At 38.0% G+C, this 85,248-nt stretch carries 81 protein-coding genes and 2 pseudogenes (1 of these 83 running past the window's edge); 49 read left to right on the top strand and 34 right to left on the bottom strand.

All coding sequences use genetic code 11. The features are described 5' to 3' along the window. The 7 genes in view from hisB to mrdA are tightly spaced (at most 1 nt apart) and all read left to right on the top strand, a layout consistent with a single transcriptional unit that may run on beyond the window. Window positions 1-97 carry the 3' end of an imidazoleglycerol-phosphate dehydratase HisB gene (gene hisB / locus CYP43_RS03465; RefSeq protein ID WP_180998638.1) on the top strand. The gene continues 479 nt to the left of window position 1, outside the view, so the window shows 97 of its 576 coding nt (coding positions 480-576); its start codon lies beyond the left edge, outside the window; it ends in the stop codon at window positions 95-97. After that, on the top strand, window positions 94-582 hold the full coding sequence (locus tag CYP43_RS03470; protein ID WP_087584728.1) for a KdsC family phosphatase: 489 nt from the start codon (window positions 94-96) through the stop codon (window positions 580-582). The genes hisB and CYP43_RS03470 overlap by 4 nt, the downstream gene beginning before the upstream one ends. Then, window positions 573-1,100, top strand: a complete 528-nt coding sequence (locus CYP43_RS03475) for an LPS export ABC transporter periplasmic protein LptC (RefSeq protein ID WP_087578521.1) — start codon at window positions 573-575, stop codon at window positions 1,098-1,100. Before CYP43_RS03470 ends, CYP43_RS03475 begins: the two co-directional genes overlap by 10 nt. Further along, window positions 1,073-1,549, top strand: coding sequence for a lipopolysaccharide transport periplasmic protein LptA (gene lptA, locus CYP43_RS03480; protein WP_103582510.1), 477 nt, complete (start codon window positions 1,073-1,075; stop codon window positions 1,547-1,549). Before CYP43_RS03475 ends, lptA begins: the two co-directional genes overlap by 28 nt. Further along, entirely contained in the window at window positions 1,546-2,160 is a 615-nt protein-coding gene (yihA, locus tag CYP43_RS03485; protein WP_103582511.1) for a ribosome biogenesis GTP-binding protein YihA/YsxC, read from the top strand. The genes lptA and yihA overlap by 4 nt, the downstream gene beginning before the upstream one ends. A gap of 1 nt (window position 2,161) precedes the next feature. Then, window positions 2,162-2,653 (top strand): hypothetical protein, encoded by a 492-nt coding sequence (locus CYP43_RS03490; protein ID WP_084040994.1) that lies wholly within the window; start codon window positions 2,162-2,164, stop codon window positions 2,651-2,653. Beyond that, window positions 2,650-4,488, top strand: a complete 1,839-nt coding sequence (gene mrdA, locus CYP43_RS03495) for a penicillin-binding protein 2 (protein ID WP_103582512.1) — start codon at window positions 2,650-2,652, stop codon at window positions 4,486-4,488. The genes CYP43_RS03490 and mrdA overlap by 4 nt, the downstream gene beginning before the upstream one ends. Before the next feature lie 297 nt (window positions 4,489-4,785). Here the strand turns inward: mrdA and queC are convergent, their stop codons facing one another. Continuing rightward, a complete protein-coding gene (queC, locus tag CYP43_RS03500) occupies window positions 4,786-5,466 on the bottom strand; it encodes a 7-cyano-7-deazaguanine synthase QueC (protein ID WP_103582513.1) in 681 nt (226 codons plus the stop codon). 58 nt (window positions 5,467-5,524) lie between these two features. Between queC and ybeY the strand changes: the two genes are divergently transcribed. After that, window positions 5,525-5,971 carry an rRNA maturation RNase YbeY gene (gene ybeY, locus CYP43_RS03505; protein ID WP_084108568.1) on the top strand — a complete coding sequence of 149 codons (447 nt, stop codon included), beginning with the start codon at window positions 5,525-5,527 and terminating at the stop codon, window positions 5,969-5,971. Here ybeY and CYP43_RS03510 read toward each other — a convergent pair. From CYP43_RS03510 to mobB, 5 genes are read right to left on the bottom strand one after another with little or no spacing between them, the layout of a single operon-like run. Continuing rightward, window positions 5,960-6,943, bottom strand: coding sequence for a ferrochelatase (locus CYP43_RS03510; RefSeq protein WP_103582514.1), 984 nt, complete (start codon window positions 6,941-6,943; stop codon window positions 5,960-5,962). The genes ybeY and CYP43_RS03510 overlap by 12 nt on opposite strands. Then, on the bottom strand, window positions 6,944-8,866 hold the full coding sequence (gene metG / locus CYP43_RS03515) for a methionine--tRNA ligase (RefSeq protein WP_103582515.1): 1,923 nt from the start codon (window positions 8,864-8,866) through the stop codon (window positions 6,944-6,946). 15 nt (window positions 8,867-8,881) lie between these two features. Further along, window positions 8,882-9,100: a hypothetical protein gene (locus CYP43_RS03520; protein ID WP_103560613.1), complete on the bottom strand. Its 219-nt coding sequence runs from the start codon at window positions 9,098-9,100 to the stop codon at window positions 8,882-8,884. Then, the gene (locus tag CYP43_RS03525) at window positions 9,100-9,963 is read right to left on the bottom strand and encodes a class 1 fructose-bisphosphatase (RefSeq protein WP_258032151.1); all 864 of its coding nucleotides are present in this window, start codon (window positions 9,961-9,963) and stop codon (window positions 9,100-9,102) included. The genes CYP43_RS03520 and CYP43_RS03525 overlap by 1 nt, the downstream gene beginning before the upstream one ends. Continuing rightward, a complete protein-coding gene (gene mobB / locus CYP43_RS03530; RefSeq protein WP_084040860.1) occupies window positions 9,963-10,442 on the bottom strand; it encodes a molybdopterin-guanine dinucleotide biosynthesis protein B in 480 nt (159 codons plus the stop codon). Before mobB ends, CYP43_RS03525 begins: the two co-directional genes overlap by 1 nt. A 121-nt stretch (window positions 10,443-10,563) precedes the next feature. Here mobB and CYP43_RS03535 point away from each other — a divergent pair, with 121 nt between their 5' ends. Next, on the top strand, window positions 10,564-11,043 hold the full coding sequence (locus CYP43_RS03535; RefSeq protein WP_103582517.1) for a hypothetical protein: 480 nt from the start codon (window positions 10,564-10,566) through the stop codon (window positions 11,041-11,043). Here the strand turns inward: CYP43_RS03535 and CYP43_RS03540 are convergent. From CYP43_RS03540 to gltX, 3 genes are read right to left on the bottom strand one after another with little or no spacing between them, the layout of a single operon-like run. Continuing rightward, on the bottom strand, window positions 10,964-12,601 hold the full coding sequence (locus tag CYP43_RS03540) for a lytic transglycosylase domain-containing protein (RefSeq protein ID WP_103582518.1): 1,638 nt from the start codon (window positions 12,599-12,601) through the stop codon (window positions 10,964-10,966). The genes CYP43_RS03535 and CYP43_RS03540 overlap by 80 nt on opposite strands. Beyond that, a complete protein-coding gene (locus tag CYP43_RS03545) occupies window positions 12,579-12,872 on the bottom strand; it encodes a YggT family protein (RefSeq protein WP_103579548.1) in 294 nt (97 codons plus the stop codon). Before CYP43_RS03545 ends, CYP43_RS03540 begins: the two co-directional genes overlap by 23 nt. Window positions 12,873-12,880: 8 nt before the next feature. Beyond that, window positions 12,881-14,176 carry a glutamate--tRNA ligase gene (gene gltX / locus CYP43_RS03550; RefSeq protein ID WP_103582567.1) on the bottom strand — a complete coding sequence of 432 codons (1,296 nt, stop codon included), beginning with the start codon at window positions 14,174-14,176 and terminating at the stop codon, window positions 12,881-12,883. Window positions 14,177-14,321: 145 nt separating this feature from the next. On the opposite strand from gltX, the gene mscL reads away from it, so the two are divergent. The 6 genes from mscL (at window position 14,322) to CYP43_RS03580 (ending at window position 19,596) form a co-directional block, all read left to right on the top strand. Further along, the gene (gene mscL, locus CYP43_RS03555; RefSeq protein WP_054196324.1) at window positions 14,322-14,726 is read left to right on the top strand and encodes a large-conductance mechanosensitive channel protein MscL; all 405 of its coding nucleotides are present in this window, start codon (window positions 14,322-14,324) and stop codon (window positions 14,724-14,726) included. A 102-nt stretch (window positions 14,727-14,828) separates the two neighbouring features. After that, window positions 14,829-15,467: a Crp/Fnr family transcriptional regulator gene (locus tag CYP43_RS03560; protein WP_087585620.1), complete on the top strand. Its 639-nt coding sequence runs from the start codon at window positions 14,829-14,831 to the stop codon at window positions 15,465-15,467. 119 nt (window positions 15,468-15,586) lie between these two features. Further along, window positions 15,587-16,159, top strand: coding sequence for a cytochrome c3 family protein (locus tag CYP43_RS03565; RefSeq protein ID WP_054196326.1), 573 nt, complete (start codon window positions 15,587-15,589; stop codon window positions 16,157-16,159). A gap of 9 nt (window positions 16,160-16,168) precedes the next feature. Beyond that, window positions 16,169-17,536 carry a multiheme c-type cytochrome gene (locus CYP43_RS03570; protein ID WP_103582519.1) on the top strand — a complete coding sequence of 456 codons (1,368 nt, stop codon included), beginning with the start codon at window positions 16,169-16,171 and terminating at the stop codon, window positions 17,534-17,536. A 151-nt stretch (window positions 17,537-17,687) separates the two neighbouring features. Beyond that, entirely contained in the window at window positions 17,688-18,800 is a 1,113-nt protein-coding gene (locus CYP43_RS03575) for a metallophosphoesterase (protein WP_103582520.1), read from the top strand. A gap of 1 nt (window position 18,801) precedes the next feature. After that, window positions 18,802-19,596, top strand: a complete 795-nt coding sequence (locus tag CYP43_RS03580; protein WP_103582521.1) for a phosphatidylserine decarboxylase — start codon at window positions 18,802-18,804, stop codon at window positions 19,594-19,596. Between the two features lie 432 nt (window positions 19,597-20,028). Here the strand turns inward: CYP43_RS03580 and ychF are convergent, their stop codons facing one another. From ychF to rpiB, 6 genes are read right to left on the bottom strand one after another with little or no spacing between them, the layout of a single operon-like run. After that, window positions 20,029-21,132 (bottom strand): redox-regulated ATPase YchF, encoded by a 1,104-nt coding sequence (gene ychF, locus CYP43_RS03585; protein ID WP_103582522.1) that lies wholly within the window; start codon window positions 21,130-21,132, stop codon window positions 20,029-20,031. Then, window positions 21,132-22,583 carry a leucyl aminopeptidase gene (locus CYP43_RS03590; RefSeq protein ID WP_103582523.1) on the bottom strand — a complete coding sequence of 484 codons (1,452 nt, stop codon included), beginning with the start codon at window positions 22,581-22,583 and terminating at the stop codon, window positions 21,132-21,134. The genes ychF and CYP43_RS03590 overlap by 1 nt, the downstream gene beginning before the upstream one ends. After that, a complete protein-coding gene (locus CYP43_RS03595; RefSeq protein WP_103560603.1) occupies window positions 22,564-23,169 on the bottom strand; it encodes a DedA family protein in 606 nt (201 codons plus the stop codon). Before CYP43_RS03595 ends, CYP43_RS03590 begins: the two co-directional genes overlap by 20 nt. 1 nt (window position 23,170) lies before the next feature. Further along, window positions 23,171-23,719 (bottom strand): adenine phosphoribosyltransferase, encoded by a 549-nt coding sequence (locus CYP43_RS03600; protein WP_103582524.1) that lies wholly within the window; start codon window positions 23,717-23,719, stop codon window positions 23,171-23,173. Between the two features lie 20 nt (window positions 23,720-23,739). Continuing rightward, window positions 23,740-24,072: a hypothetical protein gene (locus CYP43_RS03605; RefSeq protein WP_002939538.1), complete on the bottom strand. Its 333-nt coding sequence runs from the start codon at window positions 24,070-24,072 to the stop codon at window positions 23,740-23,742. Continuing rightward, window positions 24,069-24,512: a ribose 5-phosphate isomerase B gene (gene rpiB / locus CYP43_RS03610; RefSeq protein ID WP_072594987.1), complete on the bottom strand. Its 444-nt coding sequence runs from the start codon at window positions 24,510-24,512 to the stop codon at window positions 24,069-24,071. Before rpiB ends, CYP43_RS03605 begins: the two co-directional genes overlap by 4 nt. Before the next feature lie 110 nt (window positions 24,513-24,622). Here rpiB and CYP43_RS03615 point away from each other — a divergent pair, with 110 nt between their 5' ends. After that, window positions 24,623-26,008 (top strand): DUF4139 domain-containing protein, encoded by a 1,386-nt coding sequence (locus tag CYP43_RS03615; protein WP_103582525.1) that lies wholly within the window; start codon window positions 24,623-24,625, stop codon window positions 26,006-26,008. 18 nt (window positions 26,009-26,026) lie between these two features. On the opposite strand, the gene CYP43_RS03620 is transcribed toward CYP43_RS03615, so the two are convergent. From CYP43_RS03620 to folD, 3 genes are read right to left on the bottom strand one after another with little or no spacing between them, the layout of a single operon-like run. Then, the gene (locus CYP43_RS03620; protein ID WP_103582526.1) at window positions 26,027-26,683 is read right to left on the bottom strand and encodes a site-2 protease family protein; all 657 of its coding nucleotides are present in this window, start codon (window positions 26,681-26,683) and stop codon (window positions 26,027-26,029) included. Next, the gene (lepB, locus tag CYP43_RS03625; RefSeq protein WP_103582527.1) at window positions 26,670-27,575 is read right to left on the bottom strand and encodes a signal peptidase I; all 906 of its coding nucleotides are present in this window, start codon (window positions 27,573-27,575) and stop codon (window positions 26,670-26,672) included. Before lepB ends, CYP43_RS03620 begins: the two co-directional genes overlap by 14 nt. 2 nt (window positions 27,576-27,577) lie before the next feature. After that, entirely contained in the window at window positions 27,578-28,438 is an 861-nt protein-coding gene (folD, locus tag CYP43_RS03630) for a bifunctional methylenetetrahydrofolate dehydrogenase/methenyltetrahydrofolate cyclohydrolase FolD (RefSeq protein ID WP_103582528.1), read from the bottom strand. A gap of 83 nt (window positions 28,439-28,521) precedes the next feature. Between folD and CYP43_RS09845 the strand changes: the two genes are divergently transcribed. From CYP43_RS09845 to CYP43_RS03675, 9 genes are all read left to right on the top strand, one after another. Continuing rightward, window positions 28,522-29,127 carry a c-type cytochrome gene (locus CYP43_RS09845; protein ID WP_103582529.1) on the top strand — a complete coding sequence of 202 codons (606 nt, stop codon included), beginning with the start codon at window positions 28,522-28,524 and terminating at the stop codon, window positions 29,125-29,127. Then, window positions 29,124-30,407, top strand: a complete 1,284-nt coding sequence (gene hemL, locus CYP43_RS03640) for a glutamate-1-semialdehyde 2,1-aminomutase (RefSeq protein ID WP_103582530.1) — start codon at window positions 29,124-29,126, stop codon at window positions 30,405-30,407. The genes CYP43_RS09845 and hemL overlap by 4 nt, the downstream gene beginning before the upstream one ends. Further along, window positions 30,407-30,688: an AtpZ/AtpI family protein gene (locus tag CYP43_RS03645; RefSeq protein WP_103582531.1), complete on the top strand. Its 282-nt coding sequence runs from the start codon at window positions 30,407-30,409 to the stop codon at window positions 30,686-30,688. The genes hemL and CYP43_RS03645 overlap by 1 nt, the downstream gene beginning before the upstream one ends. Then, complete coding sequence (locus CYP43_RS03650) at window positions 30,636-31,196, top strand: hypothetical protein (protein WP_258032153.1); 561 nt, start codon at window positions 30,636-30,638, stop codon at window positions 31,194-31,196. The genes CYP43_RS03645 and CYP43_RS03650 overlap by 53 nt, the downstream gene beginning before the upstream one ends. Next, the gene (locus tag CYP43_RS03655; RefSeq protein ID WP_103582533.1) at window positions 31,186-32,430 is read left to right on the top strand and encodes an MFS transporter; all 1,245 of its coding nucleotides are present in this window, start codon (window positions 31,186-31,188) and stop codon (window positions 32,428-32,430) included. The genes CYP43_RS03650 and CYP43_RS03655 overlap by 11 nt, the downstream gene beginning before the upstream one ends. 3 nt (window positions 32,431-32,433) lie before the next feature. Further along, complete coding sequence (locus tag CYP43_RS03660) at window positions 32,434-34,083, top strand: flagellar hook-length control protein FliK (protein WP_103582534.1); 1,650 nt, start codon at window positions 32,434-32,436, stop codon at window positions 34,081-34,083. Beyond that, entirely contained in the window at window positions 34,083-34,343 is a 261-nt protein-coding gene (locus tag CYP43_RS03665) for a FlhB-like flagellar biosynthesis protein (protein WP_021090972.1), read from the top strand. Before CYP43_RS03660 ends, CYP43_RS03665 begins: the two co-directional genes overlap by 1 nt. Window positions 34,344-34,455: 112 nt before the next feature. Then, window positions 34,456-35,025, top strand: a complete 570-nt coding sequence (locus CYP43_RS03670; protein WP_087576779.1) for a CheB methylesterase domain-containing protein — start codon at window positions 34,456-34,458, stop codon at window positions 35,023-35,025. After that, window positions 35,012-35,836 (top strand): CheR family methyltransferase, encoded by an 825-nt coding sequence (locus tag CYP43_RS03675; RefSeq protein ID WP_081004427.1) that lies wholly within the window; start codon window positions 35,012-35,014, stop codon window positions 35,834-35,836. Before CYP43_RS03670 ends, CYP43_RS03675 begins: the two co-directional genes overlap by 14 nt. A 48-nt stretch (window positions 35,837-35,884) precedes the next feature. Here CYP43_RS03675 and CYP43_RS03680 read toward each other — a convergent pair whose 3' ends face one another. The 3 genes from CYP43_RS03680 to CYP43_RS03690 are packed head-to-tail and all read right to left on the bottom strand — an operon-like array spanning window position 35,885 to window position 38,762. Beyond that, window positions 35,885-37,081 carry an MFS transporter gene (locus CYP43_RS03680; protein WP_103582535.1) on the bottom strand — a complete coding sequence of 399 codons (1,197 nt, stop codon included), beginning with the start codon at window positions 37,079-37,081 and terminating at the stop codon, window positions 35,885-35,887. A 1-nt stretch (window position 37,082) separates the two neighbouring features. Then, window positions 37,083-38,285, bottom strand: a complete 1,203-nt coding sequence (locus CYP43_RS03685) for a copper resistance protein NlpE (protein WP_103582536.1) — start codon at window positions 38,283-38,285, stop codon at window positions 37,083-37,085. Between the two features lie 48 nt (window positions 38,286-38,333). After that, window positions 38,334-38,762, bottom strand: a complete 429-nt coding sequence (locus CYP43_RS03690) for a copper resistance protein NlpE (RefSeq protein WP_103582537.1) — start codon at window positions 38,760-38,762, stop codon at window positions 38,334-38,336. A gap of 80 nt (window positions 38,763-38,842) precedes the next feature. Between CYP43_RS03690 and CYP43_RS03695 the strand changes: the two genes are divergently transcribed. Beyond that, window positions 38,843-39,757, top strand: coding sequence for an SPFH domain-containing protein (locus CYP43_RS03695; protein ID WP_054196349.1), 915 nt, complete (start codon window positions 38,843-38,845; stop codon window positions 39,755-39,757). After that, on the top strand, window positions 39,754-40,146 hold the full coding sequence (locus tag CYP43_RS03700; protein ID WP_103582538.1) for an NfeD family protein: 393 nt from the start codon (window positions 39,754-39,756) through the stop codon (window positions 40,144-40,146). The genes CYP43_RS03695 and CYP43_RS03700 overlap by 4 nt, the downstream gene beginning before the upstream one ends. Window positions 40,147-40,167: 21 nt before the next feature. Here CYP43_RS03700 and CYP43_RS03705 read toward each other — a convergent pair whose 3' ends face one another. Then, complete coding sequence (locus CYP43_RS03705; RefSeq protein ID WP_258032154.1) at window positions 40,168-40,407, bottom strand: hypothetical protein; 240 nt, start codon at window positions 40,405-40,407, stop codon at window positions 40,168-40,170. 105 nt (window positions 40,408-40,512) lie between these two features. Between CYP43_RS03705 and CYP43_RS03710 the strand changes: the two genes are divergently transcribed. The 3 genes from CYP43_RS03710 to recG are packed head-to-tail and all read left to right on the top strand — an operon-like array spanning window position 40,513 to window position 44,596. Beyond that, entirely contained in the window at window positions 40,513-41,559 is a 1,047-nt protein-coding gene (locus CYP43_RS03710; protein WP_035145231.1) for a dehypoxanthine futalosine cyclase, read from the top strand. After that, window positions 41,560-42,789 carry a M16 family metallopeptidase gene (locus CYP43_RS03715; protein WP_103582540.1) on the top strand — a complete coding sequence of 410 codons (1,230 nt, stop codon included), beginning with the start codon at window positions 41,560-41,562 and terminating at the stop codon, window positions 42,787-42,789. It begins immediately after the preceding gene. After that, entirely contained in the window at window positions 42,779-44,596 is a 1,818-nt protein-coding gene (gene recG / locus CYP43_RS03720; RefSeq protein ID WP_103582541.1) for an ATP-dependent DNA helicase RecG, read from the top strand. The genes CYP43_RS03715 and recG overlap by 11 nt, the downstream gene beginning before the upstream one ends. 120 nt (window positions 44,597-44,716) lie before the next feature. On the opposite strand, the gene CYP43_RS03725 is transcribed toward recG, so the two are convergent. The 4 genes from CYP43_RS03725 to CYP43_RS03740 form a co-directional block, all read right to left on the bottom strand. Next, window positions 44,717-44,923, bottom strand: coding sequence for an excalibur calcium-binding domain-containing protein (locus tag CYP43_RS03725; protein WP_072594813.1), 207 nt, complete (start codon window positions 44,921-44,923; stop codon window positions 44,717-44,719). A gap of 79 nt (window positions 44,924-45,002) precedes the next feature. Further along, window positions 45,003-45,776: an ABC transporter ATP-binding protein gene (locus tag CYP43_RS03730; RefSeq protein WP_103582542.1), complete on the bottom strand. Its 774-nt coding sequence runs from the start codon at window positions 45,774-45,776 to the stop codon at window positions 45,003-45,005. Then, complete coding sequence (locus CYP43_RS03735; protein WP_103582543.1) at window positions 45,776-46,783, bottom strand: FecCD family ABC transporter permease; 1,008 nt, start codon at window positions 46,781-46,783, stop codon at window positions 45,776-45,778. Before CYP43_RS03735 ends, CYP43_RS03730 begins: the two co-directional genes overlap by 1 nt. A 3-nt stretch (window positions 46,784-46,786) precedes the next feature. Next, the gene (locus CYP43_RS03740) at window positions 46,787-47,842 is read right to left on the bottom strand and encodes an ABC transporter substrate-binding protein (RefSeq protein ID WP_103582544.1); all 1,056 of its coding nucleotides are present in this window, start codon (window positions 47,840-47,842) and stop codon (window positions 46,787-46,789) included. Between the two features lie 217 nt (window positions 47,843-48,059). Here CYP43_RS03740 and CYP43_RS03745 point away from each other — a divergent pair, with 217 nt between their 5' ends. Both CYP43_RS03745 and CYP43_RS03750 read left to right on the top strand, forming a co-directional pair. After that, window positions 48,060-50,291, top strand: coding sequence for a nitric-oxide reductase large subunit (locus CYP43_RS03745; RefSeq protein ID WP_021090748.1), 2,232 nt, complete (start codon window positions 48,060-48,062; stop codon window positions 50,289-50,291). A 71-nt stretch (window positions 50,292-50,362) separates the two neighbouring features. Continuing rightward, entirely contained in the window at window positions 50,363-50,905 is a 543-nt protein-coding gene (locus tag CYP43_RS03750; protein WP_021090645.1) for a DUF1523 family protein, read from the top strand. Between the two features lie 465 nt (window positions 50,906-51,370). Here CYP43_RS03750 and hpf read toward each other — a convergent pair whose 3' ends face one another. The 6 genes from hpf to fliW all read right to left on the bottom strand — a co-directional run bounded on the left by hpf (window position 51,371) and on the right by fliW (window position 58,764). Then, complete coding sequence (gene hpf / locus CYP43_RS03755; protein WP_103582545.1) at window positions 51,371-51,898, bottom strand: ribosome hibernation-promoting factor, HPF/YfiA family; 528 nt, start codon at window positions 51,896-51,898, stop codon at window positions 51,371-51,373. A gap of 80 nt (window positions 51,899-51,978) precedes the next feature. Beyond that, a complete protein-coding gene (locus CYP43_RS03760) occupies window positions 51,979-52,401 on the bottom strand; it encodes a hypothetical protein (RefSeq protein WP_087579819.1) in 423 nt (140 codons plus the stop codon). Further along, window positions 52,401-53,417, bottom strand: coding sequence for a type II secretion system protein (locus tag CYP43_RS03765; RefSeq protein WP_258032155.1), 1,017 nt, complete (start codon window positions 53,415-53,417; stop codon window positions 52,401-52,403). Before CYP43_RS03765 ends, CYP43_RS03760 begins: the two co-directional genes overlap by 1 nt. Further along, window positions 53,414-54,109, bottom strand: coding sequence for a type II secretion system protein (locus CYP43_RS03770; protein WP_021090495.1), 696 nt, complete (start codon window positions 54,107-54,109; stop codon window positions 53,414-53,416). Before CYP43_RS03770 ends, CYP43_RS03765 begins: the two co-directional genes overlap by 4 nt. Further along, window positions 54,103-58,320: a hypothetical protein gene (locus CYP43_RS03775; protein ID WP_103582547.1), complete on the bottom strand. Its 4,218-nt coding sequence runs from the start codon at window positions 58,318-58,320 to the stop codon at window positions 54,103-54,105. Before CYP43_RS03775 ends, CYP43_RS03770 begins: the two co-directional genes overlap by 7 nt. A 60-nt stretch (window positions 58,321-58,380) precedes the next feature. Further along, the gene (fliW, locus tag CYP43_RS03780) at window positions 58,381-58,764 is read right to left on the bottom strand and encodes a flagellar assembly protein FliW (RefSeq protein ID WP_054196362.1); all 384 of its coding nucleotides are present in this window, start codon (window positions 58,762-58,764) and stop codon (window positions 58,381-58,383) included. A gap of 112 nt (window positions 58,765-58,876) precedes the next feature. On the opposite strand from fliW, the gene CYP43_RS03785 reads away from it, so the two are divergent. Both CYP43_RS03785 and lon read left to right on the top strand, forming a co-directional pair. Beyond that, a complete protein-coding gene (locus CYP43_RS03785; protein ID WP_103582548.1) occupies window positions 58,877-59,524 on the top strand; it encodes an outer membrane protein assembly factor BamD in 648 nt (215 codons plus the stop codon). A gap of 8 nt (window positions 59,525-59,532) precedes the next feature. Then, window positions 59,533-61,950: an endopeptidase La gene (gene lon, locus CYP43_RS03790; RefSeq protein ID WP_103582549.1), complete on the top strand. Its 2,418-nt coding sequence runs from the start codon at window positions 59,533-59,535 to the stop codon at window positions 61,948-61,950. A gap of 286 nt (window positions 61,951-62,236) precedes the next feature. Here lon and CYP43_RS03795 read toward each other — a convergent pair whose 3' ends face one another. Continuing rightward, on the bottom strand, window positions 62,237-62,695 hold the full coding sequence (locus CYP43_RS03795) for a methylated-DNA--[protein]-cysteine S-methyltransferase (RefSeq protein ID WP_103582550.1): 459 nt from the start codon (window positions 62,693-62,695) through the stop codon (window positions 62,237-62,239). Window positions 62,696-62,823: 128 nt separating this feature from the next. Here CYP43_RS03795 and CYP43_RS03800 point away from each other — a divergent pair, with 128 nt between their 5' ends. From CYP43_RS03800 to ilvA, 6 genes are read left to right on the top strand one after another with little or no spacing between them, the layout of a single operon-like run. Further along, window positions 62,824-65,409 (top strand): bifunctional aconitate hydratase 2/2-methylisocitrate dehydratase, encoded by a 2,586-nt coding sequence (locus CYP43_RS03800; protein WP_103582551.1) that lies wholly within the window; start codon window positions 62,824-62,826, stop codon window positions 65,407-65,409. Between the two features lie 36 nt (window positions 65,410-65,445). Continuing rightward, window positions 65,446-66,657: an ankyrin repeat domain-containing protein gene (locus CYP43_RS03805; RefSeq protein ID WP_103582552.1), complete on the top strand. Its 1,212-nt coding sequence runs from the start codon at window positions 65,446-65,448 to the stop codon at window positions 66,655-66,657. A gap of 8 nt (window positions 66,658-66,665) precedes the next feature. After that, window positions 66,666-67,412, top strand: a complete 747-nt coding sequence (locus tag CYP43_RS03810; RefSeq protein WP_103582553.1) for an SDR family NAD(P)-dependent oxidoreductase — start codon at window positions 66,666-66,668, stop codon at window positions 67,410-67,412. A 9-nt stretch (window positions 67,413-67,421) separates the two neighbouring features. Beyond that, window positions 67,422-69,116: a Na+/H+ antiporter NhaC family protein gene (locus CYP43_RS03815; protein WP_103582554.1), complete on the top strand. Its 1,695-nt coding sequence runs from the start codon at window positions 67,422-67,424 to the stop codon at window positions 69,114-69,116. Between the two features lie 2 nt (window positions 69,117-69,118). Continuing rightward, on the top strand, window positions 69,119-70,222 hold the full coding sequence (gene trmA / locus CYP43_RS03820; RefSeq protein WP_103582555.1) for a tRNA (uridine(54)-C5)-methyltransferase TrmA: 1,104 nt from the start codon (window positions 69,119-69,121) through the stop codon (window positions 70,220-70,222). Window positions 70,223-70,245: 23 nt separating this feature from the next. After that, a complete protein-coding gene (ilvA, locus tag CYP43_RS03825) occupies window positions 70,246-71,457 on the top strand; it encodes a threonine ammonia-lyase (RefSeq protein WP_021090937.1) in 1,212 nt (403 codons plus the stop codon). A 45-nt stretch (window positions 71,458-71,502) separates the two neighbouring features. On the opposite strand, the gene CYP43_RS03830 is transcribed toward ilvA, so the two are convergent. Beyond that, the gene (locus CYP43_RS03830; protein ID WP_103582556.1) at window positions 71,503-74,694 is read right to left on the bottom strand and encodes a S8 family serine peptidase; all 3,192 of its coding nucleotides are present in this window, start codon (window positions 74,692-74,694) and stop codon (window positions 71,503-71,505) included. A 280-nt stretch (window positions 74,695-74,974) separates the two neighbouring features. Between CYP43_RS03830 and CYP43_RS03835 the strand changes: the two genes are divergently transcribed. From CYP43_RS03835 to CYP43_RS09865, 9 genes and pseudogenes are all read left to right on the top strand, one after another. Further along, window positions 74,975-75,670 (top strand): DUF4230 domain-containing protein, encoded by a 696-nt coding sequence (locus CYP43_RS03835; RefSeq protein ID WP_084040760.1) that lies wholly within the window; start codon window positions 74,975-74,977, stop codon window positions 75,668-75,670. 19 nt (window positions 75,671-75,689) lie between these two features. Then, window positions 75,690-76,613 carry a Dyp-type peroxidase gene (locus CYP43_RS03840; RefSeq protein ID WP_103582557.1) on the top strand — a complete coding sequence of 308 codons (924 nt, stop codon included), beginning with the start codon at window positions 75,690-75,692 and terminating at the stop codon, window positions 76,611-76,613. 45 nt (window positions 76,614-76,658) lie between these two features. Continuing rightward, a complete protein-coding gene (locus CYP43_RS03845; protein ID WP_103582558.1) occupies window positions 76,659-77,081 on the top strand; it encodes an EamA family transporter in 423 nt (140 codons plus the stop codon). 98 nt (window positions 77,082-77,179) lie between these two features. Next, complete coding sequence (locus tag CYP43_RS03850) at window positions 77,180-77,755, top strand: cytochrome C (RefSeq protein WP_103582559.1); 576 nt, start codon at window positions 77,180-77,182, stop codon at window positions 77,753-77,755. Between the two features lie 84 nt (window positions 77,756-77,839). Next, on the top strand, window positions 77,840-80,407 hold the full coding sequence (locus CYP43_RS03855; RefSeq protein WP_103582560.1) for a molybdopterin-dependent oxidoreductase: 2,568 nt from the start codon (window positions 77,840-77,842) through the stop codon (window positions 80,405-80,407). Between the two features lie 400 nt (window positions 80,408-80,807). Beyond that, window positions 80,808-81,512, top strand: a pseudogene (locus tag CYP43_RS09850) (cache domain-containing protein); the annotation flags it as partial. A gap of 795 nt (window positions 81,513-82,307) precedes the next feature. Then, on the top strand, window positions 82,308-82,748 hold the full coding sequence (locus CYP43_RS09855; protein ID WP_374048479.1) for a methyl-accepting chemotaxis protein: 441 nt from the start codon (window positions 82,308-82,310) through the stop codon (window positions 82,746-82,748). A 398-nt stretch (window positions 82,749-83,146) separates the two neighbouring features. Continuing rightward, a pseudogene (locus CYP43_RS09860) lies at window positions 83,147-83,716 on the top strand (cache domain-containing protein); the annotation flags it as partial. A 657-nt stretch (window positions 83,717-84,373) separates the two neighbouring features. After that, complete coding sequence (locus tag CYP43_RS09865) at window positions 84,374-84,898, top strand: methyl-accepting chemotaxis protein (protein WP_430622336.1); 525 nt, start codon at window positions 84,374-84,376, stop codon at window positions 84,896-84,898. Window positions 84,899-85,248 lie beyond the last annotated feature (350 nt).

The raw sequence follows: 85,248 nt of genomic DNA on the forward strand, positions 1-85,248 counted from the left end.
CATCGAAGCAACGTTTAAATCATTCGCTGTCGCACTTCGTAGAGCGCTTGCTAAAAACGCAAGGATAGGCACACCAAGCACAAAGGGTGTTTTATGATAGAGATTATATTTTTAGATGTTGATGGCTGCCTGACTGATGGCAAGATTATATACAATGCAAATGGTGAAGAGCTTAAATTTTTTGATGTAAAAGATGGCTACGCGATAGAAAGCTGGCTAAAGCTTGGCAAAAAAGTAGCTATCATCACTGGCAGAAAGTCAGCCATCGTTGAGCGAAGGGCTGAAGATCTAAAGATAAATCACGTCTATCAAGGTGTTGGTGATAAATTTGAAGTAGCGAGTGAGATATTAAAATTTGAAGGGCTTAGCTTTAAAAACGCAGCAGCTATCGGCGATGACTACAATGACTATAAAATTTTAAATGCAGTTGCTTGGAGCTTTAAGCCAAAAGACGCGATAAAAGAGCTTGATGTAAAGACAAAACTAAAGCATAAAGGTGGTAATGGCGCGGTTAGAGAGATGATCGAGCTTATTATAAAATCAGAAAATTTATATGACGAGTGGTCTAAGCGTTGGTTGTAAAAATTTTCTACTTCGTCGTGGCTATTTTTAGTGTCGTGATGATATTTTTGGCAGCTCAAGATCCATACCTTGCAAATGTTTTAAAGATCGACACAAAGATATCAAATATGCAGATAAATGATGTGATAGATTATGAGATAAATTCCACGAAAATAAGCGGAGTCTACGAGGCTGATGAGCTAAATAGATACAATGATAAAGATGAATTTTTGAGTTTTAAAGCAAAAATTTTAAGAGGAAATTTAAAACATTTTTTAAGCTCAGACAAAGCAATCTCACAAAATGACGAAATCATCTTTCAAAAGAATGCGAACTATGAAAACAACGATAGTTTGAGATTTATAAGTGACGAAGTGATATATGGAACAAAAACAAAAATAGTAAGATCTGAAGCAAATTTCACGCTCATAAGAAATAATGATAAGGCACTGGGTGAGAGTGGAAGCTATGATCTTGGCAAAAAACAAACGCAGGTAAAAGGGTTAAGGGCATGGGTAGAAGAAAATCAGCGATTTTAGCGGTGATATTGGGTTTTACATTTTTAAATGCAGAGCAAGTTGAAATCACATCAAATGATTTTTTTGCAGATGAGAATAAGCAAACTAGTGAATTTATAGGTAATGTAAATATCAAAAAGGGCTCATTTGATGAGCTTAAGGCAGATAAAGTGGTCGTCTATTTTGACAAAAAACGTCAACCTATAAAATATGTGGCTACTGGCAATGCTAGAGCAAAAATTTTTATAAAAGATAAGCACTACGATGGCAAAGGCAATATTCTTACATACGAGCCAGCAAAACAGACCTATACTGTTAGTGGAAATGGCTATTTGCATGAGGTAGAAACTGATAAGAATGTTTATGGTGAAAAGATCGTTGTCAATCAAAAAGATGGCACATATAGCGTAAACAGTGATGAGAAAAAACCTGTTAAATTTATCTTTCAGGTAGAGGAAAAAGATAAGTGATAAGGCCACTAAGTGCTAAATTTATCACATCAAGTCCAAGTATAAAAGAGGCTCCAAGCTTCGTAACAAGCGAAGTTGTCTTTTTGGGTAGATCAAATGTTGGTAAAAGCAGCCTCATAAATACACTTGTAAATCAAAAAAATCTAGCCAAAAGCTCATCGACTCCTGGCAAAACTCAGCTTATAAATTTTTTTGAGGCTGAGTTTTGTGAGCAAAAAGATGAGCAGGAAGAAAAAGATAAATTTAAGCTCATTTTGGTTGATTTGCCAGGCTTTGGCTATGCAAAAGTGGCAAAGTCAAAGCATGATGAATGGCGTAAAAATTTAGATGAGTTTTTGAAATTTAGAAGCGACATTAGACTTTTTATACATCTAATTGATGCTAGGCATTTTAATTTAGATATAGACGTAAATGTGGATGCTTATCTAAAGAGCTTCTTAAGGGCTGACCAGAAAATTTTAAATTTATATACAAAAAGCGATAAGCTAAATCAAAGCCAAAAGAGTGCGGTAATGAAATTTGATCCAAGCGGTATCTTGGTCTCAACTCTTAATAAAAGCGGTATCGAAAAGGCTAGAGAAGCTATCATAAATAACGCTTTTGGTAGATAAAATGCAAACCATAAGCAGCTTAGATATTAAAATTTTTAAAGAATTTTGGTGGGCTGTTTTTTTATTCTCATATGAGATCGCAACTACGCAATTTGGTTTTTTGCCGCCACTCATCGGCATTTTTTTTACTTATATGATTTTGGAGTATTCAAGAAAACAAAAGCAATACGACGAGTTTAAGCACAATTGGTACTTTGCGATAATTTTTATAATATTTGCTGAGCAAATTCATGGATTTCATCTTTTTTCAACGATTATTGCCTTTTTGCTTTTTTATAATTTTATTCTAGACTGGCTCTATACCACGATGAAGTGGCGAAACTGCCTACTTATCATCTTTGTGGCAGCTGGATATACTTTAACATTTCTTGTAAATAATCTATTTGCTTACGTTTTAAATGAGCAAAATTTAGCATTTTCGACTGAATATCTATTTTTTATAGCATTTGAAAGTATCCTTGCTATCGTTCTTTTTAGGGATAAAGTGCTATGAGAATGCGTATCGTCTTTAGTGTGATCGCTCTTTTTTGGATTATACTTTTGGGACGAATTTATCACCTAAGCATAAACTCAAATACTTACTACAACGAGATTGCGGAGCAAAACGCGATAAAAACTATTTATATTCCGCCAGTTAGGGGTATCATCTTTGACGCACATGATAAACCAATGGCTGTTAATCGTCTTGGCTTTTCAGTATCCATTAGACCTCATTTAAGTGCTAATAAAAAGGTAAAAATTTTAGATGATGAGCTAGCTTACATTGGCTCATTATTTAGTGATCTAAATGTCACAAAGCTTAAAAATGAATATATAAAAAACGACTCAGCTTATAATCAAGATTTTATAAATGTGGTCGAATTTATTGATTATGATAAATTTTTACCATTTTTTGCATCGCTTTCTTTGCGTGAAAATTTAGAGATAAGGCCCGCTTCAAAACGCCATTATCCGTATAATGATCTAGCTTCTCACATTATCGGCTATGTCGGTAGGGCAAATCAAAAAGATATGGATAATGATCCTTTGACGAAGCTTACAAATTACATTGGAAGAAGTGGTGTGGAACGGTTTTATAATCCGATCTTACAAGGAATTCAAGGGTTTAAAAAGATAAAGGTAAATGCCTTAAATGAAGAGATCGAGCAGATAAACTATCAAGCGCCACAAAGTCAAAATATCAAGCTTGCAGTCGATCTCGAGCTTCAGCAGTTTGTGGCCGATGTCTTTGGCAAGGATGCAGGAAGCGTTATCGTTATGAGTCTAAAAGACGGTGCTATTATAGCTGCTGGTAGCTTTCCAGAGTATGATCTAAATCCATTTGTACTTGGAATTTCTCAGCCTGAATGGGAAGAGCTTGTAAAAAACGTCGATCATCCTTTTACAAATAAGCTAATAAACGGCCTTTATCCGCCAGGTTCGGTCGTAAAAATGGGTATGGCGCTTGCGTTTTTGGATAATGGCATGAGTAAATACGATAGCTTTTTTTGTAGTGGCTCGTATGAGCTTGGAGGACGTAAATTTCGCTGCTGGAACTCTCACGGACATGGAAATGTTAATATGAATACGGCAATTAGAGAGAGCTGTGATGATTATTTTTATAAAGGTAGTCAAAAGATCGGCATAGACGCTATTGTTCCGATACTTGAGCGTATGGGATTTGGTAGAAAAACCGAGGTTGATTTGCCAAATGAGTTTGTAGGGACTTTGCCAAGTAGAGAGTGGAAGATGAGGAAGTATGGCAAAGCGTGGTTTCAAGGTGAGACCCTTATCACTTCTATCGGACAGGGAAATTTCTTGGTCACGCCTATGCAAGTGGCAAAATATACAGCAGGCCTTGCAACTGGGCTAAATGTGACTCCACATTTTTTAAAGAGCATTGATGGCAAGGATGTTGATTTTACACCAACAGATGATGCTTTTACGCCGTTTGAAAAATCACAGTTACCAGCCATTAGGCATGCAATGTATGAAGTGGCAAATCATCCAAGAGGTACGGCAAATAGGCATTTTATTGGAAGCCTAGTTAAAGTTGCTGCAAAGACAGGTACTGCCCAGGTTGTTGGAATTTCTCAAACTGAAAAGAAACGTATGAAAGAAGAGGATATGGCGTATTTGCAAAGATCTCATGCGTGGATGACTACATATGCGCCTTATGAAGATCCGCAATACGTCATCACAATGGTTATCGAGCATGGTGGCCATGGCGGAAGTGCGGCTGGGCCAAAAATCGCTCAAATTTATAATAAACTCGTTGAAATGGGATATATAAATTTAGAAAAAATCCAAAGTGATCAAAATAAAAAAACAAGACAACAAGAAAAATAAAGATCACTAAAAAGCCGTGATAGTAACCACTTATTTAGAAATTTTTACCTTATGCTTGGAGCGTTTTTGGCTAAATTTATCAACTACTTTTTAATCTTCTTTATTAAATTTTGGCAAACTTGATCGAGAATTTATATTTTTGGTAGCTAACAAGAGCCTAAACGTTGATATATCTTTAAATTCGTTAAAAGCCATTGCTTAATAAAATGTGGTGATTAGGAAAAATATCAATTTCCAAAATGTTTAAATATAGTAAAATGCAGCAAATCAAGATGTCTCTTTGCTACTTTTATAGACTTATAAGGAAAAATTTTGATTTTTATATGCGATTTTATCAGTAGCGTTTGCCTTTTTAAAGCCATTTAGCCTTAGCCTGCAGCTATCGCAAAGCCCGCATGCCTCGTCCTCACTCTCGTAGCAGCTCCAGGTTAGCTCTAATGGCGAGCCAAGCTCAAGCGACTTTGCTACGATGTCAGCCTTGCTTAAATTTACAAGTGGAGTAATTATCTCACACGAAAAACTAGGCGATGTGCCTAAATTTATAGCCTCGTTTATGCTTTTTATGAAGCTTTCTTTGCAGTCAGGATAGCCTGAACTATCTTCTTCTACGACACCGATATAGATAGCTTGTGCATTTTCTTTTTCAGCAAGTGCGGCAGCGACTGAGATAAAAATACCATTTCGAAAAGGCACATAGGTATTTGGCACATCTTTTTCCACTCCGTCTTTTCTTATTTGCAAGCTTTCATCGGTTAAAGAATTTCCGCCTATTTGGGCAATAAAGCTAACGTCCAAACTTATCTTTTTTGTAATGCCTAATCTCTCACAAATTTCGTTAAATGCACGTTTTTCACGTTTCATCGTTCTTTGTCCATAGTCAAAATGAAGCGCTACGATCTCATATCCGGCCTTCTTTGCCATTACAGCACAAAGCGTACTATCCATACCACCGCTCATTATACAAACTGCTTTTTTCATATTTTGCCTTTTATTTTTGCTAGAATTATACAAAAAGTTACCAAGGAAAGAGCCTAAAATGATACTTTGCGAAGAGAGCTATCCAAAAATTTTAGATGAAATTTGCGAATATTTGACACTAGGAGAAATCGAGCTAGTCTTTGTTGATAAAGAAGAAATGAGAGAACTAAATAAAACTGAGCGAGGCATTGATAAAACGACAGATGTTTTAAGTTTTCCACTTGAGCTTGTCATTCATGCCCCACTTGGTTCAATCGTTATAAACAAAGATATGGTAAAAGAGAAAGCTGCTGAGCTAAATCATAGTGAAGAGGCCGAAACCGCACTACTTTTTACACATGGATTACTTCATATCTTGGGATTTGATCATGAAAAAGATGATGGCGAAATGAGAGAAAAAGAGTGCGAGGTTATCAAGAAATTTGAGCTGCCTAAAAGTCTAATCGTAAGAAGCGAGGATGTTAGGCTAATTGATCTTATAAATAATAAAAATTTAAAAGAGTAGATTTTCTTCAGATATTTTGTGAAGCTCTTCTAAAAGCTCCTCTTTTTGGCATAAAATCAATATATAGATAAAATTTTTAAGCTTTTTTATCTCGCTTAAATTTTGAAAGTAGATTGCGTTTTGTACTTTTAACAGAGAGCCTTCTGGCAAACAAATTTTTATCTCATCAGGGCTAAATTTTTTATTTAAAAATATACTTTGGCTTATGAATAAATCTTCATCACTTTCAGTAATTATGGCTCTAAAGCTATTTCCAAAACTAGTAGGAATAAAATTTTTATCTATAAAAATCGGGTCAAAATGCCCGTGAATCCTACCTTCGTAAGGTTTAAATGAAATTTTATTACTATCAAGAAATTTTAAAAGCCCATAAAACATCCCAGCAAAAACTCGTGGTATGTTTAAGTTTTGATAGTATGTTTGCTTAAAGACTGTGTTTGTAAAAAAGATCGAGCTTGGATTTATCTCGTGCATAGTTGTATCTGTGTAAATGGTCTCAAAAAGAGGCGATATTCGCTGAAGTGTTTTTGTATCATTGCCGAAAAAGATATCAAAGACCTTTGCGTGAAAAATTTGGTTAAAAAGCTCAGTAATATTTTTTGACATAACGTGTGCGTTAGAGCCAAGCTTTGATTTTTCTAAAAAGTCATTTATAAAAGGATTTACGGCGCAAAATTTTAAATCTTTGTGAGTAGCCTCAAATCTCATGAGCTTTATCATGGCAGTTTGCAAGCTACTAACTTTTAAAAAGGCGATCTCTTTGTCGATAATTGGCACATTATCTTCGCTAATTATGGCATATGCACCTTGTTTAATCGCTGTTTCTATGTCACTATCGTTTGCGTTTAAGCAAATATACGCAAAGCCACGTCTTACATACTTTAGCTCGAAAACAAACTCGCTTACGCTAGTTATCGTCGGTGCGTTTAGAGCCTCGGCATTTATTAGACGAGTTAAATTTTCTATTGTCATTTAGCCAACGATCGCGCCGTTTTTAACTTTGCCTTGCGTACCAAGAAGCGTTAGCGAGCCGTCTGATGCGCTTAGGATCATGCCTTGAGAGACATATTTTTTCATCATCGTTCGCTCTTTTAAATTTGCTAAAACGCAAACTTGTTTGCCCACAAGCGAGCTAGGCTCGTAGTATTTGGCGATACCAGAAAGAATTTGACGTGGCTCATCTTCACCAAGATCTATCTTAAATTTAAGCAGCTTCTCGCTACCTTCAACCCTCTCGCACTCGAGCACTTCGCCTACTTTTATCACTACCTTGGCAAAGTCATCAATGCTAATAATTTCGTCCTCTTTTTTATCCTCTTTTGGCTCAGCTTTTGCCTCAACCTTTGGCTCATTTGCCTCGCCCATTAGCTCTTTTTCTATCCTTGGGAAAAGTGGCTCGGTAGCTTTTGCCACAAAATTTGAAATTTCATTTTTTAAGACAAGACTTTCATAAGAAGCCGTATCTATGCTAAAACCAAGTGTGTCAGCTATCTTTTCACAAGTTTTTGGCATAGCTGGACTAAGTAGCGTCGCCACTTTTGCAAGCAAATTCGCGCAAAGTGCCACAAGTGCATTTGCCTCGTCAATTTTGCCAGCTTTTACGAGTGACCATGGCTCATACTTCGCAATGGCTGCGTTTGCTAGGGTTACGACCTTCCAAAGATCCTCTAAATAGCGGTTTGTTGCTAAATTTTCTAAATTTTTTATAGCTTCATTAAGATAGCCCTTTGCCTCGTCAAGTTCAGCTTTGTGAAATTTGATCACGTCTTTTGAACCAATTTTATAGTCGCTATACTTTGCGCTCATGCCAACAATGCGGCTTAGCAGGTTGCCAAGTCCGTTGCCAAGTTCTGAGTTTATACGCTCGATCAAAGCCTTTTGGCTGTAATCGCCATCTTGTCCAAACGGCACCTCTCTAAGCAAAAAGTATCTGAAATTTTCAAGTCCATAAGCGTTTGCAACCTCTCTTGGGTTTATGACATTGCCCTTGCTTTTGCTCATTTTTTCACCATTTATCGTCCACCAGCCGTGAGCTGCTACGTGTTTTGGTAGTGGTAAGCCAAGACTCATCAAAAATGCCGGCCAATAGACCGCGTGAAAGCGTAAAATATCTTTGCCAACGATGTGAGTAGTGTATGGCCAAAGATTCATTCTAGCGTCATCTCTTGAATATCCTAGTGTTGTTAAGTAGTTTATGAGTGCATCAAGCCATACGTACATAACGTGCTTTTCATCGTTTGCGCTTTTTGGTAGCTTTATGCCCCAGTCAAAGCTCGTTCTCGTTACCGAAAGATCTTTTAGTCCACCTTTTACAAAGCTTACGACCTCGTTTTTCTTACCTTTTGGGATGACGCAAAGCTCGTCATTTTCGTACCATTTTAAAAGCGCGTCTTCATATTTTGAAAGCTTGAAAAAGTAGCTCTCTTCTTTGACTAAAGACGTCACGCGGCCACAGTCTGGACAGTGATTGTCTTCTAGCAGGTCTCTTTGATTAAAAAAAGTTTCGCAGCTAACGCAGTAAAAGCCTTCGTATTCGCCTTTGTAAATGTCGCCATTTGCTTGCATCTTTTCAAAGACATTTTGTACGGTTTGCTTGTGCTCTTCGTCGGTTGTCCTTATAAAATGGTCATAGCTTATCTCAAATTCATCCCAAAGCGATCTAAATTTCGCACTGATCTCGTCGGCGTACTCTTTTGGAGTCTTGCCTCTAGCACGAGCTGCCTGCTCGATCTTTTGTCCATGCTCGTCTGTGCCAGTCATAAAGTAGGTCTCTTTGCCTTGTAGGCGGTTAAATCTAGCAAGTGTATCGGCGATGATAGTCGTATATGCATGGCCGATGTGTGGCACGTCGTTTACATAGTATATTGGGGTCGTTATATAAGCTTTTTCTTTCATATTTTTCCTTTAATTTTAAAAATCAAATCCGCCGTCACTGCCAGTATTGCCTTTTGACATCGAGTTGTAGCAGCTATTTACGTACTCTTTTCTTGTTTCGCAGTCAAAAAATACTTCGCAGCTAAAGCAGCTTTTTTGCCCTTTTTGGCTTTGGCACTCTTGCAAAATTTTTGCTTTTTGCTTTAAGGCTAGCTCAAATGCGTCAAGTGGCTCGTTTGCTTGTGTTTCTTGCATTATTTTTGCTCGTAAAATTTATGCAAAAGAGAAATTTCATCACGTGAGCCAAAAAAGCATGGCGTTGTTTGGTGAATTTTTTCTATTTTTACATCAAAAAGCGTTTGGTTTTTGCCGTTTGTTGTTGCGCCCTTTGCGTTTTCATATATGAAGGCAAATGGCAACACTTCAAAGACTACTCTTAGCTTACCATTTGGATGATCGCTCGTTGCTGGATAGCTAAAAAGGCCGCCACCTTTTAGTAAAATTTGATGCAGATCGCTCACCATAGCACCTGAGTATCTTAGCCTATAGCCCTCGTTAAATAGCTCATTTATAAAATTTCTATGCGTTTGGCTCCAGCCTTTTTGCGTAGCTCCCGTGGCATTTAGCTTACCTTTTTCTTTTAGCTCAAGCTCTTTTACAAATTTAAACTCGTTATCTTTGCCAAGTCTATAAAATTTAGGCAAAGCGCCCTTTTTCTCAGCAATTACAAGCTCAAGCCTTGGGCCATATATGCTGTAAGCTGCGGCTATTAATTTTTCTGGTTTTACCTCGTCTTCGTAGATGCCAAAGATCGAGCCAACGGCAAAATTTACATCAACTAAGCTTGAGCCATCAAGTGGATCGTAAGCGATGATAAATTTAGCGTTTTTATTGATCTCAAGCTCGTCCTCTTTCTCTTCGCTAATTAGCGCTTTTACGCAGGCAAGCTCCTTAAATTTAGCCGTGATGATCTCGTCGCTTTTGACATCAAGCTTTAGCTGTGTGTCGCCGGTTGCGTTTTCGTGAGTTGTGTAGCCAAGATCGGCGTATTTTATCACTTCGCTTATCTCTTTTGCGATCTCTTTTATGGTGTTAAAAATTTGATTTAATTCTTGCATTATACAGCCTTTGCATTTTTGATTATCCACGCACAAATGGCGTCTATATCGTCTAAATTTATATTTTTTATCTCGTAAGGAATTTGTTTTTTATATGTTGCGATCGCATCTGAAAAGCTAAGATATTTTTCATCTATTTCATCTTTAAAAACGCTTAATCTTGGTAGTGGAAGCGTCTTTAGCCCCTCGACTAATAGCATATCAAACTCGCCTAGCATTTTAATGACATCGCTAATTTCTTGTGGATTTTGTGAGAAATAAGTTGTTCTAGTTGGGCTCATCACCACCACATCTGCTCCAGTTTGTGAAAATTTAAAGCTATCCTTGCCTTCAACATCAAATTTGGCCTTATCGCCTGGATCGTGTTTTACTATCGCGACTTTCAAACCATCATCTATAAATTTCTTTGCAACTTTTAAAATAAGAGTCGTTTTCCCACTATTTGAAGGGCCAGAAAAAGCGATAGCAAGTCTTTTCATAAGAACCTTTTTTTGTTAAAATTTCTCTCGATTATAACTTATGTTGGCTTTAAAATTTATGAGTGAAATTTAAAAATTAAAATGCTAAAATGGCAGAAATTTTAGAAATTCAAGAGTTTTTATGAGCAAATTTTTATCGTTTTTTGTATTTATTTTGATGATATTTGGCTGTGCTGGTGAAAAAGTAATTGTACATGAGCCGTTAAAAAATGAGCTTCTAGCTTACACGAGCAAAAGTGAGATTATTGATGGTGCTGACAGGACGCTCATCATCGCTACCTATTTAAATCCGATCTACAATTCAAATTTAGACCAGAGTAAAGAGCACTTTTTGGTGGCCATAAATCCAAAAGAGCACGCTAATGAGCTAAATAATATCAAGGTAAATAACGACTCAAATGCCACAAATGCAAGGCTACTTGATGAAAATGATAAGATGCTTAAATTTACTGGATTTTCGATGCCTTGGGCGCTCTATTATGAAGTGACCGCACCAAGCAAGCAAAGCGATGACCTCACTCTTAGTTTCGAAATTTATCAGTCAAAGCCGGTTTTGTTAAATTTTCGAAAAGTTGCGAAATCTTTATATTGGAACCAGTAAGCGCCATATAGATCACGTAGTTGGCAAGCACCTTTTTGCCGTAGTTTCTAGTTTCTGCGGCTGGGACAAACTCGATCGATAAAAATGGCTCAAATTTTCCCTCTTTAAACATATCATCTCTTGTGATAAGCTTTTTGGTAAAGCCGATACCGCCGTTGTACGCGTATGCGGTAAAGAGCGGATGATAGAGAAATTTATCAAGATAGTTTAGGTGGTGATTTGCAAATTTAAATGCAATATCTGTTTTAAAAAGATCGTCCTCATCAAAATTTGGGATTTTTAGCTCTTTTTTGCCGATCGCATTTGCGAGAAATGGCATAAACTGCATCATGCCAAGGGCGTATGAAGTAGAAACTACGCTTGGGATAAAGAGACTCTCTTGTCTAGCTAGAGCATAGATCATCGATTTTCTCTCGTTGCTGATACCCTCAAGCTCAGGAGAACTTGGCATCAAGAAGTATTGCTTCTCCCAGCCATGCGCCTTTTGCATGAAGTATGCATAGGCGCCGATACTTTCGTTTGTATAAAATTTCTTCGCAAATTCGCTTGCTTGCGTGGCATTCATATCTTTTGCAAGGGCTACAGTTTTGTTCCATAAAAACGGATCGCTCACATCAAAATTTTCGATATTTTGCTTGCTAGGTTTTGGTACGATGACTTCAAGTGGTTCGCCACCAATCAAATCTCTTGCGTAAAGCGAGTAGATATTTGCGTCCTTGCTGGCACTTAGCTCTTTTAAAAAGCTTTCGTTTTTACTTATCTGGTACTGCCAAAAGGTCGCATTATCCCTTTGCCACGCCCTTTCAAATGTGTTCTTGGCTCTTGAAAAAAGGCTAAAAGCGATATCGTCTTGTCCTAGTAAAATCGCATTTAATCCAAGTGTAAAAGCGTCATTTTTTTCAGTGACAGCTGGATCGATGCTTAGCAAATTTCTTCTAAAACCTTCATATTTTTTATTAAAAACAATATCGTTTAATAAATTTGTAAAGCCCTTTTGTGAGTAGAGCTTGGTCATAAAATTTGCATCAAAGCTTTCGCTAAAAAGTATACTTTTATTTTGCGGGTTAGAGACGTTAAATAGCTCTAGAAAGCTCTTTGTATCGTTTAGTTTTACAAATGCTTGAGCTGGATTTGGCTCATTTAATGCGAGTAAAATTTTTGATTTTTCTGGATTTGTCTTTGCAAGATTAGCTGCTAAAATTTCACGAGTATGACTATCAAGCTTTAAACTAAAAGCAATAGATGTTAGAAAATTTTGGCAGGTTAGATTTGCTTGGGTGATATTTTTTGCATTTACGCCAGGACATTTGCTAGGAGCTGCTTTTGGAGGTAAAATTTTATCGATTGATTTTTGAACAAGGCCTGCTTTTCTAAATACATCACGCGAAAGATCTGCGATCTGCTCTTTTGTATAACTACCCTCGTTGATAAGGCGGTTGATGTAGTAGTCTTTTGCTAGGCTTTTTGGCTCATTTTTTAGCTCTTCGTAGGTATAAATTTTAGCTAAAAGAGCAACGCAGGCAAGAGAGAGAATACTAAAGTGACGCAGCAAAACCAAACAAAAGCCTTATTAAAAATTGATCTAAAAATTGAAGTGCTAAAAGTACGATAAGCGGAGTAAAGTCGATACCACTAAAATTTGTTTTTATATAGCGCCTAATAAAGCTATAAACTGGCTCAGTTAGCCTATAAAGTAGCTGCACGACCGGTGAGCTAGGATCAGGTCTGACCCAGCTAATTAGCGCTGCTGCGATGACGATCCACGTATAGACCGTGATGATAAGGTGCAAAATGTTTGCGATCGCTGAAAATAGAGTGGAAAGTATCATTTTTGCTCCTATATTAAAATTTTCGCAAGATCATCTTTGATAAGAGGATAGAGCTCGCTTAGCTCAGGACCGTGAAGGTCGTTCGTAAGAAGCGCACGTAGTGGCATGAAAAAGTTTTTACCTTTTAAATTTGTAGCATTCATAAGCTCTTTTTTAAACTCATCAAAGCTCTCGCATGCCTTTAAATTACGAGCTGCTTTTTTGATTATCTCAAATTCGTTTTTGTACTCATCTGGAGCTATTTTTGGTGAGTATATAGCCTCAACTTTTTCTTTTATCTCAGGCACTAATGAGCTTTCTTGAGTGTAAAATTTAACTAGCTCAGCCTTGCTCTCATCTACGCCAAAAATTTCTTTTATACGCTCTTTTGAGGCAAGCTTGATGTGTTCTCTATTTATCTGCTCAAGTTTTTTCACGTCAAATCTAGCCGGCGAGCGTGAAATTTTGGTTATATCAAACCACTTTACCGCATCTTCGATCGTAAAAATTTCAGTTGGAGTTTTGTTTCCAAGAAGTATCAAATAGTTTGCGATTGCTTCAGGTAAAAATCCCTGCTCAAAGAGCCATTTTACGCTTGATTCGTTCTCGCGCTTGCTCATTTTTTTACCTTCAATATTTAAAAGTATAGGCAAATGAGCGTAATTCATCTTGCCGGTGTAGCCAAGACCCTCGCGTATGAGGTCTTGCTTTGGTGTGTTGCTCACGTGATCCTCGCCGCGTATGACAAAGGTTACGCCCTCAAGCATATCATCGACTGCGCAGGCGAAGTTATAAGTTGGTGTTTTGTCTGCTCTCATGATGACAAAGCTATCAACGGCGTCTGGCTCGAAGCTTAGCTCACCTTTGATCGCATCTGTAAAGCTCATCGTGCGTGTTGGTTTTTTCATGCGGATGACAAATGGCTTTTCGCAGTTTAAAACTTCTGCGTCGCTTAATCTCTCGCAGGTGCCGTCATATCTATATGCCACGCCTTGCTCTTTTGCTTTTTGTTTTTTTGCTTCGAGCTCTTCTTCGGTGCAAAAGCAAGCAAAGGCTTTTTTATCGATGAGAAGCTTTGATGCAAGCTGTCTGTGGAATTTTAAATTTTCGCTTTGGATGTAAATTTGCTCTGGTTTTATGCCAAATTTGCTTAAAATTTCTAAGATATCTTTCTCTTTTCCTTCAATATTTCGCTCTTTGTCGGTATCTTCTATGCGTAAAATAAAGCCACTTTTATCTTGCAAAGAACAAATATAATTAAAAATAGCGGCACGTAAATTTCCTATGTGCATATCTCCTGTTGGAGAGGGTGCAAAACGATACATAAGCTCATTCCTTACGTTAAATTTTGAGTTTGGATTATAACACCAGCTTGATAAATTTAAAGTTATGTAATTTGATTTTTTTAGCCGAAGCAAAGCATTTCTTGAATAAAATCCGAACAAAAATTTAACATTTTTAGGAGAAACAATGAGTTTTATAAGCGAATTTAAAGAATTTGCGATGCGTGGAAATGTCATAGATATGGCTGTTGGTGTTGTTATAGGTGGCGCGTTTGGAAAGATCGTTTCATCACTAGTTGGTGATGTTATCATGCCTGTTGTTGGCGTTTTAACTGGCGGTGTAAATTTTACTGATCTTAAGCTTACACTAAAAGAAGCGGTGGATGGAGCACCTGCCGTTACGATAAATTATGGCTCATTTATACAAACAATGGTTGATTTTTTAATAATTGCATTTTGTATTTTCTGCGTCATCAAGGCTTTAAATACACTTAAAAATAAATTACCAAAAGAAGAGCCAGCTCCAGCAGAGCCTGAAACTCCAGCCGACATTGCACTTTTAACTGAGATTAGAGATCTACTTAAAAAATAATTTCATACAATTCAAAGGGAAAATTCCCTTTGAAAATCTATTAAAATTTATCTTATTTTTATATGCTAAAATATTTTTTATTTCAAAAAGGCGAGTGAAAATATGATAGAGAAAATCCCATTTTTTCAAGGCTTAAACGAAGAAGATTTAGCCAAACTTGAAGCCATAAGTGTCGTAAAAAAGTATAAAAAGGGTGAATTTTTATTTATAGAAGGTGAGGAGCCAAAATGGTTAATATTTTTAATAAGTGGCTCTGTTAAGCTTTATAAAACCACGGCAAACGGAAAAGAAATTTTTATTCATCAGTTAGCACCTATGAATTTTGTAGCTGAAGTCGTAAATTTTGAAAATATTGTCTACCCAGCTAGTGCCATTTTTACCATATCTGGCGAGGTGTTAAAGATAAATTATGAAAAATTCGCGGCTGAATTTTTAATAAAACCAGAAATTTGTATGAAATTTTTAAAATCAATGTCCGAAAAGATAAGAATCACAACAAATCTACTTCATCAAGAGTTAATTTTAAGCTCAGAAGAAAAAGTGGCTAAGTTTATTTTAGATCATGAAGATTTATTTAACGAGCTAAAACACACAAAAATTTCATCAATACTTAATATGACTCCAGAAACTTTTTCGAGAATTTTAAATAAATTTAAAACAAATGGTTTAGTTAAACTTGATGAAAAGAACCAAATTTTGGAAAAAGATGTGGGTGGACTGCAAGAAATTTATTCTTATTGAAAGTTAATATCAAATAAATATTTTTATTTACTTAAAGAAAAATTTATATTTTTTTAGATAACATTCACTTAAAATTTTCGTAAAAATTTACGATATATTGATAAATTCAGGAGGAGATTTTGGCTGAAGTTAAGAAGAAATTTTTTGTTTGGTCATCTGTTATTATCGGCATTGTGATCGGACTTATTGCGTCTATGGGTATTGCTGATGCACTTCATGCAACTGGTAGCGGCTACATCTGTACCATTTGCCACACTATGGATCCTATGAATGCTGCATATCATGAAGATGTACACGGTGGCAATAACAAGCTTGGCATAAAAGCTGAATGTTCAGCCTGTCACCTAAATCATACAAGTGCCTATACCTATGTACTTACAAAACTTAAAGTATCGATAAATGATGGTTATAAGACATTTTTTACAGATACGGACAAGATCGACTGGCGCAAAAAACGCGAGCATGCATCTCACTTTGTCTATGATAGTGGATGTTTGACTTGCCACTCAAATTTAAAAAATGTTATTCAAGCTGGTAAATCATTCTTGCCACATAGAGATTATTTCGTTCTTGGAAATCCTAATAAAAAATCGTGCGTTGATTGTCATAATCACGTAGGCCACAAAAATTTAGGACTTCATATAGATAAATTTGAAGCAATTAAAAAACAAGAAAACAATAAAACCAAGTAAGGAGGAGAGATGTTTAAAAAGTCGCTAATGTTATTAGCCTGTCTAATGTCTTTTGGCTTTGCCGCAAACATGGATGCAAATAAATCTGATGCTTTAAACCTTAATGTTGTAAAAAACATTAAAGTTGCTCACAAAATGTCAGACTTATCAAAAAGCTGTGTTGAGTGCCACGCTAAAGAGACACCCGGCATAGTTGCCGATTGGAAAAATAGTCGCCACGCTCACGTTGGCGTAAGTTGTATGGATTGCCACTCTGTAAATGCAGATAATCCTATGGCTTCAGTTAAGGTGCATCCAAAAGATTCTAACAACCATGTTTCAATGCTAGTTAGCCCAAAAACTTGTGCTAAGTGTCACGAAAATGAGGTTGAAGAATTTGTTAAGAGTGGTCACGCAAGAGGTGCTATGCAAATGTATGCTAACCCTGCGATGGTAAAACTAATGTATCACTATGAAGGTATGGATCATCCAGAATACAAAATGGCTCCAGACGCTACTGGTTGTACACAGTGCCACGGAACCGTCATCAAACTAGACGCTGATCACAAACCTACAAAAGAGACTTGGCCAAACTACGGTATAGGTAATGTTTATCCTGATGGTGGCGTAGGCGGATGTAAATCATGCCACAGCGCACACACATTTAGCATAGCTGAAGCTAGAAAACCAGCTGCTTGTGCATCTTGCCACCTTGGACCTGATCACCCAGATATTGAGATCTTTAACAACTCAATGCACGGACATATCTATAATAGCGAAGCTCACAAATGGAATTTTGATGCTGCTCCTGATACATGGGATGTACCAGACTTTAGAGCTCCAACTTGTGCAGCTTGCCACATGAGTGGTGTTGGTGAAACAACAACAACTCACAATGTTTCAAGAAGACTAAAATGGAACCTATGGGGCGTCAGCAGTAAGCTAAGAACAGCTGGTGATGAACAAGCTGCTGTTGTTTACGAAAAAACTGGCAAACTAACCATAGGAACGCCACTTGCAGGTCATCCAAATGGACCAGAAGCAGCAAGAGCTGAGATGAAGCTAGTTTGTAAAGCTTGCCATACATCAACTCATACAGATAATTTCTTTATCATGGGTGATAAACAAGTAGAGCTTTATAACGTTTACAATGCTGAAGCAACTAAGATGCTTGAAGAGTTAAAAGCTAAAAACTTGCTACTTGAAGACGCTTGGGAGGATGAATTCCAAGATGTTTACTACCATATGTGGCACCATGAAGGTCGTCGTATGAGACAAGGTGCTTTAATGGGTGGTCCTGACTACTCACACTGGCATGGAGTATTCGAAGTTAAAAATGATATTAGAAAACTTCGCGAGATCTACAAACAAAGAATGGAAACTGGTAAAGTTAAATAATTCTTTATAAGGTGGGTTTTCTCCCACCTTGCTTTCTTAAATAGCTATTAGATTCACTCAACTTTTAACTATTTTTTATACATTCAAAACTATATAATTTTTAAGACTAAAAACATAAAATATAATTTTCTATTTTTTACAAGGAGAATTTTTGGGGCTTTTGAGAATTATTATTGGAGCATTTATATTTAGTCTTCTTATAAATTTTTATTCGTATAACCGTTTCATAAAAAAGGTCTCGTTTTTTATACCACATCTTGCAAAAATCAGAATAATTTTATATGTTATTTGTATCTTTGAGTTTATATTTGTTCTTCAGATCAGGTTTTCATTTTTAAGCATTGAGATTTATTTGATCGCTGGTACGCTCATAGGTTTTTCACTATTTTTGTTTGCTGTTAGTCTATTTTACGATATTTTACGTAGCATTTTTTCTAAAAGTAGCTTTAGTCCAACAAGACGAAAATTTATAAAATTTTGCTTTGACATTACATTTGTCATTTTTGTAATTGCTTGTTTTTTAAAAGGTATTTTCAATGCTTTAACGCCACCAAAAATAAGGCAAGTAGATATAAAAATAAAAAATTTACAAAGCAGCTTAAAAATAGCCATGATAACGGACGTACATATTGGCGAGTTTTTGCAAGAAGATTTTATGGCGAAGCTTGTCGGTGATATAAATTTAGCAAAACCAGACATTGTTCTGATAGTTGGAGACCTTGTCGATGTGAGTGCGCAGTCTATTGGCGATTTTCTTGATCCCTTAAGATATCTAAGAAGTACTTATGGTACATTTTACGTCCCTGGTAATCACGAATACTATCATGGAGTGGATGGCATTTTAGAAAAGATAAGCTCGCTTGGCATTAGGGTACTTGGCAACAAAAATGAAAAAATTGGTGGCATAAATTTGGCTGGAGTTTACGATCTGGCTGGCATTAGATTTAAGCATTTAGAGCCAAATTTAGATGAGGCATTGACAGGATGTGACCCGTCGCTACCTACTATCTTGCTCTCTCATCAGCCAAAATTTATAAAATCAATGCAGCAAGACGTTGATCTGGTGCTTTGCGGTCATACACACGCTGGTCAAATTTTTCCTTTTGGTCTTTTGGTCTTACTTGATCAGGGATTTTTACATGGCCTTTATAAGATTAATGATAAAATGCAAGCTTATGTTAGCAGTGGCGCTGGATTTTGGGGGCCTCCTGTTAGAATTTTTGCTCCAAGCGAGATTGCAATATTAAATTTAAGTAAGGAATAAAATGAATAAAGACAATCTGTTTTCTCAAATTTTTGGAAAGGTTGCAAAGATTAACTTTTTCAAACCACTTCAAGAAGCCATAAATTCTTTTTACATAAAGCTGTTTAAGATAGATATGATCGAGTTTAAATCAGCAAATGAATATAAAAATTTAAATGAGCTTTTTACTAGAAGGCTCATAAAACCAAGAGATTTTGATGCAGCAGATGAGATGTTTATAAGCCCAGTTGATGGTACTTGTCTTAGTTTTGGTAGCACAAAGGAGCTAAGGGCCTTTAGTATAAAAGGCATGGAGTATAGTGTAAGTGAGCTATTGGGGCAGAGTAAGCTTGAGGGCGAATATGACTTTGCAAATATCTATCTTAGCCCAAAAGATTATCATCATTATCATGCGCCTTGCGATATTGCCATTAAAAAAGCCATATATATTCCGGGTAAACTTTACAGCGTGGCTACAAAATGGCTTGTAAAAGTAGACAGCCTTTATACAAAGAACGAACGCGTAGCGCTATCTTGTGAGATAAAAAATGGTAAGAAACTTTGGCTTGTTTTTGTAGGTGCGCTCAATGTCGGAAAGATGAAATTTTGTTTTGATGAGCGTATACAGACAAATGCGATGGCAAATTTTACACAAATTTACGAGTATGGAAATTTACATATCAAAAAAGGTGAACGCCTTGGGAATTTCGAGCTTGGCTCAACTATTGTGATACTTAGCGAAAAAGATGTAATCGAATACAATCTCTTTGAAAATAAAGAGCTTAAATTTGCTGAGACCATTGGACTGATAAAATAAATACGCTAGGCATATAAGTAAAATTTTTATATCTTACTCGTGGCCGGTGCCCTATTTGCTTAGATTTTAGTGGTAAGTTTTATATAGTCTTTAAAAAAATATTATAGATTTAAAAGTTTGTAAAAGATAATGAGTGCATTATTTTATCTATCAAAATCTTCCTCTTTTGCTTTAATGTGTTCTTCATTGAGCCATCAACCTCTGCAACTAAGCTATTATCCTTACTTATAAATATCACAAAGCCGAGATGGCATTTGCATTATTACTTGTATAGAGAAGCTTATGTATAAATAAAGATATTAATGAGACATAAGATAACATAGTATATTTTTCAAAAGAATTTTTATCAACTATAATAAGGAAGTTTTAATTTACCTTATACAGCTAAAGGATTAAATATTTTTGACTACTTAGCCCAAAAAAGGGCTAAATTTAAACATTAAACCTAAAGTGCATAACATCGCCATCTTGTACGACGTAGTCTTTACCCTCAAGTCTCATCTTGCCAGCCTCTTTAGCTCCATTTTCGCCGCCATGCGCGATGTAGTCCTCGTAGCTTATCACTTCAGCTCTGATAAAGCCCCTCTCAAAGTCGTTGTGAATGACGCTTGCTGCTTTTGGTGCTTTCCAGCCCTTTGTGATCGTCCAAGCTCTTACTTCAACGACGCCAGCAGTAAAATAACTTATTAAATTTAGCTTTGCAAAAGACGTTCTTATGATCTTTTCAAGACCGCTCTCACTCGTGCCGATAGATGCTAGAAACTCGTGTGCCTCCTCGTCGCTTAGACCTATTAGCTCCTCTTCTACTTTGGCGCAAAGCTTGATTACCTCGTGATCTGAAGCCTTTGCGTACTCTTTTAGCGCTTTTACAAATTTATTATCTTCACTAAGCCCTTCTTCATCGACGTTCGCACCATAAACTACCTCTTTGGCGCTTAAAAGTCTTAGTTCTCTATTTAACGCTAAAAATGCCTCGCTATCTCTTTGCTCAAAGCTACTTGCACTTTTACCTTCATTTAGGTGAGCCAAAAGTAAATTTGCTATCTCAAGCGCTTCTTTTGCACCTTTTGCGTTTGCTTTCGCCTCTCTTGTGAGCTTTTCTATCTTTTTGTTTAGCTGCTCGATGTCGGCTAGTATCAGTTCGGTTTGGATGATCTCGATGTCTCTTACTGGATCGACGCTGCCCTCGACGTGAGTGATATTTTCATCATCAAAGCAGCGAACTATATGCAAAATAAGCTCGGTTTCTCTAATGTTTGATAAAAATTTATTGCCAAGACCTTCTCCTGAGCTTGCCCCTTTTACAAGACCTGCGATATCGACAAATTCGATGGTCGAGTATTGAATTTTATTAGGATTTACTATTTTAGCAAGCTCATTTAGGCGCTTATCAGGCACTGGCACGATGGCTTTGTTTGGCTCGATAGTGCAAAATGGATAGTTCGCACTCTCGGCGTTTTGCGCCTTTGTAAGTGCATTAAATGTCGTTGATTTGCCCACATTTGGTAGGCCTACGATTCCAACTGAAAGTCCCATCAATTCTCCTTGCTAAGTGCTTGTAAAAAGTATAAATTCATCCTAACTCCCGCTCCACTCGCACCTGCTTGGTTGTATCCCCAAGCCTTTTCGCGGTATGCTGGGCCTGCGATGTCGAGGTGTAGCCACTTATCTTTATACTCGTCTTTGATAAATTTAGATAAAAACATGCCAGCTGTGATCGCGCCACCATATCTGCTTGAGGCGCAGTTGCTAACGTCTGCGATCTGGCTTTTGATAAGCTCGCTAAGATAAGGGTTAAAATCAAGTGTAGTCGCTAGCTCGCCGCTATCTTTTATCTTATTTTTAAACTCGCTTTTTAGGCTCTCGCTGTTGCCCATGATGCCAGTTGTGTATTCGCCAAGTCCCACGACGCAAGCGCCAGTTAGGGTTGCCATATCGATTAAGATGTCTGGCTTAAAGTCCTGTGCGTAGCTTAGGCAGTCAGCCAGCACTAAACGTCCTTCTGCATCAGTGTTTCTAACCTCTATGCTAACGCCACTTCTTGAAATAAGCACGTCATCAGGCTTATAGGCGTTGCCGCCGATCATATTTTCAGTGGCGCCTAAAATGGCATGAATTTCAAATGGTAAATTTAGCTCCGCAGCACCTTTTATGATGCCAAGAGCTGCTGCTGCACCGCTTTTGTCTGATTTCATAGTGAGCATATAATCAGCCGGCTTTAAGCTAAGGCCGCCGCTATCGTATGTTAAACCTTTGCCAACAAAGATGATGCGTTTTTTAGACTTTTTAGGCTTGTATGTTAGATGGATGAGCCTTGGTTTGTGCACACTTGCGCGGTTTACTGCCAAAAATGCGTTCATATTCTCTTTAGCTAGAAATTTCTCGTCATAGACCTCGCACTTTATGTTTGCGATGTTTTTGGCTAAATTTTGCGCATCCTCGGCCATCTTTTGTGGTGTATAAATTTCTGGAATTTCATTTACGATATCTTTTGCGAAATTTGTAGCATTTGCTATTATCTCTGCCTCTTTAAAGCCCTCATTTGCAGCCTTTAGATCGACATTTTTACTAGCAAATTCTTCAGTAGAAAAGATGATCTCTTTAAGGGTGTATTTCTCTTTTTTTTCTTTATATTTGTTAAATTCATAGCTTCCAAGCAAAAAGCCCTCAGCTAGTGCTTCAAAGCTTAGTTTTTGATACTCCGCTACGTAAGAAGCTAGCTTTATGCTCTTGATATTTAGCGATTTTAGCGCATTGTAAGCTTTAGCGGCTGCGACTCTAAGCTCGTCAAGATCAAGCTTAGAAAGTGGCACGTAAGCCCTTTTTGCCTCGCTTAGGATGAGGACGCTATCGCCCTTGTAATTGTTAAATTTAATAGCCTCTTTATCGCCTATAAATTTATGTTTTAACTCCTTATCTACTACGAAAATTAGTTCAATATCAGCTTTTATATCTTTTAACTTTTTATCAACTATTTGAAACTGCATGTCTTCTGTCTCTCCTTTCGTTTAAAATTTTATTTTCAATGCGCTTAAATATATATATCAAAAGCCCCATAAATATGGCAACCACTGGGATAGCGACATACCAGTGCTCTTTTGCTTTTTGCAAAAGCACAAGTATATGCTCGCCAAGTATCCAAGCAGGTATGGTGGTGATCGCCGCCCAGCACCAAGCGCTGATTAAATTTATAAAGGCGTATTTTTTAGCATCATAGCCCGTAAGTCCTATGCAAAGCGGGATGATGACGCGAAAGCCATACATATAGCGTTGCAAAAAGATGATCGGCCAGCCGTATTTTTTTAGCATTATGTGCGCCACTGCAAATTTTCTCCGTTGTGTGTGCAGTCTTTTTGCGATGTATTTTTTATTGTAACGGCCAAGGTAGAAGTAAATTTGATCTCCCACAAAGCCTCCAAGTCCAGCCACAAAGATAGCAAGCGCGATGTGCATGTGCGTGGTGTGAGCGAGAATTCCAGCCATTATTAGGGCCATCTCGCCCTCCATGATACACCAGACAAAAAGTATGATGTAGCCGTACTCTTTAAGCAGTTCTATAAAAAACTCTTCCATTCTAAACCTCTAAAACGCTGTAAATTTTAGTAAGCGACTTTAGCTTTTCGCTACCTTTTAGACCGACTAGATCTATGAGAAAGCACGCCTCTACGCAGGTTGCGTTAGTTTGATTGATAAGCTCAACTGAGGCCTTTGCAGTGCCTCCAGTGGCTATGAGATCATCCATCAAAAGCACTCTAGCACCTGCTTTTTCTCCAAAAGCATCGATGTGAATTTGCACCTCATCGACGCCATACTCTAGGCTATATTTTTGAGAAAGCGTGATAAAAGGCAGTTTTTTTGGCTTGCGAATAGGCACAAAAGGCAGTCTTAGCCTTGCTGCAAGCGCCGCGCCAAAGATGAAACCGCGAGACTCAATACCAGCGATGTAGTCGATATTTGCACCCTCATATCTCGCCACTAAATGATCTATCAAAAAGTTAAATGCTTCTTTGTTGTTTAGTAGTGTCGTGATGTCGCGAAAGACTATGCCAGGCTTTGGAAAGTCGTTTATGCAGCGAATAGAGTTTAGTAAAAATTCTTTGCCTTTTTGATCTAAAATTTTCATAAATTTCCTTAAATTTGATGTTAAAGTAGCGCTTCGATCTTACCTTCAAGCTCACGTATACGTTGTCTTAGCTTGTCGTTTTCTAAGCGGTACTGGGAATTTCTTGTGCGAAGCGAGGTCACGTCATTTTTAGTTTTGTTTAGCTCGTCTGTTAAGATGTCGATGTTGCCAAGACTTCGCTGAAGTTGGATCTGAAATTTTCTTATGACGACCTCTGTGTCTTGGAGGTTATTTTTCATAAAATCTTTTGTTGCACGCTCTTTTTTTAGAAGCGTTTTGAAGTAAAAAACCATAACAGTTAGGTAGATCGCAGCACAAACAAGAGCAGTAAAAACGATCCACTCGCCTATCATTTGTCTGCCTCAATCTCTATTTTTTTGACTCTTCTTTCGTGTCTACCGCCTGCAAACTCTGTCTTTAAAAATGTTTCAAGTGCTGCTGTGGCAACGCCAGCACCGATCACTCTTGCGCCAAAAGCGATAACATTTGCATCGTTATGTTCTCTCGCAAGTCTAGCGGTAAATTCGTCGTGACAAAGGGCACACCTTACGTTTTCATGCCTGTTTGCAGCGATTGAGATGCCGATACCTGTGCCACAAATGAGCACGCCGTAGCAGTCAGGCTCAAGCTTGCTCGCTAGCAAATGCGCATAATCAGGGTAATCAACGCTATTTTTGTCATTCGTGCCAAGGTCAATGACTTCATGTCCAAGCTTTTTTATGACTTCTTTTAGCTCTGCCTTTAGCTCTACTCCAGCGTGATCGCAAGCGATAAAAATTTTATCTATTTTCATGAAAAATCCAATAAATTTTTTGCAGATTATAGTGAAAGTTGCATTAAAATAAAATTTTGCTTGCATATGATAAAAGGCTATAATTTGTGAAATTCTTAAAAGGGAAAAATATGAAAAAGTCACTCTTTTTAATGGCTTCGGTGCTAGCCTTTGCAAATGAAAATTTGATAGAGATCTATACAGATCAAACCATCATCACTCAAAAATTTAATGACGCAAATAGCTCTTTTAGCGCCTTTGTACCAGAGGGCGTGGATAGTGAGAACATCACTATAAATGGGGATTGTGACGCGAATGCTAATCTAAAAAAGATCAGCGAAGAAAATAGTCCAAGTTACATAAAATGGAAGCAAGAAGTTGTAAATTTAAATAATAAACTTGAGGCGCTAAATGCAAGAGGTAGGTTTATAGAGCAGGCTTTGATAGTAGAAAATAAAAGTAACGATGTGACAAAAAGAGCTGAGGAGTTTTATAAATTTAGCCTAGAAAATATCGAGAAAATTTCAGCTGTCAAAGACGAGCTTGAAACGCTTAAAGAAAATGAGCCAAAGAGTGAGATGGCTAGATTTTTGCAGCTTGATATGAAATTTGCTTGCGACCCAAAAGAGGCGACGCTTTCGTATATGGATGATGAGGCGCCAAAGACGCTAAATGAAATTTATGCAGACATGAAAAATAAAAATATCTTGATAAAACAAGAAATTTTGCTCACCAACCCTTTTGCTAATGATGTTAAAAATTTAAAGCTTGCCATCTATCCGACCAGATATCAAAAGGCGCTTGCTCCAAGCAAGTTTTACCCTTGGTACGAGGAGAGCGAGGTGGAGGCTGATGGTTACGGTGCTTCAAAAAATATGCTAAGAGCCGCAAAAGTCACTTCTGAGGTCGCTGATATGCGTGTGCAAAGAGATGAAAATGAATTTGCCAAAATTTGGAAGATAGATGGGATAAATTTAGCAAAAGGCGAGAGCAAATATATAACTTACGACACGCAAAAAATGGACGCAAATTTTAGCGTTTTTGCTGATTTTTACGGTTCACTAAAGGCATATAATGTGGCTAGCTTTAAGCTAAATGACGATCTAACGCCAGCTAAAACGCAGTTTTATGTTAATAGTGTGAGTGTTGGTAGTCCTAGCGAGTTTGAGATGAAAGCTAAAGATGAGCCATCTCAGCTCTTTTTAGGACAAAACGAGCTAATCGAGCTTAAAAAAGAGCGCTTAAATAAATTTAAAAAGAGCTCGTTTCTTGGTAAAGAGCGCATAAGCGAAGAGGGCTATGAGATAAGTGTCAAAAATAACTCAAGCAAGAGTGTTGATGTCACCTTGGTCGATCGCGTGCCAGTATCTGCTGACGAGGCGGTAAAGGTCGAGATAAAGGGCTTTGATAAAAAAGATATCAGCAAAGATGGCAAGGTGGAGCTTAAATTTAGCCTTGCACCAAAAGAGGAATTTAAAAAAGAGTACTCTTATAAGATCACAAAGCCAAAAATTTAGAGCAAATTTGCTCTAAATTTAGCCATTTATAAAGGCGCTTGCGATATCTAAAACGTATCTTGTCGGATAAAAGATAGTATCTTTTAAAGGCGAAATGAGGATGATGATAAGGATGACAAAGCCGTATCTTGAGATACCCTCAAGCTTCTCTGCCAGTGCGTGAAAGCCAAAATTTCTAAGCGCATACTCGAGTGCGTGAAAGCCATCAAGTGGTGGGATCGGATAGAGGTTAAAGATGGCTAACATCAAATTTAAAAGTGCAAGCGTAAATAAAAACTGAAGTAAAATTTCAAAGGTTTCTATATTTAATAAAGCCTTTAACACAAAAAGCGACAAGATACCTAAGATGACGTTGTAGCAAATGCCAGCTAGACTCACGTAGATAGCTGCCTTGTAGCCGCCATTTCGCACGACTGTGTAGGTATTTACAGGCACTGGTTTTGCCCAGCCAAACATCATGCCAGTGCTTAGATAAAGCACCAGTGGCACGATGATGGTGCCAACTGGGTCAATATGTTTTATAGGATTTATGCTAAGTCTGCCAAGGTTTTTTGCGGTGTTATCGCCAAATTTATATGCTACATAGCCGTGAGCTATTTCGTGGCCGACGATGGCGATTATTAAAGAGATGACGATAGTGGCGACTTTTATGGGGTCAAAATTAGTGAAGTCCATCAACTTCTCCCTCTTTTAGAGCTTGTTTTGTAAAAAACTCATCATTTTCTATCGTATCTACAAAGCGTCCGATACGCTCCCAACGCACATTGTAGTTGCTGTCCCAGCTAAAATATATAAACCAAGGCTCTCCGACTATGTCCTTGTAAGCCACGCTTCCCCAAAAACGGCTATCGTTTGAGTGATCGCGGTTGTCACCTATCATAAAGTACTCATCTTTTGGCACTTTGACGTAAAATGCGTTAAAGTTAAAATTTGGATTTTGCGGCAATGAGCTAATGGTTACTGGCTTCATAAAAACACTATCTTTGTTTGTATTTAGCATGAAAATCATCTGCTCAAATAAATTTACATTTTCGTCATAGTGGATGCCGCTAAATCTATATGGCTCTTTTATGAAAAGCTTGCCATCAAGCTCGGCTATATCGCTACATGAGTAGCCAAATTTACTCTCTTTACCGTTTAAATTTTCACGGCAGTTTGCCTTTATGAAGCTATCTCCCTCTTTTGGGCGTAGATAGAGGGCTTTTTCAGTAAAGACGATCTCGTCCTCGCTTGTGGCAAAGCAGCGTTTTACAAAGTGGGTCTTTTCATCTTTTGGATAACGAAAGACGACTATATCGCCTCTTGCCGGACCATCGCCTGTAATAAGATGCCCATTGTTATTTAGCTCGGGTAAAATTTTTACCTCAAGCCATGGAATTCTTGGTGTTGGTATACCATAAACGAATTTTTTGGCGAATAAAAAATCACCAACCAAAAGCGTATTTTTCATCGAGCCAGACGGGATAACAAAGGCTTGAGCTATGAAAAATATAACAAAAAGCACGATGATGACCGTGCCAGTCCAGCTCGAGCAAAAGTCATAAAATTTAGTAAAAAATTTTTTCATTATTAGGCTCTTTTGTGGCTAGCTATCTTAGCTTGGGCTGCAAGGATTGTGTTATTTAAAAGCATTGCAATCGTCATCGGACCCACGCCACCAGGAACTGGCGTGATGTATGAGCACTTTGGTGCGACTTCATCAAAATCCACATCTCCTACAAGTCTACCATCATCAAGCCTATTTATGCCTACATCAACGACTACTGCGCCATCTTTTACCATATCAGCCTTTAAGAAAAATGGCTTGCCAATGGCTGCGACGATTAGGTCAGCATTTTTGCAAATTTCTTTTAAATTTTTAGTCTTGCTGTGAGTCACGGTAACGGTTGCTGACGCGTTTAGAAGTAAATTTGCCATAGGTTTGCCAACGATATTACTTCTGCCTATAACAACCGCGTTTAGTCCAGCTACATCAATGCCATACTCTTTTAAAATTTCCATCACGCCAAGCGGTGTGCAAGGCACAAAACCATCAAGGCCGCTGACAAGTTTGCCAACATTTACAGCGTGAAAGCCATCTACGTCTTTTGCTGGATCGATCGTTGCTAAAACGGTGTTTGTATCTATATGTTTTGGAAGTGGCAACTGCACTAAAATTCCATGGATGCTATCGTCTAAATTTAGCACATTTATAAGCGCTAGAAGCTCTGCTTGGGTTGTATTTTCGCTTAGACGGTGAGCTACGCTTTTTATGCCGTATTCGTTGCAGGCTTTTTCTTTGGCTCTAACGTATGTTTGAGATGCTTTATCTTCGCCTACTAAGATAACAGCTAGGGTTGGCTCTACACCAAATTTTTTTAGTTCTTCAGCTCTTACTTTTACGCTTTCTTTGACCTTTAAAGATACGGCTTTGCCGTCTAAAATTTTCATACTGGATCCTTATTTAAAAGCTTTTTTAATCACAAGGGTGGTATCATACCTAAAATTAAATTAAAATTTTTAAAGAGAGGTTTATGCGGTCTGTTTTTTTGTTTTTGCTTTTTTGTGTGGTGATTTTTGGTGCTGATTTTATCACAAAGACCGAATACGCCAAGATGCTCTACCTAAATCCACGTGGCATAGGATGTGACAAATGTCACGGCACAAAGGGTGAGGGCAGTCTAATCTCTAAATACAAACACTTTGACAAAAAGGCAAACAAAACGGTTGACGATGAGCTTAGAGCACCAAAGATAAATGATATAGAATTTGAAAGCTTTAAAGCAGCTCTAACTAAGCCAAAAGGCGTCATGCCAAGCTATTTTTTGACAGACGAGGAGACAACGATTCTTTATGAGTACATTACAAATAAGATAAATACTCCTTCAAAAGCAGCAAAAGCGCAAAATTTGGGCAAGTCAGTTTCCACTGATACGACGCAAAAACAGCCAGAGCAATCTACTAAAGCCGCTCCTTCTATAAAGGCTACAGAGCCAGCTAAAACTACCACAGCTAAGCCAGCTGAGTCAGCAAAAACTGCTACTACGCAAGCACCAAAGTCGCCAGTAAAACCAGTAACAAATCAAAAAGATAATCAAAAGACAAATTTAAAAACACAAAATCAAAAGGATAAAAAATGACAAATAAAGAGGCATTTAGCGAAGCCAAAAAATATATCCCAGGTGGCGTAAATTCGCCAGTACGTGCATTTGGAAGCGTTGGCGGTGAGCCTGTGATGATCGATCACGCAAAGGGAGCTTATCTATACGATGTCGAGGGTAAAAAATATCTTGACTTTATCCAAAGCTGGGGACCACTCATCTTTGGTCACTGCGACAAAGATATCGAAGAGGCGATCATCTCTGCTGTAAAACAAGGCGTATCTTACGGCGCGCCGTCACCAAAAGAGACCGCTCTAGCAAAGCTAATATGTGACGAGTTTAAGCAAATAGATAAAATTCGCTTCGTAAGCTCTGGCACAGAGGCCACTATGAGCGCTATCAGAGTGGCTAGAGGATATGCTAAAAAAGATGGACTAATAAAATTTGAAGGCTGCTACCACGGACACAGCGATGCACTTCTTATCAAAGCAGGAAGTGGCGCTACGACATACGGCAACGCTTCAAGCAGCGGCGTGCCACAAGATGTTGTGAAAAACACTTATCTAGCAGTTTATAACGATATAGAAAGCGTAAAAGCCATCTTTGAAAACAATAAAGACAAGATAGGCGTCGTCATAATCGAGCCTATCGCTGGAAATATGGGGCTTGTGCCAGCTGATAAGAAATTTTTAGAGGAGCTTAGAGCACTTTGCGATAAATTTGGAGCTGTGCTTATCCTTGATGAGGTTATGAGTGGCTTTAGAGCTTCTCGGTTTGGATCATATCCATTTCACGAAGTGGACGCTGATCTCATTACATTTGGCAAGGTTATAGGCGGAGGTATGAACGTCGCTGCATTTGGTGGCAAGGCTGAGATAATGGACTGCTTAAGCCCAGAGGGCGCTGTCTATCAAGCAGGCACGCTAAGTGGCAACCCAGTAGCGATGAGTGCTGGTATAGCGGCTATTTCTAAGATAAATAGCGATACAAATTTATATTCTAGACTTGAAAAACTAGCTAAAAAACTAATGGACGGCTTTAAAGAGGCTGCAAAGAGTGCTGGCATTACTATCCAAACTGATGTTCGTGGCTCTATGTTTGGCTACTTTTTTACAGATCACGCCGTAAAAAACTACGACGATGCGTTAAAGAGCGATACAAAGCTATTTGCTAAATTTCACCAAACGATGCTTAAGCGTGGAATTTATCTTGCACCTAGCCAGTTTGAGACTGGATTTGTCTGCGATGCGATGAGTGAAGCGGATATCGATCTAGCGGTAAGCGCAGCTAAAGAGGCGTTTTTGGAGATAAAAGCCTAATGGCAAAATTTAAGATAAAAGATATCGTAGCGGGTGCTGAGCAGCTAAGCCTTGGAGTTTCAATCGTAGTTGCGATCTTGCTTGGCACCGGACTTGGGTATTTTGTAAAAAAGGCTACAAATTTTACGCCAGCTCTTTGGATAGGCTTTGCTATTGGCATCGCAGCTGCCATTTTAAATGTCTATAAAGCTTACAAAGCACAGGTTAAAAGCCTAGATGAGCTAAAGGATGAGACTAGATATAAGGGCTATAAAAAAGACGATGATGACGAGGACGATTAGCAGGATTTTTATTTGCTACTTTGCGCTTTGGCTAGCCCTTAGCGTGGTTGGCAAATTTATATCAAATCAATTTTTTATAAGCTCGCAAATTTCATTTTTTGCCTCGCTTATCATCCTAACGGCCAGCTTTTATGCCTATAAAAACCGCATAAACTCAAGGCTAGAAAATGCAAGAGATGAAATTTTAGCCAAGATAGAAGAAGAGGACGAAGAGTATGATGAAAATTTGCCCCAGAAGGAGGCAAAAGAGTTTAGCCTAAAGGATGAGAAAGCAAGGCTAAAAAAGCAGAGATTTTCATTTAAAGATAAAAGTTTCGCAGCAGCCTTTATGCCTTACCGCTTGGTGGCTTATGCGATACTTTTTTTTGGATTCATTTTTTTAAAAAATGAAAATTTACTAAATGTGTCTGGTTTTTTAGTGGGGCTTGCTCCGATGCCTATTGGTGCATTTATTTTTGGACTTATGGAGAATAAATTTAATACCGCAAAGGATACTGATGGCAAGTAGCTTTAGGATCATCCGCTCGATGGGACCGCTATTTTTGGGCATGAGTTTGCTTTTTATCGGAAATGGCCTAGTCATCGCATCTTGCAGCGCACTTCTTAAACAAAATGGAGTGGGCGAGCTAGAGATTGGATTAATCAATACAGGCTTTTTTGTGGGTGCGTTAATTAGCACTATTACAGCTCATAGAGTCATCTCAACTACTGGCCACATTAGAGCATTTGCCATCTTTTCAGCCATTTTTGCAGTCTCAGCTATGCTTCATGCGGTAAATCAAAATTTAGTATTCTGGGCGATCTTGCGTGCATTTTTGGGATATTGCTACTACGCGCTTTTGATGGTTATAGAAAGCTGGCTAAATGCAAAAATTCCAAACAAAATAAGATCTCGTGTGATAGCCTTTTACGAAGGCGTTTTTTACACGAGTTTTGGACTTGGCATTTTGATCTTGGCGCTTAATCTTAATACCTTTGAAATTTTCATAATAAGTGCAGCTTTTATCATGCTCTCAAGCATTCCATTAAATTTGATCCGTATAAATCAGCCTCAAATCCCAGAGCGTCAGCCCATAAATATCCCAAAAATTTTTGGCATAGTTCCGCTCGCTCTTGTTGGCGCACTCATTGCGGGCTTAGCAATAAATGGCTTTTTTTCGATGGCAAGCCTTTTTGTTTTGCTTCAAGGATACGGCACAAAAGAGGCGTCATTTTTTATGACGGTTGCGATGATCGGAGGCTTTTTAGCTCAAGTTTTTATCGGTAGTTTTTCTGACAGATATGGCAGAAGGCCAGCTATTTTGCTTTGTAGCAGTGTGGCTTTAATAAGTGTGGTTTTGTTTTTGCTAAATGGCAAAAATTTAATGGTTGAATATCTGCTTTCATTCTTTTTTGGAGCTGGAATTTTTTGCACCTACGGACTTTCTTTGGCTAGAGCAAATGATGAGATCACAGACAAGACAAAGAGCGTGCAAGTCGCACGTGCTTTGTTATTTAGTTACTCTTTGGCTTCGCTTTTCTCGCCGCTTCTTATGAGCTATGCGATGAAAATTTTTGGAGCATTTGGCTTTATCTATGTTTATTTGGTGCTTTTTGCTGGACTTATTTTATTTGCACTAACACAAAAGACAATACCACAGCACATGAGAAAAGAGTATAACGATAGGCTCGTTGCAAGGACGGCTGGCATAGCTACTATTGAGCAAAATGGAAATTTTGCCGATAGAAAAAACAAAAAGTAAAAAATGAACGTAGCAAATTCTTTGAATATATCAAACACTTCAGTTCAAACCGGGCAAAATACTACTCAAAATGTGCCAGTTCGTAAAAATGAAAGCTCGCTTTTTAAAAATCAGCCAAGCGTACAAACGCCTAGTGAGCAGAGCGTTTTAGAGACACTTGATAATGTTGGAAAACTCGTTGCAAGAGTGCTTGATGATCTAAAAAGTGCTTCAAGTCTTAGCAAGGCTGAACAAATTTTATCTCAGGCAAAAGATACGAAAATCGCTCCAAATTTAGCCAGCGAGCTATCAGACCTTGCAAAAAGCTTAGAAGCAGAAGCAACCCAAAATGAAAGCCCTGAGATAAAGAGTCTTGCACTAAAGCTAAAAGAATTTCTAAAACCAATAGCTGATCTAAAGGCTGGCTCACTAAATGATCAGATCAAAAACTCAGGCGTAATGCTTGAAGCAAATTTAAAAGATGCACTTAGTCCAGAGAAGCTTCCAAACTCGGTTCATAAGCTACTAAGTGATATAAAAAATCTCTCAAGCGGGAATTTACTAAATCAAATTTTAACCCTAAATGATGAAAAATTAGACAATCAAAACTCTTTTTCAAAACTTGCTTCTATACTTGAAAAAGCGAGTAGCGACGCAAAAAATATCCTTGATAACTCAAGCATAAAAACGCTTTTAAAAGATGTTGATAAGCTTGATAGTGTGGTTAAATTTTTAGATAAAAATTTTTCAAAAGATCAAAATGGCGAGCTAGTAAAAAATCAAATAGGCAAAATGCAAAATTTCATCTCAAATTTAAGCGAGAAAGTCGCAAGCCTAGCAAATGAAAAGCTAAATCAAAATTTTGGTTTTAGCCAAAATCACAAAGAGCTAAAAACTATCCTTGATAGCATAAAAAACGATCTAAAAACGCTAAATAACATAGGCGATGAAGCAGGGCTTGTAAAAGCGTTTAATGAGATGAGCGATGTTTCAAAGGATGGTAGCTTGCAAGATAAGCTCCAAAGTGCAGCGAGGCGTCTTGCTCATAGCCTAAGTCTTGCTGATGCTAAGGCAAGTTTGGCTAAAAATGAGCTAAGTGAGAGCAAGGCGCTTTTAAAGCAGTTAAATCTCGCCACAAACGATATAAATAACATTACGACTAAAAATAGCAGCGAAATTTCAAAAGTGCTAAGCCAAGATATAAAAAGCACGCTTTTAAATATCAGTGAAAAGAGTCAAAACCCGCAAAGCGTAAATGCCGCAAATAAGATGATTTCACAGATCGAGATGCATCAAATGATATCAAGCCTTCAAGGCGGGATTCAAACTTATATGCCTTATATTTGGGATGGCGTTGAGGGTGGAAATATCGCATTTAAGCAAGGCAAAAAGGATAAATTTTACGCTCAGATCGATCTAAATTTTAAGAAATTTGGACAGATAAATGTGATGGTTGGACTTATTGATAAAAGATACATCGATCTTTCGGTAGCTACGCAAACAAATGAGTTTAAGGAGCTAATCCTCTCAAACTCTAGCGAATTAAAACAAGCAATATCAAAGCTTGGACTTATAGTTTCAAACTTTAATATCAAAACTTTGTCAAAAGTGAAGCTAAATGATAGATTTAAAAAATTTGGTGGCCTTGATATGGGCTTTGATAAGAAAATTTAATGCAAGTAAATAAGAAAAAAGCAGTAGCTCTTGGCTACAACAGATCTAAAGATAATGCTCCAAGAGTGCTGGCTAGTGGCGCTGGCGAGATAGCAAATAGAATAATTGATCTAGCAAAAGAGCATGATATACCGATCAAAGAGGATCCTGATCTTATTGAAATTTTAAGCAAGGTTGAAGTTGATCAAGAAATTCCACCAAATTTATATAAAGCTGTTGCTGAAATTTTTAGCTTTTTATATAAGATCACAAAGAAATGATCTATAAATTTGCTTAAAAATTTGCAAGGCGTATAAAGAGTGGCAAGGATATTGACGATATACAAAAAAGTGGCGTAAGCTAAATATTAAATTAAAATTTTAAAGGCTATTTGTGGCACAAAAATTAATATTAATAGGGGCATCTACTGGCGGGCCTGGGCATTTAAAAAAGTTATTAAAAAACGTAAAACTAAATGGAGCTATCATCGTGATAGCCCAGCACATGAATAAAATGTTTATAAACTCTTTTGCTATGCAAATCGGAAAAGAGTGTGGCTTGGATGTTGAAATTTTAAATGAGAGGAAAATTTTAAAAGAAAATACCGTATATGTCTGTGAACAAAATGTAATGGTGTCGCCAAATTTACCGATCAGTGCAAAGCCAAATACAGAAGAAAAGACTATATATACGCCAAATGTTGATGTGTTGTTTAAATCTGGAGTAGGAATTTGCAAAAGTGCAAATGTCCTAGCTATCTTGCTAACTGGCATCGGAGATGATGGTGCATCTGGGCTTGATAAGCTTTATAAGGCTGGAGCAAAATGTATAGCTGAAAATGAAGAGAGCGCGATAGTTTATGGTATGCCAAAACGTGCAAAGGAGCTAAATCAAAGCTTAAAATCATTAAATCTAACTATGATAAAAAAAGAGCTGGAGGATTTTTTAAATGCTATTAACTAATGACGCAAAAGATACAAAAACGATGCAAACAAATACTTCACAAGATATGGATAGTTTTAATGAATTTATGAATGTTATCAAAACTCTTTGCGGAGTTGATCTGGAGCCAAAAAGAGATATTACGTTGCAGCGAATTACCATTTTTATTAGGGATCGCCAGATAAAAAGCTTTAAAGATCTTGTTTCAATGATAAGATATAACTCAAGCTTACGACAAGACATTTTAAATCTAGTAACTGTAAATGAGACTTATTTTTATAGAGAGTTGCCTCAACTTAAAGATGTGATCTATTACGCAAAGGAGCTTGGAGGAGCTAGAATTTTGTGTGCTCCTTGCTCTACTGGAGATGAGTCATATTCGCTCGCGATGCTTGCTTATGAGATGGGATTTAAACAGCATGAAATTTCAATCGTAGGTATAGACATAAACTCAGAAGCCATAGCAAGCTGTCAAAATGGTATTTTTAGTGAGAGGAGCTTGCATAGGTTAAGCGATTTTCAAAAAGAGAGATTTTTTACAAAAGTCGATGATAAATTTAAGATAAAAAAAGAAAATTTACCAAGGTGTGAGTTTAAAATTTTAAATGTTTTTGATGATGCTATTTTTAATCTAGGAAAATTTGATATCGTGCTTTCAAGAAATATGATGATCTATTTTGATGATGATTTTAGATTAAAATGCGTTGAGAGACTTCATAAATTGCTTAAGCCAGATGGTAGGCTTTACGCTGGGCACGCTGATCTTGTGCCTTACACTCCAGCTTATGAAAAACGCTTTTCAAATGGAACTACTTACTATCTAAAAAAATAAAAATTTGCCAAGTCGCCTTTTAACTTAGGCGACTTAATTTAAAATCAATTACTTTATTTTGTAGCTTTTTAATACTATGTGATAGTAAAAAGCCCCTATAAAAAAGAGGCTTCCCATAAAACTCGCAATCATCTCAACGCTAAGTCCAATATCATAAAGCAGACCAATGATAAATGAAATGAGAGCGCTAAAGCCAAGAAAAATCATATCGTTATATGCAATCACTCGGCCATAAAATTCTTTTTTGCAGTTTTGCTGAAGCATTGTATAAGTGTAGCTCCAAAGACTTGATGTGCAAAATCCAGCAAAGATAATACCAATAAGCGATAGATAAAAATTCCAAAGCGATAAAGCCCAAATAATGATACCAAGGCCTTGACCGATATATACGAAAATAAGCGTATTTTTATTTATAAATTTACTAAGTATGGCTGGAGCAAACATAAGTGAAATGGATCTTGAGGTATTTAATAGTCCTATAATTAGTGATGTTGAAAGTAAATTTGCATATTTGTAATCAGCTAAAAGTGCGATCAATGCGTCATAAGCGGTAATGCCAACAAAGGCGTGCAAAAATATAAGATGCACAATAAGCCTGTTTTCTTTTAAATACACAAGGCCGTTTTTTAGCATTTTTAGCGGGCGTTCTATGAGGTCTGGCTTTAGACCTTGCAGTTTTAAAAAATATAAAAATCCAAAGCTAAAAATGTATAGCATGCCGTCGAGCAAAAATGCGCTTTTTATCCCAAAAAAATGTATATAAACTCCAGCTAGCCCCATACCAGCAGTGTATGAGACCGCCCAGATGATAGAGTGGATCTCGTTTGCGAGTTTGAGATTTTCTTTGCTTAAAATTTTTGGTAGCACGCTCATTTCCACTTGAAAGTACATCCCACCAGTGCCATTTCTAACAAAAATGATGAGTAAAAGTAGCCATAAAAAATCAAGTGAGTCTATAAAAAGAAGCATGAAAACGCTTATCGTCTCAACTGCCATCATGATGACAAGCATTGGTTTTGGGCTAAATTTATCAACTAAAATTCCACTAAACGGAGCTATGACAACACCCGGGATAAATGCCATCGCTGCACTTAATGTGATCGCCCAAACAGGAGCGTCAAGCTTGATAAGAAGGGTAAAAATACCTGTGTGCGAAAACCATACGCCAAAATAGCATATAAGCTGAATGATGCTTAAGAGGCGAAAATTTTTCTCTTCTTTTAAAAGTTTAAGATATTCTTTCAACTTATTGATTCCACATTAGCGTTATTTGCTCTATCTTTGTTTCATCTGGTATATCGTTTAGGCTTGTTATCTCTTTGGCAAGTGGATTTTTTAGTGTGATTAACATATCGTGGCTATCTATTTTTAGATAGATATTGTTTTTGTCACTACTAAATTTAGAAATAACAAGAGAATTTTTTATATCTTTAAAATTTGATTTAAGGCTGATATTTTCTGGAGTTTTAAACTCGTTTGAGTAAATTTCAATGCTTGTGATAATGCCATTTAGCAAGGTGTATTCAAAAATTCTTTCATTTTTGTTTGTTACGATGTAGCTGCTTTCTTTTTTTGTGTTATCTCGTTTTATGTTTTTTGAGCCATAAATTTTTATCACATCTCTATTTGCTGATTCGTTTGTCAGCTCTGCAAAAAAGCCTTTGCCAAAGAGATTTTTTTGATCTTTATCTTTTTTATATCGTCCGCTTATGCGAGCATTTTTACAAATTTTGTCATTTGCTACTAGAAAAATTGCATTATTTATTCTGTGTATGCTTAGGGCGATGCCTTTTTCATCTAAAAGGTAAAAAATTCCTTTGTCGTAAAGTAGCTCTGAACTAAACTCGCAAAGCGGCGAGCCATTTTTTAATGATGAATAAAAACTTATTTTCGCACCATTTTTACTTGGCACGATTACGATATCTAAAAAGTTATCTTTGTTCTTAAATTTATAAAATTTAGCAAAAAAACTATCTTTGTAAGCTTTATTTACCGGTTCAAAATTATAAATTTGAGCTAGCACGCCAACTCGCTTATTTTTCTTGTCATCAAGTTGAAGAAGTGAGTTTTTATTTGGCACAAAGTAGCTAAGATTGCCATTTTCATCTTTTAAAATGATAGCACTATCATCAACATCAAATGTGCCATTTTTTTCAACTAAGCTTACTTCTTTATCCATAGTAAGCATTGTTTTTGTGTAGGTTTTATCTTTATTTAGCGTAATGATAGTTTTTATGCCTTCGCAGTTTGGGCAAGGCAAAATAGTGTGAAAACTACTATAAATTGAGTTTGGAAGTATTAGCTTTTCTGACTTTTTGGGTGTATTTGCCTGAACTAACGGCTTGTCTTCTTTTACTGTATTTTGTGTGTTTTGTTTTGGCTCTAAATTTTCATTTTTTGCGCAGCCAAGGATGAAAAATGAGATAAGTATGGCAAAAAGATATTTCATTTGCAACTCCTTAAAAATTGCAAAATTATATCATTTTGCCTTTAAAATTTATTTTACGCGTTTAAAGATGTATTTATCTTTTAGCTCGCCAGTGACCTCTTTTTGATCCATATCTAGCATTTTTAGGTTCTCGCCTTCTATTTTATAAAAGCTCTTTTCTTTATACTCATCAATCGTTGTTATCACACCATTTTCGATTGAGTATTTGCCTTTGCTAACGGCTTTGTAGTTGTCTTTTGACTTATAGTCCATCACGCTCTCAAATGTACCATCTTTTTTAAATGTTAGGCGTGAGTCTATACCCATGCAGCTAGCGCAAGGCAAAAATGCTTTATAAGTGCCCTCGATGCTATTAACTGGAGCTTCGCAGCTACTTTTTACTTCACATTTGCCTTGTGGGACGTTTGCGTTTTGGCTAGATGAGGCACAACCTGCCAAAAGTAGAGCCGCACTTAGTGCAAATATAAAATTTTTCATACTAATCCTTTTTGAAAATAAAATTTAAAATGTATTATAATACTTAAGAAAATAACAAATTATAAATTAAAGGAGTAAAAATGCAAATCGAAGCATTTGGCGTTTTAGTCGTAGTTCTGGTTATCTTTGCGTTCTTGTTTTTAAAGGCTGGTATCAAGATCGTCTCACAAGCTGATAATCTACTCATCGAGCGACTTGGTAAATTCCATAAAGTGCTTGACGGCGGATTTCACATAATCATCCCATTTGTCGATCAAATAAGAGCGATAATCACCGTAAAAGAACAACTTGTTGATATTACAAAACAGCAAGTCATTACAAAAGATAATGTTAATATTAGCGTCGATGGTATCGTCTTTTTAAAGGTCTTTGATGCAAAAATGGCAGTTTATAATGTCGATAACTACAAGCGTGCTATAGCAAATTTAGCCATGACTACGCTTCGTGGCGAGATCGGCGCGATGAATCTTGACGATACGCTAAGCTCACGTGACCGCCTAAATGCCGCACTTCAAGTGGCTCTTGGCGACGCTGCTGGCAACTGGGGCGTAAAGATCATGCGTGTAGAAATTTCTGAAATTTCTGTCCCGCTTGGCATCGAAGAGGCGATGAATATGCAGATGAAGGCTGAGCGTGAAAAACGCGCCATCGAGCTAAAAGCCTTGGCTGAAAAAGAAGCACTTATCCGCAACGCTGAGGCACTAAAACAAGAAAAAGTGCTTCAAGCAGAGGCGATAGAGCGTATGGCTGATGCGAAAAAATACGAGCAAATCGCCATCGCAACGGCTCAAAAAGAGGCTATGGATATGATAAATGATAGCATGAGCAAAAACGCAAATGCGGCTGAATTTTTGCTAGCGCGTGACAGGGTAGGAGCATTTAGTGAGCTAGCTAAAAATAGTTCAAAAGATAAAATTTTAGTCCCTTATGAGGCGACTGAGCTTATTGGCTCCCTTAGCGTTTTGAAAAATTTCCTAGCTAAGGATAAGGCGTGATCAGCCCTTTTATAATGATAGCAATCGGTGTGGTTTTGTGCATCACCGAGTTTATCTTTTCCTCGTTTTATTTGCTATTTTTTGGCATAGCTTTTATAGTAGTTGGAGCTATAAATTTTGGTTTTAGTTTTGCTTGGAGCTATCAAATTTTAATTACAGCAGCGATTGCGATTGTACTTCTTGTGCTTTTAAAAGCGCCGTTAAAGAGTAAATTTATGTCCAGAAAAGAGAGCTTTAACGAGGAATTTTTAGACGAAGCCGGAGTTGGCGAGATCAGAGAAAATATGGTCTATTTCAAAGGCACGCTTTGGAAATATGACGGAAATTTAGCTAACGGAGAGAAGGTGACGGTTCTTGGCACCAAAGGTGACAAGGTGATATTAAAATAAAAGTGCCATTTGGCACTTTAGTTATTTTGCGTGAGCTGGGCAGCCTGCTGGCATTTGCTCATGCATCGCCCCTTGCATGCCATGATATGGGCAGCTTGGCATATTTTCTTGCATCATTTTTTGATGATGAGCACATCCGCAACTTGCACCTTGTGGCTCAGCTGGCTTTGGCTCGTTTTTAGCACAACCAACTAAAAATAATCCGCAGATAACGGCAAATATCACCTTTTTCATAACTTGCTCCTTTAAAGAATTTCTCACATTTTAGCCTTTAAAAATTAATTTTTCATAACGCCTGATTTATCATATTTAAAAGCATTTTTGGCTAAACTCTCGCCCAAAAATAAGCAAAATAAAAGGTTAAATTTGAAAAGACTTAGTGTAAATGAAGCCATCGATCTTATAGAAAATGCACCGCTTCACGAGCTTGGCAAGATGGCGCTAGCTAGAAAAAAAGAGCTTCATCCAGAGGGCATTACGACCTTCATCGTAGATCGCAACATCAACTATACAAATGTCTGCTGGGTGGATTGTAAATTCTGCGCATTTTACCGTCACGCAAAAGAGGAAGACGCTTATGTGCTAAGTTTTGAGGAGATCGGCAAGAAGATCGAGGAACTAATCGCCATCGGCGGCACGCAAATTTTGTTTCAAGGCGGTGTTCATCCAAAGCTAAAGATCGAGTGGTACGAGGAGCTTGTCAGCTACATTAGCAAGCACTATCCAAGCATCACGATACATGGCTTCTCAGCCGTTGAGATCGACTACATCGCAAGAGTTTCAAAAATTTCTACAAAAGAGGTCTTAAGACGCTTAAACGAAAAGGGCTTATACTCGATGCCAGGGGCTGGAGCGGAGATTTTAAGCGACAGAGTGCGTGACATCATCGCGCCAAAAAAATGCGACACTGCAGACTGGCTTCGCATACACAAAGAAGCGCACGAGCTTGGCATGAAGACGACTGCGACGATGATGTTTGGCACGGTTGAGAGCACTCGCGAGATCGTAGAGCACTGGGAGCACATCAGAAATTTACAAGATGAAACGGCTGGATTTAGAGCATTTATACTTTGGAGCTTTCAGGGGCTAAACACAAAGCTCATGCAAGAATTCCCAGAGATCAAAAAGCAAAGCTCAAACGTCTATCTAAGGCTTCTTGCAGTCTCAAGGCTCTTTTTGGATAACTTTAAAAATATCCAAAGCAGCTGGGTCACGCAGGGCAGCTACGTAGGCCAGCTAGCGCTTCTTTTTGGCGCAAACGACCTTGGTAGCACGATGATGGAAGAAAACGTCGTAAAGGCCGCAGGGGCTAGCTTTAGGATGAATCAAGACCAGATGATCGAGCTTATAAAAGATGTTGGAGAAATTCCAGCCAAACGCAACACAAACTACGATATTTTGGAGAAATTTTAGATGAAAATTTTAGATATCAATGTAAAAAATATAAAAATTCCAGTCGTTTTTGAAAGCTCAAAAGCGATGCCAGTAGTGAGCCTAAAACTAGTTTTCAAAGCAGCTGGTAGCTCACAAAACGGCAAACTAGCAGGCCTTGCAAGACTTAGTGCAAATTTACTAAACGAGGGCGATATGAAGTTAGGCTCGGCTAAATTTGCCAAAGAGCTTGAAGTAAGGGCTATTAGCCTAAATGCAAGCTGCGGCTTTGAGACATTTTGCATAGACCTAAACTGCCTAAAAGAGCACTTTGCCTTTGCGTGCGGCAAGCTAAAGGAGCTACTACTCGCTCCAAATTTAACAGAAGAAATTCTAAATAGGTGCAAGACCGTCACTCTTGGCGAGATCGCAGCAAACGAAAACGACTTTGACTACGTGGCAAGGCAGGGGCTATTTGAGCTTTTATACCCAAAAAGCGTGCTCTCAGAGCCTAGTATCGGCACGAAAAAGAGCGTAAAAGCGATCACACTTGAGGACGTGAGAAAGTTTTTAAACGAGCATTTAGACCTTTCAAATTTGCTTTGCGTACTTGGTGGCGACATCGACGAGAAGCAGACAAAAGAGCTTGCTAGCGTTTTAGAAATTTTAAAACCTGGTAAGGTGCAAAAGCTAGAGCGCTTTAGCCCAAGTGACAAGTGCGAAACCAGCGAGATCATCAGGCAAAGCGAGCAGGCATACATCTACTTTGGCGCGCCGTTTAATGTAAAGCCAGGGGAGAAATACAAGGCTGCGGTGGCGACATTTATCTTAGGCGAGGGTGGCTTTGGCTCGAGGCTAATGGAGGAGATCCGCGTGAAAAGAGGGCTTGCATATAGCGCCTACGCTAGAAATTTGCTAAATCTCTCTTACAGTCAGCTATACGGGTACATGCAGACAAAAAATGAGAAAAAAGATGAGGCCATCGCTGTTATAAAAGAGGAAATTTTAAAATTTAGTAAAAAAGGCGTTAGCAAGACCGAGCTTGAGCAGGCGAAGAAATTTTTACTTGGCTCGTTACCACTTAGGCTTGAGACGCTATTTAAACGCCTTGATATCGCGCAAAGCGAGTTTTATGAGCATGGCGAGCTTGGGGGATTTTTAAAGGATCTGGATAAAATTTCAGCCCTTTCGCTAAACGAGCTAAATAGCTTCATAAAAGCTCACACAGAGATAAATGAGCTAAGTTTTTGCGTTTTAAAAAATGAAATTTGAAGCAAGCGACAGAGCAAAACTTCTAAAAATAGGCGTGCTTAGCCTGCTTGACCTTGCTCTTGTGCTACCAAAGGGCTTTGAGGATACGACGATCGCTAAGAGCCCAAGAGAAGGGCAGGTCTGCATAAATGTAAAGATCACTTCGCTCGCCTCGCGCCCTGGCATGCTAACGGCGCTTGCCTTTTGCGAGCAGTGGCAAAGTAATGTAAAGATCGTCATTTTTAACGCAAAGTCCTGGCACTACGGCGCTTTTAAGACTGGCAAAGAGATGGCGATATACGGGCTTTGCTCCTACGCCTTTGGCTCATGGCAGATCGTAAATCCAAAAATCACCACAAAAATAGGCCAGATAGTGCCTAAATTTAAGACCGAGCTAAAAGATGATGAAGTTAAAAAACTCGTTTTAAAATATATAAATTTACGAAATTTATTAGCCGAGGGTTTAAGTGAGCGAGAGGCTAAATTTCTAGCTGAGTTGCAAAGACTAGACGAGCAAAGCGTGCAAATTTTATACCACCTAAAAAATGATGGCGAGGGTATTGAAATTTTAAAATTTGTAGAAATTTTTAACTACATAAAAAAGCTAAGTGCTAAAAAAACCTACTTTAAAAGCCCAAAAATCAAGCTTTTTGACATAAGCTCTTGGCTTAAGAGCTTGCCATTTACGCCGACAAACGACCAGCTAAACGCCATAAACGATATCAGAGACGACCTTAGTGCCGTGCAGGCAAAAAGGCGCGTCATAATGGGTGATGTGGGAAGCGGTAAGACGCTAGTGATCCTAGCAGCAGCGCTTAGCGTCTATCCGCAAAGTGCCATTTTGATGGCGCCAACAAGCATCTTAAGCGAGCAAATTTATAACGAAGCAAAGAGGTTACTACCTGCTTTTATGAACGTGATGCTGGTGCGAAGCGGGGAGAAAAAGATAGACTTTAGCGGGGTAAATTTGATCGTTGGCACGCATGCGCTGCTCTTTCACGAGCTGCCAAACTCACCGCTTGTCATGGTTGATGAGCAGCACCGCTTTGGCTCAAATCAGCGCAAAAAGATAGAGGAACTTGCCTCAAACGAGGATGAGCGAGCAAATTTCGTGCAGTTTTCAGCTACGCCGATACCAAGGACGCTAAGCCTCATTCAGTCTGAGATCGTAAATTTTAGCTTTTTAAAGCAGATGCCATTTAAGAAAAATATAACGAGCCAAATTTTAGGCGCTAGCGAGTTTGGCTTTTTGCTAACCCATATAAAAAAGCAGCTAGAAAACGGCTTTCAAGTAGCCATCATCTATCCACTAGTTGAGAGTAGCGAGAGCTCAAACTACCAAAGTCTAAGCGAGGCGCAGGGTTTTTGGCTAAAGAATTTCAAAAATGTATTCGTCACACACGGCAAAGACAAAGAAAAAGAGGAAATTTTAAGGCAATTTAGAGAAGAGGGCGAAATTTTGCTCTCAACCACCGTTGTTGAGGTTGGTATTTCGCTGCCAAGGCTAAATACGATAGTGATCGTGGGCGCTGAGAGGCTAGGACTTGCCACGCTTCATCAGCTGCGCGGTAGAGTAGGGCGAAACGGCGGCGATGGATACGGCTTTTTGTTTACCAAGTTAAAAGAGGCGCCAGCTAGGCTAAAGGAATTTTGCGCGACAAATGACGGCTTTAAAGTGGCGGAGCTTGATCTAAAAAACCGCCAAAGCGGCGATATACTAAATGGCTTTGTCCAGCATGGAGCGACATTTAACTTCTACGACTACGAGGATGATATCACACAGGCTGCAAAGGCGAGAGTGGCGGCGCTTGCTAAAAATAACACCTAGTTGCTTTTGGCTTAATCTAAATTTTTGATTTTTTACCGGCTCTTTTGGATTGTTTAAATTTTTTATAATTTATCAAATTTGAAGTAAGTGCCAAGGTTAAGCTTTTTAAAATTTATAAAATTATTTTTCTACTCTTCGCTCTTTGCATACATTCTCGCATGGTATGCCGTCACGATCACGGTCAAACCCACTGCGTCCGCATTTTCTTAGATAGTGATATGCTTCTTCGCAACTTTTCATCTCTTTGCAGTAGCGTTTAGAACAATCAAATTTATCCGCCGCGTTTGCCATCAATGCAAAAAATAAAATCAAAACTACTTTTTTCATTTTTACTCCAAAGGCAGTATTAAATAAGAAAAATAATACAAAAAGCTCTCAAAAGAATTTCTCTTTTGAGAGTATAAATTTAAAGAGGATATGTTAAGCAGCACTCTCTTTTTACTTCGTCGATGTAGCTTACGTTTAAGCTTAGCCCATAAAGCTTGCTTAAATTTTCGCTTCTAATGATCTCATCAACCGTGCCAAATCCAACCTCGCCATCACCTTTTACAAGTGCGACATATCCGCCAAGAAGCACGGCGAAGTCAGGGTTGTGAGTAGTTAGCACGACCGAGTAGCCAAGCTTTTTTAGCCATTTGACGGTGCGTAGGAATTTATACTGGTTGCCAAAATCAAGCGCACTCGTTGGCTCGTCAAATATGATCATCTTTGGCTGGGCTGCCATCGCACGAGCGATCATACACATCTGTTTTTGACCGCCACTCATCTGCGTGATGAAGCGATCTTCAAGATACTCGATCTCAAGCTTTTTGGTGTAAATTCTAGCGATCTCCTCATCCTCTTTGCTAGGTCTTGCAAAGATACCAAGGTGTGCCGCGCGTCCCATAGTTATAAACTCAAGTCCGGTGTAGTCATACTCAGTAACCTCGCTTTGAGCCACGTATGCCATGATCTTAGCGCGCTCTTTGTTGCTTAGGCTATCTACGTTTTTGCCATCAAGAAAGATCTCTCCAGAAACTGGCTTTAGCGAGCCGCTTATTAAGCCTAAAGTTGTTGATTTGCCAGCTCCATTTCGACCAAGAATGGTTAAAATCTCACCTGCGCCTATCTTTAAATTTACATTTTCTAGTTTGCCAGCCCCATTTGGGTAGCTAAAGTTTAAATTTCTAACTTCAAGCATCATGCAACCTTTTTATTTCGCCATAAAACCCAGACGAAAAATACCGTGCCGATAAAGCCAGTAAGTACGCCAAGAGGCACTTCGCTCACGCTTATGCTGCGCGCTAGAGTATCGACAAATAGTAAAAATATCGCACCCATAAATATGCTTGCAGGCATGCTTTTTATGTTATTTGCGCCAACTAGCATGCGCGCTAAGTGAGGCATGAGAAGTCCCACCCAAGCGACTATGCCGCTTATGCAGACGCTGCACGCTGTAAGAAGCGTAGCGCAGATGATGATGACAGCGCGCTCAAATGAGACATTTACGCCAAGTCTTGCCGCACTCTCGTCACCAAGAGAGAGTAAATTTATACGCCAGCTCATGGCGATAAGCAAAATGGCGCAGATGATCATCACTGGGGCTATGTATTTTAAGTTGTCACTATCAAGCTTTGCAAGGCTACCAAGCTGCCAATAAACAATGTCAGGTAGCTTTGTCTCAGGGTCGGCGACATACTTTAAAAAGCCAATCACTGAGCCCATAAGGCCGCTCACGATGATACCAGAAAGAACTAGCATGAGCGTGCTCGTGCGTCCCATCATCTTTGGTATGGCTAGCGTGATAGCAACGGCTGCTAGGCCAAAGCCAAAGGCAAAAGCCTGCACCCAAAATAGCGATAGATCAAAGATGATAGCAGTGGCTGCTCCCACGCAAGCGCCCGCTGAAACGCCAAGAAGATCAGGGCTAACTAGCTGGTTTTTAAAGACGCCTTGATAGGCCGCACCACTCACGCTAAGAGCAGCTCCAACAAGGATGGCTGCGATGATGCGCGGGATGCGTAAATTTTCTATCACGTTTGTGATGTTGCTAGCTGCCCCTTCGCCATAGCCAAAGCTGTGAGCTAGCACGCTAAAGACGTCGTTAAAAGGTATGTAAAATCTACCAACGCCCAGTGCGACAAAGGCGCAAAGAAGCGTTAGTAGAGCCAAAAAGATAACAACGAGTGAAAAATTTGCGTTTTTCATATCTTACTTGCTGCTACCGTCTGGATTTAGACCTTTTAAGATATAGCCGTACTCTGTATCGCTAAGATCGTGATTTAAGAACTCTTTATAAAACTCTTTTGTTTTTACTTTCATATCGACATCTTTAAATAGATCTGGTTGGATAGTCTTTGCTGCCCATAAAATTTGAAGCACGTTTTCAGCGCCATATCTATCCCAGCTAAATACACCTTTTGGGTTGCCGTAAATTTTGCCGTTTTTAACAGCGTTTGAGCCAGAGAATGCAGGGTGCTCTTTTATCTTTTTGATCTGTGCGTCTGTGTCATTGCCGCCAACGATGATGATATCAGGATTTGCATTGATGATCTCTTCTGCGCTAACTTCGATCATTGAGCCCTCAGTTTGGATAGCATTTACACCGCCACCTAGCTTGATCCAAGTGTTTTGGATAGTGTTTGTACCATCAACTTTTAATAAATTCGCTCCGCCAAGCAAGTGAAGTACTTTTGGACGTTTAGTGTCAGGGATGTTTTTTGTTCTTGCTGTTACAAACTCAGAGTTATCATGGATTTTATTAGCAAGTTTTTCAGCTTTTTTTCTAGCGTCATCAGTGCCTATAACTTCTGCTGTTGTGTAGATGCTTTTCTCCATATCTGGATAGTCTCTAAAGATCAAATTTACAGCACTAAAGCCGTTTTTGATAAGTTCATCTTGGTAGTTTTTGTTAAAAACTATGATAACATCAGGTGCAAGCTTAACAAGCTCTTCGATCTGAAGGTCTTTGCCGTTTAGTGCAGCTGGCAAATTTTTAAGTTTTGGATAGACGTGCTCAAACCACTTGTTGGTTTTGATCAGATCAGTTGTGGCTACAACCTTATCCATACCGCCAAGTGCTAGGATGATCTCGTTGTTAGCATTCCATAATGCAGCGATCTTCTCAACTTTTTCTGGGATGCTTACTTTGACGCCTTTCATATCTGTGATGCTTCTAGCAGACTCAGCTGCGTTTAGGCTAAGAGCCATAAATAGTGAAGCAACAAGGCTAAATTTGGTTACTTTATGCATAAAATTTGTTTGCATATTTTTTCCTTTATTTTTGAAGTATAAACATGTATATTAATAATATTTATATTAATTCTATGTAAATTTTGCATATACATTATGAAGAATTTGCATATATTGTAAATTCTTATAAAACTAATAGGATAAATTCTCTCCTTTTGTTGACATATGTCATTATTTGCTTTTTTAAAATGAGATAAACTTCGCCTTAAAATTTTTAAAAAAAGGAGAATCAATGCGTGAATACAAAAAGTATTGGCTAGCACTTGTTGCAGTACTAGTAATTTGCTTTAGTATTTTAGGCTACTACGGCGTTGAGGTTTATAGAAGCTCGCCACCAGTTGTAAATTTTACAGATGAGAATGGCAATGTCGTGATCGACAAAGAGAGCATCTATAAAGGTCAAGAGGCCTGGCAAAGCATAGGAGGTATGCAAGTTGGCTCTGTTTGGGGACACGGTGCATATCAAGCACCTGATTGGAGTGCGGACTGGCTTCACAAAGAGTTAGTTATATTTTTAGAGTTAAAAGCAGATGAAATTTACCACTCAAAATATGCTGACTTAAATGATGAGCAAAAGGCAAATCTAAAAGTTCTACTTAAAAAAGAGTACCGAGAAAATGGCGTAAAAGACGATAAAATCGTACTTAGTAGCGATAGATTAAAGGCTATGAAACAAGTAAGCCAAGAGTATTCATCACTTTTTGGAAATGACCCTAAGTTTAAATCTTTAAGAGAAGCTTATGCGATGAAAGAAAATACTCTTCCAAATGCTTCTGATAGAGATGATCTTAATAACTTTTTCTTCTGGTCAGCCTGGGCAACCGCAGCAAACAGACCTAACAGCGATGCTACATATACAAACAACTGGCCACACGAGCCACTAATCGATAATGTACCAACAAGCGAAAATATTTTTTGGTCAATCGCAAGCGTTGTAATACTTATTGCTGGTATTGGATTTCTTGTTTGGTTTAGCTCTTTTTATGGCAAAAAAGATGATGAAAAATTGGAAGCTATTAGCGAAGATCCGCTTAGTAAATTAAGCCTAACTCCATCTCAAAAAGCTCTTAAAAAATATCTTTTTGTGACTTTGGCTCTTTTTGCATTCCAAATTTTAATAGGCGGCTTTACAGCTCATTATACAGTAGAAGGACAGGAATTTTACGGTATAAATTTATCAGCTTATATTCCTTATTCACTTGCTAGAACATGGCACATTCAGGCTAGTATCTTCTGGATTGCGACAGGATTTTTAGCAGGCGGTCTTTTCCTAGCGCCTATTATAAATGGCGGTAAAGATCCAAAATTCCAAAAGCTTGGCGTAGATTTATTATTTTACGCATTACTAATCCTTGTGGTTGGCAGTTTTGCTGGTGAGTATTTAGCGATCGCAAATATTATGCCTATAAATTTAAGCTTCTGGTTTGGACACCAAGGATACGAATATATCGAGCTTGGACGTGTTTGGCAAATTATTTTATTTGTTGGCCTTGTCATTTGGATGCTACTTTTACTTCGCGGATTTATCGGCGGATTTAAGAACAAAGGTGATAAAAATTTACTTGCTATCTTCGCAGCTTCAGCTGTTGCAGTTGGATTATTTTACGGAGCAGGATTATTTTACGGTCAAAGAAGCCCACTTCCAGTGATGGAATACTGGCGCTGGTGGGTTGTACACCTTTGGGTTGAAGGCTTTTTTGAGGTATTTGCTACCGCTTCACTTGCTTTTGTATTTGTTAGTCTTGGTCTTGTTTCAAAGAGATTTGCTACGTTTTCAACACTTGCGAGTGCATCACTTTTCTTAGTAGGCGGAATTCCAGGAACTTTCCACCACTTATATTTTGCGGGCACTACAACACCTATAATGGCAGTTGGCGCTAGTTTCTCAGCACTTGAGGTAGTTCCTCTTGTATTACTTGGCGCTGAAGCTTATGAGCACTACAGACTTCAGTTTGCTCAAACTTGGGCTAAGACATTAAAATGGCCACTTTACTGCTTTATCGCAGTTGCTTTCTGGAATATGCTAGGTGCTGGTGTATTTGGATTTTTAATAAATCCTCCGATCTCACTATTTTATATCCAAGGCCTAAATACGACTCCAGTTCACGGACATGCTGCGCTATTTGGTGTTTATGGATTTTTGGCACTTGGATTTGTTTGGCTAGTAGCTACTTATCTATTCAAAGGTCAAGAATTTGATGAAAAACTTATGAAAGTAGGTTTTTGGGGCTTAAATATAGGCCTTATGCTAATGATCGTGCTTTCACTACTTCCAATAGGAATTTATCAAGCATTTGCAAGCCTAGAGCATGGTATGTGGTATGCAAGAAGCGCTGAGCTTTTACAACAATCACACTTGCAAAATTTAAGATGGGTAAGAATGATTGGCGATACGATTTTAATAATCGGTGGAATCAGCTTCCTTGCACAACTTCTAAAATTTATGCTTAATAAAAAAGCTTAAAACTAAAGGGGTATTTTGCCCCTTTATTAAGCTATCTTTTCATAAAATAACGCAAATTTAAAAGGAAAGAAATGATTACATTTTTTAAAAGAATTTGCGTTATTTTTATCGTACTCTTACACTCTTTTTTAGCTCTTGTAGTTGATTATTCGTTTCCACACTATGCAAATGTGCAAATCACAGGTGGCGATGTCAAACGTATGGACAAAGATGGCATCATCGATGCTAAAAATCCGGCAGATGGCCCTACCAGAGATGTTTATTTTATCTACACTAAAGATTCTAATAATTCAAATAAAGTCATGGCTTATAGAAATGAAGATACTGCATGGGGATTTCCGTTTTATTTTAAATTTAACTCAGCTGATGTACAAGCCAAGGCCCAGGGCTTTGCAAATAGCGATAAAAACGTAACTGTAAAATATTATGGATATAGAATTTCTATGCTTCAAGAGTTTAGAAATGTCATCTCACTAAAAGAGAGCGGTACTGATACTAGTTGGCCGGTAGCTAGCTATGTATTTTACTTTATCTTGTTTATCTCGCTAATCATTTGGATAAGAAAGATAAATAAGGCCTTTAGACCAAAGACTAGTGAAAATTTAGAGAAATAGATAGTATTTGTTTTAGCTATTTGATATTTTAAAAATCAAAAAGAGAGCTTTGTCTCTCTTTTATCTCTAAAAATTTCTAGTGCTATCAAGTATTTTTAGCTCGTTTGCTCTGTTGTATTATTTGTCACATTCATCTACGTTTTTCCAGCTTGTAAAGTAAAATTCCACATCTTGATTTTTGCAATTATTTTTAAGAAAATCACCCGCTTTTTTATGGCATGTAATTCTTTGCCTTGCCATTCATCATTTGTGACCTAGCTTCGTTCGCCAAGATATTCTTAAAATGGCTTGCAGGGAAGCCTTCTTGTATCTAAATCTATCTTATGCAAGGATATCTCTATTCTATTTTTGAAACTTTAAAGCCATTTGCTAGCGTATCAGTTTTTGCAACAAGATTTTTTAGATTTTAGAAAGAAAATTTATAGTGGATTGGCATAAATTTTAGGGGCAAAGCGCCCCCTAGTTTTAGTATAGACCAAAAGTTCCGTCTGTTCTTTTGTAAATGACGCGCATTTTGGCATCAACGTCGTTAAATACGTAAAATTGTTTATCGCTTGATTTTAGTTTATCAAGTGCTTCTTCTATCTCAAGTGGTTTATAAATTTCAAGTTCCATAGGTACGATCTCCTCGACACCTTCGATCTTTTCTTCTCCTATTCTTGAGCGAAATTCTTTGTCGTCAGCCTTGCCTTTAACAGTAAATTTCTTATCATGCTCTCTTCTTAAAACTTTTGATGCTTTTTCGATAGCAAGATCGATCGCAGCGTAAAGATCTTTATCTTTTTGGCGAACGACTATCGTATCTTTGTGAGCCATATTTAGAGAAAATTCTGCATTAAAGCCTTTTTTTCCTTGTTTTTCATCGGCTGCTACAACACATCTTGCTGAGATAATGTCGAGATTGTATTTGCCAAGTGTATCAAAAGCGTCTTGGATATAGTTTTTGATTGGCTCTGTTAGCTCAAATTGTTTTCCTACAATGCTTATGTTCATCGTAATCTCCTTTATAGAAAGTAAGATGATTATAACACGCTAAAACTAAAAACAAATTAAACTAAAATCTTTATAAAATTTTAAAGTTTCTGAAGGGTTCGTTTGTGAAAATTTATAGGATTTGGCGTTTTTTTATCTTTTGATGTTACAAAAACATCAAAGATCATATTGCCAGTACTTGCGACTCCGTTTGTTCCTGGCATGATGGTCGGTGGAGTGCATATACCGATGTCGCCAAAGTAAGTTATTATTACTTTAAAGTCGAACATATCGTTAAATTCTCCATTTACTTTATCTAGGCATTTATTTGAGAAATCAGTTCTAAAAATTTCAAACATCGCATACTCTGCTGCTGCTTGAGCAACGAGTTGTGCTTGCTCTCTTAGATAAATTTCACTGCTTTGTCTAGCTGATGTGCTAGCTATCGAAAGAGCAAGAGTGCTGATAGAAGCTGCTACAACTAGAAAAAATATCGCTGCTATTAACGTAAATCCTTTTCTCATTAATAAACCGCCTTTGACTTGCAAATGGTTATTTCTGATTTTTCTGCTTTAAGGCAGAGCTTTAGCGCGATGACTCCATTTTTTTCTGTAAAGACAAATCTTGTTACATGTTTAGCTAGTGTCGCACTTTCGGCTTTGATAGCCTTTGTAGATGTTGAGCTAAATTTTTTAAAGCTTTCATTTAGCCATGGCCTATAGTTGTAGTAAATTTTAAGGTCAAAAGAGCCGTTTTGTACATCCTCGGTACTTTGCTCAGCTGGTGCTATGGCAATGGCTGTGTAAGCTAGCTTATACTGTTCTGAAATTTTTTTATTTTTAAAATCACTTGAAATCTTAAGCGTGTCGATTGATTGTATGCCAACTTTTGCGATATCTAAGTGTCTTTGGTCTAAATTTTCTTGATAGCCAAAGCTGCTACCAACTCTATAAAGTATGCTAGAAAATATCGCTACTAAACCACCATTTTCATTATCGGCGTTTATACACCTAGAGCCACTATTTACATCTTCTTCATTGCTATCATTTTCGCAGGTCAAGTCCATTACGCCGTTTCTAAAAGCGTCATTAAATTTGCTTCCAGGACTTTTTAATCCATTTGCAATAGAACTATTTGCAAGATCTACATATCCGCTATATATGCCTTCTTCGATGATAGGATCTCCGTTAGTATCATCTCCTTTATATTCGTTGATGCCATCAAATAGCTCATAAGCAGCTGGGATAAATTCTAAAATTTCAAAGTCACTACTTAAATTTACGCCACTATCATTTAGAGCTAGGTAATCTCCATTTTTTTTCCTAGCGATAACGCTTTGTTTGATTCTGTGGCTAAGTAGCATTGAAATTTGCTCTAGAGCGATTTCGCTTTGTGTTTCTAGTTCGTTTATTACTTTGCTTTGAAAATAGTTTTGATATAAATTCATAAGCGTGTTAAAGCTCATAAGTGAGATAACACCAAGTACGGTGATAACTATTATTAGCTCAATTAATGTAAAAGCTTTTTTTGTTTTTTTCATTTCCATTCTTTTACACTTAGAGTGCTACTTTCACCTATGTTAAAGGCATATCCATAAAGTACGCTTTTGCTCTCTTTTGTAGTTTTCATAGTCGTATCTAGCTTTATCTGTAAAACGTCACTATCGTTTAAAGGAGTGCTAACTACAAATTTATCAGCTCCATTTGTTATGGTTGGAGTCGTCTCTGTATCTATGATAAAGTCGCGTTTAGTAGTGCTAGCAGTTGGTGAGATGGATTTTTGGGTATTGAAATTTTTGATAGACTTTACTTTAAAATTTACGCTTTTGATTGATTCTGGAAGCTTTGAATCATTAGGCCTTGTGGCACATGCAGATGAATTTTGCACTGGATATGCAAGTATCCTATGTCCCTCTCCTTTTACTCCGCTTTTTTCATAAAAATCTGGATTTGCCCCTTGATCGCAGATAATAAGAGGAAAAATTATAGCCTCTTGAGTGGTTATAGATGATGGCATGGTATTTTTACCGGCTATTAAGACTTGATCGCTAAATGGTGCTTTTAATATTAATGACATATAAGTTTTAGCATTCATTAGTCCTTCTTGCATTAAGGACTGCTCGCTTAAATTTGAAGTAGTTCTTACCGCTAGTGGCAGGCTTGCACTTACTATGGCTACTACAAGCACTGACAAGATAAGCTCTATCAATGAAAAGCCACCTCTTTTTACCACTCTATTCTCCTGTTTGTCTTGTCGCTTATATCTAGGTTACTATCACTATTAGATTTTACTCCTATAAAACCTCCAACTGCACCGCTTGTCTTATCCTCTATATTATTGCTCTTTAGGACTTTACCAGCCCATTCGCCATTTGGTACTAGAAAATTTAGATTGAAATTATTTGTTTCAGGTTTCTCATCAAATTCACTATAAAGAAGCCAGCTAGGTGCTCTCATTTTAGCCACATCAGTAACTGCCGACGGGTTTCTTATAAAAATTATTTGCTCGCCATTGCTTATACTGCTTACATCATTTCTTAAAACAGTGCCGCTGTAAGTGTTTGTAAAGCTAAAGTCATGATAGTTAAGTACTCCTGCGCTATGTTTTGGATTGGTGGCCCAAAATGGCGCAGCTGGAAAGTCTTGCCATAGTTTGCCATCATTTTTCATATAGATATTTTTATTGCATCCATCGCAGTAGGCACCATAATAAATTTTGGCATAAAAGCCACTATAAAGCCCTTCATAAAATGGTGCATAAACCCTACCAAAGTAAAATTTTGCTGTCGTTTCTGTTGCTGGTTTTTCATATTTTTTTACTGTATCGGTGCTATCTGACATGCCGCTAAAGCTAAAATCATTACTTGAAATAGTAAAAGGATTTTTGGCATGATTTACTTTTCTTTCAAAATTAAAATATACTTCACCTTTACCTACACCATTTACAAAAGTATTTTTCTCTACATAAAATGTTGATTTTGTAGCACTTGGATCTATTGCTTTTCTAGTATTTGAGCCAGGAATTTCAAAAAATAAAATTTCTTCATTTGCTTTTGCTAGTGTGCCGGCATTGCCATCGTTATCTGTAAAATTTAAAGGAACTCTATCTAGCTTTATGTCAAAGTTCATATTCTTTGCATAGCAATCTTCATTATAAAGTTTTGCAGGGTCATCGTTAAACAACCTAGCAGTTACTTCAAAGTCAAGCTTTGCTTTTTGTATGCCTTCATTATCAAGGTATGTTATATCGTTATCTTTTGTTATCTTTAACTTGCTTATTTGTATATCTTTTGGCCTAAACAAATAATCTCTATTACCTTCTAGCTTTATATTGCATCCGATCCTTCCTTCTTGAGCAGTGTCTTGTGATGGATCGTTGCTAATTGAGTTTTTTACACAATCATCAGCTCTTGATGGCGTATGTTGATCAGTTATTGTATAGTCTTTGTCTAATACATAAAAATATGTATCGCCTATATCTGAGTAAGAAAAGCCAACAGGTCCACTTGATGTGTGACGGAAAATTTTACCCAATGCTTTATTTGGATCGTTAAAATCTACGCTTAGTTTGTTCTCGCTCTCTATAATGCTAGGATCGCAAGTCGCACTATATGCTGGTACAAGTTTTATCTCTCCATTTGAGCCACTTATGTTATTTATATAACCATTTGCTAAGCCACTATCAAGAGGTTTCATAGCCGCAAGAGCAATGTTGTTATAAGCTTTGCCGCCTATTAAAACATTGTTGTTATTGATCGTATTCTTGTCAGTATCCCATAGCCTAAAGTGACTTGGTCTTATAGCAAAATCATCTAATTTTTCGCATTCAACCTTTGTAGTATTTGTCACTGGATCAAGATGAGAAATTCTAAATTTTACGCTTTTATAGGCTCTGTCAATACTAATGCCTGATAACAAAATATCAGTTACGCCATTAAATGTTATATCTTGTTCATATAAATTTGTTGGAGCACTGCAAGACTCGACCAACTCTACTTTTACATCTACTGGGGCATCTGGTACTTTTTTATTGCCATCTGTATCATAGTTTGTGATATAGACATTAAATGGCGTAGAAACGATTTTTGTTAGAAGCCTATTTTTAAATTTAGTTTTAAAAGTTGCCGAGCCATCGTCTTGTCTATTGCTTGCGACGAAATTATTTGGACTGGCACTAACACCTAAAGTAATGTTGTAATTTTGATTGCTACATCTTCTTATGTATGTGTCATAGGGCTGTAAATTTATATCAGCATTTGCAACCGTGGCTTTGTAACTATTTGGCTCAAATTTAGACTTAAGGGTGGTTTCATATATGGCATAAGCGTAGTTGCCTTGATGAATTAGCATTTCTCCACCCTTATTTGCAGCCGCACCTTGTCCTAAATAAAAAGTTAAGTCATTTCCACTTAATTGCTGCAAGCCTGTGTTGTCGTTATAGTGTACCTGTCCTGACATAGTAAGTAGATCACTAGGTCCTTGCGATGCTTTATCTGCGTAAATGTAAGTTGAGTTTGGATTATAAATTTGGCTTGGATCTATTGTAGCTTTTAGTGCAAAGTCTTGGGCAGCTTCATTAGTATTGTTTGTAACTTCAACGAAAGTTTTTAAAATAGTATTTGCTGGCACTACTGTTGGAGTATTTTCTTGCACCTTTGTAAAAGTACTATCGCTAGGTTTTTTTGCATAAATATATTCCATATAACAAACATCTGGCTTATATATACGAGTAGAAAAGCCAACTAGAGCTAAATTTATACGGTCAGCACTTACAACATTAGCACTACCTGAATTTTTAATTGTTGTAACTGTAAATTTTATATCTGCTTCTTTTTGGGAATGTGACATTTTGTCCGATATATCAAATATATCTAAGTCTGCTTGAGAATGAAATTTTTTGCCTGGATTTATAGGTTGTCCAAATTTTGTCATGGTTGAGTTAAATTGATCACCTTTTGCATTGTATTTGCTGGTTATACCCAGATAGCTACCTTCGTTTTCTATTTCAATATTCTCACCTTTTGTTTCTGGCTTTCCGCCAAAAGAAAACATTGTAAGCGTAGCATTTATATCGCCTGCTTTTGGTGTATAGATATTTTCAAATTTTACATCTACGGTTGAGCTTTTTACAGTACCAAATGGATCGCTTGACTTCATCCAGTCTGCTGCAAGTCTTTCTAATCCATCAAATATACTAACAAGCTTTGGCTCTATATTGTTTGCTGCAGCGGTTTTATCATCAAAGTCATAAATGATGACTAAACTCCAAGCCGCAAATTGTGGTGCAATGGATTGTATCCAGTAGCCATTTTGTCCTTGAACTGGTGAGAATAGTAGCGTGCCGTATGTTTTTTTTAGTTTTCTATTAGTGGAATTGTTTACCTTATATATGCCATCATTTGGGTCTATAAATTCATCACCAAAGGGAATCGTAGTGGATCTGATATTACCAGCATAAAATGTCCTATCTGACTCACTAGTACCAAGAGAGTCTCTAACTATATCCGTTACATCAGCACTTGCTACATATTGGTAGTTTATTCCAGCTTTTACATAGTAGCTATTGGACTCGTTTTGATTATATGATTCAAGAGTCATTGATTTTGGTTTATACTCACTAAATGAGCCAAACCAAAAAACATCTTTTGGATCAGCATCTATTGTGATTACATTTTTTCCAGGAGCTTTAAAATCAATCCTGCTATATCCTTTTATGTAATTTAAGGCACTTACATATAAATTTGACCCAAGATTTTTTATGGCCCAGTTTTGATAAAGAGAGCCACCCCAATAAAGCCTGGCATAGACTACGTTTTTACCTTTTAAATTATTTTGTATAAAGGTATTTTTCTCACTAAAATCAAATGTGGAAGAGGATGAATTTTTACAATAAGGATGCTTGCTAGGATTATAAATATATGTTGTTTGACAAAGTGTGTAATTGCTAGGCGAAAAATTACCAGTATCTAAAAATATTCTATCGGCTGTAGATGATGTTCTTGTTACGTTAGATGGATCTGGAACAAAATTATATCCAGCGTATTGTGGAATCATAATAGTAGCACCAATGGTAGCTATATCTCCATTTACTCTGGTATTTAGATTTCCATTTATTGATCTTTGTCTTAAGCCTTTAGAGTGATCATCCCACATACCTATTAATGATCGTTGATTCCATGGAGAAAATTGCTCAACGTAAATATGATAGTGATCTTGTGCTAAGCCTGAAGAAAAGCTATTGGTATCTATCGTCCAGGTTCTATCAGATTTTCTTATGCAATGTGGGATATTTTTAGAAGAGTTGTCTTGGTACTCTTCAGCGTCTATAAAGCAAGAATAGTTTGCTCCACTACAACCAATAGATGCTGCTTCTGCTGTCGTACAAGCTCTGGGTGCACAAAAACCAAACGTGACAATAAAACAGAGTAAGTATGCTATCTTCACAACAAATCCTCTAAATAACAATAAAAAATCTCTCCTTAGATTTTTAAAAGCTTTTAGCTACTATTTTTGTATAAAATTTTCTATCATTTCAGCTTGCCCGTACTGAGGATATTTGGCAATGTCTAAAACGACTTGGGATAAGGTCATATTGTCCATATTGCAAACGATAGGAGCTATAAAATTTACAGTTGATTTTTCAAGCGGGAGTGCAACAACGATAATGTTATAAATTCTAAGTTGAGAGCTTTCTTTAATCTCCATAAGATCTTCATAATAGCTTGGAATGTCGAATTCGTAGCTTCTTAATGCAAAAGGATTTATCATTGTAAAAGATGTCTCATCATCTTTGCTTGCTAGCTTAACAAAAAATTTATCAAGTTCAATTAACTCCATCGTTTTGATATGCTCAAAGCCTAAAATAGGGCTTTTAACACTAAAAATCATACTAACTCCTATTTTGTAAAGTTGCCGTATTTTATCATAGTTTTAAAAAATTTATACAAAAATAATAGCAAAAAATGTAGAATACGAGGATTTAAACTTTTTAAGGAAAAGCATGAAAAGATTTTCTAAATTTCTAGCAGTTGTAGCTCTTTTGGGGCTTTTTAGTGGTTGTGCTGAAAAATATACCGAGCTTTACAATCTAACTCCAGATGAGTGGTATGCTCAGGTTATCGCTGATATAAAAGATGGTGATCTTGAAGCGGCTGATAAACACTATGTTTCAATGGCAAGCGAACACGTAGCAAGCCCGCTTTTGGAGCAAATTTTACTCATCCTTGCCCAAGCTCACGCAAATGATGAAGAGTATCTAATGGCAAATCACTATCTTGACGAGTACATTAAAAGATACGGCGATAACGGCCCAAAAACAGAGTTTGCTCAGTATCTAAAGATAAAAGCAAATTTTGACTCATTTACTCAGCCAAACCGCAACCAAAAGCTTATGGAAGATAGCGTAACAGAGATCGAGAAATTTCTTTATATGTATCCAAATACTGAATATAAGCCACTTATTGAGACTATGCTTATTAAATTCAAACTCGCGCTTTACTTCCTAGATATGCAAATAGCTGATCTTTACAATAGGACTGGTCGTGACGTTTCGGCTAAAATTTACAAGCAAAAGCTTGAAGAGTCGCCGTTTAAAAACTCAGATCTTATCAAACCTGACGTAGCATGGTATAGAAAACTGTTTGAATAGGAGAAATTTTGCAAATAAACGAAAATAAAGGCTTCCCAACTGAAATTCCCATCATCGTTGAGGACGAGCTATTTTTATATCCATTTATGATAACTCCGCTTTTTTTAAGCGACGATGAAAATTTAAAGGCACTTGAACTCGCCATACAAGAAGAGACTCCGATCCTTGTAGTGCCTACAAAGCCTCAGCAAGACGGCGCTAGAGACTTTGACGGCATATATGACGCAGGCGTTATCGGCACGATAATGCGCCGTGTGCCACTACCTGACGGACGCGTAAAAGTGCTATTTCAGGGCATCGACAAGGGCAGAATTTTAAAACAATCAGGTATAAATCCGCTCCGCGGCATCGTCGATATGCTTCACGTCAAGCGCCCATCACAGGTCAAAACTGACGCTCTCATAGTTGTTTTAAGAGAAAAAGTAAGAGAGCTTTCGCAGTTTAGCCACTTTTTTCCACCAGATCTTTTAAAAACTATCGAAGAGAGTGCTGAAGCGATCAGGGTTTGTGATCTAGTTTCAAGTGCGCTTCGTCTAAAAAAACAGATCGCCTATAGCTTTTTTGTAGAGGAAAATTTAGAGCAACGCCTACTAAAGCTCATCGACTATGTTATAGAAGAGATCGAGGCAAATAAGCTTCAAAAAGAGATAAAAAATAAAGTCCATTCAAAGATCGACAAGACAAATAAAGAGTACTTTTTAAAAGAGCAGCTAAAGCAAATTCAAGCAGAGCTAGGAGCGGATACTAGCCGTGAAGAGGAGCTTGAAGAGTACCGCAAAAAGCTTGACGCGAAGAAGAAATTTATGGCTGAGGACGCCTACAAAGAGATTAAAAAACAAATAGATAAGCTTAGTCGTATGCACCCAGACTCAGCTGACGCAAATACCTTACAAAGCTATCTTGATTGGGTGTTAGAAATTCCATTTGAAAATATAGCTAAGAAAAAGTCCTCTATCGCGGAGGTGAGCAAGCATCTAAATGCCGATCACTACAGTCTTGAAAAGCCAAAAGAGCGCATAGAGGAGTATTTTGCCTTGCGTGAGCTTTTGGAGCTTAGAGGCGTTGGCGAAAAGGTAAATAATGGCGCTATTTTATGCTTTGCAGGTCCTCCAGGCGTGGGTAAAACCAGCCTTGCAAACTCGATCGCAAAGGCACTAAAGCGTGAGCTAGTTAGGATCGCTCTTGGTGGACTCGAGGATGTAAACGAGCTAAGAGGCCACCGCCGCACCTACATAGGCGCTATGCCAGGGCGTATCGTGCAAGGACTCATAGAAGCCAAGCAGATGAATCCAGTAGTTGTTTTAGATGAGATCGATAAGGTTGGTAGAAGCTATAGGGGCGATCCGACCGCTGTTTTACTTGAAATTTTAGATCCTGAGCAAAATAATAAATTTAGAGATTATTATCTAAATTTCAATATTGACCTTAGCAAGATTGTCTTTATAGCCACCGCAAATGATGTGAGTATGATCCCAGCCGCACTTCGAGATAGGATGGAGTTTATCGAGCTTAGCTCATATACCCCACAAGAGAAATTTGAGATCGCTAAGAAATATCTCTTGCCCCAGGAGCTTAAAAAGCACGGGCTAAAACCAAGCGATGTAAGTATCAGCAAAGAGGCGCTTGAGCTAATTATCAGCGACTATACAAGAGAGAGTGGCGTGAGAAATTTACGCCGCAAGATCGCTGATATATTAAGAAAGGTTGCTAAAAATATCCTCACCAAAAAGAATGAGGGCAAGATCAGTGTCACGGCTAAAAATTTAAAAGAATTTTTAGAGAAAAAGGTATATGAGATCGAGCCAGCGGATAAAAAAGATCAGATCGGCTTGGTAAATGGCCTTGCGTGGACTAGTGTCGGAGGCGACGTGCTAAGGATCGAGGCTATCAGGATCCAGGGTAAAGGCAGCATGCAAATCACCGGTCAGCTAGGTGATGTGATGAAAGAGAGCGCTCACATCGCATTTAGCGTCGTTAAAGTGCTGATAGATAACAAAAAGCTAAAAGTGCCGATGGCTATCGTACCAAAATTAGATGACGATAAGCGTAAGCTCGAAGCCAGCGATGTTTATAGGCGCTATGATCTTCACTTACATGTGCCAGAGGGTGCTGTGCCAAAAGACGGTCCAAGTGCTGGCATCACGATGGCAACCGCGATCGCATCTATACTAACCGACACAAAGGTAAAACACGATGTGGCTATGACTGGTGAGATCACGCTAAGTGGCAGAGTGTTGCCGATTGGTGGTCTAAAAGAGAAGCTCATCGCTGCTCACAAAGCTGGCATAAAAACAGCTCTGATACCTCGTAAAAACTACGATCGCGATCTTGTCGATATACCTGCCGAGGTAAAAGGCGACATGAAGATCATTGCCGTAGATACGATAGAAGATGTCTTAAAAAACGCTCTTGTAACTAAAAAATAATCCTTATTCTAGCCCCATTTTGTCTCACTCGGGGCTAGGAAAATTTTTACATTTATATATGTATATACCAAAAAGCAAAATTTAAGTTTGTTTACTTGTTTTTGAGGTAAAAAATTAAATTTCTAAAAATCATTATTTCGCAAATTTTAAAATATTACTTACATACCTTAGTAGGCTACCAAATTTAGATCTCGTAGCCACTTGCCACTAAGTTTAGAGTCATGATATGCTCGCTCTAATTTTAAAATTCGATGAGACTTTTTAAAGATCAAATTTAAATTTATAGCTATTTATGCCTTGCTTCGTGTTCTAGTAGCCAAATTTTAGTTGGCAAGCCATCTCCACCAGAGTAGCCACCAAGTCCGCTACTAGCTAGCACTCTGTGGCAAGGTATAATGATAGGCACTGGATTTTTAGCATTGGCTGATCCTACTGCTCGGTAGGCATTTTTGTGACCTACAGCAAGTGCTAGGGCCGCGTATGTGGTCGTTTCTCCGTATGGTACTTTTTGTAAGGCCTCGTAAATTTTTGCTCTAAAATTAGTTGTTTTTATATCAAGCTTTATGTTAAATTTTTTAAGCTCACCCTTAAAATAAGCCTCTAGCTCATCAAGGCAAAGCCTTAAATTTTCATTTTTTACCGCTATTTTTTCAAATTTATCTACAAAATTTATCTCACAAATTCCATTTTTACTGGCAACAATCTCTAAAATTCCAATGGGAGATTTTAGGTAAGCTTTTGACACATTTGCTCCTTGAAATTTGAAAATTTGGGCAAATTTTACTTTAGTTTGTTTTGCTTTTTGATAAAATGCAAGCAAAACTAGCGATTTTTAGGCTAAAAATAACGAGCAAAAAACCACAAAGGAATTTTATGAGCTTTTTTACCGACTACGAAAAACACGTGAGCGAGCGAGAAAAAGAGGGCGTGCCACCGCTTGCGCTAAATGCCAAGCAAACAAGTGAAGTTTGCGAGCTAATAAAGCTTGCCAACAAGTCTAGTGGTGACGAAAAGGCGCAAAGCGAGCTAAAATTTCTTATAAGTTTGCTTGAAACTCGTATCAACCCCGGCGTTGATGACGCTGCAAAGATAAAGGCAAACTTTCTTGGCGAAGTGATAGATGGGCTTGCTGTTAGCGGTCTTGACGCTATGCGTGCCATTAAAATTTTAGGCAAGATGCTTGGCGGATATAACGTGGAAATTCTGGTGCGAGCTCTAAAAAATAGCGACGAAACTATCGCAAGCACTGCTGCAAATGAGCTAAAAAATATCATCCTGGTGCATGAGTATTTTGACGAGATAGTAAAACTAAGCAGCAACAATAAATTTGCAAAAGAGGTGCTTGTTTCTTGGGCAAATGCAGAGTGGTTTACGCATAAAAAGCCAATTGAAGCCTGTATAAATGCTGTCGTTTTTAAGGTACCAGGTGAGACAAACACAGATGATCTAAGTCCAGCGAGCGAGGCCTACACAAGGGCTGACATACCACTTCACGCAAAAGCAATGCTTGTAAAAAAGATGCCTGAGGGTCTAGAAATTTTAAAAGAGCTTAAAACTCGTGGTAAAAAAGTGGCGTATGTTGGCGACGTGGTTGGCACTGGCAGCAGTAGAAAGAGCGGTATAAACTCAATTCAGTGGCATTTGGGCGATGAGATAGAGGGTGTGCCAAACAAAAAAACGGGCGGCATCGTGATCGGCACGACCATAGCTCCGATATTTTTTAACACCGCGGAAGACAGCGGTGCAATGCCAATAGTAGCAAATGTAAATGAGCTTGAGATGGGCGATGAGATAGAAATTTATCCATTTAAAGGCGAAATTTATAAGCTTATTGGCGGCGAGAAAAAGCTCGTGACAAATTTCAAGCTAAGCCCAAACACACTAAGCGATGAGATAAGAGCGGGTGGCAGGATACCGCTTATGATAGGACGCCAAGTGACCAAGAAGGCCAGAGAGGCTCTAGGGCTTGGCGAGGAGCAAATTTTTATAAAGCCGGATCAGCCAAAAGAGCAGAGCGGTGGCTACACGCTGGCTCAGAAGATGGTTGGCAAGGCTTGCGGTGTAGCTGGCGTTAGGGCTGGAGCTTACGTGGAGCCAGAAATTTTAACTGTTGGCTCGCAAGATACGACTGGGCCGATGACTAGAGATGAGATCAAAGAGCTTGCCAGCCTTAGTTTTGGGGCGGATTTTGTTCTGCAGAGCTTTTGCCACACGGCCGCTTATCCAAAGCCAAGTGATCTTGTGATGCATGAGAGCTTGCCAAAATTTATAAATTTACGTGGCGGTGTGAGTCTAAAACCGGGCGATGGCGTCATCCACTCGTGGCTAAATCGCATGGTACTGCCTGATACGGTTGGCACTGGCGGCGATAGCCACACGAGATTTCCTATTGGTATCAGCTTTCCAGCGGGCAGCGGCCTAGTGGCGTTTGCAGCGGTGCTTGGCATGATGCCGCTAAATATGCCAGAGTCAGTTTTGATCAAATTTAAAGGCGAGCTAAAAGAGGGCGTGACACTTCGCGATCTTGTCAATGCGATACCTTATTTTGCGATTAAAAAAGGGCTTTTAAGCGTTGAAAAGAAAGATAAAAAGAATATTTTTGCAGGTAAAAATTTAGAGATAGAAGGGCTTGAGAACTTAAAAGTAGAGCAGGCATTTGAACTAAGTGACGCTTCGGCTGAACGCTCGGCGGCTGCTTGCGTGGTAAATTTAAGCGTTGATAGCGTTGTGGAGTACGTTCGCTCAAACGTTGCGCTAATTGACGCGATGATAAAAGCTGGTTACGAGAGCCGTGAGACCCTGCTTAGACGAAAAGAAAAAATGCAAAAATGGATTGAAAATCCAACTCTTTTAAGAGCTGATAAAGATGCAAAATACGCTGAAATTTTGGAGATTGATTTATCGCAGATAGATGAGCCGATTTTGGCGTGTCCAAATGACCCAGACGATGTGGCAACGCTAAGTGAAATTTTAGCTGATAACAAAAGAGTGCATAAAATTGATGAAGTTTTTGTGGGAAGCTGTATGACAAATATCGGCCATTATAGAGCACTTGCTAGAATTTTGGAGCATGAGAGCAAGCTTACAACTAGGCTTTGGATAGCACCGCCGACAAAGATGGATAAAAGCACACTTGAAAATGAGGGTGTTTATGAAATTTTTAAAAGATTAAATGCAAGGACAGAGGTACCAGGCTGTTCGCTTTGTATGGGCAATCAAGCAAGAGTTAATGACAATGCCGTTGTCTTTTCTACCTCAACCAGAAATTTTGATAACAGAATGGGCATGGGCGCGAAGGTCTATCTAGGAAGTGCCGAGCTAGCCGCCGTCTGTGCGCTACTCGGGCGCTTACCAAGTGTAGATGAATATAAAAAGATAGTAAAAGATAGTCTTAGCTTAAATAAAGATGAAATTTATAAATATCTAAATTTTAATGAAATAAGCGAGTTTAGTATATAAATTTGTTACAATATCGCGAAAATTTAAGGAGCTTTGATGAAAAAAGTAGTTTTTTTTCTCTTTTTTAGCGTTTGTTCTTTGATAAATTTACACGCTTTAGAGTGCAGTGATCTTGCCAAAAAAGAGAGCTTTAAAACTACTCCAAACGATCTTGCTTACACGGATGAGGGGCTATTTTACTGTGATGGCTCACTTTTAAACTTAAAAGAGGTGAAAGAGCTTTTTGAGGCGAGTGTGGCTGTGAGAAGTGAGTCTCAAAGTTGCGTTGGTGATAGAGTTTATAAAGAAAATTTAAACAAGCTTAGATGGCTTTTGCTAAAAGCGTCATTCGCACCTGAGCTTTATCAAAAAGAGCTTGCAAAGCCAGAGATTGCAGAGGGTGAAAAAGACGCTAGAATGGAGTATCTTAGATACTGGGCAAACGAGAGCTTGTTTAATTTTTTAAAATATAAAAAATTTTTAGAAGCTTACAAAAACGCTCAAACTCCGCTTGTAAAATTTTATGAAAGCCTGGGACTTGATACGCCAGGTGCTGCTTACTACGCAACTAGCGTGGTAAATGAGTTTTTGACTTTTGGCGTTGGTAAAAATGTAAATAAAGCTAAAATTTTAACACCTGAGCAAAACATGATGGCACAAAGGATAAATTCTGATGAGCTGGCAAATTTGCTCTACTCGAAAAATTTTAGTACTGCTGAGCTTACAAATTTGCTTAATATCGCACTTTTAAACGAAAAAAGTAGCGACATGATAAAAGAGATCATAAGGCGTGGGGCCGATGTGAATTTGGGTGATGAGACACCGTTATTTTTTGCTTTAAAAAATATAGAAAATGTAAAAATTTTACTTGCAAATAAAGCCGATGTAAATCACAAAAATTTCTTTGGAAAAAGTGTACTTTTTTATGCTGTGCAGTTTAGCGATAAGCCACTTTGTGAGCTTTTGCTAAAAAATGGTGCCAATGCCAACGATAGCTACATAGATGAAAATGCCAAGATGAATATGATAAATTTGGGTATGACGCAGGTTGAAGATACATGCGGTCTAGAGCATACAAATAGAAGCGTTTTTATGCATGCAGCAGCTCACGCAACGCCAGAAATTTTAAAACTTTTAATAGATAATGGCGCTGATATCAATGCCACTGATGACGCTGGGTTTAATGCGCTTGACTATGCCATGAAAGAACAAAACGAAAATACGATCAAATTTTTAGAAAATTTGGGTTTAAAACCAAATTTCAATTAGGAAAAATCATGAAAAAGACAGCTTTTGTAACTGGTGCAACATCTGGATTTGGCGAGGCGATCGCCAGAAGACTCTCAAAAGAGGGCTACAAGATAGTCGCTCTTGCAAGGCGAGAAGATAGGCTAAAGAAGCTTGCAACAGAGCTTGGCGATACGCATATTATCGTAGCTGACATACGCGACAAAGAGGCTGTTTTTAAGGCGGTAGAGAGCCTACCTGATAAATTTAAGGATATCGAAGTGCTTGTAAATAACGCTGGTATGGCACTTGGGCTTGAAAAGACGATAGATGCGAAGGTGGAGGACTTTGAGGCGATGATAGACACTAACGTCAAGGGTCTTATCTACTCGACGAAGGCGGTTTTGCCACTACTTTATAAGCAAGAAAAGGGCTATATCTTTAATATTGGTTCGACAGCTGGCTCATGGCCATATCCTGGAAGCAACGTTTACGGCGCTACAAAGGCCTTTGTAAAGCAGTTTAGTTTAAATTTAAGAAACGATCTAGTCGGTACAAATATCAGGGTGACAAACATCGAGCCTGGGCTTTGTAAGACCGAATTTAGCGAGGTTAGATTTAGAGGAGATAAGGCAAAAGCGGATAGTCTTTATGAAAATACAAATTTCATCACATCTGAGGATATCGCGACGATTTTGGTAAATTGTCTAAATATGCCTGGAAGTGTCAATATAAACAGAGTCGAAGTCATGGCAAATACGCAGACTTGGGCTGGGCTTGCGATAGAAAAATTTTAAGGAGTTCTTGTGAGACAAATTTTATTATTACTTTTTTTTAGCGTTGCGCTTTTTGGTGTCGATCCAGAAGTGGCAAAGAGAAACGCTGAAATTTATGGCGTATTTACGCTTATACCACCTGTTGTGGCAATAGCACTTGCTTTTATCACAAAAGACGTTATATTGTCGTTATTTATAGGTGTTTTTAGCGGAACATTTCTCATAAATATCATCAATGAAAACATCTTTATGGGTATCGTAAAAGGCTTTACCGGCATCGTTTCAAGGGTCGTTGAATCAATGGCTGATAAGACTGATTCAGGTATTTTGCTTCAAGTGCTTTGTATCGGCGGTGTGGTCGCACTCATCACAAAGATGGGTGGCACAAAGGCGGTTGCTCTTTGGCTTAGCAAAAAGGCAAAAAGCGGTATTTCAGCTCAAATTTCAACGTGGCTCATGGGAATTTTTGTATTTTTCGATGACTACGCAAATGCCCTAATAGTAGGTCCAATTATGAGACCAATAAGCGATAAATTTAAAATAAGCCGCGAAAAGCTAGCTTTTATTATAGATGCTACTGCAGCACCGATCGCTGGTATTGCTATCATCTCGACATGGGTTGGTCTTGAGGTTTCACTCATCGAAAAGGGCTATGAGCTAGTTGGAGAGACTGGCATTAATGCTTATTCTATATTTATCGAGACAATTCCATATAGATTTTATAACCTTTTTATACTGTTTTTTATAGTTTGTACCGCCTTGATGCAACGTGAATACGGCCCAATGCTATTAGCTGAAAGACGTGCCAGAAAAGGTGAACTTCACTCAGGCAAAACTCAAATCCAAGATCTTGAAGATAAAACACTTGAGCCAAAAGAGGGTGTAAAACTAAGTGCTGCAAATGCTGTTGTGCCACTTCTTGTGCTGGTCATTGGCGCATTTACTAGTTTTTATTTTAGCGGCCTTGCTGCACTTGAGGGTGATGCTCTTAAAAATGCACTTGCTAATCCGCTTTCATTTTCTACTTTTAAAGATACTTTTGGCGCAGCAGACTCAGCTACATCGCTATTTCAAGCAGCACTACTTGCTAGTATCGTAGCTATCACAATGGGCGTTTGGCGTAAAATTTTTGACGTAAAAGAGGCTATCAGTACATGGGTAAAGGGCTGGAAGACTATGATAATTACGGTTGTCATTTTACTTCTTGCATGGAGCCTTAGTGCTGTTATCAAAGAGCTTGGCACATCAAGATATCTGGTTGATCTATTAAGCTCTTCAACACCTAAATTTATATTGCCAGTTGCTGTTTTTATCCTTGGTTCGTTTATTAGCTTCTCGACTGGAACGAGCTATGGCACGATGGGAATTTTAATGCCTCTAGCTATCCCGTTAGCTTATGCGGTCGGCAAAAACTACGGACTAGAGGGTGATGCGATGCATGCATATATGATCGTAAATATCTCAGGCGTACTTACAGGTGCGATCTTTGGCGATCACTGCTCACCGATCTCGGATACTACGATACTTTCATCAATGGGTGCAGGATGTAATCATATCGATCACGTATCGACTCAAATGGTCTATGCGCTTAGCGTTTGTGTGGTTTGTGTGCTAGTTGGCTACTTGCCAGTTGCACTTGGTCTTAGCGTTTGGATCGCACTTCCTTGCGGATTTTTAGCGATTTGGGCACTAGTTAGATTTGTTGGAAAGAAAGTAGAAGCATAAATTTGGATTGCAATTATTTAAAAGAGTGCGGCTCTTGCACTCTTTTTACTCCTTACGATGAGCAAATTTTATTTAAAACTGATCTTATAAAACAAAAATTTTTAGAGTTTTATGATGGTGAGTTTGATGTTTTTAGCTCAACACCAAAGCACTACCGCACAAGGGCTGAATTTGGCATTTGGCATGAAGGCACAAAGCTTTGCTATACCATGCATGCAAGCGAAAAGGGCAAAAAGGTCTTTATAGATGATTGTCCAAAGGTTTGCGAGCAAATTTCAGAGCTTATGCCAAACTTACTTTACAGCTTACAAGAGAGTGAAATACTACGCGCAAAGCTTTTTGGAGTGGAATTTATCTCTTGTAAAAGTGGTATTTTGGTCACACTTCTTTATCATAAAAGGCTTGATGGCGAGTTTGAGGTGGCTATGAAAATTTTAGCTAACAAGCTTAATATCACTATACTTGCCAGATCTCGCGGGCAAAAGCTACTAAGTGGTGAGCTAAATTTGATCGATGAGCTAGATGTTGGCGGTGAAATTTATAAATTTAGCCTAAGTGAGAATGCCTTTATCCAGCCAAATAGAGCCGTAAATGAAAAGATGATAGCTTGGGCAAAGGAGTGTGTGCAAGGCGGTGCTGACCTCCTTGAGCTCTACTGCGGACATGGAAATTTTACTATTCCGCTTTCGTTTAAATTTAATAATGTACTTGCCACTGAAATTTCAAAAAGCTCGATCGCAAATGCCTTTAAAAACTGTGAGCTAAACAAGGCTAAAAATATCAAATTTTTACGAATGGATGCTGATGAGCTTATGAGCGCATTTACTGGCGTTAGGGAATTTAATAGACTCAAGGATATAAATTTAAGCGACTTTAACTTCTCGCATGTCCTTGTCGATCCGCCTCGTGCAGGACTAAGCGAAAGTGTCGTAAATTTCATCAAAAATTTTAAAAACATCATCTATATCTCGTGTAATCCAGAGACTCTAAAAGAAAATTTAAAAGAGCTTTGTAAAAGTCATAAAGTGATAAAATTTGCCATTTTTGATCAGTTTGCAAATACTCATCACATCGAGTGTGGCGTGCTACTAAGGGCAAAAGAATAATTTAAAAAAGGAAAAATAAAAAAATGGTTTCACTAAATAAAATCATCCAAGCAAAGATCACGATTGGTCATTTTGTAAATAAAACTCCATTTGCTTTGAGTGCGAAACTTAGTAAAAATTTGGGAGCAAGCATCTATCTAAAAGAGGAAAATTTACAACGAACCGGAGCTTATAAAATAAGAGGCGCTTACAATAAAATAGCTAGCCTAAGTGATGAGGAGAGAAAGCGTGGTGTCGTGGCTGCAAGTGCTGGCAACCACGCTCAAGGTGTAGCTATAAGTGCAAAAGAATTTGGCGTACACGCTTGCATCATCATGCCAGAATCAACTCCACTTCTAAAAGTTGCTGGCACGAAAGATCTTGGTGCGGAGGTTATTTTAAAGGGTGATAATTTCGATGAGGCGTACGCTTTTGCGGTTAATTACGCCAAAGATAAGGGTATGACCTTTGTTCATCCATTTAACGACGAGTACGTCATGGCGGGGCAAGGCACTGTTGGGCTTGAGATGCTTGATGAGATAAGCGACCTTGATATAGTTATCGTCCCAGTTGGCGGCGGCGGGCTAGCTAGTGGTGTGGCAAGCTGTATAAAGCAGGTCAATCCAAAGACAAAAGTAATCTGTGTCGGTGCAAAAGGCGCTCCAGCGATGTTTAATAGCTACGGCGCTAAAAAAAGCATAAACTCAAAATCGGTTCGCACTATAGCTGACGGTATCGCTGTGCGTGATGCGAGTGAGATCACGTTAGCAAATATTATTGAGTGCGTTGATGAGTTTGTGCAGGTCGATGATGAGGAGATCGCAACTGCGATTTTATTTTTGCTAGAGACTCAAAAGATCGTAGTTGAAGGAGCTGGTGCAGCTGGCGTGGCAGCACTTATGCATGATAAGATCAAATTTAAAAAAGGTGCAAAGATAGGCGTGGTGCTAAGTGGTGGAAATATCGACGTACAGGTACTTTCTATCATCATTGAAAAGGGTCTTATCAAGTCTCACCGCAAGATGACTTTGCAAATCACACTTGTAGATAAGCCAGGAGCGCTCATGAGCCTAACTGATAGCTTAAAATCAGCAAATGCAAACATCGTCAAGATCGACTACGATCGCTTCTCGACAAGGCTTGATTATGGTGATGCAAGTATTACGATCACGCTTGAGACAAAGGGTCTTGAGCATCAAGAAAAGATCAAAGAAGTGCTTACTAAAAACGGTTTTTCTTTCACTCAACTATTTTAATTTAATGGCTCGCTACTATTTAAAGTAGCGAGCATGATTTACCTATTAAAACAAAATCTCAAATTTCGCATTTACGCTGTTTGACTTCACGTCTTTAGCAAAAGCACCTGTGTAAGATAAACCTAAATTTATATTTTTATAAACATTAGCTTTTACACCAAGGCTAGCTGTGCCAAGATCGCGCACCTCTTTTCCTTCAAGTTCCAAGTATCCAGCATTTGCGATATTTACGCCGATATTTGGTCTTGTATCGCCAACTAGTCTATTGTAGGCTAGATCAGCTTCAAATTTCATCTTTGTACTACCAAGGCTAAATGGCACACTAGGGTTTAGACCTATGCTAAATACACCTAAATTTCTAGCTTTTTCATCAACGTCCATTCTAAAAATTCCTACATTTTGGCTAGTGCTATCAGTTTTCATACGTAGATAGCTTGCGCCCACATAAGGATTTAGTGAGAAATTTGTACTGTTAAAGCTAGTTAGTGCCAAATTTGCGTAAGTAGTAAGTGCTTTTTCTTTACTTTTTACGTGTTCATTTGAGTAAAAGCTAGCGATTGTAGCACCATTTTGTGTTTTTCGTTTTGCATTTGTGTATATGAGGCCAAGGTCTAGTTTTGTGCTAGAAATTTGGCTTTTTGAGTAGATACCGACACTTGCACCTTTTGTTTTGTAAGCATTTTCGCCATCTTCTTTTACTTTTTCGTTGCTAGCACCAAGCACACCACCAAGCGTTAAAGCGTCATTTACGCTACCGTCAAATCCAAAAAGCTGAGTGAGTGAGTTTGCTTTTACATCATCAAATTTCATAGCATTAGCCATGGTATTTGACCAAAATTTCATGCCACTCGCATCGATTGCTTTTGCACCGAATGGATCAAATTCATGGTTGATGATTGCATTTTTGAGCAAGATGTTTTCTAGTAAAAATGCATTATGTTGAGCTAAATTTGCATTATTTGCAAATGTTTTTAGCGTATCACTTGCTTCTTTTGGTGTAGCGTAGATGAAGTGTCTATATAGATCACTCGTGATGACTGCTGGTCTGCTTCTAAATGGAGAAGCAAGGAGTGCTGGTCTGCTAGCTGTACTCTCTATGAGCTGTGCTACTCTTTTTTGGTTGTCACTAGCTGCTATACTTGTTATTGTATTTTTTGATTTTTTGAGTGTTAGCTCTAGCTTGTTGTCACTATAATTTCTAGTAAGGTCAAAAAATGCGTATTTTTTTGAGATAGTGTCGTTGTAACCACTAAAATTTCCAGTTACAGCGTAAGTTTTTGCCTTTGAGCTATCATCATATAGTCTTTTCATGACATCTACATCTGGCTCACTTATATCTATAATAGAGTTCTTCTCAAAATTTAGATTTAAATTTGCTGCATTATTTGAGATGATATAACTACCACCTGTTTTTATAGTAGCTTTTACTGTGTCATTTGTACTTTTTCTAGTTATATCTTTAAAAGATAGCTTTTGAGAAAATCTACTTTTATCAATCTCTCTAACACTCATCTCTTTAACAATCTCAAGTGCACCACCATTTTCAACTACTACTTCGCTTGATTTTAGTGATTGATTTAGTGCTGTGATCTTGCCACTTTTTATTATAGTTTTGCCAGTGTATGAGTTATTGCCTGCTAGTTTTAGGATGCCTAGACCTCTCTTGATAAGAGTTCCTTCATAGCCTTCGCTGGCTCTTTGCTCTCTTGCTTTTTCTCTAGCGTTACCTATATCAAGTTCAGCCCTTTGCTCGGCTGTTAAATTTGACATTTTCTTAAGCTCGGCTTTGCGATTAGCCCAAATTTGTGCCTCTGCTTCATCTTCAGTCTTTCTGTATTTTATAGCTACGTCGCTGATGTTGTTTGAGTAAAGATCGTCTGTGTCTAGACTTACATCAAATACACCTAGTAGCTGTCCTGGTCCAAACATAGCCTTTGACATATCAAGTGCTCCCCAGCCCCAGCGCTCATCAGGTACGCCAAGTGGTGCAGTAAAACCAGAAATTCTTCTTGTATCAGCTGGCTTTTTAAACTCATCTTTGATTTGTCTTGCGGTAGTTAGCAAAACATCTCTTGCTTGAGAGTTGCTCATATATGGATATCTTTGCATGACAAGACCAAGTGCGCCAGTGACATGTGGAGCTGCCATTGATGTACCATCCCAGCTGTCATATCCTGCCTCTCCATTTTTAGGATCAACTGTGCTTGATTTTATACTTTTACCAGGTGCTGCGATACTCCACCATTTTGAGTGACCTGCTGTGTTAAAGTATTGTGCATCGCCATCTGTCACTCCAGTGACGTTTATCCAGTATTTTTCAGTATCTGGACGAAAATATGGAAGCATTGCTCTTGTGTATGACTCTTTCATGCCATTTCTATTTCCGGCAGTGAAAACTTGAATGATGCCGTATTTTTTGGCGACTTCATAAGCGGCATCTATAAAATTTTTACCATTTGTGACAAATGGATAGTAGCTTTTATAGGCTGCGTCAAGGTCTTTTATATCTAAGCTATTGCCGCCATCAAATCCAGTTGCTCCCTCATAAGCTTTATAAAATTTGCGGTTTGAACCCCAACTATTATTTATAGCTCTTGCGCCACCTTTGGCTAATCCCTCATAAGATGCTAAAAAGAAGTTGTAGTCTTGGTTTGGTCCATATGTCATACCATCGGTTCCGCCAGTATTTCCTACTATAAGTTTTGAGCCAAATGCTACACCATGCATCCCTTTACCATCTCTTGAGCCAGCAATTGTGCCAGCTACGTGCGTGCCGTGCGAGTCGTTTACACCAGCGATCCAGTTGCCATCAGCTTCAAATTTATCACCTTTTTTAAAGTCGCCAAAGTCAGCTCTATTTTTATCAGTGCTTCCCTTTTTTAAAAAAGGAGAGTTGCCGTGCTCAGTATCTGGATATTTTTGTCCGTCTTTGTAGTAGCTACCAGAAATTTTTAGTGCGCTTATCCTACCATCACTAAGTTCAGGGTGGCTAAGTAATGCGCCAGAGTCCATAACACCAAGCGTCACACCTTTGCCCGTCACTCCAAGAGCATATGCGATAGCTGCATTGATACGCTTTAGTCCCCAGTATGCTTTATACTCAGTGCTCTCCCAGCTACTTATGTCACCAAATTTGCCACTTTCTTGATCGTTAGCATTTAGTGAATTTGCAAACAAAAGAGTACAACAAGCCGCGCTTATCAAAATACATTTTTTGTTTAAAATGGATCTTTTCACATCTCATCCTTTTGCATAAAATTTAAATGGATTGTAATATCCTTAAAATAAATTATTAATTAAAATATTAAAATTTATGATAAAAATTTACTTTAATAATCCTATTTTTACGCTATTTTTACTATAAGATATGAAAAAATTATCAAGATAATATCACTTAAATATTATTAATTACGATTTTACTTTAAAACAATTATTTAAATATAATTTTTAATAAAAGTAGAATTTCACCTTTGCTTTACAAATTTAAGCTAAAATAGCAAGCCTTAAAGGAGAAAAAATGAGCGAATATGCAAATTTGATATTAGCTATCTTACTAGCTGTTTTGGCATTTGCATTTTATAGGTCAAATAAGGCGTTAAAAAAGGCAAAAGATGATAGCGAAAATCTCTCAGTCAGCACCGAAATTTCGCAGCTAAAAAGCATCGGCGAGCTATCTGTTTTTCAAGTTTATAGCAAAGAGATCGTCACAAAAACCGATCATGCGTTTGGAAATTTTGGCAAAGAGTATCTAAGATGGCTTATAAGTGAGAAGAAGCTTTCGATGATATTTGAGTTTGAGATAAATTTCATCTACGATCTAACTAGTCCAAAACTCGAGATCACGCAGATCGCAAACTCTAGCTATAAGATAAAAATGCCTCCTTGCAAGTATAAATTCTCAATCGCTGATATGAAATTTTATGATGAGAAAAACGGTAAATTTATACCATTTTTGCTGCCTGACTCGCTAAATGGCTTTTTTGGTAGCACTTTTACAGAAGAAGATAAAAATAGACTAATCGAAGAAGCTAGAAACGAAGTCAAAAAGATGAGCGTTCGCCTTATCTCGCAGCTTCAAAGTAAAATTCATAAATCAGCTCGCGATACGCTTGAAGCGATCGCAAAGAGCTTTGGGGCAAACAAAGTTGAGTTTATTTTTGACGATAACGATGAGCAGATAAGCTCACAACTAAATTTAGAAAATATTGCATAAAACTTAAAAAGGAGAAAAAATGAGCGTAAATTCACAAGAAGTCACGCAGACACCAGGCAACAACACAGTCTTTCAAACATGGGTTTTAACAGCTGACAAAAAGGCTTGTAAAGATGGGTTTGCCGAGCTTTGCGCCTTGGTTGTAAATTTAAATAAAACTGCCAAGATTAGATTTGGCGCAAATGAAAATGTAAACTGCGTCCTTGGCGTGGGTCATGATGCTTGGAAAAAGCTTGAAATTTCAAAAGAATTGCCAAAAGAGCTTGTAAATTTTAAAGCGATAAAAGGCGATAAACACGAAGCTGTTAGCACAAAGGGCGATATTCACATACATATTCGCGCCTTAAATGCACCTGATTGCTTCGATATGGCTCAAGCGATAAAGGCTGTGCTATATAAATTTGCCGATCTTGTAGACGAGGTGCAAGGCTTTAAATACCACGATGGTAGGGCGATCATAGGCTTTGTTGATGGCACTGAAAATCCTGAGGGCAAGGAGAGAGACTTCTTTGCTAAAGTTGGCGATGAGGACGCTAAATTTAAAGGCGGCAGCTACGTTTTTGTACAAAAATATTTCCACAATATGAAAGAGTGGAACGCTACAAGCATAAGTGAGCAAGAAAAGGTAATAGGTCGCTCAAAAGAGCTTGACATCGAGATGAGCGAAGATGTAAAACCTACAAATTCACACTCAGCTGCTGCAAACGTAGGAGATGATAAAAAGGTCGTACGTGGCAATATGCCGTTTACCGAAGGTAGTAAAACTGGCACCTACTTCATCGCTTATGCGAGCACATTTTCAACGGTTGAGCTTATGCTTAGAAAGATGTTTATCGGCGAGCCAAAGGGCAACTCAGATAGGCTGCTTGACTTTAGTACGCCAGTAACTGGTGCTCTATATTTTGTGCCAACAGTTGATATGTTAAGCGATTATGAGGGCTAAATTTAAATGGGTGAGGTAGCTTACCCATTTAAATTTTAAATAAAAATGCCAGAGTGGTTTATCTACGCAGCTCTTTCAGCTGTTTTTGCTGCACTTACTGCGATCTTTGCAAAGCTTGGTGTAAAGGACATTGACAGTGATTTTGCAACATTTATAAGAACGATTGTCGTCATTTTGATGCTTGTTTTGCTTTTAAGCGTGGCTAAAAAATGGCAACCGTTAAACTCACTAAGCCCCAAAAACTGGCTCTTTCTCATACTAAGTGGCATGGCAACCGGACTATCTTGGCTCATGTATTTTAAAGCGATGCAAGTTGGCAAGGTATATCAAGTGGCACTGGTTGATAAATTTAGCGTTGTACTTGCTATTATTTTGGCTGTCATCTTTCTTGGCGAGAGGTTAAATTTAAAAGAAATTTTAGCCGTCTGCCTTATCGTGTCTGGCGTATTTTTACTCATTTTTAAATAAAATTTTCTACACTATTCTTAAAATATATTTTTAATTTTAATTTGTAATTAATCAAAAAGCTCCTAAAATTTGAACAATTTCATTTTGAAGGGAGAAATATGAAAAAAATCATTTTTTCAGCCATCGTGGCTTGTGCGGCATTTGGTGCTAGTGTAAACTACACAGATGTTGTAAAAGATGTTTACGCTGATGCTAGCTCAACAAAAAGTATAGGCAGACTGCTACCAACCAACGCAGTTGAAATTTTACAAACAAGCGGTGACAGAGCGCAAATTAAAGTAAAAGGCTATCAAAACCCAACTGTTAGCAACGTAGTTTATTTTGCTGATGGCGCGAGGATTATCTCGGTGGCATTTGCAAAAACTGCACCTTTTGATATTAAAGTGATCAAAGAGGGCAAAAACGGCAAATGGAATGAAGTAGAAACAACAGTTTTTGTTCAAAAAGATGGCTTTAGCACTGACGTAAACGCAATGTTTGCAAAAGCTGACAAGATGTATAAAGAGAGCTGTGGTGTTTGCCATGCATTGCCTCAAACCACACATTTCAACGCAAACCAATGGCCGTCACTTCTAAAATCAATGATCGGCAGAACCGCAATAGAGAAAAAAGACGAGTGGTTGGTTGTTGAATACCTTCAAAAACACTCATCTGACGTAAACCTAGGTAAATAAGCAAAACTTTTGTAGCGACGAGTAAAAACAAATATTAAAGTTTAGCTTATTCAAAAGAAAACTTAAAAATGAAAGGGAGATAAGATGAACGAGAACAGACGAGAATTTCTAAAAAAAGGTGCTACAGCAATTGCAGCGACACCTTTGCTTTCAAGCGTAACAGCATCAAATTTATTTGCTGATGGCGTAAAAAAGAGTGTTTTAAGAGATAGCGAGGTTATCACAGCTGCTCACTGGGGGATGTTAAAAGTGACAACCAAAAACGGCGTTGCAGTAAAGTCAGAGCCTATCCAAAAAACAAGTGAAATTTACAACCCACTTCAGTACCACACACCAGATATGATCTATAAAAGTCGTATCAAGCGCCCAGCAGTAAGAAAGAGCTACCTTGAAAATCCAGATAGTCCAAAGCCAGAGCTTCGTGGCAAGGATGAGTGGGTTGAGGTGCCTTACGAAGAGGCGATCAAGCTAGTTGCAAGAGAGCTGAAAAAGACTAGAGCGCAAAAAGGCTTACAAAGTGTATTTGCAGGCAGCTATGGCTGGAAATCAAGTGGTAACGTGCATAATTCAAGAATTTTACTTCATAGATTTATGAACCTTAGTGGTGGCTTTGTTGGCTCACTAGGAGATTACTCAACAGGTGCTAGCCAGATCATAATGCCTCACGTTGTTGGTAGTATCGAGGTCTATGAGCAGCAAACCAGCTGGCCAGTCGTACTTGAGAACTCAAAAGTCGTAGTCATCTGGGGTGCAAACCCACTTGCGACACTTCGCATAGCTTGGACTAGCACCGACGAGCAGGGCTTTAAGTACTTTGAAGAGCTCAAAAACAAAAAAGATATCAAAGTGATCATCATCGATCCTATCAAGAGCGACACAGCGCAATACTTTGATAACGCTCAGTGGATCGCCCCAGTGCCAAACACCGACACAGCGATGATGCTTGGCATGATGCACTACCTATATGAGAGCGGCAAGTATGATAAAAATTTCATTGAAACCTACACAACAGGCTTTGATAAATTTCTCCCATATCTACTTGGTAAGACAGACAATACTCCTAAAAATTTAAAGTGGGCGAGCAAAATTTGTGGCATTGATAAAGATACTTTAAAAGAGCTAGCTGATACATTTGTCGCAAACCGCACGATGATAATGAGTGGTTGGGGTATGCAGCGCGCTCACCATGGCGAGCAACCACACTGGGCGATGGTGACACTAGCAGCTATGATTGGTCAGATCGGACTTCCTGGCGGTGGATTCGGGCTTAGCTATCACTACTCAAACGGCGGCGCTCCGACTTGCAAGGGTGCAGTCATTGGCGGTGTAAATAGCGCAAGTGTGGGCAAATTTAATGATAAAGGCGAGTTTATCGGCACAGACACAGGCGAGTTCGATAAACGAGGTCGCTTCGTCGCAAAGGCAGCTGCAGCAGCAGGCACAGGCCAAAGCTGGCTACAAAAAGCAACCAACTATGCCTTCCCAGTAGCAAGGATTGCTGATGCATTGCTACATCCTGGTAAAGTGATCGACCACGACGGCAAAAAGATCACCTATCCAGATATCGACTTTATCTACTGGGTCGGCGGCAACCCACTTGTGCACCACCAAGATACAAATACAAATTTAAAAGCGTGGAGAAAGCCAAGAACAGTTGTCGTACATGAATCATACTGGACACCGACAGCAAAAATGGCTGATATTGTCTTCCCAGTCACTACAGAGTATGAGAGAAACGACATTACCATGACTGGCGACTACTCAAATATGAACATCGTGCCGATGAAACAAGTCGTTGAAAAATACCACGAGGCAAGAGACGATTATCAAATTTTCATCGATCTTTGCAAGGCTTATGCTAAAAATTTAGTCATTGCCTACACAGATAACGGCAAGGATGAGTTTGACTGGATCAAAGAGTACTATGACGCAGCCTACGCTCAGGTCAAGGCTGTGCCAGAGCTCACAACTGACATGAAGCCATTTGAAGAGTTTTGGAACGAGAACAAGCCAGTTACATTTGCCTCATCTCAAGATAGCGATAGTTGGGTGAGATTTGGCGAATTTAGAGAAGATCCTGTGCTAAATGCTCTTGGAACTCCAAGCGGTCTTATAGAAATTTACTCAGAGACTATCGAGAAAATGGGCTATGACGACTGCAAAGCACACCCAATGTGGTTTGAGCCGATCGAGTGGCTAGGCATGAAAGATAAACCTGCAAAATACCACATGATAAGCTCTCACCCAACTGACCGCTTGCACTCACAGCTAAGCCAAACTTCACTTCGTGACAAATACGCTATCGCAAATCGCGAGCCTATCTGGATCAACGAAAAAGACGCAAAAGAGCTTGGCGTACAAAGTGGCGACTTGGTGCGTGTATTTAACGCACGTGGTGAGGTTTTAGCAGGTGCTCATGTCACTAAAAATATCAAAGAGGGCGTTGTAAAACTAGCTGAGGGCGCTTGGTATGACGGCTTTGATAGTGGAATTTGCAAAAACGGCGGTGCAAACGTGCTAACCATAGATATCCCAACAAGTAAGCTAGCAAACGGTAACATCAGCCACACAGCTCTTGTAAATATCGAGAAATATAAAGGTGGCGAGGCGTTAAAGCTTACAGCTTTTTCTGAGCCAAAATTTTCTAAATAATTTCAAAGCAGGGGAGTCTTCTCCTGCTTTTGAACTTAAAATTTAAAATAAATCTTCTATTTACAAAAAGCTTAAATTTATATTTAAAGCCTATAGCTCTATAAATTTGTATTTTGCAATGGATGTTGAGGTGATAGGTATAATTATTTGTTGATTGTTAAATAAGTTATATTAAATTTTATAAAGTCTTTTTAAAAGCCAAGCTACCGGACTTTTAAAGATAAAATAATCACTAAAAAAACTCACTTTTTACCTTAATAGATATAATTTTTGATTAATTGTTTAAAAGGCGTTAAATGTAGTATAAAATTAATTTTAGTTTTAATTCTTTTTCGATAAATTAAAGCGATTTTAACTTTTTAAAGGAGGAAAGATGAAGTCCATAACTTCAAAGATAGCGATGATTATCATCTCATTGCTAGTTATTTCGTTTGCTGCTATTTCAGCAGTCAGCTACTATACAGCGGAAAGTAAGGTAGTAGAGTTGGTCAGCCAGACCCAGGATCAGATTCTAAGTGATATCAAAGCTACTACTGATTCTTTTTTTGAAGAATATTTAGAAGTTGCTAAAAAGTATGCTTTAGATATAGCACAAACACCAAATAATGATGACTCGTACATGGAAAAAACAAAAATGCAAAAAGAAAGCGTTAGTCGTCTAGTTACTGATATTTTTTATGGTCGCGAGAGTGATGGACATTTTTTCCAGTCTGACGGCACTAGAACAACTCCAGCCGATAACTACGATCCTAGAACTAGAGGTTGGTATAAAGCAGCAAAGAGCGCAAATGGTGCTATCTATACCGAACCTTACAAAGCTGCCTTGTCTAATGCTTTAGTAATTAGCTTTGCCGCTCCAGTAAATAAAAATGGAAATTTTGATGGTGTTTTGGGGCTTGATTTAAATATAGATGCTTTAAGTAAAAAAATCCTTGAAATGGGTAAAACAAAATACGGCTATGTTTATCTAATGAATAAAGACGGCCTAATACTAATGCATAACGACCCAAACAACGTCGGTAAAACCGTTCCCGCAAGCAAATATCTAGCCGAGGCGTTTGCAGCTAAAAAATTTGACGAAAACGGGCTAATCCCTTACACCAACTATAAGGGCGAAAACGTAACAGCAAAAGTAATGGCCATAAACGATCAAGGCTGGCTAGCCGTAGCCGCTATCGGAGCAGATACTTTTTCGTCTAATACATTGCCTTTATTAAAAGCTCAAATAATCCTAGTCGTAGCTTTTATAGTCATACTTTCGGCTATCGTATTTGTTCTTCTTAAAAAATCTCTTAGTCCTATTAGAACTATTCAAACTAAGCTTGAAGACGCGTTTAAATTTATCACTTACGAAACCCCTAACGCTCCGGAAAAGCTAGTAGTAACTACGCAGGACGAATTCGGCAGAATGAGCGAATCTATTAACGAAAATATAGAAAAAGTCCTTAACGGCGTTAAAAAAGACAGCGCCTTAATAGAGGAGATGAACGGTATAGCAAATCTCATGATAAAAGGACACATGGGGGCTAAGATTAACTCCGTCCCTAATAATCCGGCTTTAGTTCAGTTAAAAGATCTACTAAATAAATTCTTCGCTTCTATTTCCGAGAATTTAAAAGGCATAGCCGTAGTTTTAGCTTCTTACAACAAAAACGACTACACTCCTAGACTAGAGCTAAAACCGGAGCTTGAAAGCGATCTAAGAGATATGATAGTAGGCCTTCAAAGCGCGGGCGACGCCGTAAGCAATATGCTAAGGGAAAATTTAAAAGAAGCTCAGGTTCTAGAAGAAAAAGCTAAAATCCTAGCAGAATCTATGAGAACCCTAACCGACGGAGCCCATAAGCAAGCCGACTCCATCCAAGAAAGCGCGGCTGCTATAGAAGAGATGAGCAGTTCTATGAACGCCATTAGCCAAAAAGCTAGCGACGTAACTAGACAAAGCGAAGAGATTAAAAACATCATCGTTATTATTAGAGATATAGCCGACCAAACCAACCTACTTGCTCTAAACGCCGCTATAGAGGCGGCTAGAGCCGGCGAGCATGGTAGAGGCTTTGCTGTAGTCGCCGACGAGGTTAGAAAACTAGCAGAGCGAACTCAAAAGTCACTTGGTGAGATCGAAGCTAATGCAAATGTTCTAGCTCAAAGCATTAACGAGATGAGTGAGAGTATCAGAGAGCAAAGCGAAGGTATAAATATGATAAATCAAAGTGTAAGTCAGATCGACAGTATTACAAAACAAAATATTAATATTGTTGGTACAACAAATGAAATTACTGACCAAATAGATGACATGGCTAAGACGATAGTAGCCGACGTTAGAAAGAATAAATTTTAATCTTATACCGAATTTAGGGGGTTGCTTCCCCTAAATTCTAATTTTATCTCGCTGATCTTAACTACCTAAAATGAAAAAATAATTCAAAATTATTATTTAATGTATACATCACTATTTTGTAATTAATATTATTTAATACTATTTAATATAAAAAAATATACAATCGCATCTTAAAAATTTTTGTAAAAGGAAAGTAAATGCGATCAATTGCAAACAAAATATCTTTAATGCTCATACTGGCATTATTCATATCATTCTCACTAATATCTTTAGCCAGCTACAATACAGCTCATGATAAAGCCATTGAGTTAGTAATACAAACTCAAAAGTAAATTTTAAAAGATGTGAAAATCACACTAAATAGCTTTTTTACCAATAATCAGTATGCTATAGGGAAAATGGCTGAGACTCTTAGTAAGATAAGCGAGAAAAGTGATGGCTCGATGAATGCTGATGGTATAAATTTAGCTTTATCTCAAGCAAAAGCTATATCTGGAAAAGAGATCACTCTTGTTTATGCTGGATATGAGGATGGGGCTATGTTTAGATCAAATGGGCAAAATAAAGCTGGGTATGATCCAAGAGTTAGAGGATGGTATAAACAAGCTAAAGCCGAGAATAAACCAATATATACTGATCCATATATGGCAGCTTCATTAAATGCGATGGTTATAACTTTTGCTGCACCTATTAAAAATATTGGAGTTACGGGCATAGATGCGTCTATTGAGGAGTTGAGCAATAATATATCGCAAATCAGTAAGACTGAATACAGCTATGCTTTTGTTGCAGATCAAAATGGCAATATTATAATGCACCCAAATAAAGAATTAGTCGGCAAACCTCACGAGATCGCTAAAAGCCTGATAAAGCAATATAATGAAAAGAAATTTGATGAAAATGGATTAATAGCATATAAAAATACAAAAGGCGAAGATGTCTATGCCTATATGCTAGAGTTAAATGATAAAGGTTGGTTGGCAATAACAGCAATGGATCAAAATATCTTTAGCTCGCATACTTTGCCTATTTTAAAAGTTCAAATTATTTTAGCCATTATATTTATAGTTGTTTTATCTTTGATCGTATATTTCTTGCTAAAAAGATCGCTTAATCCTATTAAAACTATTACAGATGCTTTGGTTAGTTTCTTTAGATTTTTAAATTTTGAGATAAAAGAGCCAGTTGTTTCAAAGGTGGCAACAAAAGATGAATTTGGCGCAATGAGCAAACTAATAAATGATAATATTGCTAAAATTTTTGACAATGCCGATCAAGACTCTAGAGTGGTATCTCAATCTGTTGAGACTGCAAAGGCGATAGAAAATGGAAATCTAAAAGCAAGAATAGTAGATGTTCCAGCTAATCCAAAACTAATTGAATTAAAAGATGTCTTAAATAAAATGCTAGATGTTTTGGAAAAAAGAGTCGGTAGCGATTTAAATATGATCCAAAAAACTTTTAATGATTTTAGAAATTCTGATTTTACTTCAAGAATTTTGGATGCCAAAGGCAATGTCGAACTAGTAACAAATGAGCTTGGCGAAGAGATAGCTAATATGCTTGCGTTTAACTTAAAACAAGCACAATTCTTAGAAGAAAAAGCTAAAAATTTAGATGCATCAATGAAGCAAGTAACTCAAGGTGCTAGCACACAAGCAAATTCTCTCCAAGAAAGTGCTGCTGCGATCGAGCAAATGAGTAGCTCAATGAGCGCAATTAGTCAAAAGACTGTAGATGTTATAAAACAATCAGAAGAGATTAAAAACATCATCGTTATTATTAGAGATATAGCCGATCAAACAAATTTACTTGCTCTAAACGCAGCTATCGAAGCGGCGCGTGCTGGTGAGCATGGACGAGGCTTTGCTGTGGTCGCAGATGAAGTTAGAAAACTAGCTGAACGAACTCAAAAATCACTTGGTGAGATCGAAACTAATGCAAATATACTTACTCAAAGCATTAACGAGATGAGTGAGAGCATCAGAGAGCAAAGCGAAGGCATAAATATGATAAATCAAAGTGTAAGCCAGATAGATAGCATTACAAAGCAAAATGTTGATATCGTGAGCTCAACGAATGAAATCACCGCCCAAATCGATGAAATGACTAAGACAATAGTAGCTGATGTTAAAAAGAATAAATTTTAACCTTGCGGCTTGATATTTAAAATTTCATTAATATTTCATCCTCAAAATTTGAGGATGAAAATAACTCCTTTTTATCTCTAATCTTAAAATTATTTTTTGTTTTATAAATATAATAAAATTTTTAAAAATAATCTAATATTTATAGCTTTATAGTGATATTGCTAGTTAAATTTTTATAGATTATGTTTGTCATAATGTAGTGAAAATTATTAGAATTTATCCTTGCAATTATTGCTATTTCAGTCAGGAAAAAAATTTTTTTAATAATACTTTATGTTACTTTTTTACTCAAGTGTATAAAAACAATTTTACTTTGATTTCTTTAGCTTTTTTGATAACCACGCTAAAAT

It is taken from the genome of Campylobacter concisus (assembly GCF_002913045.1).
Classification (GTDB): Bacteria; Campylobacterota; Campylobacteria; order Campylobacterales; family Campylobacteraceae; genus Campylobacter_A; species Campylobacter_A concisus_AP.

What these genes read in the sequence shown, in the direction of transcription:
- CYP43_RS03650 (WP_258032153.1), top strand. Translation starts at nt 30,636, where the DNA reads ATGAGACTAGATATAAGGGCTATAAAAAAGACGATGATGACGAGGACG.
- hpf (WP_103582545.1), bottom strand. Translation starts at nt 51,898, where the DNA reads ATGAACATAAGCATTGTAGGAAAACAATTTGAGCTAACAGAGCCAATC.
- CYP43_RS03730 (WP_103582542.1), bottom strand. Translation starts at nt 45,776, where the DNA reads ATGCTTGAAGTTAGAAATTTAAACTTTAGCTACCCAAATGGGGCTGGC.
- CYP43_RS03525 (WP_258032151.1), bottom strand. Translation starts at nt 9,963, where the DNA reads ATGCAAGAATTAAATCAAATTTTTAACACCATAAAAGAGATCGCAAAA.
- CYP43_RS03765 (WP_258032155.1), bottom strand. Translation starts at nt 53,417, where the DNA reads ATGAAAAAAACAAAAAAAGCTTTTACATTAATTGAGCTAATAATAGTT.
- CYP43_RS03600 (WP_103582524.1), bottom strand. Translation starts at nt 23,719, where the DNA reads ATGAAAATTTTAGATCAAAAAGGCAAAGAATTTTTACTAAACTCTATT.
- mscL (WP_054196324.1), top strand. Translation starts at nt 14,322, where the DNA reads ATGAGTTTTATAAGCGAATTTAAAGAATTTGCGATGCGTGGAAATGTC.
- CYP43_RS03735 (WP_103582543.1), bottom strand. Translation starts at nt 46,783, where the DNA reads ATGAAAAACGCAAATTTTTCACTCGTTGTTATCTTTTTGGCTCTACTA.
- CYP43_RS03740 (WP_103582544.1), bottom strand. Translation starts at nt 47,842, where the DNA reads ATGCAAACAAATTTTATGCATAAAGTAACCAAATTTAGCCTTGTTGCT.
- CYP43_RS09845 (WP_103582529.1), top strand. Translation starts at nt 28,522, where the DNA reads ATGCGGTCTGTTTTTTTGTTTTTGCTTTTTTGTGTGGTGATTTTTGGT.
- metG (WP_103582515.1), bottom strand. Translation starts at nt 8,866, where the DNA reads ATGAAAGAAAAAGCTTATATAACGACCCCAATATACTATGTAAACGAC.
- mobB (WP_084040860.1), bottom strand. Translation starts at nt 10,442, where the DNA reads ATGAAAAGACTTGCTATCGCTTTTTCTGGCCCTTCAAATAGTGGGAAA.
- CYP43_RS03665 (WP_021090972.1), top strand. Translation starts at nt 34,083, where the DNA reads ATGCAAGTAAATAAGAAAAAAGCAGTAGCTCTTGGCTACAACAGATCT.
- CYP43_RS03855 (WP_103582560.1), top strand. Translation starts at nt 77,840, where the DNA reads ATGAACGAGAACAGACGAGAATTTCTAAAAAAAGGTGCTACAGCAATT.
- CYP43_RS03520 (WP_103560613.1), bottom strand. Translation starts at nt 9,100, where the DNA reads ATGCAAGAAACACAAGCAAACGAGCCACTTGACGCATTTGAGCTAGCC.
- CYP43_RS09865 (WP_430622336.1), top strand. Translation starts at nt 84,374, where the DNA reads ATGAAGCAAGTAACTCAAGGTGCTAGCACACAAGCAAATTCTCTCCAA.
- CYP43_RS03490 (WP_084040994.1), top strand. Translation starts at nt 2,162, where the DNA reads ATGCAAACCATAAGCAGCTTAGATATTAAAATTTTTAAAGAATTTTGG.
- CYP43_RS03810 (WP_103582553.1), top strand. Translation starts at nt 66,666, where the DNA reads ATGAAAAAGACAGCTTTTGTAACTGGTGCAACATCTGGATTTGGCGAG.
- CYP43_RS03615 (WP_103582525.1), top strand. Translation starts at nt 24,623, where the DNA reads ATGAAAAAGTCACTCTTTTTAATGGCTTCGGTGCTAGCCTTTGCAAAT.
- CYP43_RS03535 (WP_103582517.1), top strand. Translation starts at nt 10,564, where the DNA reads ATGAGCAAATTTTTATCGTTTTTTGTATTTATTTTGATGATATTTGGC.
- CYP43_RS03715 (WP_103582540.1), top strand. Translation starts at nt 41,560, where the DNA reads ATGAAAATTTTAGATATCAATGTAAAAAATATAAAAATTCCAGTCGTT.
- CYP43_RS03580 (WP_103582521.1), top strand. Translation starts at nt 18,802, where the DNA reads ATGAATAAAGACAATCTGTTTTCTCAAATTTTTGGAAAGGTTGCAAAG.
- folD (WP_103582528.1), bottom strand. Translation starts at nt 28,438, where the DNA reads ATGAAAATTTTAGACGGCAAAGCCGTATCTTTAAAGGTCAAAGAAAGC.
- CYP43_RS03840 (WP_103582557.1), top strand. Translation starts at nt 75,690, where the DNA reads ATGAGCGTAAATTCACAAGAAGTCACGCAGACACCAGGCAACAACACA.
- CYP43_RS03835 (WP_084040760.1), top strand. Translation starts at nt 74,975, where the DNA reads ATGAGCGAATATGCAAATTTGATATTAGCTATCTTACTAGCTGTTTTG.
- CYP43_RS03655 (WP_103582533.1), top strand. Translation starts at nt 31,186, where the DNA reads ATGGCAAGTAGCTTTAGGATCATCCGCTCGATGGGACCGCTATTTTTG.
- lepB (WP_103582527.1), bottom strand. Translation starts at nt 27,575, where the DNA reads ATGAAAAAATTTTTTACTAAATTTTATGACTTTTGCTCGAGCTGGACT.
- recG (WP_103582541.1), top strand. Translation starts at nt 42,779, where the DNA reads ATGAAATTTGAAGCAAGCGACAGAGCAAAACTTCTAAAAATAGGCGTG.
- gltX (WP_103582567.1), bottom strand. Translation starts at nt 14,176, where the DNA reads ATGTATCGTTTTGCACCCTCTCCAACAGGAGATATGCACATAGGAAAT.
- CYP43_RS03470 (WP_087584728.1), top strand. Translation starts at nt 94, where the DNA reads ATGATAGAGATTATATTTTTAGATGTTGATGGCTGCCTGACTGATGGC.
- CYP43_RS03800 (WP_103582551.1), top strand. Translation starts at nt 62,824, where the DNA reads ATGAGCTTTTTTACCGACTACGAAAAACACGTGAGCGAGCGAGAAAAA.
- ilvA (WP_021090937.1), top strand. Translation starts at nt 70,246, where the DNA reads ATGGTTTCACTAAATAAAATCATCCAAGCAAAGATCACGATTGGTCAT.
- CYP43_RS03620 (WP_103582526.1), bottom strand. Translation starts at nt 26,683, where the DNA reads ATGGACTTCACTAATTTTGACCCCATAAAAGTCGCCACTATCGTCATC.
- CYP43_RS03605 (WP_002939538.1), bottom strand. Translation starts at nt 24,072, where the DNA reads ATGATAGGCGAGTGGATCGTTTTTACTGCTCTTGTTTGTGCTGCGATC.
- rpiB (WP_072594987.1), bottom strand. Translation starts at nt 24,512, where the DNA reads ATGAAAATAGATAAAATTTTTATCGCTTGCGATCACGCTGGAGTAGAG.
- CYP43_RS03785 (WP_103582548.1), top strand. Translation starts at nt 58,877, where the DNA reads ATGAAAAGATTTTCTAAATTTCTAGCAGTTGTAGCTCTTTTGGGGCTT.
- CYP43_RS03570 (WP_103582519.1), top strand. Translation starts at nt 16,169, where the DNA reads ATGTTTAAAAAGTCGCTAATGTTATTAGCCTGTCTAATGTCTTTTGGC.
- CYP43_RS03645 (WP_103582531.1), top strand. Translation starts at nt 30,407, where the DNA reads ATGGCAAAATTTAAGATAAAAGATATCGTAGCGGGTGCTGAGCAGCTA.
- CYP43_RS03595 (WP_103560603.1), bottom strand. Translation starts at nt 23,169, where the DNA reads ATGGAAGAGTTTTTTATAGAACTGCTTAAAGAGTACGGCTACATCATA.
- CYP43_RS03685 (WP_103582536.1), bottom strand. Translation starts at nt 38,285, where the DNA reads ATGAAATATCTTTTTGCCATACTTATCTCATTTTTCATCCTTGGCTGC.
- queC (WP_103582513.1), bottom strand. Translation starts at nt 5,466, where the DNA reads ATGAAAAAAGCAGTTTGTATAATGAGCGGTGGTATGGATAGTACGCTT.
- CYP43_RS03560 (WP_087585620.1), top strand. Translation starts at nt 14,829, where the DNA reads ATGATAGAGAAAATCCCATTTTTTCAAGGCTTAAACGAAGAAGATTTA.
- CYP43_RS09855 (WP_374048479.1), top strand. Translation starts at nt 82,308, where the DNA reads ATGAACGCCATTAGCCAAAAAGCTAGCGACGTAACTAGACAAAGCGAA.
- CYP43_RS03690 (WP_103582537.1), bottom strand. Translation starts at nt 38,762, where the DNA reads ATGAAAAATTTTATATTTGCACTAAGTGCGGCTCTACTTTTGGCAGGT.
- CYP43_RS03695 (WP_054196349.1), top strand. Translation starts at nt 38,843, where the DNA reads ATGCAAATCGAAGCATTTGGCGTTTTAGTCGTAGTTCTGGTTATCTTT.
- CYP43_RS03660 (WP_103582534.1), top strand. Translation starts at nt 32,434, where the DNA reads ATGAACGTAGCAAATTCTTTGAATATATCAAACACTTCAGTTCAAACC.
- CYP43_RS03675 (WP_081004427.1), top strand. Translation starts at nt 35,012, where the DNA reads ATGCTATTAACTAATGACGCAAAAGATACAAAAACGATGCAAACAAAT.
- ybeY (WP_084108568.1), top strand. Translation starts at nt 5,525, where the DNA reads ATGATACTTTGCGAAGAGAGCTATCCAAAAATTTTAGATGAAATTTGC.
- fliW (WP_054196362.1), bottom strand. Translation starts at nt 58,764, where the DNA reads ATGATTTTTAGTGTTAAAAGCCCTATTTTAGGCTTTGAGCATATCAAA.
- hemL (WP_103582530.1), top strand. Translation starts at nt 29,124, where the DNA reads ATGACAAATAAAGAGGCATTTAGCGAAGCCAAAAAATATATCCCAGGT.
- CYP43_RS03545 (WP_103579548.1), bottom strand. Translation starts at nt 12,872, where the DNA reads ATGATACTTTCCACTCTATTTTCAGCGATCGCAAACATTTTGCACCTT.
- CYP43_RS03850 (WP_103582559.1), top strand. Translation starts at nt 77,180, where the DNA reads ATGAAAAAAATCATTTTTTCAGCCATCGTGGCTTGTGCGGCATTTGGT.
- CYP43_RS03745 (WP_021090748.1), top strand. Translation starts at nt 48,060, where the DNA reads ATGCGTGAATACAAAAAGTATTGGCTAGCACTTGTTGCAGTACTAGTA.
- CYP43_RS03750 (WP_021090645.1), top strand. Translation starts at nt 50,363, where the DNA reads ATGATTACATTTTTTAAAAGAATTTGCGTTATTTTTATCGTACTCTTA.
- mrdA (WP_103582512.1), top strand. Translation starts at nt 2,650, where the DNA reads ATGAGAATGCGTATCGTCTTTAGTGTGATCGCTCTTTTTTGGATTATA.
- CYP43_RS03760 (WP_087579819.1), bottom strand. Translation starts at nt 52,401, where the DNA reads ATGAGAAAAGGATTTACGTTAATAGCAGCGATATTTTTTCTAGTTGTA.
- CYP43_RS03590 (WP_103582523.1), bottom strand. Translation starts at nt 22,583, where the DNA reads ATGCAGTTTCAAATAGTTGATAAAAAGTTAAAAGATATAAAAGCTGAT.
- CYP43_RS03510 (WP_103582514.1), bottom strand. Translation starts at nt 6,943, where the DNA reads ATGACAATAGAAAATTTAACTCGTCTAATAAATGCCGAGGCTCTAAAC.
- CYP43_RS03845 (WP_103582558.1), top strand. Translation starts at nt 76,659, where the DNA reads ATGCCAGAGTGGTTTATCTACGCAGCTCTTTCAGCTGTTTTTGCTGCA.
- CYP43_RS03805 (WP_103582552.1), top strand. Translation starts at nt 65,446, where the DNA reads ATGAAAAAAGTAGTTTTTTTTCTCTTTTTTAGCGTTTGTTCTTTGATA.
- lptA (WP_103582510.1), top strand. Translation starts at nt 1,073, where the DNA reads ATGGGTAGAAGAAAATCAGCGATTTTAGCGGTGATATTGGGTTTTACA.
- ychF (WP_103582522.1), bottom strand. Translation starts at nt 21,132, where the DNA reads ATGGGACTTTCAGTTGGAATCGTAGGCCTACCAAATGTGGGCAAATCA.
- CYP43_RS03725 (WP_072594813.1), bottom strand. Translation starts at nt 44,923, where the DNA reads ATGAAAAAAGTAGTTTTGATTTTATTTTTTGCATTGATGGCAAACGCG.